103 protein-coding genes and 1 pseudogene (1 of these 104 cut by a window edge) are annotated in these 114,180 nt (G+C 65.3%); 42 read left to right on the forward strand and 62 right to left on the reverse strand.

Features of this window, described 5'->3' with window-relative positions; genetic code table 11:
• Window positions 1-85 precede the first annotated feature (85 nt).
• From ACXYMN_RS03700 to gatC, 4 genes are all read right to left on the reverse strand, one after another.
• The gene (locus ACXYMN_RS03700; protein ID WP_459012082.1) at window positions 86-670 is read right to left on the reverse strand and encodes an N-acetylmuramoyl-L-alanine amidase; all 585 of its coding nucleotides are present in this window, start codon (window positions 668-670) and stop codon (window positions 86-88) included.
• Window positions 671-753: 83 nt separating this feature from the next.
• Window positions 754-1,449, reverse strand: coding sequence for a hypothetical protein (locus tag ACXYMN_RS03705; RefSeq protein ID WP_459012084.1), 696 nt, complete (start codon window positions 1,447-1,449; stop codon window positions 754-756).
• 34 nt (window positions 1,450-1,483) lie between these two features.
• Complete coding sequence (gatA, locus tag ACXYMN_RS03710; protein WP_459012085.1) at window positions 1,484-2,965, reverse strand: Asp-tRNA(Asn)/Glu-tRNA(Gln) amidotransferase subunit GatA; 1,482 nt, start codon at window positions 2,963-2,965, stop codon at window positions 1,484-1,486.
• A complete protein-coding gene (gene gatC / locus ACXYMN_RS03715; protein WP_459012086.1) occupies window positions 2,965-3,252 on the reverse strand; it encodes an Asp-tRNA(Asn)/Glu-tRNA(Gln) amidotransferase subunit GatC in 288 nt (95 codons plus the stop codon). Before gatC ends, gatA begins: the two co-directional genes overlap by 1 nt.
• A gap of 320 nt (window positions 3,253-3,572) precedes the next feature.
• On the opposite strand from gatC, the gene ACXYMN_RS03720 reads away from it, so the two are divergent.
• Both ACXYMN_RS03720 and ACXYMN_RS03725 read left to right on the forward strand, forming a co-directional pair.
• On the forward strand, window positions 3,573-4,262 hold the full coding sequence (locus ACXYMN_RS03720; protein ID WP_459012087.1) for a metal-dependent hydrolase: 690 nt from the start codon (window positions 3,573-3,575) through the stop codon (window positions 4,260-4,262).
• An 82-nt stretch (window positions 4,263-4,344) separates the two neighbouring features.
• Window positions 4,345-5,349, forward strand: coding sequence for a hypothetical protein (locus ACXYMN_RS03725; protein WP_459012088.1), 1,005 nt, complete (start codon window positions 4,345-4,347; stop codon window positions 5,347-5,349).
• A 19-nt stretch (window positions 5,350-5,368) separates the two neighbouring features.
• Here the strand turns inward: ACXYMN_RS03725 and ACXYMN_RS03730 are convergent, their stop codons facing one another.
• Window positions 5,369-5,578: a hypothetical protein gene (locus ACXYMN_RS03730; protein ID WP_459012089.1), complete on the reverse strand. Its 210-nt coding sequence runs from the start codon at window positions 5,576-5,578 to the stop codon at window positions 5,369-5,371.
• Between the two features lie 258 nt (window positions 5,579-5,836).
• Between ACXYMN_RS03730 and ACXYMN_RS03735 the strand changes: the two genes are divergently transcribed.
• On the forward strand, window positions 5,837-7,129 hold the full coding sequence (locus tag ACXYMN_RS03735; protein WP_459012090.1) for an O-acetylhomoserine aminocarboxypropyltransferase/cysteine synthase family protein: 1,293 nt from the start codon (window positions 5,837-5,839) through the stop codon (window positions 7,127-7,129).
• A gap of 198 nt (window positions 7,130-7,327) precedes the next feature.
• Here the strand turns inward: ACXYMN_RS03735 and ACXYMN_RS03740 are convergent, their stop codons facing one another.
• The 4 genes from ACXYMN_RS03740 to ACXYMN_RS03755 form a co-directional block, all read right to left on the reverse strand.
• Complete coding sequence (locus tag ACXYMN_RS03740; RefSeq protein WP_459012091.1) at window positions 7,328-8,233, reverse strand: fructose bisphosphate aldolase; 906 nt, start codon at window positions 8,231-8,233, stop codon at window positions 7,328-7,330.
• 99 nt (window positions 8,234-8,332) lie between these two features.
• Window positions 8,333-9,709, reverse strand: a complete 1,377-nt coding sequence (locus ACXYMN_RS03745; protein WP_459012093.1) for a cytochrome P450 — start codon at window positions 9,707-9,709, stop codon at window positions 8,333-8,335.
• Window positions 9,706-10,935 carry a hypothetical protein gene (locus ACXYMN_RS03750; protein ID WP_459012094.1) on the reverse strand — a complete coding sequence of 410 codons (1,230 nt, stop codon included), beginning with the start codon at window positions 10,933-10,935 and terminating at the stop codon, window positions 9,706-9,708. Before ACXYMN_RS03750 ends, ACXYMN_RS03745 begins: the two co-directional genes overlap by 4 nt.
• A gap of 110 nt (window positions 10,936-11,045) precedes the next feature.
• The gene (locus tag ACXYMN_RS03755) at window positions 11,046-11,798 is read right to left on the reverse strand and encodes a cytochrome c biogenesis CcdA family protein (protein WP_459012095.1); all 753 of its coding nucleotides are present in this window, start codon (window positions 11,796-11,798) and stop codon (window positions 11,046-11,048) included.
• 79 nt (window positions 11,799-11,877) lie between these two features.
• Between ACXYMN_RS03755 and ACXYMN_RS03760 the strand changes: the two genes are divergently transcribed.
• Window positions 11,878-12,213, forward strand: a complete 336-nt coding sequence (locus ACXYMN_RS03760) for a sulfurtransferase TusA family protein (protein ID WP_459012096.1) — start codon at window positions 11,878-11,880, stop codon at window positions 12,211-12,213.
• A gap of 149 nt (window positions 12,214-12,362) precedes the next feature.
• Here the strand turns inward: ACXYMN_RS03760 and ACXYMN_RS03765 are convergent, their stop codons facing one another.
• Together ACXYMN_RS03765 and ACXYMN_RS03770 are read right to left on the reverse strand one after the other, a co-directional pair.
• Window positions 12,363-15,170 (reverse strand): Rne/Rng family ribonuclease, encoded by a 2,808-nt coding sequence (locus ACXYMN_RS03765; protein ID WP_459012097.1) that lies wholly within the window; start codon window positions 15,168-15,170, stop codon window positions 12,363-12,365.
• A gap of 435 nt (window positions 15,171-15,605) precedes the next feature.
• Window positions 15,606-16,478: an NAD(P)-dependent oxidoreductase gene (locus ACXYMN_RS03770; RefSeq protein WP_459012098.1), complete on the reverse strand. Its 873-nt coding sequence runs from the start codon at window positions 16,476-16,478 to the stop codon at window positions 15,606-15,608.
• Window positions 16,479-16,634: 156 nt separating this feature from the next.
• Between ACXYMN_RS03770 and ACXYMN_RS03775 the strand changes: the two genes are divergently transcribed.
• The 5 genes from ACXYMN_RS03775 to ACXYMN_RS03795 all read left to right on the forward strand — a co-directional run bounded on the left by ACXYMN_RS03775 (window position 16,635) and on the right by ACXYMN_RS03795 (window position 21,465).
• On the forward strand, window positions 16,635-19,103 hold the full coding sequence (locus ACXYMN_RS03775; protein ID WP_459012099.1) for a penicillin acylase family protein: 2,469 nt from the start codon (window positions 16,635-16,637) through the stop codon (window positions 19,101-19,103).
• A 176-nt stretch (window positions 19,104-19,279) separates the two neighbouring features.
• Window positions 19,280-20,650, forward strand: coding sequence for a radical SAM protein (locus ACXYMN_RS03780; RefSeq protein ID WP_459012101.1), 1,371 nt, complete (start codon window positions 19,280-19,282; stop codon window positions 20,648-20,650).
• Between the two features lie 67 nt (window positions 20,651-20,717).
• Window positions 20,718-20,963 (forward strand): hypothetical protein, encoded by a 246-nt coding sequence (locus ACXYMN_RS03785; RefSeq protein WP_459012102.1) that lies wholly within the window; start codon window positions 20,718-20,720, stop codon window positions 20,961-20,963.
• Between the two features lie 9 nt (window positions 20,964-20,972).
• Complete coding sequence (locus ACXYMN_RS03790) at window positions 20,973-21,218, forward strand: hypothetical protein (protein ID WP_459012104.1); 246 nt, start codon at window positions 20,973-20,975, stop codon at window positions 21,216-21,218.
• A 10-nt stretch (window positions 21,219-21,228) separates the two neighbouring features.
• On the forward strand, window positions 21,229-21,465 hold the full coding sequence (locus tag ACXYMN_RS03795) for a hypothetical protein (RefSeq protein ID WP_459012105.1): 237 nt from the start codon (window positions 21,229-21,231) through the stop codon (window positions 21,463-21,465).
• A gap of 46 nt (window positions 21,466-21,511) precedes the next feature.
• On the opposite strand, the gene hflX is transcribed toward ACXYMN_RS03795, so the two are convergent.
• From hflX to dusB, 9 genes are all read right to left on the reverse strand, one after another.
• On the reverse strand, window positions 21,512-22,798 hold the full coding sequence (gene hflX, locus ACXYMN_RS03800; protein WP_459012106.1) for a GTPase HflX: 1,287 nt from the start codon (window positions 22,796-22,798) through the stop codon (window positions 21,512-21,514).
• Complete coding sequence (gene hfq / locus ACXYMN_RS03805; RefSeq protein WP_459012354.1) at window positions 22,795-23,037, reverse strand: RNA chaperone Hfq; 243 nt, start codon at window positions 23,035-23,037, stop codon at window positions 22,795-22,797. The genes hflX and hfq overlap by 4 nt, the downstream gene beginning before the upstream one ends.
• Before the next feature lie 128 nt (window positions 23,038-23,165).
• Window positions 23,166-24,680, reverse strand: a complete 1,515-nt coding sequence (locus tag ACXYMN_RS03810) for a potassium transporter TrkG (RefSeq protein ID WP_459012108.1) — start codon at window positions 24,678-24,680, stop codon at window positions 23,166-23,168.
• 3 nt (window positions 24,681-24,683) lie between these two features.
• Window positions 24,684-26,069, reverse strand: a complete 1,386-nt coding sequence (gene trkA / locus ACXYMN_RS03815; RefSeq protein WP_459012109.1) for a Trk system potassium transporter TrkA — start codon at window positions 26,067-26,069, stop codon at window positions 24,684-24,686.
• Between the two features lie 270 nt (window positions 26,070-26,339).
• Window positions 26,340-27,767 (reverse strand): nitrogen assimilation response regulator NtrX, encoded by a 1,428-nt coding sequence (gene ntrX, locus ACXYMN_RS03820; protein WP_459012110.1) that lies wholly within the window; start codon window positions 27,765-27,767, stop codon window positions 26,340-26,342.
• Between the two features lie 16 nt (window positions 27,768-27,783).
• Complete coding sequence (locus ACXYMN_RS03825) at window positions 27,784-30,009, reverse strand: sensor histidine kinase NtrY-like (RefSeq protein ID WP_459012111.1); 2,226 nt, start codon at window positions 30,007-30,009, stop codon at window positions 27,784-27,786.
• A 154-nt stretch (window positions 30,010-30,163) separates the two neighbouring features.
• Window positions 30,164-31,534, reverse strand: coding sequence for a response regulator (locus ACXYMN_RS03830; RefSeq protein ID WP_459012112.1), 1,371 nt, complete (start codon window positions 31,532-31,534; stop codon window positions 30,164-30,166).
• A complete protein-coding gene (locus tag ACXYMN_RS03835) occupies window positions 31,534-32,619 on the reverse strand; it encodes a two-component system sensor histidine kinase NtrB (RefSeq protein WP_459012114.1) in 1,086 nt (361 codons plus the stop codon). The genes ACXYMN_RS03830 and ACXYMN_RS03835 overlap by 1 nt, the downstream gene beginning before the upstream one ends.
• Entirely contained in the window at window positions 32,616-33,593 is a 978-nt protein-coding gene (dusB, locus tag ACXYMN_RS03840; protein WP_459012115.1) for a tRNA dihydrouridine synthase DusB, read from the reverse strand. The genes ACXYMN_RS03835 and dusB overlap by 4 nt, the downstream gene beginning before the upstream one ends.
• Before the next feature lie 187 nt (window positions 33,594-33,780).
• On the opposite strand from dusB, the gene ispD reads away from it, so the two are divergent.
• From ispD to ACXYMN_RS03865, 5 genes are all read left to right on the forward strand, one after another.
• The gene (gene ispD, locus ACXYMN_RS03845) at window positions 33,781-34,452 is read left to right on the forward strand and encodes a 2-C-methyl-D-erythritol 4-phosphate cytidylyltransferase (protein WP_459012116.1); all 672 of its coding nucleotides are present in this window, start codon (window positions 33,781-33,783) and stop codon (window positions 34,450-34,452) included.
• On the forward strand, window positions 34,433-34,912 hold the full coding sequence (gene ispF / locus ACXYMN_RS03850; protein ID WP_459012118.1) for a 2-C-methyl-D-erythritol 2,4-cyclodiphosphate synthase: 480 nt from the start codon (window positions 34,433-34,435) through the stop codon (window positions 34,910-34,912). Before ispD ends, ispF begins: the two co-directional genes overlap by 20 nt.
• The gene (locus ACXYMN_RS03855; protein WP_459012119.1) at window positions 34,909-35,394 is read left to right on the forward strand and encodes a phosphatidylglycerophosphatase A family protein; all 486 of its coding nucleotides are present in this window, start codon (window positions 34,909-34,911) and stop codon (window positions 35,392-35,394) included. Before ispF ends, ACXYMN_RS03855 begins: the two co-directional genes overlap by 4 nt.
• Window positions 35,394-35,867: a CinA family protein gene (locus tag ACXYMN_RS03860; protein WP_459012120.1), complete on the forward strand. Its 474-nt coding sequence runs from the start codon at window positions 35,394-35,396 to the stop codon at window positions 35,865-35,867. Before ACXYMN_RS03855 ends, ACXYMN_RS03860 begins: the two co-directional genes overlap by 1 nt.
• A 173-nt stretch (window positions 35,868-36,040) precedes the next feature.
• On the forward strand, window positions 36,041-37,219 hold the full coding sequence (locus ACXYMN_RS03865; RefSeq protein ID WP_459012121.1) for an ammonium transporter: 1,179 nt from the start codon (window positions 36,041-36,043) through the stop codon (window positions 37,217-37,219).
• 53 nt (window positions 37,220-37,272) lie between these two features.
• On the opposite strand, the gene ACXYMN_RS03870 is transcribed toward ACXYMN_RS03865, so the two are convergent.
• Both ACXYMN_RS03870 and ACXYMN_RS03875 read right to left on the reverse strand, forming a co-directional pair.
• A complete protein-coding gene (locus ACXYMN_RS03870) occupies window positions 37,273-37,605 on the reverse strand; it encodes a hypothetical protein (protein ID WP_459012122.1) in 333 nt (110 codons plus the stop codon).
• A 99-nt stretch (window positions 37,606-37,704) separates the two neighbouring features.
• A complete protein-coding gene (locus ACXYMN_RS03875) occupies window positions 37,705-38,148 on the reverse strand; it encodes a type II toxin-antitoxin system RatA family toxin (RefSeq protein WP_459012123.1) in 444 nt (147 codons plus the stop codon).
• Window positions 38,149-38,218: 70 nt separating this feature from the next.
• On the opposite strand from ACXYMN_RS03875, the gene hpt reads away from it, so the two are divergent.
• Entirely contained in the window at window positions 38,219-38,758 is a 540-nt protein-coding gene (gene hpt / locus ACXYMN_RS03880) for a hypoxanthine phosphoribosyltransferase (RefSeq protein WP_459012124.1), read from the forward strand.
• Between the two features lie 6 nt (window positions 38,759-38,764).
• A complete protein-coding gene (locus ACXYMN_RS03885) occupies window positions 38,765-38,944 on the forward strand; it encodes a hypothetical protein (protein ID WP_459012125.1) in 180 nt (59 codons plus the stop codon).
• A gap of 172 nt (window positions 38,945-39,116) precedes the next feature.
• Here the strand turns inward: ACXYMN_RS03885 and ACXYMN_RS03890 are convergent, their stop codons facing one another.
• The 15 genes from ACXYMN_RS03890 to ACXYMN_RS03960 form a co-directional block, all read right to left on the reverse strand.
• On the reverse strand, window positions 39,117-40,262 hold the full coding sequence (locus ACXYMN_RS03890; protein WP_459012126.1) for an NAD(P)/FAD-dependent oxidoreductase: 1,146 nt from the start codon (window positions 40,260-40,262) through the stop codon (window positions 39,117-39,119).
• Window positions 40,255-41,058: a LamB/YcsF family protein gene (locus ACXYMN_RS03895; RefSeq protein ID WP_459012127.1), complete on the reverse strand. Its 804-nt coding sequence runs from the start codon at window positions 41,056-41,058 to the stop codon at window positions 40,255-40,257. Before ACXYMN_RS03895 ends, ACXYMN_RS03890 begins: the two co-directional genes overlap by 8 nt.
• Window positions 41,059-41,091: 33 nt before the next feature.
• Complete coding sequence (locus ACXYMN_RS03900) at window positions 41,092-41,868, reverse strand: SDR family NAD(P)-dependent oxidoreductase (RefSeq protein ID WP_459012128.1); 777 nt, start codon at window positions 41,866-41,868, stop codon at window positions 41,092-41,094.
• 223 nt (window positions 41,869-42,091) lie between these two features.
• A complete protein-coding gene (locus ACXYMN_RS03905) occupies window positions 42,092-42,937 on the reverse strand; it encodes a CE1 family esterase (RefSeq protein ID WP_459012129.1) in 846 nt (281 codons plus the stop codon).
• 108 nt (window positions 42,938-43,045) lie between these two features.
• Complete coding sequence (gene mdoH, locus ACXYMN_RS03910) at window positions 43,046-44,926, reverse strand: glucans biosynthesis glucosyltransferase MdoH (RefSeq protein WP_459012130.1); 1,881 nt, start codon at window positions 44,924-44,926, stop codon at window positions 43,046-43,048.
• Window positions 44,923-46,449: an OpgD/OpgG family glucan biosynthesis protein gene (locus tag ACXYMN_RS03915; RefSeq protein ID WP_459012131.1), complete on the reverse strand. Its 1,527-nt coding sequence runs from the start codon at window positions 46,447-46,449 to the stop codon at window positions 44,923-44,925. Before ACXYMN_RS03915 ends, mdoH begins: the two co-directional genes overlap by 4 nt.
• Window position 46,450: 1 nt before the next feature.
• Entirely contained in the window at window positions 46,451-47,677 is a 1,227-nt protein-coding gene (locus tag ACXYMN_RS03920) for an OpgC family protein (protein WP_459012132.1), read from the reverse strand.
• A gap of 256 nt (window positions 47,678-47,933) precedes the next feature.
• Complete coding sequence (locus tag ACXYMN_RS03925; protein WP_459012134.1) at window positions 47,934-49,142, reverse strand: CaiB/BaiF CoA transferase family protein; 1,209 nt, start codon at window positions 49,140-49,142, stop codon at window positions 47,934-47,936.
• Window positions 49,126-49,365 (reverse strand): hypothetical protein, encoded by a 240-nt coding sequence (locus tag ACXYMN_RS03930; RefSeq protein ID WP_459012135.1) that lies wholly within the window; start codon window positions 49,363-49,365, stop codon window positions 49,126-49,128. The genes ACXYMN_RS03925 and ACXYMN_RS03930 overlap by 17 nt, the downstream gene beginning before the upstream one ends.
• A gap of 109 nt (window positions 49,366-49,474) precedes the next feature.
• The gene (locus ACXYMN_RS03935; protein ID WP_459012136.1) at window positions 49,475-50,476 is read right to left on the reverse strand and encodes an ABC transporter substrate-binding protein; all 1,002 of its coding nucleotides are present in this window, start codon (window positions 50,474-50,476) and stop codon (window positions 49,475-49,477) included.
• Window positions 50,477-50,519: 43 nt separating this feature from the next.
• Window positions 50,520-51,365 carry an ABC transporter permease gene (locus tag ACXYMN_RS03940; RefSeq protein ID WP_459012137.1) on the reverse strand — a complete coding sequence of 282 codons (846 nt, stop codon included), beginning with the start codon at window positions 51,363-51,365 and terminating at the stop codon, window positions 50,520-50,522.
• Window positions 51,366-51,489: 124 nt separating this feature from the next.
• Window positions 51,490-52,413, reverse strand: a complete 924-nt coding sequence (locus tag ACXYMN_RS03945; protein WP_459012355.1) for an ABC transporter permease — start codon at window positions 52,411-52,413, stop codon at window positions 51,490-51,492.
• A gap of 157 nt (window positions 52,414-52,570) precedes the next feature.
• Window positions 52,571-53,353 (reverse strand): ABC transporter ATP-binding protein, encoded by a 783-nt coding sequence (locus tag ACXYMN_RS03950; RefSeq protein ID WP_459012138.1) that lies wholly within the window; start codon window positions 53,351-53,353, stop codon window positions 52,571-52,573.
• A 46-nt stretch (window positions 53,354-53,399) separates the two neighbouring features.
• The gene (hydA, locus tag ACXYMN_RS03955) at window positions 53,400-54,860 is read right to left on the reverse strand and encodes a dihydropyrimidinase (protein WP_459012139.1); all 1,461 of its coding nucleotides are present in this window, start codon (window positions 54,858-54,860) and stop codon (window positions 53,400-53,402) included.
• A gap of 67 nt (window positions 54,861-54,927) precedes the next feature.
• A complete protein-coding gene (locus ACXYMN_RS03960) occupies window positions 54,928-56,178 on the reverse strand; it encodes a Zn-dependent hydrolase (RefSeq protein WP_459012140.1) in 1,251 nt (416 codons plus the stop codon).
• 184 nt (window positions 56,179-56,362) lie between these two features.
• On the opposite strand from ACXYMN_RS03960, the gene ACXYMN_RS03965 reads away from it, so the two are divergent.
• Both ACXYMN_RS03965 and ACXYMN_RS03970 read left to right on the forward strand, forming a co-directional pair.
• The gene (locus ACXYMN_RS03965; protein ID WP_459012142.1) at window positions 56,363-57,013 is read left to right on the forward strand and encodes a TetR family transcriptional regulator C-terminal domain-containing protein; all 651 of its coding nucleotides are present in this window, start codon (window positions 56,363-56,365) and stop codon (window positions 57,011-57,013) included.
• A gap of 34 nt (window positions 57,014-57,047) precedes the next feature.
• Window positions 57,048-57,284, forward strand: coding sequence for an N-(5'-phosphoribosyl)anthranilate isomerase (locus ACXYMN_RS03970; RefSeq protein ID WP_459012144.1), 237 nt, complete (start codon window positions 57,048-57,050; stop codon window positions 57,282-57,284).
• A gap of 146 nt (window positions 57,285-57,430) precedes the next feature.
• Here ACXYMN_RS03970 and preA read toward each other — a convergent pair whose 3' ends face one another.
• On the reverse strand, window positions 57,431-58,738 hold the full coding sequence (preA, locus tag ACXYMN_RS03975; protein ID WP_459012145.1) for an NAD-dependent dihydropyrimidine dehydrogenase subunit PreA: 1,308 nt from the start codon (window positions 58,736-58,738) through the stop codon (window positions 57,431-57,433).
• A gap of 25 nt (window positions 58,739-58,763) precedes the next feature.
• A complete protein-coding gene (locus ACXYMN_RS03980; RefSeq protein ID WP_459012146.1) occupies window positions 58,764-60,098 on the reverse strand; it encodes an NAD(P)-dependent oxidoreductase in 1,335 nt (444 codons plus the stop codon).
• 229 nt (window positions 60,099-60,327) lie between these two features.
• Here ACXYMN_RS03980 and ACXYMN_RS03985 point away from each other — a divergent pair, with 229 nt between their 5' ends.
• Entirely contained in the window at window positions 60,328-62,427 is a 2,100-nt protein-coding gene (locus ACXYMN_RS03985) for a DEAD/DEAH box helicase (protein WP_459012148.1), read from the forward strand.
• Window positions 62,428-62,599: 172 nt separating this feature from the next.
• Here ACXYMN_RS03985 and ACXYMN_RS03990 read toward each other — a convergent pair whose 3' ends face one another.
• Genes ACXYMN_RS03990 through ACXYMN_RS04005 form a run of 4 tightly spaced genes read right to left on the reverse strand, consistent with a single transcriptional unit; the run spans window position 62,600 to window position 67,192 of the window.
• Complete coding sequence (locus tag ACXYMN_RS03990) at window positions 62,600-63,709, reverse strand: sensor histidine kinase (protein WP_459012149.1); 1,110 nt, start codon at window positions 63,707-63,709, stop codon at window positions 62,600-62,602.
• 1 nt (window position 63,710) lies between these two features.
• On the reverse strand, window positions 63,711-64,163 hold the full coding sequence (locus ACXYMN_RS03995) for a response regulator (protein ID WP_459012150.1): 453 nt from the start codon (window positions 64,161-64,163) through the stop codon (window positions 63,711-63,713).
• Entirely contained in the window at window positions 64,160-66,457 is a 2,298-nt protein-coding gene (locus ACXYMN_RS04000; protein ID WP_459012151.1) for a sensor histidine kinase, read from the reverse strand. Before ACXYMN_RS04000 ends, ACXYMN_RS03995 begins: the two co-directional genes overlap by 4 nt.
• 3 nt (window positions 66,458-66,460) lie before the next feature.
• Entirely contained in the window at window positions 66,461-67,192 is a 732-nt protein-coding gene (locus ACXYMN_RS04005; protein ID WP_459012152.1) for a response regulator, read from the reverse strand.
• Window positions 67,193-67,635: 443 nt separating this feature from the next.
• Here ACXYMN_RS04005 and ACXYMN_RS04010 point away from each other — a divergent pair, with 443 nt between their 5' ends.
• The 10 genes and pseudogenes from ACXYMN_RS04010 to ACXYMN_RS04055 all read left to right on the forward strand — a co-directional run bounded on the left by ACXYMN_RS04010 (window position 67,636) and on the right by ACXYMN_RS04055 (window position 78,863).
• Window positions 67,636-68,889 carry a sarcosine oxidase subunit beta family protein gene (locus ACXYMN_RS04010; RefSeq protein ID WP_459012153.1) on the forward strand — a complete coding sequence of 418 codons (1,254 nt, stop codon included), beginning with the start codon at window positions 67,636-67,638 and terminating at the stop codon, window positions 68,887-68,889.
• Window positions 68,890-68,956: 67 nt separating this feature from the next.
• Window positions 68,957-69,271, forward strand: coding sequence for a sarcosine oxidase subunit delta (locus ACXYMN_RS04015; protein WP_459012154.1), 315 nt, complete (start codon window positions 68,957-68,959; stop codon window positions 69,269-69,271).
• Window positions 69,268-72,258 (forward strand): sarcosine oxidase subunit alpha, encoded by a 2,991-nt coding sequence (locus tag ACXYMN_RS04020; RefSeq protein ID WP_459012155.1) that lies wholly within the window; start codon window positions 69,268-69,270, stop codon window positions 72,256-72,258. The genes ACXYMN_RS04015 and ACXYMN_RS04020 overlap by 4 nt, the downstream gene beginning before the upstream one ends.
• A gap of 14 nt (window positions 72,259-72,272) precedes the next feature.
• Window positions 72,273-72,839 (forward strand): sarcosine oxidase subunit gamma, encoded by a 567-nt coding sequence (locus ACXYMN_RS04025; RefSeq protein WP_459012156.1) that lies wholly within the window; start codon window positions 72,273-72,275, stop codon window positions 72,837-72,839.
• A gap of 349 nt (window positions 72,840-73,188) precedes the next feature.
• Window positions 73,189-73,392 carry a YgaP family membrane protein gene (locus ACXYMN_RS04030; protein ID WP_459012157.1) on the forward strand — a complete coding sequence of 68 codons (204 nt, stop codon included), beginning with the start codon at window positions 73,189-73,191 and terminating at the stop codon, window positions 73,390-73,392.
• A 36-nt stretch (window positions 73,393-73,428) separates the two neighbouring features.
• Window positions 73,429-74,304: an MBL fold metallo-hydrolase gene (locus ACXYMN_RS04035; RefSeq protein ID WP_459012159.1), complete on the forward strand. Its 876-nt coding sequence runs from the start codon at window positions 73,429-73,431 to the stop codon at window positions 74,302-74,304.
• A 118-nt stretch (window positions 74,305-74,422) separates the two neighbouring features.
• Window positions 74,423-76,159 carry a SulP family inorganic anion transporter gene (locus ACXYMN_RS04040; RefSeq protein WP_459012160.1) on the forward strand — a complete coding sequence of 579 codons (1,737 nt, stop codon included), beginning with the start codon at window positions 74,423-74,425 and terminating at the stop codon, window positions 76,157-76,159.
• Between the two features lie 150 nt (window positions 76,160-76,309).
• Window positions 76,310-77,721 (forward strand): annotated as a pseudogene (locus ACXYMN_RS04045) (cytochrome ubiquinol oxidase subunit I).
• A gap of 24 nt (window positions 77,722-77,745) precedes the next feature.
• Complete coding sequence (gene cydB, locus ACXYMN_RS04050) at window positions 77,746-78,750, forward strand: cytochrome d ubiquinol oxidase subunit II (RefSeq protein ID WP_459012356.1); 1,005 nt, start codon at window positions 77,746-77,748, stop codon at window positions 78,748-78,750.
• Entirely contained in the window at window positions 78,750-78,863 is a 114-nt protein-coding gene (locus tag ACXYMN_RS04055; RefSeq protein WP_459012161.1) for a DUF2474 family protein, read from the forward strand. The genes cydB and ACXYMN_RS04055 overlap by 1 nt, the downstream gene beginning before the upstream one ends.
• A gap of 4 nt (window positions 78,864-78,867) precedes the next feature.
• On the opposite strand, the gene ACXYMN_RS04060 is transcribed toward ACXYMN_RS04055, so the two are convergent.
• Window positions 78,868-79,461 carry a gamma-glutamyl kinase gene (locus tag ACXYMN_RS04060; RefSeq protein WP_459012162.1) on the reverse strand — a complete coding sequence of 198 codons (594 nt, stop codon included), beginning with the start codon at window positions 79,459-79,461 and terminating at the stop codon, window positions 78,868-78,870.
• 189 nt (window positions 79,462-79,650) lie between these two features.
• Here ACXYMN_RS04060 and recA point away from each other — a divergent pair, with 189 nt between their 5' ends.
• The 3 genes from recA (at window position 79,651) to ACXYMN_RS04075 (ending at window position 83,858) form a co-directional block, all read left to right on the forward strand.
• Window positions 79,651-80,715, forward strand: coding sequence for a recombinase RecA (gene recA / locus ACXYMN_RS04065; protein ID WP_459012164.1), 1,065 nt, complete (start codon window positions 79,651-79,653; stop codon window positions 80,713-80,715).
• Between the two features lie 172 nt (window positions 80,716-80,887).
• Complete coding sequence (gene alaS / locus ACXYMN_RS04070; RefSeq protein WP_459012165.1) at window positions 80,888-83,548, forward strand: alanine--tRNA ligase; 2,661 nt, start codon at window positions 80,888-80,890, stop codon at window positions 83,546-83,548.
• A 1-nt stretch (window position 83,549) separates the two neighbouring features.
• Window positions 83,550-83,858: a DUF1330 domain-containing protein gene (locus ACXYMN_RS04075; protein ID WP_459012166.1), complete on the forward strand. Its 309-nt coding sequence runs from the start codon at window positions 83,550-83,552 to the stop codon at window positions 83,856-83,858.
• A gap of 4 nt (window positions 83,859-83,862) precedes the next feature.
• Here the strand turns inward: ACXYMN_RS04075 and ACXYMN_RS04080 are convergent, their stop codons facing one another.
• From ACXYMN_RS04080 to ACXYMN_RS04135, 12 genes are all read right to left on the reverse strand, one after another.
• On the reverse strand, window positions 83,863-84,531 hold the full coding sequence (locus ACXYMN_RS04080; RefSeq protein ID WP_459012167.1) for a DUF6639 family protein: 669 nt from the start codon (window positions 84,529-84,531) through the stop codon (window positions 83,863-83,865).
• Window positions 84,532-84,627: 96 nt separating this feature from the next.
• Complete coding sequence (typA, locus tag ACXYMN_RS04085) at window positions 84,628-86,445, reverse strand: translational GTPase TypA (protein WP_459012168.1); 1,818 nt, start codon at window positions 86,443-86,445, stop codon at window positions 84,628-84,630.
• Window positions 86,446-86,652: 207 nt separating this feature from the next.
• Complete coding sequence (locus tag ACXYMN_RS04090; protein WP_459012169.1) at window positions 86,653-88,011, reverse strand: TRAP transporter large permease; 1,359 nt, start codon at window positions 88,009-88,011, stop codon at window positions 86,653-86,655.
• A gap of 3 nt (window positions 88,012-88,014) precedes the next feature.
• Window positions 88,015-89,322 (reverse strand): TRAP transporter small permease subunit, encoded by a 1,308-nt coding sequence (locus ACXYMN_RS04095; protein ID WP_459012170.1) that lies wholly within the window; start codon window positions 89,320-89,322, stop codon window positions 88,015-88,017.
• An 88-nt stretch (window positions 89,323-89,410) separates the two neighbouring features.
• Window positions 89,411-90,508, reverse strand: coding sequence for a TRAP transporter substrate-binding protein DctP (dctP, locus tag ACXYMN_RS04100; RefSeq protein WP_459012172.1), 1,098 nt, complete (start codon window positions 90,506-90,508; stop codon window positions 89,411-89,413).
• A gap of 183 nt (window positions 90,509-90,691) precedes the next feature.
• Window positions 90,692-92,152, reverse strand: coding sequence for a UdgX family uracil-DNA binding protein (locus ACXYMN_RS04105; RefSeq protein ID WP_459012173.1), 1,461 nt, complete (start codon window positions 92,150-92,152; stop codon window positions 90,692-90,694).
• The gene (locus tag ACXYMN_RS04110) at window positions 92,152-93,384 is read right to left on the reverse strand and encodes a putative DNA modification/repair radical SAM protein (protein ID WP_459012357.1); all 1,233 of its coding nucleotides are present in this window, start codon (window positions 93,382-93,384) and stop codon (window positions 92,152-92,154) included. Before ACXYMN_RS04110 ends, ACXYMN_RS04105 begins: the two co-directional genes overlap by 1 nt.
• 116 nt (window positions 93,385-93,500) lie before the next feature.
• The gene (locus ACXYMN_RS04115) at window positions 93,501-94,775 is read right to left on the reverse strand and encodes a DEAD/DEAH box helicase (RefSeq protein WP_459012174.1); all 1,275 of its coding nucleotides are present in this window, start codon (window positions 94,773-94,775) and stop codon (window positions 93,501-93,503) included.
• A gap of 318 nt (window positions 94,776-95,093) precedes the next feature.
• Window positions 95,094-95,981, reverse strand: a complete 888-nt coding sequence (locus tag ACXYMN_RS04120; RefSeq protein WP_459012175.1) for a metal ABC transporter permease — start codon at window positions 95,979-95,981, stop codon at window positions 95,094-95,096.
• Entirely contained in the window at window positions 95,978-96,856 is an 879-nt protein-coding gene (locus tag ACXYMN_RS04125) for a metal ABC transporter permease (RefSeq protein ID WP_459012176.1), read from the reverse strand. Before ACXYMN_RS04125 ends, ACXYMN_RS04120 begins: the two co-directional genes overlap by 4 nt.
• On the reverse strand, window positions 96,853-97,653 hold the full coding sequence (locus ACXYMN_RS04130; protein ID WP_459012177.1) for a manganese/iron ABC transporter ATP-binding protein: 801 nt from the start codon (window positions 97,651-97,653) through the stop codon (window positions 96,853-96,855). The genes ACXYMN_RS04125 and ACXYMN_RS04130 overlap by 4 nt, the downstream gene beginning before the upstream one ends.
• 34 nt (window positions 97,654-97,687) lie before the next feature.
• A complete protein-coding gene (locus ACXYMN_RS04135) occupies window positions 97,688-98,587 on the reverse strand; it encodes a metal ABC transporter substrate-binding protein (RefSeq protein WP_459012178.1) in 900 nt (299 codons plus the stop codon).
• 120 nt (window positions 98,588-98,707) lie between these two features.
• Here ACXYMN_RS04135 and ACXYMN_RS04140 point away from each other — a divergent pair, with 120 nt between their 5' ends.
• The 3 genes from ACXYMN_RS04140 to ACXYMN_RS04150 all read left to right on the forward strand — a co-directional run bounded on the left by ACXYMN_RS04140 (window position 98,708) and on the right by ACXYMN_RS04150 (window position 101,406).
• Window positions 98,708-99,160, forward strand: a complete 453-nt coding sequence (locus tag ACXYMN_RS04140; protein ID WP_459012179.1) for a Fur family transcriptional regulator — start codon at window positions 98,708-98,710, stop codon at window positions 99,158-99,160.
• A gap of 282 nt (window positions 99,161-99,442) precedes the next feature.
• On the forward strand, window positions 99,443-99,823 hold the full coding sequence (locus ACXYMN_RS04145; protein WP_459012180.1) for a CBS domain-containing protein: 381 nt from the start codon (window positions 99,443-99,445) through the stop codon (window positions 99,821-99,823).
• 74 nt (window positions 99,824-99,897) lie between these two features.
• On the forward strand, window positions 99,898-101,406 hold the full coding sequence (locus ACXYMN_RS04150) for an ATP-binding protein (RefSeq protein WP_459012181.1): 1,509 nt from the start codon (window positions 99,898-99,900) through the stop codon (window positions 101,404-101,406).
• On the opposite strand, the gene ACXYMN_RS04155 is transcribed toward ACXYMN_RS04150, so the two are convergent.
• Window positions 101,355-102,155 (reverse strand): response regulator, encoded by an 801-nt coding sequence (locus tag ACXYMN_RS04155; RefSeq protein WP_459012182.1) that lies wholly within the window; start codon window positions 102,153-102,155, stop codon window positions 101,355-101,357. The genes ACXYMN_RS04150 and ACXYMN_RS04155 overlap by 52 nt on opposite strands.
• Before the next feature lie 168 nt (window positions 102,156-102,323).
• On the opposite strand from ACXYMN_RS04155, the gene ACXYMN_RS04160 reads away from it, so the two are divergent.
• Complete coding sequence (locus tag ACXYMN_RS04160; RefSeq protein WP_459012183.1) at window positions 102,324-102,998, forward strand: helix-turn-helix domain-containing protein; 675 nt, start codon at window positions 102,324-102,326, stop codon at window positions 102,996-102,998.
• Between the two features lie 168 nt (window positions 102,999-103,166).
• Window positions 103,167-103,997 carry a universal stress protein gene (locus tag ACXYMN_RS04165; RefSeq protein ID WP_459012185.1) on the forward strand — a complete coding sequence of 277 codons (831 nt, stop codon included), beginning with the start codon at window positions 103,167-103,169 and terminating at the stop codon, window positions 103,995-103,997.
• Window positions 103,998-104,065: 68 nt separating this feature from the next.
• Here ACXYMN_RS04165 and ACXYMN_RS04170 read toward each other — a convergent pair whose 3' ends face one another.
• The 5 genes from ACXYMN_RS04170 to ACXYMN_RS04190 all read right to left on the reverse strand — a co-directional run bounded on the left by ACXYMN_RS04170 (window position 104,066) and on the right by ACXYMN_RS04190 (window position 109,886).
• Complete coding sequence (locus ACXYMN_RS04170) at window positions 104,066-104,362, reverse strand: chaperone modulator CbpM (protein WP_459012186.1); 297 nt, start codon at window positions 104,360-104,362, stop codon at window positions 104,066-104,068.
• Window positions 104,363-104,821: 459 nt separating this feature from the next.
• Complete coding sequence (locus ACXYMN_RS04175; RefSeq protein ID WP_459012187.1) at window positions 104,822-106,711, reverse strand: Hint domain-containing protein; 1,890 nt, start codon at window positions 106,709-106,711, stop codon at window positions 104,822-104,824.
• 269 nt (window positions 106,712-106,980) lie between these two features.
• Complete coding sequence (locus ACXYMN_RS04180) at window positions 106,981-107,778, reverse strand: phytanoyl-CoA dioxygenase family protein (protein WP_459012188.1); 798 nt, start codon at window positions 107,776-107,778, stop codon at window positions 106,981-106,983.
• 130 nt (window positions 107,779-107,908) lie between these two features.
• Window positions 107,909-108,598, reverse strand: coding sequence for a GntR family transcriptional regulator (locus ACXYMN_RS04185; RefSeq protein ID WP_459012189.1), 690 nt, complete (start codon window positions 108,596-108,598; stop codon window positions 107,909-107,911).
• Between the two features lie 247 nt (window positions 108,599-108,845).
• Complete coding sequence (locus ACXYMN_RS04190; protein WP_459012190.1) at window positions 108,846-109,886, reverse strand: aromatic ring-hydroxylating dioxygenase subunit alpha; 1,041 nt, start codon at window positions 109,884-109,886, stop codon at window positions 108,846-108,848.
• Window positions 109,887-110,093: 207 nt separating this feature from the next.
• Between ACXYMN_RS04190 and ACXYMN_RS04195 the strand changes: the two genes are divergently transcribed.
• From ACXYMN_RS04195 to ACXYMN_RS04215, 5 genes are all read left to right on the forward strand, one after another.
• Entirely contained in the window at window positions 110,094-110,444 is a 351-nt protein-coding gene (locus ACXYMN_RS04195; RefSeq protein WP_459012191.1) for a RidA family protein, read from the forward strand.
• 134 nt (window positions 110,445-110,578) lie between these two features.
• Window positions 110,579-111,238: a class I SAM-dependent methyltransferase gene (locus ACXYMN_RS04200; RefSeq protein WP_459012192.1), complete on the forward strand. Its 660-nt coding sequence runs from the start codon at window positions 110,579-110,581 to the stop codon at window positions 111,236-111,238.
• Between the two features lie 213 nt (window positions 111,239-111,451).
• Window positions 111,452-112,612, forward strand: coding sequence for an acyl-CoA dehydrogenase family protein (locus tag ACXYMN_RS04205; RefSeq protein ID WP_459012193.1), 1,161 nt, complete (start codon window positions 111,452-111,454; stop codon window positions 112,610-112,612).
• Window positions 112,612-113,706, forward strand: coding sequence for a CaiB/BaiF CoA transferase family protein (locus ACXYMN_RS04210; RefSeq protein WP_459012194.1), 1,095 nt, complete (start codon window positions 112,612-112,614; stop codon window positions 113,704-113,706). Before ACXYMN_RS04205 ends, ACXYMN_RS04210 begins: the two co-directional genes overlap by 1 nt.
• A 99-nt stretch (window positions 113,707-113,805) precedes the next feature.
• On the forward strand, window positions 113,806-114,180 hold the beginning of the coding sequence (locus ACXYMN_RS04215) for a GcvT family protein (protein ID WP_459012195.1). 2,064 nt of this gene lie beyond the right edge of the window; only the first 375 of its 2,439 coding nucleotides appear in the window; the start codon lies at window positions 113,806-113,808; its stop codon lies off the right edge, out of view.

The following is a 114,180-nucleotide window of genomic DNA, read 5'->3' on the forward strand; positions in this document are numbered from 1 at the left end:
CCCCCCCCCCCCCCCCCCCCCGCCGGGGGGCTCTGCCCCCCGGACCCCCCGGAGTATTTCTGGTCCGATCGTGAGGGGAACGGGACTAGTCTTGCGCGCCGGGCGCGGGCCATCTGTCGGCGAGAGCGGCGATCACAGCCCTGTCGGCGTCACAAAGCGCGCCTTCGGCCCCGGGGCGGAAGCGGGCACGGAACGCCGCAAGGAGCGCCGCCTCCTGGCCTTCGGTCCAGTGATAGCCAAAGGCGCGCGCCGCCGTGTAAAAATCCCCGGGCGCTTCCGGTTCAGGCCAGACCGACAGGTCGCGGATCGCAAGACGCCGCCAGTCGAACCGGGGACCCGGGTCGATCTTGCGGCCCACCGCCATGTCGGAATGACCGATCACCGCCTCGGGCGGGATGGTCCAGCGCGCCATGATCCCCGGCAGGAGCGACTCCAGCGTCGCCATCTGCGGTTCGGGAAAGGGCTGCGCGCCGGTATTGGCCAACTCGATCCCGATGGAGCGCGAATTCATGTCGGTGATGCCGCGCCACGCCCCTGCCCCCGCATGCCAGGCGCGCTGCGCCTCGTCGACAAGGTGCCAGAGCCGCCCGTCCTCGGCGATGAGGTAATGCGCAGACACCTCGGCTTCGGGCAGGCACAGCCGTTTGACCGCCGCCTCGGCGCTGGTCATCGCGGTATAGTGCAGGACGATATGGTCGGGCCGCGCGCCGTCCCGCCGCGGCCCGCAATTGGGCGATGCCGGATCGCAGCGGATCAGCCGCGCACCGACCGGAAGACCGACGGGTTCCAGCGGCAGGCAAAGCCGTCGCCGTCCGCATCGAGCCCTTCGCGGTCCTTCTCGGGGCCGCCCGCGGCCAGGAACGCCTCTTGCGCCAGATCGTCCGACGCATAACGGCTGCAGTTGCGCAGTTCCTTCTCCTTCGACGCGAAGGTGCCACGCCGATAGAGCGGCTGACCCACCGCGTTTGTCGTCTGCAGGGCATAGGCCACGATGTTCGGCCCCTCGTTGCCCTGACGCTGGGGCACGGCACCGGGCTGGACCAACTGGTACTGCGCGCGGTTCTGGGCGATCAGCTGCGCATCCTGCGCGATGGACCGTTCGTCCGAGACGGCACCGAAGTCCTGTTCACCCGAGATCCCGGCAGAGTTGGAAACGACCTGCGGCGCGGGATTGGACGGCGAGGCCTCGACCGGCGCCTGGCCGGAATTGGTGTTCTCGGACAGGGCACGCGCGGCCATGTCGGCAACGTCGTTCCCGCCGCTGCCCAGGGGCGCGCTGTCCACCGATGCCGGGGGCTGGATCGTGGTGCCCTGCAACTGGGCATCGACCGCGGCACGGCGGTTGTCGTCGTAATTGTCGAAGCCCACGCCCGCAGCACTGTCCGGGATCCCGGATGTGCAGGCCGCCAGGGCCAGAAGCGTTGCCGAAGTAAGGATCAGGACCCGCATGGTTCGCATCTCTCCTAGAACTGTGACCGGCGCGTTACCACCATTTCGCAGGCTTGCCCACAAAACCCGCCGCCTGTTCGAGCGCGTAGGCGGTATTCAGCAGATCGCCTTCTTCCCAGGGCCGCCCGATCAGCTGCAATCCCAGCGGCAAACCCTGCGCGTTGACGCCCACCGGAACAGAGATACCCGGAAGCCCCGCAAGATTCACCGTCACCGTGAACACATCATTGAGATACATCTTGACCGGATCGGCATCTTCCATCTGCCCCAGCGGGAAGGCGGCCGAGGGCGTCGCGGGCGTGAGGATCGCATCGACACCCTGGTCGAAGGCCTGCTCGAAATCCTGCTTGATCAGGGTCCGGACCTTGCGCGCGCGGTTGTAATAGGCGTCGTAGAACCCCGCCGACAGCACGTAGGTGCCGACCATGACCCGGCGCTGGACCTCGGCGCCGAAGCCTTCGGCGCGGGTCTTTTCGTACATCTCGGTGATGCCGTCGCCCTGTGCCAGCCTGGCCCGGTGGCCATAGCGCACACCGTCGTAGCGCGCGAGGTTCGAGGACGCCTCGGCAGGCGCGATGACGTAATAGGTGGGCAGCGCGTATTTGGTATGCGGCAGAGAGATGTCGACGATCTTCGCGCCCGCATCCGCCAGCATCGCGGCCCCGTTTGACCAGAGCGCCTCGATCTCGTCGGGCATGCCGTCCATCCGGTATTCGCGCGGAATGCCGATGGTCTTGCCCTTGATGTCACCGGTCAGCATCGCCTCGAAATCCGGCACCGGCAGATCCGCCGAGGTCGAATCCTTGGGGTCGTGCCCGCACATCGCCTCGAGCATGATGGCGCAGTCGCGCACGTCCTTGGCCATCGGCCCCGCCTGGTCGAGCGACGAGGCAAAGGCCACGATGCCCCAGCGCGAACAGCGTCCGTAGGTGGGCTTGAGCCCGGTAATGCCGGTGAAGGCGGCGGGCTGGCGGATCGAGCCGCCGGTGTCGGTGCCGGTCGCCCCCAGGCACAGATCGGCGGCCACGGCGGCGGCGGACCCGCCCGACGAGCCACCGGGGGTCAGGTCCTGATCGCCCGCGCGCCAGGGATTGACGGTATTGCCGTAAACCGATGTCTCGTTCGACGATCCCATGGCGAACTCGTCCATGTTGAGCTTGCCCAGCATGACCGCGCCCGCATCGAAGAGCTTGCCCGACACGGTGGATTCGTATTCCGGCAGGAACCCTTCGAGGATGCGGCTCGCCGCCTGGCTCGGCACGCCCTTGGTGCAGAACAGATCCTTGATGCCCAAGGGGATCCCGGTCAGCGCCTGCGCCTCGCCCGCCTTGATCCGCGCATCCGCCGCCCGGGCCATGTCGCGGGCCAGATCGGGCGTCTTGTGCACGAAGGCGCCCAGCGCATCGGCCCCGTCGATGGCCGCAAGGCAGGCGTCGGTCAGCTCAAGGCTGGTCACATCGCCCCTGGCAAGGGCATCGCGCGCCTCGGCGATCTTAAACTTCGACAAGTCCGACATCACTCGACCACCTTCGGCACCGCAAAGAACCCCTCGCGCGCATCGGGCGCGTTCGACAACACCTTGTCCTGCTGATGCCCGTCGGTCACTTCGTCCGCGCGCCGCTTGAGCCGCATCGGCGTGACCGACACCATCGGTTCAACGCCGTCGACGTCAACCTCGGCCAACTGCTCGATAAAACCGAGGATCGTGTTGAATTCCTGCGCCAATTCGGGAAGGTGCGCATCCTCCACCCGGATCCGGGCGAGCTTTGCCACATGTGCTGCGGTGCGTTCGTCGATCGACATCTGTTGCGACCTCTTCTGATGGTCCGTCCTGATTGAGCCTGCGTTTATCGCCCTCGCCGCCGCCCCGCAAGCCAACCCCGGGCGGCAAGGTTGTGCAATCGGCAAAACCCGCGCCGCGATCCCGGGCGCAGCCACGCAAGCCGCCCCCCTTCATCTTTCCCTTAAACGCCGGAGAGCGCGAGAGGCTGGCCTCTCGCACGGGGGGCGGACGGGCTCTGCCCGGCCCGCGACCCGTTGCCCTCGCCTCGCGCGCCGCCCGTGCTACACTGAAATCCCCGCGCTACACTGAAACCAATGCCAAACACACGGAGCTTCACGCGATGAAACTGACCTTCCTCGGCCATGCCTCGTTCCGCATCGAAGCGGCGGACGCGGTGATCCTGCTTGATCCATGGCTTGCCGGAAACCCGGTCTTTCCCGACGCACGCCGCGCCGAGGCCCTGGAGGGCGTCACCCATATCCTGCTGACCCACGCGCATTTCGACCATGCCGACGAAGTCCTCGAGATCGCGCGCGAAGCGTCGGTGCCGGTGGCCGCCATCGCGGACCTTGCGACCTACCTCGGCGATCAGGGCCTTGAGACGATCGGCTTCAACAAGGGCGGCACCATCGATTTGGGCGGCGCACGGATCACCATGGTGCACGCCACCCATTCCTCGACATTCAAGACCGATGCGGGCCCGGTGGCGGCGGGCAGCGAATGCGGCTTCATGATCGCGGCGGACGGCCACACGCTCTATGTCTCGGGCGACACCGATGTCATGGCCGACATGAAGATCTTCAACGACCTGCACGCCCCGGACGCGGCCATCCTCTGCGCGGGCGGGCACTTCACCATGGACATGGAACGCGCGGCCTATGCGGCCCGGACGTTCTTCGACTTCAAGATGGTGATTCCCTGCCACTACAAGACCTTTCCCCTGCTCGAGCAATCCGCCGAGGCACTCAGGGCGGGTTTGCCCGACACCCGTGTCATCGAACCCGAGGTTCTGGTGCCGATCGAACTCTGATTGGTCGCGAAACCCGCAGGAGGGCTTTCCCGGCCCGCCCTCCTTCCGCTACCCTGCCCGTCAAACGGCAAGACGAGAGCAGATGGCAAAAAAGACCCCCCCGCCGAAGCGGATCAACGTCCTGATCGTCGGTCAGGACGGGCGGCTCGGCTATGAGGCCGCGCTTTTCGCGCTGTCGCTTCGCGCCACCACCCCGGATGACCGGTTCCGCCTTTTCATCGCCGAGCCGCAGCCCGGTCCGCTCTGGGATCACGACCCGCGCATCGCGGACCCCGAACTGCGCGCGCTGCTCGAGGATCAGGGCGCAACCCTGCTGCCCTTCGACAGCGTGCATTTCGGCCAGCGTTATCCCTACGGCAACAAGATCGAGGCGCTTTTCGCCCTGCCCCCGGACGAACCGTTCATCTTTTTCGACACCGACACGCTGATCACCGGCGATCTGGGCGCGGTGCCGTTCGACTTCGCCCGGCCCTCGGCGTCCTTGCGGCGCGAAGGCACCTGGCCCGTGATCGAGCTGTACGGCCCGGGCTACACCGCGATCTGGAAAAGCCTTTACAACCGCTTCGGTCTCGATTTCGAAAGCTCGCTCGATCTGTCGCAACCGGACGAATACTGGCGGCGCTACCTCTATTTCAACGCGGGCTATTTCTACTACGAGGCCGCCCGACCCTTTGCCGAACGCTTTCTCGACACCGCGCGCACGATCCGCGACGACGCCCCGCGCGAACTGGTCTGCCAGAGCCTCGATCCCTGGCTCGACCAGGTCGCCCTGCCGCTGGTCATTCACGGCCTCGGCGGTGGGCGCGACAGCCTGCCCGCAGGCTGGCTTGATGGCCAGACGTCCTGCCATTACCGGATGCTGCCGCTGCTTTATGCGCGCGAATCGGATCGCGTGATCGACACGCTTCATGCGATCACCGCCCCGAACCGCGTCAAGAAGGTGCTCAAGGGCCATGAGCCGATCAAGCGCATGGTCTACCAGGGCCGCGGCGCCAAGGTGCGCGCGCTGTTCGACCGGGACGACCTGCCGCGCAAGGAACAGGCGATCCGCAACCGCATCAAGCGCAACGGCTTCTGGATGCGCTAGACCTTGCCGCGCGGGCGGATCAGCCAGGCACCAGATCGTAATGCGTGATCCGGCGCGTTTCGACCAGCGCCGACTCTGCGGCGTCGATATGCGGCGTGTCGATATCGTCCCCGACAAATGCCCTGAGCACGTCGAGATCGCGCCAGATCATCACGAAGCAAAAATCGCGCGGGCTGTCCGGGCGCGCGGCCCCCGGCAAAACCTCGACAATGCCATCGGTGGATTTCATCAACGGTATCGCCGTGTCATGGAAAAAGCGCGCGAAGGCGTCCTCTTTTCCCGGTCGCGTACGAACTTGAAAGACGCGCATGATCATGGGGCCGACCTTTCCTCAGGGTGCGGTTCGTTGCGCGCATGAGACCCTCAATGCGCCCAGCATAGCACAAGGTCCGCCATGCGTCGCGCCGCAGGTTCCGCATGCTACCTATTCCATGCGGCGGGATCATCCCGTAGCGTGCCGCTCGACCGACAAACGCGAGGGACCCCCATGACCGACCAACCGCAATACGGCTTCGACACGCTGCTGATCCATGCCGGCTGCCGCCCCGATCCGACAACCGGCGCGCGCCAGACGCCGATCTACCAGACCACCGGCTACGTGTTCCGCGATGCCGACCACGCCGCGGCGCTTTTCAACCTTCAGGAAGTGGGCTTCATCTACTCGCGCCTGACCAACCCGACCGTGGCGGTGCTGCAGGAAAAGATGGCGATGCTCGAAGGCGGCGTCGGCGCGGTCTGCTGTTCCTCGGGACACGCGGCCCAGATCATGGCGCTGTTCCCGCTGATGGGCCCGGGCCTGAATATTGTCGTGTCGACACGGCTTTACGGCGGCTCGATCACGCAGTTCAGCCAGACCATCAAGCGCTTCGGCTGGTCCGCGACCTTCGTTGATTTCGACGACACCGACGCCATCGCCGCCGCCATCGACGACGACACCCGCGCGATCTTCTGCGAATCGATTGCCAATCCCGGCGGCTACATCACCGACCTCGACGCGATCGCCAAGATCGCCGACAGCGCGGGACTGCCGCTGATCGTCGACAACACCTCCGCCACGCCCTTCCTGTGCAAACCCATCGAGCATGGCGCGACGCTGGTGGTGCATTCGATGACCAAGTACCTGACCGGCAACGGCACCGTCACCGGCGGCGTGGTGGTCGATTCGGGCACCTTCGACTGGTCCGCCTCGGACAAGTTCCCCTCGCTCTCGGCCCCCGAGCCCGCCTATCACGGCCTCAAGTTCCACGAGACGTTCGGATCGCTGGCTTTCACTTTCCACGGCATCGCCATCGGCCTGCGCGACCTTGGCATGACGCTGAATCCGCAAGCCGCGCATTACACGCTGATGGGGATCGAGACGCTGTCCCTGCGCATGAAGAAACACGTCGAGAACGCCGAAACCGTGGCGGCCTGGCTCGAAAAACATGACGCGGTCGAGGCCGTCACCTATGCGGGCCTGCCCTCGTCGCCCTATCACGACCGGGTCGAACGCATCTGTCCCAGGGGCGCGGGTGGCCTCTTCACCGTGGCGCTCAAGGGCGGCTACGATGCCTGCATCAGGTTCGTCGATGCGCTTGAATTGTTCAGCCATGTGGCCAATCTCGGCGATACCCGCAGCCTGGTGATCCATTCGGCCTCGACCACCCACCGCCAGCTTTCCGAAGCGCAGCAGACAGCCGCCGGGGCCGCGCCGAACGTGGTGCGCATCTCGATCGGGATCGAGGATGCCGACGATCTGATCCGCGACCTCGACCAGGCCCTGGCCAAGGCCGGCGGCTGACGCGGCGCAACACCCCCGGGGGCGGCGGCACGACGCGCCGCTGCCCCTCGCGCACCTTGGGTCAAAGGCGCGTCGAACCCCGCTTCATCTTTCCCGCAAAACGCCCGCCGGAGGCAACCGGAGCCGGTGCCCGGCACCGGCGACACGACATGCGCGGGCGCGCTGGCGCGCCCGCCCCGCCGGATCAAAAGGCCAGGATCACGCCACCGAGGCGTTGAAGATCTTTTCGATGTTCGACCCCAGTGCCGCGGTGAACTCCGCATCCGACTGGCCCTTCGACAGACCTTCGGTCAGTGCCCGGCTGAAGCTGGCGACCATCTTTGGGTTTTTCGCCAGCTTTTCGCAGGCCTCATCCGTCGAATACCCGCCCGACAGGGCCACGACCCGCAGCACCCGGGGGTGATCGGCGACCGGATTGTACAAACCCGGCTCCGACGGGATCGTCAGCTTCAGCATCACGTCCTGGCCGTCTTCCAGCGTATCGAGATGCGCGAGGATGGCGTCGCGCAGCAACTCTTCGGCCTCGGACTTGGTCTCGGAATGGATGTTCACTTCCGGTTCCATGATCGGCACCAGCCCCGCCGCGATCACCTGCCGCGCGATGTCGAATTGCTGGGCGACATTGGCCTCGATGCCCGCCGCGTTCGCCGACTGGATCACCGATCGCGCCTTGGTGCCGAAGATGCCCCGGCCCGCCGCCTCTTGCAGAAGCGCGTCGAGCCCGGGCATCGGCTTCATCAGCTGCACGCCATCGGCCTCGTCCTCGAGCCCCTTGTCGATCTTGAGGAACGGCACGATGCCGCGGTCCTGCCAGAGCGCGTCCGCCGTGGGCGTGCCCTCGACCTCGCCGCGCATGGTCTTCTCGAACAGGATCGCGCCCAGGATCGACCTGGACGAAAACGGTTCCGCGGTGATGATCCGCGACCGCATCTGGTGAATCTCCGCGAACATCGCCTCGTCGCCGTCATAGGCACTTTCGTCGACACCATAGAGCCGCAGCGCCTTCGGCGTCGAGCCACCGGATTGATCCAGCGCCGCGATAAAGCCCTGCCCCTCGGCGATCCTGCGTTTCTGGGCTGCAAAGATATCTGGGTTCGGGGCCATGCGCGTCATCCTTCCGGGGCTTGAAAACTGCGCCTCTCATACGACAACGGCAGGCGCATGGATAGATGGATGGCGTCGGCGTTAGCGCTAAGTTTAGCGCTAACTGACTGATTTTACGTCCTCTCGGGCGTCCCTGCGCGTCAGGGACAGGTGAATCCCGTCGCGGGCCCGCACCGTCAGATGCGCCACCGGATCGGGGATCTTGCCCGGCACCGGCGCGATCCGGTAGGCCCGCGCGATCATCGACAGCAGCAAGGGACCCTCGACCATCGCAAAGCCCGCCCCGGTGCAGACCCTCGGGCCTGCCGAGAACGGAATATAGGCGTCGCGGGCGCAGGTCCTGCCATTCTCGGTGACCCAGCGGGCGGGATCGAATGCGTCCGGCCTGTCCCACAACCGCGTGTGACGATGCAGATGCCACGGGCTCAACACCAGTTGCGATCCGGGTGGAACGGCGCGGTCGCGAAACCGTTCGGGGCAGGTATTCTCACGGACCATCATCGGGACCGGCGGATAGAGCCTGAGCGTCTCCCGGAACACATCGCGGCTGACACGCAGCTTGCTCATGTCCGAAAAATCGCCGGTCAGCACCTGCGCCTCCTCGGCCAGACGGTCCTGCCATTCGGGATGGGTCGCCAGCAGGTAAAGCGCCCAGGCCAGCGCCGAGGCCGAGGTCTCGTGCCCGGCAAGAAAGAAGATCGCAACCTGGTCGACCATTTCTTCGGCGGTGAAGGTCTCTCCGGTCTGGGGATCGCGCGTGGTCATGATCTTGGTCGCCAGATCGTCGGGCGCGGTTCCCGCCGCGATCTCGGCCATGCGCCGCTCGGTCAACTGCCGGATCAGATCCCGGATACGACGCGCGGCGGCCCTGGTATCCTTGCGGAAGAACCGCGGCATCCAGCGTGGCAGGGGCACGAAGGCCGCGATATTGAGGATCGGCTGGCTGCGCTGGTAGGCGCGGAATTCGTGGAACACCGCCTGCGCGGTCTCGTTCTCGATCGGGATCGAAAAAAGCGTGCGAAAGATCACGTCGGCTGCCGCATGGCTGGTCTCGGCCTCGACCTCGATGGGGGTGCCCGGCTGCGCACCCAGCCGCGCCACGGCCATTTCGCCCGCGGCCCACATGGCAGACCAGGTGTCGCGCAGACGCCCGCCCTCGAAGGCCGGATCGATGATCCGGCGCTGGCGTTCCCAGGTGTCCCCGTTGGTCAGGAACACGCTGTTGCCCAACAACGGTCGCAACCCTTCGCTGACCCGCCCCGATTTCGGAAAATCGCGGGGGCGCTCCTTCAGGACGGTCTTCACGAGGTCGGGCTGGTTCAGCAGGTAGGACCGGAAAAACGGCGTGCGAAACTCGGCCATCCACGCGCGGTAAAGCCGGGCCGGCTGTGCCGACAGGATGTCCTCGCGAAAGAGCTTCGCATAGCGCCAGAGCGATACCCGGTCGGGCCGGGCGCGGGGCTTGGGCGGTGTCATGCCGCCATGGAGGTGTATTTCGACACCGCAACGTCGATCCGGCTGGCCGAGGGCGGACGGTCGGCGTAGCGCGCGGCCAGCGCCACCGGACCGGCGGTGATCTGGAAGTAGTCGTAGTCGCGCGGACGGTCGAAGGCGCAGAGATACTGGAAATGCAGGCGGAAGAACCGCCAGCGCAGCTCTTGCCAGCGTTCGGGGCTGAGCGAGCGGGTGAATTGCGCCGAGAAGACCAGCGGCCAGCGCTTGCCCTCGGGCGCGACGCCCGACACCGCGACCGGATCGCAAAGCGCGAAGGCGCAGCCATCGCCGGGGGCGGTGACATCGACCCAGACCAGCTCGTCACGGGTGGAAAGATAGTGCAGGTCGGCGCGGATCCGGTCGGCCCGGGGCAGGAAGGACACCATCGGCACCACCTGGCCCAGCGACAGAAACGCAAGACGTGGACCGTTCGCGGGAACCCGCTTTGCACGGATGAGGTCCGCAAGGATCGACACCCCCAGATGCGCCCCCGAGGAATGCCCGACCACCAGCACCTCGTCGACATCCGACGTCAGCGCCTCGGCGATGCGGTCGGCGAAGTCGGCCAGCCGGGCTTCCAGTTCGGGCGGATGGGCGCCCTGATGGCGGGCCGAATAGGAATAGTCGTGCATGAGGTAATACGCAAAGAACTTACCGTCTTTCGCCTTGAACCACCGCAGAATTGCAAGACCCAGTGCCGCGCCGCCCAACCCGCCCAAGGTGCGGGCGAAAAGGTCCGGCAACGGACCGATGAGCTGCACCCCGCGATAGACGCCCCACATCGCCAGAAGCGCAACCAGGGCCTGAACCAGCAACATGCCGATCGGATAGAGCGCGGCGATCACCGGCCCCTTGCGCAGCCGCATCAGCCGCCAGAGCGCGCCCGAGCCGATATAGACCCAGGCGGTGCGCGCGAGGCTCAGATAGGTCGCCGGGATCGACGTCGACATGGACCCTCGGACGATATCGGACCAGACCAGCACCTCGACATCGGCGCTGGCCGATTGCCCGTCGATCACACTGTCCACATGCCAGCCGTAGGGGCCCTTGGTGGTCTTCGGCCTGAGGGTAATCTCATAGCCCGAAATCTTCGCCTGCGCGGTGCCCTCCTTGCGATAGAGCTCGCGGTAGCGGCGCGGGTGAATGGGATCGTAGCCCGGAATATAGAACACCCGGCGGCGTGCCACCTGCCCCTGATCCTTGCCCATGCCATCGTCCTCCACATCGCGTGTGGGTGCGAAGATACCCTGCCTTCGCGGCGCGTTTAAGGCGAGAGATGCACAATTCGGCGGACCGGCGCGCGCGGCGACCGATCCGGTCACCCCAGCGCGGCGAGGGCCGGGAATGTCTCGAGCAACCAGAACGACAGCGCGGTGAACGCACCGGTGACCAGCGCCAGCCCGACGGCCACCAGCATCGCGCCCATGACCTTCTCGATCAGCGCCATATGCCGCTTGATCCGGTTCATCAACCCCATGGCGCGGGTCAGAAAGAGCGCCGCCACCAGGAACGGAACGCCCAGCCCGGCGGCATAGACCGCCAACAGGAGCGCGCCGCGCGTGGCGCTGGATTCAGAGGCCGCAAGCGACAGGATCGCGCCCAGTTGCGGGCCGATGCAGGGCGTCCACCCGAAGGCGAAGGCAAGCCCCAGAACATAGGCGCCAAAGGCCGAGCCGCCCGCATCGCCCGCGTCGATCCGCGCCTCGCGATCAAGGAACGGGATGCGGAACACCCCCAGGAAGTGCAGCCCGAAGACGATCACCACCACACCCGAAATCCGCGCCAGCATCACCTGGTTCTGCAGAAAGAGCGACCCCAGCCAGGACGCCGTGAAGCCCAGCAGGACAAAGACGGTCGACAGCCCCAGGACGAAGAACAGCGCCGCCATTCCCGCCCGCGCCCGCGCCGAGCCGCCGCCCTGCATCTCGCTGACGCTGACCCCTGACATATAGGCCAGGTAAGGCGGCACGATGGGCAGCACGCAGGGGCTGAGGAAGGACAGGCCACCGGCGATCAGCGCCACGACCATGGCGGGCAGCAGGCTGGCATCGATGATCTCAATTCCGAACATGGGCCAAGTCCTATGGCATGCGACAGGCGGCGTCACGCCCCCGCGGCTCACATGCCCGTGGCCGCTCTGAAACATCGTCTTGCACCGCGCCGGGCGGGCCCCGGACCGGGGCGACCGCCGCGCGCGGGGCACGGTCGCGGGCGAGATCCGGATCGACTGGACAGCGGCGCGTGCCTTGCCTATCTCGACGGGCATGACCCATGATCTCGACGCCCGGGGGCTGCTCTGCCCGCTGCCCGTACTGAAAACCCGCAAGCGCCTGTCGGCCCTGTCCGCGGGCGAGCGCATCGCCGTGATCACCGATGATCCCGCCGCGGTCGTGGACATGCCGCATTACTGCCAACAAAGCGGGCACCGGCTGGTCGAAAGCCGCGCCGACGGTGACGCGATGGTCTGGGTGATCGAAAAGGCCTGAGCGGTCGGCAACAACCGGGCATGGGCCGCATCAGGGCCGTCCGGTGCGCCGAGAGGGGCTGCCCGTCGATCCGTTTGACCCCATGTTCATTCAGAGATCATGCGGTTCGTCGGGCGCGGGATGTCAGGAACATTCCGCGCCCGATTTGGTCAGCGACCGAGGTTCCACCAACCGCGCTTTTTCGGTTTGTCGGCTTCTTCATCGGCGAAATCCGCGCCGTCCACCGTCTCGAGCGGGCGCACCTCGTCAACCGCGATCGCGGTTTCCTCGGGTGCCGGTGCGGGGGCGGCCTGCCCGGTTTCAGCGGCTGCGGGCTCGGGTTCGGCCGGGGTTTCGGCGATCTTTTCGTCGACGGCGACAGGTTCCGGCTGCGGCTCGGGTGCCGCTTCGGGCGCGGCGACAGCCTCGGCCTCGTTCTCAGCCACCGGCTCCGATGCGGCGCTGGCATCCAGAGCCTCTTCCGCCAGTTCCGGTTCCGCCTTCTTGCGGCGCGGTGCCCGACGGCGCGACTTCGGCTTGTCCTCTGTCGCCTCGGGCGCGGGCGCGGGCGCGTCGGCATCCGACGGCGCAACCGTCGCATCCTCGGCTCCGGCCCCGGCCTCGGCCTCAGTCTCTAGCCCCGCGTCAGCGTCGGCCGTCGGCTTCTTGCGACTGCGCGTGCGGGTGCGTTTGGGCTTGTCGGCGGGCGCGTCCGCCGCGTCCGCGTCCGTCGCGTCGGCACCTTGTTCCGGCGACCCGGTGTCGTCGTCAGAGGCTTCGGCGTCGCCGTTGCCCTGCGCGTCCTGTCCGTCACCGTTGCCGTTCTTCTTGCTCCGCCGGCGCCGACGACGGCGTTTCTTGGGCTTCTGATCATCCTCGTCCGCGCTGGCGTCGGCTTCGGACGATGCCTCGGACCGATCGGACGCCGCTTCGGCCTCTGCCTCGGCGTCGGCCAATGCCTCGGCTTCGGCGGCCGCCGCTGCGTCGTCCGCGTCGATGGCATCCATGATCGAGGTATCGACCGACACCACCGGTGCCGTCGCCTCGGGGACGATGCGCGAGGAGGTCTTGAACTTCTCGATCGAGAAATCGGGCGATACCAGTGTCGGATCGCCTTCGACCTGCACCGCCATCCCGTAGCGTTGCTCGATCTGGGCGATATGTTCGCGCTTCTGGTTCATCAGGTAGTTGGCGACCACGACCGGGGCCTTGACGCAGACCTCCTTGGAGCGACGGCGCGTGCCCTCTTCCTCGATCTGGCGCAGGATCTGCAGCGCCATGTTGTCGTCCGACCGGATCAGGCCGGTGCCGTGGCAGGCCGGGCAAGGCTGGGTCGTCGCCTCGATCATGCCCGGGCGCAGACGCTGACGCGACATCTCGAGCAGACCGAAGCCCGAGATCCGGCCCACCTGGATGCGGGCGCGGTCGGTCTTGAGCTTGTCCTTGATCTTCTTCTCGACAGCGGCGTTGTTCTTGCGCTCGTCCATGTCGATGAAGTCGATCACGATGAGACCCGCAAGGTCGCGCAGACGCAGCTGACGGGCCACTTCCTCGGCGGCTTCGAGGTTGGTCTTGGTCGCCGTCTCCTCGATCGAGCCTTCCTTGGTGGCCCGGCCCGAGTTCACGTCGATCGCCACCAGCGCCTCGGTGACGCCGATCACGATGTAGCCGCCGGATTTCAGCTGCACCGTCGGATTGAACATCGACGACAGGTAGGATTCGACCTGATGGCGCGCGAACAGCGGCATCGCGTCGGTGTAGAGCTTCACGTTCTTGGCGTGGGACGGCATGATCATCTTCATGAAGTCCTTGGCGATGCGGTAGCCGCGTTCGCCCTCGACGAAGACCTCGTCGATCTCGCGGTTATAGAGGTCGCGGATCGAGCGTTTGATCAGGTCGCCCTCTTCGTAGATCTTGGCCGGTGCGATCGATTTCAGCGTCAGCTCGCGGATCTGTTCCCAGAGGCGCTGAAGGTATTCGTAGTCGCGCTTGATCTCGGTCTTGGTGCGCTTGGCACCCGCCGTGCGCACGATCAGGCCCGCGCCCTTCGGCACCTCGATCGACGAGGCGATTTCCTTGAGCTTGGAGCGATCCGCGGAATTGGTGATCTTGCGGGAAATGCCGCCGCCACGGGCGGTGTTGGGCATCAGCACGCAGTACCGCCCGGCCAGCGACAGGTAGGTGGTCAGCGCAGCACCCTTGTTGCCGCGTTCTTCCTTGACCACCTGCACCAGAAGGATCTGGCGCACCTTGATCACTTCCTGGATCTTGTAGCGCCGCGCCCGGGGTTTGCGCACCGGGCGGATGTCTTCCTCGGTGTCGTCGTCGGCTACGGATTCGATGGTTGCGTCGCGCGCGACGGCCCCTTCGGACTTGGCAATCGCCGCATCCTCGGCCGCGTCGGCACCGTTTTCGGCGTCCGCGCCTGCGTCCGTATCGGTCTCGGCATCGCTGTCGGACTCGGGCTCTTCCACCGGAGTTTCGGCCACCGTTTCCATCGGCGAGAGGCCTTCGGTCCCGGTGTCGTCGTCGTCCTCGGACAGGTCGATGGTTTCCATCCCTGCGACGCCATCGGCATCCCGGGTGGCGACCACGTCACCGGTCTCGGCCTTTTCGGGCTCGGCCTTGCGGCTGCGCGTGCGGCGGCGGGATTTCGGCTTGGGGGCCTCGTCCTCGGCCTCTGCGCGGGCCTGGGCTTCATCTTCCTCCATCAGCGCCAGACGGTCGGCGACGGGGATCTGGTAATAGTCCGGGTGAATTTCGGAAAACGCGAGGAAGCCGTGGCGGTTGCCACCGTAGTCGATGAAGGCCGCCTGCAGCGACGGCTCGACCCGTGTTACCTTGGCGAGATATATGTTACCGGCGAGCTGCCGCTTCTTTTCCGATTCAAAGTCGAATTCCTCGACCTTGTTTCCGTCCACCACCACAACGCGGGTTTCTTCCGCGTGGGTGGCGTCGATGAGCATCTTCTTTGCCATATTGTCCGTTTGCACGGCCTCGAGCCCCCGCCCCTGTCGGCGCGGAGGATGGATAAGCCTGTGTCTTGTCTGAGCGATGCACGGATACGCGGGCGGCAAGCGAACACGAATGCGCCCTGCCTGTCCTGCCTCGTCTGTATCGCGCGTATCATCGCATGTTGTCCCTGGCGCGCACCGGGCAATTGCCTGGACCGTCGCCGACTAGATTGCCCGTCACCCGTAAAGAGAGGCGCAGGCAGAGTGAGGTGGCCGGTGTGGCCGTATCGGTCTGTCAGGACGAGGCAAACCGTAGCGGTCCATGGGCCCCTGCCCGTTCAGCGAATTCGGGGGCAAAGACATCTCTTCGCCAACATCTGCACCTTACGCGGGAAAAGCGTCAAAACACAATGACCAATTCAAGCCTTTGATCCAAGCGCCGCGAGGCTGGCGAAGGGTTTAGCCCGGCGCGCGCAACCGTTTGATAAGGCTCGATGTATCCCACCGTCCGCCGCCCATCTTCTGCACGTCCTTGTAGAATTGATCCACCAGCGCAGTCACCGGCAGCGACGCCCCGACCGCATCGCCCGTCTGCAGGCAGATGCCCAGATCCTTGCGCATCCAGTCGACCGCGAAGCCGTGATCGAAATGATCGTCGAGCATCGTCTCGGAGCGGTTCTGCATCTGCCACGACCCGGCGGCGCCCTGGCTGATCACCTCGACCACGGCGCGCCCGTCAAGGCCCGCCTTCTCGGCGAAGTGCAGCGCCTCGGACAAGCCTTGCACCAGCCCCGCGATGGCGATCTGGTTGCACATCTTGGTCATCTGGCCAGCCCCGCTTTCGCCGATCCGGCGGCACAGTTTCGCATAGGCGTCGATGATCGGTTCGGCCTTGGCATAGGCGTCCGCGTCGCCGCCGCACATCACCGACAGCGCACCGTTTTCGGCCCCCGCCTGCCCGCCCGAGATCGGCGCATCGACGAACGCGATGCCGCGGGCCTTGGCGGCGGCATAGAGTTCGGACGTGACCTCTGCCGAGACCGTGGTGTGATCGACGAAGACCGCGCCCTCGGCCATGCCCGCGAAGGCCCCGTCATCGCCCAGGCAAACGCTGCGCAAATCGTCGTCGTTGCCGACGCAGCACATCACGAAGTCCTGACCCTGGGCGGCGGCGCGCGGTGTCTGCTGCGCGGTTCCGCCATGTTCTGCGGCCCAGCGTTCCGCCTTGGCGAAGGTGCGGTTGTAGACGGAAACGTCATGGCCATTGGCCTGCAGGTGCCCGGCCATCGGGTACCCCATCACGCCCAGCCCCAGAAATGCGCATTTTGCCATGACCGTTCTCCCTCGTTCTGTCATCTTGTGCAATTGTGACCGCTGTTGTCGCCGCCGGGCGATCCCTTGGCAACCGCTGGCTTTGGGTTTAGTGCCCGGACCCGTGCGCCCGGGCGATCCCGGTGCGCCTGATCTGCGTGCGACTGAGAGGACGATATGCGGCTTTTGTTCCGTTGGCTGGTGCGACTGGTGGGGGCCGCCCTGATATTGGGCGCGCTGGCCGTGGCGCTGGTCTATTACCTCGGCTCGCGGTCGCTGCCCGACTACGACACGCGGCGGACCATGGCAGAGCTTGCCGAACCGGTCGAGATCGTGCGCGACAATTCCAACGTGCCGCACATCATGGCCAGCACCGATGCGGATGCGTTTTTCGGTCTGGGCTACGTCCATGCGCAGGACCGGCTTTGGCAGATGACGCTGATGCGGCGCACGGCGCAGGGCCGCCTCTCCGAGATGTTCGGCACCCGCACGATCGAGACCGACAAGCTGTTGCGCAGGCTCGATCTTTACGGCCTCGCCCGGCAAAGTTTCGCCGCTCAGGATGACCGTACCAAGGCCGCGTTGCGGGCCTATGCCGCCGGGGTGAATGCCCGTATCGCCGAGATCAACAGCGACAGCCTTGGCCGGGGCGCGCCCGAGTTCTTCATGTTTGGCGCGCCCCTGGCGCCGTGGCAACCGGCGGATTCGCTGGCCGCGATCAAGCTGATGGCGCTGCAACTGGCGGGTCATCTGTCGAACGAGGTGCTGCGCGCGCGCACCTCTCTGGCATTGGCCGACCCCGAACGGCTGGTCGACATCCTGCCCGACATGCCGGGGGCCGGGGTCGCGGCGCTGCCGGAATATTCCAGCCTCGCGCCCGGCGCTGGACGGTATGCCAGCCTGCCGCAAGCGCCCACCGGGCCGCTGTGGCCGGTGCCCGAACCCGGGCTGGCCGGTGCCTCGAACGCCTGGGCGGCGGATGCGTCGCGGTCTGCCTCGGGCGGGGCGCTTCTGGCCAACGACCCGCATCTGGGCTTCACCGCACCGACGATCTGGTATCTGGCACGGCTGGAGCTGTCCTCGGGCGGCGTGATCGGCGGCACCGTTCCCGGCATTCCCGCCGTCATGGTCGGCCGATCCGAGCAGCTGGGCTGGGCCTTGACGTCGTCCTACCTGGACGATCAGGACCTGCATCTTGAACGCCTCAATCCCGACAACAGCGAACAGTATCAGGGCGTTGACGGGTGGCGACGGTTCGAGACCCGGCGCTCGATCATAGAGATCAGGGACGCAACGCCGGTCACCATCACGATGCGCTGGACCGAGAACGGCCCGGTGCTGCCCGCCACGCAATTCGACCTCGGGGCCATCACCCCGCCCGGACACGTGATGTCGCTTTCCTGGACCGCGCTGTCGGCAGAAGACACCTCGATGAGCGCCGCCATCGGGCTGATGTTCGCCCACAGCATCGATGCCGCCATCGAGGCCAGCAGCGCCACGGTCGCGCCGTCGCAGATGCTGACACTGGCCGATGGCGAACGGGTTGCGATGCAGCTTGTCGGCGCGATGCCCCGCCGCGATGCCAACCACCAGAGCCAGGGCCGCCTGCCGAGCCCCGGCTGGATCGCGGCCAACCGCTGGCAGGGCATGTTGCCCTACGCGGCCAATCCGCGCTTCGTCGATCCGGTCGGCGGCATTGTCGGCAATACCAACAACAAGGTTCTCGACCGGCCCTTCCCGATGCATGTGAGTTACCGGTGGGGCGACAGCCAGAGGGTCGTCCGCTGGCGCACGCTGATGCAGGGGCGCGCGGTGCATACCCGTGACAGCTTCATCGAATTCCAGCTCGATACCGTATCCGCCGCCGCCCGCACCCTGCTGCCGCTGATCGGGGCGGATCTGTGGTTCACCGGCGAGGCCGCGGCAGAAGGCACACCCGGACGCCGCCGCCGCGAAGCGCTCGATCTGCTGGCGGACTGGAACGGCGAGATGAGCGAACATCTGCCCGAACCGCTGATCTATGCCGCCTGGCTGCGGTTTCTGCAGGACCGGCTGATCCGCGACGACCTCGGGCCGCTGGCCGACGCGTTTACCCGCATCGAGCCGTTGTTCATCGAACGCGTGTACCGCGATGTCGACGGCGCGTCGGTATGGTGCGACGTGGCACGCTCGGCGGTCGAGGAAACCTGCTCGGACATCGCCCGCCTGGCGCTGGACGATGCGCTGGTCTGGATCGAGGAGACCTACAACACCACGCTCGCCTCGCTGCGCTGGGGCGATGCCCACGAGGCCACGCATGATCACCAGGTTCTGGGCGAGGTGCCGGTGCTGTCGGCCTTCGTCAACATCCGCCAATCCACCAGCGGCGGGGACTTTACCCTGCAGCGCGGCCTTACCCAGGGGCGCGGGCCGAACCCGTTTCTGAACGTGCACGGGGCGGGTTATCGCGGGGTCTACGACTTCGCCGATCCGGATTCCTCGGTCTTCATCACCGCGACCGGGCAATCGGGGCACTTCCTGTCGCGGCATTATGACGACCTCGGACAGCTTTGGCGGCGCGGTGAATACATCCCGATGTCGCTGGATCCCGATCTGGCGCGGGCGGCGGCGGTCGGCATAACCTGGCTGACGCCCGACGAGGGCTGACAAGCCCTTAAGACAAAACCCTTTTGTGATGCCTGACGCGGGCCGGATCTGACCGGATCGGCGGAAATTGGCCCGTCCGTACCGCACCGGTTTTTGGTGAACGGGTATTTTTATGCTATGGATACCGCCATAGTTGATTCCAATTAGTTCAAATTTTATTCCTCAGGAGAAATTTTATGTCCCATACGGACTCCGTGTGGCGTGCCTCGAGGTATGCCCGATACATTCCCGATACCGACACCTCCGGTGGTTTTCTGCACAACAGCTTCATGGGCGCGCTCTTGCGGGTTCCGCCTGACGCCACGCGCCAGATCGGTGCCTGGCTTGACACCCTGCGGCAGAAGAACCGGGCCGAGCAGCCGGTGCTGACCGCGCGCGACGCATTCGCCCAGGAATTGCTGCGGCAGGGCTTTGTCGTGCCCGAGGAACTGGACGAGGAAACCCGCGCCGAGGATCTTCTGCAACGCGAACGGGACTACGGCACGCATATCATCATCCTGCCGCATGAGGACTGCAATTTCCGCTGCACCTACTGCTACGAGAGCTTCGAGCGCGGCAAGATGAGCCCCGAGATCGTCGCGGGTCTCAAGGCCCATGTGGCGCGCGAGATCGACAACATGCAGCTTCTGAACGTCGGCTGGTTCGGCGGCGAACCCTGCATCGCCCGCGACGTGATCTACGACCTGTCGGCGGAGTTTCAGAGGCTTTGCGCCGAGGCCGGGATCCGCTATCGCGCGGCGATCACCACCAACGGCTACTTTCTCGACGATGTCACGGTCGAACGGCTTCTCGATGCCGGGATCGAGCATTTCCAGATCACCATCGACGGCTCGGAAGAGGCGCATGATACCGTGCGCCGCCTGCGCGGCGGGCAGCCCACCTACCGGCGCATCTTCAACAACCTCGTGGGCATGACCAGGCAGGATCGGGACTTCTCGGTGGCGGTGCGGGTCAATTTCAACCTGCTGACGATCCGCACCATCGACGACTTCCTGGCCGAAGCCGCGCCCGAACTGGCGTCGGACCCGCGCTTCTTTCTGGATTTTCACGCTGTCGGTCGCTGGGGCGGGCCAAACGACGACGTCATGGCCGTGGTCGCGGAACAAAGCGCCGCCGAGGCAAGGCTGGGGCTGATGAAGCAGTCGCAATGCCATGGCTTTCCCGCGACCTCGGCGCTGGATGCGCTGAAACCGCATGGTGCTGCCTGCTACGCGGGCAAGGCATCGTCAATGGTCGTGGGTTCGGACGGGACGATCTACAAATGCACCGTCGCCTTCGAGGACGACCGCAACAAGGTCGGCAAGCTTTATCCCGACGGCACGCTCGAGATCGACAGCGCCAAGTGGCGATCCTGGGTCCTGCCGCATTCGCCCAGCGGCAAGTGCAACACCTGTTCGTTCTCAGCCGCCTGCCAGAGCCGCGCCTGCCCGCTGGCGGCGATGGATCAGGGAGAGCCCCCCTGCCCGTTCACCGCTGCCGATTACGAACGCATGGTCACGGTCGCCGCGCATCAATTGATGGACGCCGACCAGCCTTCCGCGGCCTGACCGCCGCGGATACCCGGGCGGGCGACCCGCCCGATCGATAACGAAAGACCTTTGAAAGGAAATTGTTATGGACACCAAGAAACTGGCCAATGAAGCCATGGCCGCGCGAAAACAGATCATCGACGCGCAGATGACGCTCTGGAACACCCGGCTCGAAGCGCTGGTGGATGCGGGCGACGTCGGCTCGGTGATGGACCATCTGTCCAGCCCGGTCGAAGACAAGATCGACAACTGCGGCTGTAACGTGCAGTGCGGTGCGCTGCGCGAGGACATCGGCGGACTTGTCAATCCCGCCGGTCTGAACCGGCGATAGGAGGATAAAATGGCACTTACCCCCCAACAGGTGAAGACGATCTCGGAGGCGCAGAAGTCCAAGATCGAGGCGCAGACCCAATTGTGGAACCTGCGGCTGAGCGCGGCTGTCGATAGCGGCAACACCGCATCGGTTCTCGAACGCATCGGGGCGTCCGTGGCGGACGATATCAACAATTGCGGCTGCAACGTGCAATGCGGAGCGCTGCAAGAAGGTCTCGCCACCACGGTCAATCCGGGCGTCGTCCGTCGGTAGGCGGCAGGCGGTGACGCTGACAACACAGCAGATCGCGGCGGCGGCAGAGGCCAGACGGGCCATCGCCGCCGCCGAGACGCAGCTTTGGAACCTGCGCCTGTCAGCCGCGGCCGAACTTGGCGACACCATGGCCAGGATCGACCTCGCCGGTGGCGCGATCACCAACACGCCAAACAATTGCCAATGCAACAGCCCGCAATGCAATCTGGTCGGTGGAATGCTTGGTGGCGGGCGCTTGCGCCGCTGAGCAGGAGCTGGCCCCCGCGCCCCCGCGGGGGCCGGTGTGCCGACTGTTATTCCTGCGACCCGACCCGCGCGAAACGCGCCGCGTCCTTGGCGGACCAGCGCACCGACAGGGTGTAGCCGTCATCGCCCTGGGTTTCGGATTCGACCAGTCCGCGCTCGAACAGCCAGGCGCGCTTGCGCCCGTCCGCAAAGCCCAGGCTGATCTCTTCCAGACGGGTTTCGCCCTCGAGTCTCTCGGCCACGGCCTCAAGAAAGGCGTCGAGACCTTCGCCGGTCAGCGCCGAGATCGCGAAGACGTCCTCTTCACGCTCGGCCCGGGCCGAAAAGCCTGTTCGCGCCTCGTCGTCGAGCATGTCGATCTTGTTCCAGACCTCAAGCTGCGGCGTCGCGTCGTCCAGACCGAGCGAGGCCAGGATCGCGCCGACATCCGCGGCCTGTTCTTCGGTATTGGGATGGGCGATGTCGCGCACATGCACGATCAGGTCCGCCGCCGTCACCTCTTCGAGGGTGGCGCGGAAGGCCGCGACCAGTTCGGTCGGCAGGTTCGAGATGAAGCCCACCGTGTCCGACAGGATGACCTCTGGCCCCGAGGCCAGCGTGACGGCGCGCATGGTCGGATCGAGGGTCGCGAACAGCATGTCCTTGGCCATCACCTCGGCCCCGGTCAGACGGTTGAACAGCGTCGACTTGCCCGCGTTCGTATAGCCCACCAGCGCCACGATCGGGAACGGCACCTTGGCCCGCGCCGCGCGGTGCAGCGACCGGGTGCGGACCACCTTGTCCAGTTGCCTGCGCAGCCGCACCAGTTGCTCGTCGATGGCCCGCCTGTCCGCTTCGATCTGGGTCTCGCCGGGGCCGCCGACAAAGCCAAGCCCGCCGCGCTGGCGTTCAAGGTGTGTCCAGGCCCGAACGAGGCGGGTGCGCTGATAGCTCAGATGCGCCATCTCGACCTGCAGAACGCCTTCGCGGGTGGCGGCGCGGTCCGAGAAGATTTCAAGGATCAGCCCGGTCCGGTCGAGCAGTTTCACCTTCCAGGCGCGTTCGAGGTTGCGTTGCTGGACCGGCGTGACCGGCCCATCGACAAGGACCAGCTCGACCTCGTGTTCCTGGAAAATGCGGCCCAGTTCCTCGATCTTGCCCTTGCCGAACAACTCGCCCGGATGCGGCTTCGGCAGCGGCACGATGGTCTGGCCCACCACTTCGAGGTTCGGCAACGCCACGGCAAGCGCCACCGCTTCGTCGATGGCGATCTCGGCATCGCGGCGGTCGCGGTCGCTCTTGATGTTGGGATGCAGGACCCAGGCGCGGGTCACATGCGCGTCGTGTTCGTTCAAGACCCCTCGCCGTCGCCATCATAGAGGTTGATCGGTTGCGCAGGCATGATCGTGCTGATCGCGTGCTTGTAGACCAGCTGGGATTGCCCATCGCGGCGCAAAAGCACGCAAAAGTTGTCAAACCAGGTAATGACGCCCTGCAATTTGACGCCGTTGATCAAAAAGACCGTCACCGGGACCTTGGTTTTGCGAACGTGATTAAGAAATGCATCCTGGAGATTTTGTTTATCAGAAGCCATTGAAAAGCCTTTTGTTCTTGTCTGCGCCATGGACCGTGGCGCCCCTCGCCGAGCGAGAGTATGGATTGCGCCTGCGCGAGTTTCCAGAGCAAATCAAGAAAACGCCTGCCTGCGCGCCCGCGCGGGCGTCAATCGCGCCACAGATCGGGCGACAGCATCACCACGAAGGCCAGCACCTCGAGCCGCCCGAGCACCATCGTGGCCGCAAGCGTTCCCTTCACCATCGCGCTGTATTGCGCCAGCGGCAGCGGCATCTCGGTGGCCAGCGTCACCAGCGGCCCGGTATTGGTGAGCCCGGCCAGCGCCAGCACGAACGCCCCCTCGAACCGGATGCCGAAGGCCGAAAACGCCAGCACCGCGCCCGACAGGGTCAGCGCGAAGATCATGAAGAACACCCAGGCGATAAAAGCCCCTTCGCGGCGGGTCCGCCTGCTCAGAAGGCCCGAGCGTCCGACCGAATTGGGGTGAATCAGGCGCTCCATTTCGCGGCGGGCGTTGAGATACAGGATAAAGACCCGCAACAGCTTGACCCCGCCCGCCGTGGTTGCGACGCCACCGCCCATGATCGCCAGCCCCATCAGGATCAGCCCCGGTGTGTTCAGCCCTGACCATCCCTGCGCCTGCGCCCAGTCGGCGCTTGCGAAGCCGGTTGTGGTCAGGAAGGACAGCGTGGTGAAGGCCGCCCCCCAGAAGGCGCTGAAACCCAGGATCAGGTTCTCTTCGGCGCCGATGTCGAACGAGGCCAGCCAGTGCCGCGAGAACAGGATCAGCGGCACGGCCACGACAATCGCAAGGCCGATGCGGAACTCCGGGTCGTTCAGCAGACCCTGGCGTCGCGCCGCCGACGTGTCGTCCGAGAACGTCACGCGCGACAGGGCAAAGAACAGAAAGCAGAAGATGACCATTTCGCCGAAGATGCCGGAACTGCCATTGGCAAGCCCGCCCACCGGCGAGATGCCCGAGGTCGCCATCGTCGACATCGCGTGACAAAGCGCCACGAAGGGGCGGTCGCCCGCGATCATCAGCAACAGCCAGAGCACCAGCGTCAGCCCCATGTAGACCGGCACCAGCGCGTGACTGGCCCGGGCCAGTCGCTGGCGCGGGTCGGCCTGGTCGCGATGCGCGGCCCCCGGGGCGCTGGCCTGGCCCGGCTCGGACACCGCCGTGACCTCGAAGCCGCCGAGGTTCAGCGGCGCCAGGATCGCCGCCGCCGCGATCCACATCAGCAACCCGCCCATCCAGCCCACCTCGGCCCGCCAGAGATGTTCGGCAACGGACAGGCGCTCGGGCGCGAACAGCGTGGCCCCGGTGGTGGTCAGCGCCGAGACCATCTCGACATAGGCATTGAGAAAGCTGGTATTCCGAATGGCATGGTGGAACGGCACGGCCAGCATGACCGGCAGCAGCATGAAGCCCAGCAACAGCGCGAACAACTGCCGGATCGCGCTTCGGTTATGCGGTGTGCCCATCTGCGTCATGGCGGTCAGCGTGGTGACCAGAAGTCCCAGCACCGCCGAGTAGAAGAACGCGCGCGCGTCGTGGAAATCCTCGTACACCAGGGCCAGACCGGCGGGGGCCAGCATCGCCAGCGATCCGACGCCCGCCAGCAGCAGCAGGAAGGGGATGGAGAGAAGCCGGTCCATCGCTCAGAAAAAGTCGATGGAGACCTGCAGCAGCGTCTCGACAGCGGGCACGTCCTTCGAGAGCGCGAATAGCACGATCTGGTCGCCTTCCTCGACCCGGGTAGCACCGGAAATCTTCACGACCTTGCCCTTGCTGCCGCCCTTGCGCAACGCGCCGACCAGCACGCCTTCGGGAAAGTCGATGTCGCGCACCGCCTGCCCGGCGATGGGCGACGTCGACAGGACCTCGGCCTCGATCACCTCGGCCTCGGCATCGCCGATGGAGTAGACCGACCGCACCCGGCCATGCCGGATGTGGCGCAGGATCGACGACACGGTGGTGGCGCGCGGGTTGATATAGGCGTCGATCCCCAAGGGCTTCATCAGTGGCACCAGCGTGGGATCGTTGATCAGCACGATCGCCATCGGGCAGCCCTGCGCCTTGGCTCGGACCGCCGCCAGCATGTTGGTCTTGTCGTCATCGGTGACGCAGAGCACCGCGTCGGCGCGGCCGATATTGGCCTCGGCCAGAAGCGCGGTATCCAACCCGTCGCCATGCAGGACGATGGTCTTTTCCAGTTCCTCGGCGGCGCGTTCGGCGCATTTGCGGTTCTTTTCGATCACCTTGGCGCGAATGCGGTGTTCGCGGTCCTCCAGCGCGCGGGCGACCATCAGGCCGACATTGCCGCCACCGATGATGACGACGCGTTCCTGCTTGCGGTTGGGCTTGCCGAAGATCTCGAGCGTGCGGGCGACATCCTCGGTCTGGACCATGACATAGGCGCTGTCGCCGATGAAGATCTGGTCGCCCGGTTCGGGCGCGAACAGCGTGCCTTCGCGGCGCACGCCGACCACCACCGCGCGCAGCGTCGAAAACAGGTCGGTCAGCTGGCGCAGCGGCGTGTTCACCACCGCGCAATCCTCGTCGATGGTCAGGCCCAGAAGCTGCGCGCCCGCATCGAGGAAGGTCTCGGTGTCGAAGGCCGCCGGTGCCTCGAGCCGATGCAGCGCGGCGTCCGCCACTTCGCGCTCGGGCGAGATCACCACGTCGATGGGCAGGTGGTCGCGGCGATAGAGATCGGAATAGATCGCATCGAGATAGCTTTGCGCCCGCAGGCGCGCGATCTTGCGCGGGATCGAGAAGATCGAGTGGGCCACCTGGCAGGTGACCATGTTGACCTCGTCGGAATAGGTGGCGGCGATGATCATCTCGGCATCGGACGCGCCCGCCCTCTCGAGCACGTCGGGATAGGAGGCGAAGCCCGCGATCCCCTGGACGTCGAGGGTTTCGGTCGCGCGGCGCACCAGATCGGCATTGTTGTCGACCACGGTGACGTCGTTGCGTTCGCCGGACAGGTGCCGGGCGATCTGCCAGCCGACCTGGCCCGCGCCGCAGATGATGACTTTCATGAATATTCCCGCCTGGGTTCAGCTTGTCCGGGTCTGACACGGCCCAGCGGACGCGTCAATCTGGCGCCGCTTGATCCGATGGGGCACGGTGCCTGAAGGCCCCGTGCGCAGGTCTGGCCGCAGGGACCGCGGGTCCCTGCCGCGCATCAGAGGGCACAGCCCTCTCTTGTCCGCCCGGGGGCGGACAATTCACACCCGGCGCGGTGCGGGGAACGGCAACGCCAAAGACGGCGCGTCCGGTTGACAGCCGCGTCCGACCGTCCCCCTCGGTCAGGCTGTCTGGCGCTCCATTTCATCCTCGTTCTCGCCCACATGCGCGATGCGGGCACCGCCCTTGGCCGAGGTGACCACCCCCAGCGATTTCAGCTTGCGGTGCAGGGCGGACCGTTCCATCCCGACGAAATTCGCCGTGCGCGAGATGTTGCCGCCGAAGCGGTTGATCTGGGTCAGCAGGTATTCCCGTTCGAAGGCCTCGCGGGCTTCGCGCAGCGGCATCGTCGCCAGCGTGCCCGCCAGCACGACGCGGCCATCGCCGTCGCCGCCGCGCGCGGATTCCTGCGGCAGTTCACCCGCCTCGATCGGGTCGGTGCTGTCGCCGAGGATCAGCACGCGTTCGATCAGGTTCTTGAGCTGGCGCACGTTGCCCGGCCAGACCATGGTCTGCAAGAGCGCGATGGCATCTTCCGACAGCGCCCGGTGCGGCAGCCCCTGGGACTTGTGACACTGGGCGATGAAATGCTCGGCCAGGGTCGAGATATCTTCGCGCCGGTCCTCGAGCGACGGCACCGCGATCGGCACCACATTCAGGCGGTGATACAGCTCCTGGCGGAAGGTCCCGGCCTCGATCTCGGCGGCGAGATCGCGGTTGGTGGACGAGATCACCCGAAGATCGACGCGCACCTTGTCCTGCCCGCCGACCCGGACGAACTGCTGGTCGACCAGCACGCGCAGGATCTTGGACTGGGTGCCCAGCGGCATGTCGGCCACCTCGTCGAAGTAGACGATGCCGCCATGGCCCTGCTCGAGCAGGCCCGGCTCGATGCCGCGATCCGGGGTTTCGCGTCCGAACAGCATCTCTTCCATCGATTCAGGCGTGATGCCCGCGCAGTTCACCGTCACGAAGGGCCCCGAGGCGCGGTTCGAATTGGTGTGGATGTAGCGCGCGGCAACCTCCTTGCCGCAGCCCGCGGGGCCAGTCAGCATCACCCGCCCGTTGGATTTGGTCACCTTGTCGAGCTGGGTAACGAGATTGCGGAACACCGGGCTGTCGCCGATCATCTCGGCAACGTCGGTTTCGCGCCGCTTGAGCTTGTGATTTTCGCGGCGCAGACGCGAGGTCTCCATGGCACGGCGGATCACCACCAGCAACTGGTCGATGTTGAACGGCTTTTCGATGAAATCATAAGCGCCCTGCCGGATCGCCGCGACCGCGATCTCGATATTGCCATGCCCCGAGATGATCACGACCGGCACGTCCGGATTGTCGCGCTTGACGGTCTTGAGGATGTCGATCCCGTCCATCTTGCTGTCTTTCAGCCAGATATCGAGGATGATCAGCGCCGGTGGCTCGCTGTTGATTTCGGCCATGGCCTCGTTCGAGTTGCCTGCGAGACGGATGGTGAACCCCTCATCCTCCAGAATGTCGCCGATGAGTTCACGGATATCGCGTTCATCGTCGACGATCAGAATGTCGCTCATGTCTCAATTCCCTCTGTCATACCGTTTCTTCTTTTGCGCGAATGCCGGGCCGGTCCCCGGTTGGTGATGCCGATGCGGGAAGGCGGATCACCGCCATCGCACCGTGATGGGCGCCGTCGGTGAAGGCCGGCGCATCTTCCAGCGACAGCGTGCCGCCATGTTCCTCGATGATCTTCTTGACGATGGGCAGTCCGAGGCCCGTGCCCTTGTCGCGGGTGGTCACATATGGCTCGAAGAGCCGCGCGCGGTCCTCGGGCAACCCGATGCCGTTGTCGGCGATGGTGATCTCGGCACGACCGTCCTCGACCATGTGAAGGCGTATGTGGATCTCGGGTCGGTAGCCGTCGGGCGCGCGGCCCTGTTCGCGCAGGCTTTCGGTGGCCTCGCCCGCGTTCTTGATAAGGTTGGTCAGCGCCTGCGAGATCATCGTGGAATCCACCTCTGCGGCGATCTTCGCGTCGGGCAGATCGGTAACAAAGCGCACGCCGGGCTGGCCGGTTTCCTGCAGCAGGATGGCGCCCTGCAGCAATTCGGTCAGGTTTTCGGGACGGCGTTCGGGCTCCGGCATGCGGGCGAACTTCGAGAACTCGTCGACGATGCGCCGCAGATCGCCGGTCTGCCGGATGATGACACCGGTCATCTGGTCCAGCTTTTCGGCATCCTCGGGGGGCAGGCTGCGGCCGAACTTGCGCTTGATCCGTTCCGCCGACAGCTGGATCGGCGTCAGCGGGTTCTTGATCTCGTGCGCGATGCGGCGGGCCACATCGCCCCAGGCCGCCATCCGCTGGGCCGATACCAGGTCGGTAACATCGTCGAAGGCCACCACATAGCCTTCAAGCCCGCCGTCGTCGCGACGCCGGGTGGACATGCGCACCAGCAGGTTCTCGAGCCGCCCCTCGCGGCTGACCTTGATCTCTTCCTGCGCCACTTCCGCCCCGGACTCGATCAGCCGATCGAACAGCGGCCCGAATTCCGGCACCGCCACCCGGATCGGCAATTCGGCGCGGTCCTCTGCCAGCCCCAGCAGCCGCTCGGCCGAGCGGTTGACGAAGGCCACTCGGCCATTGGGGTCCAGCCCCGCCACGCCGGACGTGACCGACGACAGCACCGAATCGAACAGCCGCTGGCGGCGTTCGATCTGGCGGGTGTTCTCAAGCAGGCGCTCGCGCTGGCCCTTGAGTTGCCGGGTCATCTGGTTGAAATAGCGCCCCAGCATGGCGATCTCGTCGTCGCCGGTGTCTTCCTGTACATGCACGTCCAGGTCGCCCGCGCCGACCCGTTGCGCGGCCCCGGTCAGCCGGCCCACCGGGCGCGACAGACGTTCGGCGAACCACAGGCCCAGCCAGACCGCGGCAAGGATCAGCAGCACCGCAAATCCCAGATAGAGCAGCGCGAAGTCGAAGACCCGCCTGCCCCTCTCGCTTTCCTGCTGCTGGTAGAAACGCGCGGTTTCCTGGGTTTCGTCGAGCAGGTTGAGGATGCCGCCATCGACCTCGCGGCTGACATAGAGAAACCGGTCGACGAACGCCGCCAGCGGCACCAGCGCGCGGAACTCGTTGTTGTCCCAATCCTCGATCACCGACACGCCATCCTTGCGCGCCGCATCGAGGCGCGCGGTCGTCGGGCGTTCGAAGTCGAACAGGTAAGAGCGTTCGCCGCGCGCCCGGATTTCTCGATTGCCGTCGATCACGTAGGCCTCGCGCAGCCCGCGCTGGATCTGCGCCTGACCGCTGCCCAGAAGCTGGCGCAACTCGCCGTCATCCATGAACGGCTGGTCGCGGCGGTTGGCATCGAGAAACCGCGCCAGGGCCAGGGCATCCTCGATCAGGTCGGCGCGATGTTCCTCGCCGTAGGCCTCCGCGGCCGAAAGCGAGGCACCGACGACGTTCTGCACGCGCGTCGAGAACCATGTCTCAAGGCCGATATTTATGGTCAGGACGGCAAAGACGGCCACGGTGATGGTGGGCAGAAGCGCCATCAGCGCGAAGACGCCGGTCAGCCGCAGATGCAGCCGCGACCCAGCCGATTTGGCCCGCCGCGCCGCGACAAGCCCCGCCACCCGCGACAGCACAAGCGCCGCCACCAAAAGCACATAGACCAGATCCGCCAGCAACACGAGCCGCAGGCTCAGATCGCTGCGCCCGCCCGCCTGAAGCGGCCCGAGAACAAGATAGGTGCAGACAGCAAGAACCGGACCCAGAAGCACCAGCCCCAGGGTCGCGGCATTCTGTACGCGCCGCATGCGCCTGAGTTGCGCGACGCGCGCCCAGTTCCAGTTCCGTGCCCGAGTGGCCACAGCCGACCCTCGTCATCTTTGGTCGCACGAGGCGACCTACCGCCATATGTTGTGGTCTCACCGCTGCAACGGGTAGCGGGGCCACGGTTATGTTGCGGTTTTACATCAACTTGCGCCTGCGTGTCACGCGAATATCGAGGTCGGTGATCTTTTTACGCAGCGTATTGCGGTTGATTCCCAGAAGATCGGCGCATTTCGCCTGGTTTCCGCCGGTCGCTTCCAGCGCGATCTCGATCAGCGGCGATTCAATTTCCCGCAGAATACGGGTATAGAGCCCGGGCGGCGGCAGCATGTTGCCGTGCAGATCGAAGTAGCGCCGCAGATGGCGCGCCACCGACGACCCCAGCTTTTCGGTATCCGCGCCCCGCTGCATCGGTCCGGTCTCGGGCTGGTTGCCAAGCACCGCCTCGACCTCGGAACGGGTAATCTCGTCGGTGCGCGCGGTCAGCGACAGGCGGCGCACGGCGTTTTCAAGCTGACGCACGTTGCCGGGCCAGGAATAGGCGCGAAAGACCTCGACCGCGTCCGGCGACAGCCAGCGCGGGGCACCGCCCTCGCGATCGATCCGGGACAGGAAATGATCGCTCAGCAGCGCGATATCGTCGACCCGTTCGCGCAAGGCAGGCACCTGGATCGTCGCGCCGGACAGCCGGTAGTACAGATCGCGGCGCACCCTGCCCTCTTCCATCGCTGAGGCCAGATCGGCCTGCGACGTCGCCATGAAGCGCGGCGCGTGATCGCCGGACATGTCCATCATGCGCACGATACGGGCCTGCAGATCCTCGTCGAAATCGCCAACCTCGTCGATCAGCAGCGTACCGCCCCTGACCCGCGCCAAGACCCGGGCGGGGCCTTCGAGATCGGACAATTCGCTGCCGGTGACGATCACGAAGGGCAAGCTGCGCCGATCCGAGAAGTCGTGGATTGTGCGGGCAATCAGGCTCTTGCCGGTGCCCGATTCGCCCGAAATCAGCACCGGAAGATCGGTGTTCATGACCTTGGCGATCAGCCGGTACAGCGCCTGCATCGCGACCGTCTTCCCGACCAGCGGCAACGCGTCCGGGCCATCGGCGTTTTCGGCGGGTTCGTCGCGGCGCGGGGTGCGGTTGCGGCTTTCCAGCGCGCGGGCGGTGCGCTTCATCAGATCGGGCAGATCGAACGGCTTGGGAAGATAGTCGTAGGCCTTGGCCTCGGCGGCCTGGATCGCCGTCATGATCGTGTTCTGCGCCGAGATCACGATGACCGGCAGATCGGGTCGGTCCTGCTCGATTTTCGGCAGCATTTCCAGACCGTTGCCATCGGGCATGACCACGTCCGAAATGACCACGTCACCCTTGCCCTCGGCGACCCAGCGCATCAGCGTGGTCAGCGACGAGGTCGCGTGCACCTTGCAGCCCGCCCGCGTCAGCGCCTGCGTCAGTACCGTACGGATCGTGCGGTCGTCATCTGCGACCAGTACCGTGCCATCCATCACTCGGTCTCCTTTGCGTCCTTGGGCACCAGTGACAACGAGATGCGGAACGCGGTGCGCCCCGGAACGCTGTCAACGCTGACCCAGCCGTCATGGTCTGAAATGATCTTCGAGACGAGCGCGAGGCCCAGCCCGGTGCCGTTTTCACGGCCCGAGACAAAGGGGTCGAAGACGTCCCCCTGAATGTCGTCGGGCAGGCCCGGCCCGTCGTCGATGATCTCGATCTGCAGCGGCAGCGACTGCCCCGACCCGTCGGCCCGCCGCAGCCGGAAGCTGTGTTCGTAATAGGTGCGCAGCCGGATCTTGCCGCCGTGGCGCGGATCCGCCGCCTCCGAGGCGTTCTTGAGCAGGTTCAGCACCACCTGCAGCAGCTGGTCCGGATCGCCGTAAGCCAGAGGCAATGACGGATCGTAATCCTCGATCATGGTCATATGCGCGCCAAAGCCCAGCAGCGCCGAGCGGCGTGCCCGGTCGAGCACATCGTGGATGTTGACCGGGCGCTTGTCAGGTGCCGACAGGTTGCCGAATTGTTCAACCTGCTCAAGCAGTTTCACGATCCGCCGCGTTTCGCTGACAATAAGGTCGGTCAGCTCCATATCGGCCTTGCTCAGCCCCATCGACAGCAACTGCGCCGCCCCGGTGATGCCGGCGAGCGGGTTCTTGATCTCATGCGCCAGCATCTCGGCCATACCGATCGCCGACTTCGCCGCCGACTTCACCGAATGGTTCTGGGTCATCCGTCCGGCCAGTTCGCGCGGACTGATCATCACGATCATCCAGTCGGGCTGCCCCTGCAGCGGCGCAATCTGCAGCGAACAGGTCATTGGCGGGCGCGATCCGGTGCCGACATCGACATCGTTGACGAACAGCGGCGTGCCATGGCCGCGCGCCCGGGCAAAACTTTCCTCGATCGGCGCATCCACCGCGAGCCGGTCCCAGATCGGCTGCCCGAAGACGCCCTTGGCCGAGACGTTCATGAAGTCCTCGGCGGCGGGGTTCATGTCGACGATGGTGTCGTTTGCATCGATCAGCAGCGCCGGAACCGGCAGCGACGACCAGAGCGAGAGCGCGAAGGCGGAGTTCATGCCGCCGCCGCCACTGATCCGACGATCGCCGCGGGCAAGAGCCGCAGCACGGCCTCTGGTGCCGGGGCGGTCAGCACCTCGCGGCGCAGGGCTGTCGGTGTGCCGACATAATCCATGTACCAGCCCAGGTGCTTGCGCGCGACACGCAGGCCAAGCGCCTTGCCATAGAACGTGAGCATCGCCTCGTAGTGATTTGATACCATTTCAAGAAGCGCCCTGCCTTCCGGGATTTTCGGCGCCGTCGACCCGGCCCGCGCGGCGGCGATTTCGGCCAGCACCCAGGGCTTGCCCTGTGCCCCGCGCCCGACCATGACGCCATCCGCACCCGACTGCGCCAACGCCGTCCGGGCGGTGTCGGGGTCGATGATATCGCCATTCGCGATCACCGGGATGTCGACCGCGTCCTTGACCGCGCGGATGGCCCGCCAGTCGGCATGGCCCTTGTAGAACTGGCAGCGCGTGCGCCCGTGGATCACCACCATCCGCACCCCTGCCGCCTCGGCGCGTCGGGCAAGTTCCGGCGCGTTGCGCATACCGTCGTCCCACCCCAGCCGCGTCTTCAGCGTGACCGGCACCGACACCGCCCCCGCCACGGCGTCGATCAACCGCAGCGCGTGATCCGGATCGCGCATCAGCGCAGAGCCGGAATAGCCCCCGACCACCTTTTTGGCGGGGCACCCCATGTTGATGTCGATGATGCGCGCGCCCGACGCTTCGACGAACCGCGCCGCCTCGGCCATCCAGTATGGATCGCGACCGGCCAGCTGCACGGAGGTGTTGGCGACCCCGAAGCCCAGCTCCGCCTTCTCGCGCGTGGCCCATTTGCCCTGTACCAGTTCCTGACTCGCGATCATCTCGCTGACCACCAGCCCCGCGCCGAAACCCGCCACGAGGCTGCGGAACGGAAGATCGGTGATACCCGCCAGAGGAGCGAGGAAAACCGCAGGGGCTATGTCCGTATCGCCGAGGTTCACAAAAGCGCGCCTTTTTATTGTGCACGTGACATCCAGCTACTCCGTCGTCGGCGATGTTTCAATTCAACACCGGCCAACCTGCGCTGTGAAAATGCGCGCATGCCTAATTTTTAGGCAAACGCCCCGCTGCGTTGCGCCTGACCGGCGGCTGAAATACACAGGCCCCGCCCGAAACAAGGATCGGACCATGCGCATCGCCGCCATCATCGTTGCCGCCGGCCGTGGCACCCGGGCGGGTGGTACGGAGCCGAAGCAATGGCGCACCATCGCGGGACAAACGGTGGCGCAATGGACGCTGACGCGCTTTGATCGCGCGAACACGCGGGTTCTTGTCGTGCACCCGGACGATGCCGCGCGCGCGGACGCGCTGTTCGGGGGCTGCGCCGTGCGGTGCGTGACGGGGGGCACAACCCGGGGGGAATCGGTGCGCGCCGGGCTCGAGGCGCTGGCAGACGATCCGCCCGACCTGGTCTTGATTCACGATGTCGCCCGCCCCTGCGTAAGTTCAAGAGTGATCGACAACGTGTTGTCTGCGCTTGAGAATTCCCAAGGCGCGGCCCCCGCGCTTGCGGTGACGGATGCGCTGTGGACAGGGGCGGACGGGCGCGTCACGGGGGTGCACCCGCGCAACGGCTTGTTCCGCGCGCAGACGCCGCAGGGGTTCCACTTCGCCGCAATCCTCGCCGCCCATCGCGCCAGTGACGGCACCGCCGCCGATGACGTCGCGGTGGCGCGGTCCGCGGGAATGTCGGTTGCCATTGTCGAAGGCTCTGAGGACAATCTGAAAATCACCGGCCCCGCGGATTTCGCGCGCGCCGCTGCGATACTGGAGAGAGAGAATGGACATCCGCCTCGGTAACGGCTTCGACGTGCATCGCTTCAAGGCGGGCGATCATGTCACGCTTTGCGGGATCGACGTGCCCCACGACTTCGCGCTCGACGGGCATTCGGACGCCGACGTGGGCATGCACGCGGTCACCGATGCGATCCTTGGCGCCCTCGCCGAGGGTGATATCGGGCGGCACTTTCCGCCTTCGGAACCAGCGTGGAAAGGGGCCGCCAGCGACATCTTCCTGCGCCATGCAGTCGATCTGGCGGTCACGCGCGGATTTACAATTTCGAACATAGACCTGACGATTATCTGCGAAAAACCCAAGGTTACCCCGCATTCATCGAACATGATCGACCGAATGGCGGAAATCATGGGCATCGAGCGGTCGCGCGTGTCGATCAAGGCCACAACGTCGGAACGGCTGGGCTTCACCGGCCGCGAGGAAGGCATCGCGGCGCTGGCGACCGCAGCACTGGTGTCGGCATGAGCAGGCTGATCGCGACGGTCTTCGGGGTGGGCAATCTTCGGCCCGCGCCCGGCACCTGGGGTTCGCTCGCCGCGCTGCCGATGTTCTGGGGGCTCTACACGCTGACCGGCTTTTTCGGCGCGCTGGTGGGGATCGCGGCGGTCATCGCCGTGGGCACCTGGGCCATCGGTGTCGAGACCTTCGGCGCCACGGATCATGACCCCTCGGAGATCGTGATCGACGAGGTCGCGGGCCAGTGGATTGCGCTTCTGACGGTGGCCTATGGCGCGCATTTCACCGGGTCCGACATTCTGGCGCTCTGGCCGGGCTGGGTGGCGAGCTTCGTGCTGTTCCGGCTGTTCGATATCTGGAAGCCGTGGCTGGTCGGGCGCGCGGACCGCATGGGCACCGCCTGGGGCGTGATGCTTGACGACCTGATCGCGGGGGTCTTCGCGGCGTTGGCGACCTTCGCGCTTGGCGCGCTTTGGCATCTGGCGATGTGATGGGCGCGCTCGCGGAACGCCTGCTGGACCTGGCGGTTGCGAAAGGCGCCACCGTCACCACCGCCGAAAGCTGTACCGGCGGCATGATCGCGGCGGCGATTACCGACATCGCCGGGTCGTCCGACATCTTCGGGCGCGGCTTCGTGACCTATTCCAACGCCGCCAAGTCCGAGATGCTGGGCGTCCGGACCACCACGCTTGAGGCACACGGCGCGGTCTCGGAACCGGTCGCCGCCGAGATGGCCGAGGGCGCGCGCCGCGCCGCAAATGCCGACCTTGCCATCGCGGTCACCGGCATCGCGGGCCCCGGCGGGTCAGAGCACAAGCCCGAAGGCCGGGTCTGTTTCGCCCTGGCTACGGCCACAGGAACGCAAACCGAAACGGTCGAATTCGGCGCACAGGGCCGGGCCCGCGTCAGGGCCGCGTCACGCGATCACGCGCTTGGGCTGATGATCGCGGCCCTCGACACCTAGGCGACTCAAGACCGCCAAATAATGTGGCACAGGCGCTGCAATGTCGCCCAAAATTTAGTCACCTGCCGGATCGCGCGCTTTTTCTGCCCCCTTGAGCATCATCGCCGCTTTGTGCCGCCTGTTTTTTGCGCTTTCACCCCGCGACAACAAAAACCTCAGAGGGAACAGTCGCCATGAATGGAGCGGATACCGCCTGGATCATCGTCGCAACGGCACTTGTCTTGTTCATGACACTGCCCGGGCTCGCGCTGTTTTACGGTGGGCTGGTGCGGGCGCGCAACGTGCTTAGCGTGTTCATGCACTGCTACGCCATCGCCTGCCTGATGAGCGTGCTGTGGTTCGCGGTCGGCTATTCCATCGCCTTCGGTGACGGTGGAGCGGTCTGGGGCGGGCTCGGCAAGGCCTTTCTGAACGGGGTTACCGTCGACAGCCTGTCGGGCACCCTGCCCGAGGTCCTGTTCTTTGCCTTCCAGATGACCTTCGCCATCATCACCCCGGCGCTGATTGTCGGTGCCTATGCGGAACGCGTCGGCTTTGGCTTTGTGCTGGTGTTTTCGGGTCTGTGGATGCTGCTGTGCTATGCGCCGGTAGTGCATTGGATCTGGGGCGGCGGCATGCTGTCCGATGGCGGCATCTTCGGCGAGACCGGCGTGCGCGATTTCGCGGGCGGCATCGTGGTGCACGAGACGGCGGGCCTTGCCGCCATCGTCATCGCGATGTTCCTCGGGCCGCGTCAGAACCGGACGACGCCGCCGCACAATCCCGGCTACACCATGATCGGCGCGGCGATGCTGTGGGTCGGCTGGTTCGGCTTCAACGGTGGCTCGCAACTGGCGGCGGATGGCGGGGCCGCGATGGCACTGACGGTCACGCATATCTCGGCAGCGACGGCATCGCTGACATGGGCGCTGTGGGAACGGATCAAGTTCGGCAAGGCATCCATGGTCGGCATGGTAACCGGCACCATCGCGGGCCTTGCCTCGATCACCCCCGCATCGGGCTTCGTCGGCCCCGTCGAGGCGCTGGTCATCGGGGCCGTGGCGGGCATCCTCTGCCAGGAAGCGGTCAACCTGATCCGCAACAAGCTGCGGATCGACGATACGCTGGATGTCTTCGCGGTGCATGGCGTCGGCGGCATCTTCGGCACCATCATGATCGCGCTGTTCGGGGCGGGAAGCTGGGTTGCACAGCTGGGCGGGCTTGCGGTGGTCGGCGTCTTCACCATCGTCGTGACCGTGGTGCTGATTGTCGTGACCAAGGCGATCACCCCGCTGCGCGTCGATGAAGAGACCGAGCATAGTGGCCTCGACATCATGGTGCATGGCGAACGGGCCTACGACCACGCCAGCTAGGGCGGATGCATCGAACCTTCGGGCGGGCCTGTAACGGGCCCGCCCTTCGCGTGTCAGGACATCCGGTCGATTTCTGGTTTTTCCGGTGGCGCGGCGGCGATCTGGCTCATCATGTAGCCGTTTTCTGCGGCCTCGAAGCCACGCGGCGGACGCCCCGCAGGGCCGCGACCGGGGGGCGCTGCCTCTGGTCTGCGATGCCCCTGACGCCCGCACGCGCCCCCCGCCAGGCCGACCGGCACCAAGGCCCGCGCGGGGCCCGCCGCCGCGCCCCGCGCAAACTGGACCGGGCCTGTCGCAACGGATGCGGCGGACGCGGCGTCGGCACCGATATCCGCATCCTGCATCGCAGCGACAAACCCATCGCGATCTGGGACGGCTCGCACCATCTCATTATCCTTCGCAGCCTCGCCCCCGCGACAGATGTCGGATGGTTTCGTGGCAAAATCCGGGCGTGCCCGCAGGTTTTGCAACCGATGGTTAACGTCTCAGGCGTACAACGTGGCCGCGCGCCGCTCGAACGCGCGCACGATCCGTTGCATCGCCTCGTAGAAAAACATGCCCGCAGCCCCTTGCAGAATGCGGTTCTTGAACTCGAAATCCACGAAGAAGGAGATCTCGCAACCGCCATCCACATCGCGAAAGGTCCATCGGCTTTCCAGATACTTGAACGGTCCGTCCAGGTATTCGGTGTCGATCTGCCGCTTCTCGGGCCACAGCGTCACGCGGCTGCCGAAGCGTTCCCGGAACACCTTGAACGAGATGACCAGATCGGCCAGCATCACGCACCTGTCCCCCAGATCGTCGGTCGACCGCACCCGCGCCGCGGCGCACCACGGCAGGAATTCGGGGTAATCGCCCACATCGGCCACGAGCCTGTACATCTGGTCGGCGCTGTAAGGCAGCGTCTTTGTTTCGGAATGGGTGGTCATAAGGCTCCGGTCCGGTGGTGACACTGTGCCAAGATGTCGTATAGAGACCGGATAAAATCAAGGGAACCGGATGTCTCAGCCAGCTTATGTCATTGACGAGATGATTTCGGCCAAGTCGATCGCCGCCCGGATCGAGAAGCTTGCCCAGGAAATCGCGACCGAGTTTGCCGGGACCGAAAAGCTGGTGGTGGTCGGGCTGTTGCGCGGGTCCTTCGTGTTCATCGCCGATCTGGTGCGCGAACTGAACCTGCCGGTCGAGGTCGATTTTCTTGAAGTATCGTCCTACGGGAACAACATGGAATCGAGCCGCGAGGTGCGCATTCTCAAGGACCTTCGGACGGGCATCGAAGGGCGCGACGTGCTGGTGGTCGAGGATATCGTCGATACCGGCTACACGCTGAGCCACGTGATCCGGTTGCTCGAAAGCCGCAATCCGCACAAATTACGCACCATTGCATTGCTCGACAAACCGTCGCGCCGCGAGGTCGAGGTGCGCGCGGACTGGATCGGCTTTGAGATCCCGGACGAATTTGTCGTCGGATACGGCATCGACTACGCCCAGAGGGACCGCAACCTGCCCTGTATCGGCAAGGTGCGGTTTACGGAGTAGACCCCGATGCGGATGCTGATGCGCATGCGGATGTGGGCGCAACGCTCCAAGAGCGCGGGTCAGGTGAAGTTCATGCTGGCGATCTTTGCAGCGTGCCTCGCGCTTTATGCCGTGGAACGATGGATCGGCTGGCCCGATGCGCTGACGACGAACCGCACGGCCCCTCCCAACCGGATCGCGGACTAAGGTAGAACCGGATGCCCGGCCCAGATGTGTCGGTCCCGATCCGGACAGCATCGGGCTGACCCGCGCCGGTCGACAGACGCGCACCCGGCCCCGGACCTGATCCGGGGCCGCGTCGCATCTGTTCCCCGCGCCCGGGCATGACACGCGGATCCGCCGCAGGCTGATCGCCCGGTCAATAGATCATCCCCTCGTATAGTTTCCGCCCCGCCGCCACCCGCGCCCAGCCAAGCGGTGACAGATCGAGCGTGCGGTAGCCGCCATGGGCGATCCACTCCGCCACGCCGCGCCCTGCCGCCGGTGCGTGCTGGATGCCATGACCGGAAAACCCGGTGCAGAAGACGAGGTTGGCGAATGTGTCATGCGGACCGATGATCGCGTTCTGGTCCAGCGTGCACATTTCGTATTGCCCTGCCCAGGCCCGGTCGAGCCGCAGCTCCTCCATCGCGGGGATGCGCTGCGCCAGCGGCGGCCAGAAGGCATCGACGAGCAGGTCGTGATCCGGCTCGAAGTCGTCCGGGTCGTCGCTTTCGCGCTCGGGCGGCGGTTGAATACCGCCGATAAAACCCGCGCCCTCGGGCCGCACCCAGAGCCCCGAGGTGTCGAAGATCATCGGAAAGCCCGCCTGCGCCACCGGTGCGCGAAAGGCAAAGGCCGTGCGTTTGCGGGGTACCACCGGCAGCGCTATTCCCAGACCGGTCACCAAACGCGCCGACCCGGCCCCCGCCGCGATCACGCACCAGTCGCAGGGCAGCGTCGTGCCGTCCATCAGGCGCACGCCCGTAACCGCATCGCCCTGTCCGACGACCTGGTCCACATCGGTGCGGACATAGGCCGCCCCGGCGGCTTTCGCGGCCCGCATGGCATGGGTCAGCAACGACCAGGCGTCGAACCATCCTTCGTTTCGGGTGCCGAACGCACCGCAGGCCAGATCGTCGGTGGCAAGAAAGGGAAACCGCGCCCGCAGCGTGGCCTGGTCCAGCAACGCCACCTCGGCCCCGGCGCGGGTCTGCATCTCGACCAGTGCCGCACGCGACGTGGCCTGACCGGCGGTTGCCAGAACCAGGTACCCGGCTTCGCGAAAACACATCTCGGCGGCCCGCGCGCGCAGGAAGGCGGCGCCGTAGAGCGACATTTCGACCAGAAGCGGCGTGTCGAATTGCGTTCGGATCGACGCCGCCGACAGCGCCGTGGACGACCGTGCATAGGTCGGGTCGCGTTCGATCACCGTGATGCGCCCGGCAAAACCTTCCCGGCGCAGGTTCCAGGCGGTGAAGCTGCCCATCGCCGCCCCGCCCAGAATGACCACGTGGTCAGGCAAACGATTTCACTTCTATTCCTGCAGCTTGCAAGCCGTCTTTTACGCGCTGCGCAAGGTTGACCGCATCCGGCGTGTCGGAATGCACGCAGATCGAATCAATGGGCGTTTCCAGGCGCTTTCCGGACACCGTCTCGATTGCGCCCTCCCTGACCATCTGCGCGACCCGCGCCGCAGCGACGTCCGGATCGTGGATCACCGCGCCCGGTTTCTTGCGGTTGACCAGGGTGCCGTCCTCCTCGTAGGCGCGGTCGGCGAAGATCTCGGAGGCGACGGTCAGCCCCGCCTCGCGCGCGGATCGTTCCTGATGGCCAAGCGCGATGGACAGCGACACCAGCGTCGGATCGACCGCCTTGATCGCGCGGGTCACCGCGTCGCCGATGTCGCGGTTCTGGGAACCGAGATTGCCCAGCGCGCCATGCGGTTTCACATAGGTGATCCGGTGCCCCGCATAGGTCGCCATCGCCTGCGCCGCACCGATCTGGTAGGCCACCAGCCGCTCAATCTCGCCGGTGGTGAAGGGGATGTTGCGGCGTCCGAACCCCCAGAGGTCGGGGAAGCCCGGATGCGCACCGATGGCCACGCCACGCTCCCTGGCCATGGCAAAGACCTGCGCCATGATTTCCGGATCGCCCGCGTGAAAGCCGCAGGCCACGTTGGCGGAGGTCACGATGCCGAGGATCGCCGCGTCATCGCCCGAGGTATAGGCCCCGAAGCCCTCGCCCATGTCAGAATTCAGATCGACCCGTGTGACCGCCATCGCCGTGCCCTTTCCCGCCATGCCCCAAGGGAACGGCATGCGGCGGCGTCTTGCAAGGGGGAAGCGGCGCGATCAGTCGGCCACCGGCACCGTGTAGTTCAGAACCATGCGACCGCCATCGGGGTAGATCGTCTGGCCGACCATATAGGACGCATCCGGCCCGGCAAGAAAGGCCGCGACGGCGGCGATCTCGGACGGCTCGCCGCAGCGTCCTGCGGGCGTGCGCGACAGGATCGTCCGGCGCGCGGCATCCGATTGCATCACCGACTGGCGCACCATGTCGGTCAGGATCGTGCCCGGCCCGATGGCGTTGACGCGGATGCCATGCGGAATGAGCCCCACCGCCATCACCGCCGTCAGTTGCTTCATGCCGCCCTTTGAGCAGGCATAGGCCACGGTGTTCGGGATCGCCAGTTCGGCATTGACCGACGACATGTTGATGACCGCGCCGCCCTCGCCCTGGGCGATCATCTGGCGCGCCACCGCCTGCCCCAACAGGAACGGCGCCTTGAGGTTGACCGCGAGGGTCTTGTCAAAGCCATCCTCGGGGAAATCGACGAAATCGGCCTGCACGATGACGCCGGCATTGTTGATCAGCACGTCGCAGCGCCCGAAGGCCTCGACACAGGCCGCGACGATGGCAGTCGCGCCCGTGCCATCAAGCACCGAAAGGTCCGCCACGTGGGCCACGGCCCGACTGCCCAGCCGGTCGACGGCGGCCAGCAGTTCCGCCTCCTTGAGGTCCACCATGAAGACGCGGTCGCCATCGGCGAGAAAGCGTTCGGCGCAGGCCAGGCCCAGCCCTTGGGCGGCACCGGTGATGATGACGGCGCGGTCGTTTTCTCGCATCGGGCTCTCCTTTGGCGCGGGTTCAGGCGCAGTCTGACAAAAGCGCGCGCGGGCGCAACCCCGGGATCAGGGCAATTGGCGACACAAGCCCGCCGGTGGCCGCGTGCCCGCCGCTGATCCGACCGCTTGGGTTTGGGCGTTGCCCCACAATCGCTCGGTCGCGGTGTGCACCTTGGGGTGGGCGGGTTCCAACCTGCGCGGCCTCACCCCAAAAGGCCCGGAGCTAGGGGTCCAGCCCCTCGAACCAGTCGAGCGCCATCGCGGTCCAGCCTTGCGGCACCGCATGGCCGCCATCGAACAGCGCAAACTCCAGCGTCGCACCGGGCACGCAGCTGTCCCAGCCGCGGCGCATGTAGACAGCGTCGGTCGCGTGCCGGTCGGCCTTCAACGCGCAGCCGTTGGTGACGCGCCAGACCGACATGGCGTGCCACACGTCACCCTGCGCCACCGCACCCGGCGCATCGACTGTCGCACCGCGCAGGAGCCGTCCCTCGAGCGGGACAACCGCATCGCGCCAGCCATGTGTGTGGAACAGCCGCACCGGCCCCGCGCAGGACACAGGGTGGGGCCGCCAGAAACTGCCCGCGACCGGCGCATAGGCGGCGAAGGCATCGGGGGCGGCGCAGGCAAGATAGCTGGTCATCGACCCGCCGATCGAAAAACCCGCCAACAGCATCCCGTCGCGCGCCAGCCCGAACCGGCTGGCGGCGTCGTCGGCCACCGCTTGCAGAAAGGCGACCGCGTCGCGCGGCTGGGCGCGGTCGGGATGGAACGCCCAGGACCGACCGTTGCGCCCCGGTCGCGGCGTGCCGTCGGGCGCGATCACCGCGTAGCCACGCCCCAGCGCCGTCTCGACCAGACCGCGCATGGACAGCACGCCCTGCCCGCTCGACCCCCAGCCATGCAGAAAGACCAGCGCGGGCGTCCCCGCGCGCGGGGTTTCGGGCAGCTCGATATGATAGCTGCCGCCCGCGATCTTGCAGGGGTCGGGCGCAACCACGCACCCCGCCTGCCCGCTATGAGGCAGCAGCGCCGCGAGGATCGTGATCAGAATGAGAGGCAAGCGCATGGCGGACACCATTGACGGGTGGTGAAGATGGCCCAGTGAACGGCAGACCAGCGGCATCGGTCAAGGAGACCGGTCTCCGGCAGGCAACGGGTGCCAGCGTCCCCCGCGTCACTCCCCGGCAAGCACGGCATCGCCCTCGGCGTCGAGCGCGGCCCGGATCCGCGCCCGCTCGCTGCGCGCCCGGGTCTGCACGCGCGGCTCGCGCAGCGACAGCGGCGTATCGAGGCGCAGCGGCAGGAATCCGTGCTCGGCCACGGGCAACGACGACATCCGCGACAGCATCGGGGCTGCGACCAGGCTGAGCGCAACAGGGGCCAGCCACAGCGACAGCACCCCCGCCACCATGCCCGCGACCATTCCCAGCCCGAGCACCGTTTCGAGCCAGTGAAAGCGCAGCAGCGTGCCCCAGCCGTAATGCTGCGTGCCGCGCGCCTGCGGGGCCCAGGGGTTGGCGCGGCCCAGCAGCGCGCGCAGGACGGCCACGCTTTGTTGCACCATGAGGATCGGCGCATAGAGGATCGCCAGCGCGATCTCGACCAGTGTCGTCGCGGCAAAGCGCCCGACCCCGCCATAAAGCTGCACCACGCCGCGCGTCGCCGCCAGAAGCGCCGCCGCCACGATCTTGGGCAAAAGCAGCATCACGTAGATGAAAGCCAGAAACCAGACCCCGTCGATCCGGCTGGATTGCGGCCAGACCGGCGCAAAGGGATTGGCGGGGCTGAAATAGCTGACCTCGCCCGCCGTCATCGGCAGAAAGGCGGACCAGACCACCAGAAGCACGAACCACGCGGGCGACAGCAGGTAGGCAAACGCCCCCTGCAGCAGGTGGAACCGCGAAATCGGGTGAAAGCCGCGCGCCGCCAGAAGCCGCAGATGTTGCAGGTTGCCCTGACACCAGCGCCGGTCGCGCAGCACGTAGTCGATCAGCGTGGCCGGTGTCTCTTCGAAGGAGCCTCCGGCGCGGGGCAGGAACCGCACTGCCCAGCCCGCCCGGCGCAGCATCCCGGCCTCGACGAAATCGTGGCTCAGGATCAGCTCGTCGCGCCCGTCGCGGCCCCGCAGATGCGGCAGCTGCGCGCTGTCGGCAAAGGCCCGGGTGCGGATGATGGCGTTATGGCCCCAGTAATTGCCCTCGGATTGCGACCAGAGCGACAGTCCCTCGGCCAGCAGCCAGCCATAGACCGAGGTGGCGAATTGCTGCATCCGGCCGAACAGCGTCTCGGCCGAGATCAGCACCGGGAAGGACTGGATCAGGCCGGCATCGGGGTCGCGCGCCATCGCGTCGCTGAGATGCCTTATGCCCGCGCCGGTCATCAGGCTGTCGGCATCGAGCACGATCATCGCATCCCATGCCGCGCCGTATTCGGCGATCCAGTCGTTGATATTGCCCACCTTCTTGTCGGTATTGGCGGCGCGGCGGCGGTAATGCACCGCGATCCGGGGTCCGGCCTCGGCGCGCAGGTGCCCGACCGCGCGCACCTCTTCGGCGGCGATGGCCGGGTCCTGCGTGTCCGACAGGATGAAGAAGGCAAAGGTGTCGCGGGCCGGGCCCTGTTCGAGGTCGCGCCGCATCGCCGCGACATTGCCCGTCACGTCCGACGGGGTCTCGTTGTAGATCGGCACCAGCAGCGCGATCCGCTGTGCCGGGCCGCGCGGACGTCGATCGGCGCGGCGGCCCAGGATCAGCCGCACCGCCGCCAGCGCCACCGCGGAGACCGACAGCGACACCCAGATGAAGGTCAACCCGATCAGCAGCGTCACCAGCCCTTCCTGCGCGGTAAAGCCACCCGCGTCGAACCAGCGCACCAGCCCCGCGATCAGCGACAGCGTGATCGCCAGCGCCGGGCCAAACGCCCCGATCCGCCACCAGAGGTCGCGACGGCGATGGCGCGGCATGGCCCGCCCGGGCGGTGCGGCCCGGTCAAAGCGTTGCGCCTGCATCGCCAGCGGCGCGCGCGGCGGCATCATCCTGTCCTGCGCGCCCGTCATGCCGTCCACCGATAGAGCCAGACTTCGGACAGCGGCCCGTCGCCTTGCCGCAACTGCGCGCGCATCTCGATCACGTCGGCATCGCCGGGATCGAGGGTGAAGCCCAGCCGCAGCCCCCCGGTCTGGGGATTGCGCTCGATGATCGGGGCCACGATCTGGCCCCGTGCCGCCCGCACCAGCGGCTCGATCCCGGCCGGATCCTGCGCCACGCCGTCCTTGGGGGCGAAATCGATGGCAAAGCGGATGCCGCCGCCGCGCGCAGCACCCGCGCGGGTGTTGTGCACCCGCAGACCGGTGCCGTATTCAGCCCGGTCGCTCCAGGTCATGTCATAGGCAAAGGCATGCGACCCCCCCGGCTCCAGCGGTTCGGCGGGACGCCAATAGGCTACGATATTGTCGTAGACCTCGTCGTCGGTGGGGATCTCGACCAGCGTCACCTCGCCCCGGCCCCAAGCCCCGCGCGGCGCGATCCAGAGCGACGGACGCCTGTGGTAAAGCGCCTGAAGATCGCCGAAATCCTCGAAGTTCCGGGCCCGCTGCATCAGTCCGAAACCCTTGGGGCCATCGTCCTGAAAACCGCTGATCTGCAGCGTCTTGGGGTTGGCCAGCGGTCGCCAGATCGTCTCTCCGTTGCCATTTTCGATCAACAGCCCGTCGGAATCGTGGATCGCCGAGCGGAAATCGGAAAATCGGTCTCGGTTGGTGTCGTCGAACTGGAACATCGAGGTCAGCGCGCCGATACCGAAATGCGCCATGCGGCTGCGCGCGAAGATCTCGGCCTCGACCCCGATCTCCAGCGCTTCTCCAGGCGTGATCTCAAAGCGGTAGGCCCCGGTGCAGGACGGACTGTCGAGCAGCGCGTGCAGCACGGTCGTATCCGCACCGCGCGCCGGCCTTTCGATCCAGAAATGCCGAAACTCGGGAAATTCCTCGCCCGAGGGTTCGCCCGTGTCGATGGCCAGCCCGCGCGCCGACAACCCGTAGGTCTGGCCCGCGCCGATACCGCGGAAATAGCTCGCCCCCTGGAACACCGCGAATTCGGTAAAGATGCCCAGGCGCTCCAGCTCGGCGCGCAGGCGAAAACCGGAATAACCCAGCGTGTCGTCCACCGGCAAATCGGGGAACTGGTCGGTGGTGTCGAACACGGCCAGATCGAACAACACGGGCCGCGCCGCCCCGCCCGCAACCACGTCAAGGCGGATCGGCGTCGGAAAATACAGCCCCGGCGCAAAGACATCGAGGCGCAGGGGCGCGTCGGTGCCTTCCCACAGCGCATTCCGGGCATCGAACCAGATCGCGCGATACTGATCATAGCTCAGATCGGTCCAGGCCTTGGGAATGCGCGGCGGCGGGGCATAGGGGGTCTGCGCCAGACGCCGCGCCAGCAGGCGCACGTCGCCGGAGGCAAAGGGTTTCGGCGTGCCCAGTCGCAGCCCCGGCTCATCGGGGGCCGTAACGTCGCCCGCGCGCACAGGCAGGGCAAGGGCCGCCAACAGCCCGGCAAGAACATCGCGTCTCAGCATGTCATGGGGTCCCCTTCGCCCGCCGCCAGGGCTGCGACTTGAACCAGCCCGCGCCATAGGCCACCGCGACGAGAAGCAGCGCACCGGCCAGATTGACGGCGAACATCGTCAGATGATTGCGGCCCAGCACGTCAAGCCAGAGCCCCATCAGCCGGGCGAGGTACATGGAGGCGATGAACACCGCCAGGGATTGCTGACCCACCTTCATGATGAAGGCAAGACCGCGCCGCCACAGCATCGCCGCGGCATGCCCGGACCCGGACCCCGCACCGGACGGGATCAGCCGCGCCCCCCGCGGCCCGACTGCAACCCAGGCCAGATAGGCCAGCGCCAGGAAGTGCACATAGCGCAGGATGCCGAAATCCGTCTTGGCGATCAGCAGGGCATAATCGCCGCGCCAGACCCGCACGAATTCGGACGCGCCGATGATGCGGAAATAGGCAAACGGCACGATCAGGATGACAATCAGCGCGGCGAGGATCACCAGACGCCGGTCAACCGGCGGCACCGGCAGCCAGCCCGCCATGAAAGCAAATCCGGTGAAGAAGATCAGCTGCCAGCCGAACGGGTTGAAGAACCATTCGCGGTCCGACCACGGCTCTGCCGGAAGCGACAGCATGTCGGCCTGCGCGGCGGCCCATAGTGCGACCACCACAAGCACTGCAAGCCCGCGGTGAACCGCGACCAGCGCCACGAAAAACGGCATCATGGCCAGGATGACCAGGTACATCGGCAGGATGTCGAAATAGTTCGGCACGTAGCTCAGCGTTAGCAGACCGATGAGGTTGGTCTCGGTCTCGTTGAAGAACGGATGCAGGTTAAGCTGGCCCACGTAGTCGCGCTCGAACGCGCCCGAGGCATTCAACGCGGCCATGGTCGCGGCGACCGCAAGGAAGAGCCCGATATGCGCCCAGTAGACCTGCCAGCAGCGAAACGCGACGCGCGCGGCCCCCAGCGCCCAGCCCCGATCGCGAAACACCGCGCCAAAGGCGATGGCCGACGCCATGCCCGAGCAGAAAACAAAGATCTCGGTCGCATCGGAAAACCCGAACCGCGCCGGAATCCAGAGCGTCAGCCAGTTGCCCGGCACATGCGCGATCAGGATGATGAACATGGCGATGCCACGGAAGAAATCGAGCCGCGGATCGCGCAGCGTGGACCGCGGGGTCGCGGTGGCATTCGGGAACGCGGCGGCGGTGGCCGACATGGGTGTCTCTGCAAGGCTCATTCGGCTGCTTCGTGCTTTCGGGACGGCGTGACAAGGCTGCTTACGGGTTTATCGGGCCGCGTAAAGGGCGACATTCCTGCGCGCGGCGGCAATGGCGGAGTCCCGCGTCTCAACGCGGCAAATATCCGGTATTGTCGGGTCATCCTGCGTGGCCTCCTGCTTCTGCGGCACAAGCCTAGGCGGCTGCGCTGCGCGATAGGGTTCACATACGCGGCAAAGCGCGGCTTTGTGAATTCCGGCTCGGCGGGAATTGGCGTCAGCGTCGGCGCGCGATTGCCGACCGGAGCATGTCGAGCACGCGGTCGCTGTCTTGTCCCATGCGGGGCGGCGGCGTCCGGTAGCGCACCGGCGTTTCCGAGAATTTCAAAGGATTGCCAAGTAGTTGCACGGCCCCCTTCACGCAATCCGGATGCGGCATCTCGATGACCGCGCCGCGCGCAACCGCCTGATCCGACATAAGCGCCTGTCCGACCGATTGGATCGGCCCGGCAGGCACGGTCTTGCCGGCCAGGCGCAAAAGCACATCCTTTTGCGCCAGTGGTGCCAGAATTTCCGCAATGATCGCCGTAAGATCGGCGCGATTTCTGGTCCTTAGCGGGTTTGTTTCAAAACGCGGATCACGGCCAAGCTCTTCCCGCCCCATTTCTGCGCAGAAGCGTCGGAACTGGGCGTCATTGCCGACAGCCAGGATCACGTGCCCGTCCGCACAGGCGAAGACATCGTAGGGCGCGATATTGGGATGCGCGTTGCCGCGCCGCTTCGGCTCCTGCCCCGAGGCCAGATAATTGGTGCCCTCGTTGATCAGCCAGGCCATCTGGGTGTCGACCAGCGCGACGTCGATGTGCTGCCCCACACCGGTCGCATCGCGGTGGCGCAGCGCGGCCAGAACCCCGATCGTCGCATACATGCCGCACATCAGGTCGGCAATGCCGACGCCCACCTTCATGGGCGGCCCATCGGGGGCACCGGTCAGCGCCATGATCCCGCCATAGCCTTGCGCCATCAGGTCATAACCCGCCAGGTGCCGGTTCGGCCCGGTCTGGCCGAAACCCGAAATCGAGCAATAGACAAGCTCTGGGCGCGCGGCGCAGAGCGCGGCATGGTCGAGCCCGAATTTCACCAGCCCGCCCGGCTTGAAATTCTCGATCACCACATCGGCCTGCATCGCGATCTCGCGCACCAGCGCCGCGCCGTGCTCGGTCGAGATATCGGCCGCCACCGACAGCTTGTTGCGGTTGGCGGCCATGAAATAGGCCGAAAGATCGCTCTGCCCGTCCCGGGTTTCGGCATAGGGCGGCCCCCAGGCGCGGGTATCGTCGCCACCCGTTGCGGGGTTTTCGATCTTGATCACGGTGGCCCCGAGATCGCCCAGCATCTGGGTCGCCGTCGGTCCGGCGAGGATCCGCGTGAGATCGCAGATAACCAGCCCGTCGAGCGCGCCCCGGGGTTCAGCGTGTTCCGTCATAGGCTCTCCGGTCGATCTTCGTGGCGGTCATGGCGAACGCGATGGCGGCACTTGCGGCGCGCAGGACGCCTTTTGCGCCGCCCGGTCCAAGGCGGCAGGCCCGTGCGGTCCGTGTCCCGGCCGGGTGCCGCACGGCCCGCATGACCGGACCCGACGCGATCAGTGCCAGAGATCGATCGACAAAGACAAGAAAGATCTCGCCAAGATGCGCGTTCTCCAGCATGGGCCCCGCCGCGGCCACTTGGCTTGCAGGCGCTCCGCCGCCCCCCAAATGACAAAGCCGCCGCCAGGGATGTCCCCGGCGACGGCCCTGGCCATCGGGACCTTTCCGCTCAGTTCAGCGCGGCATCGGTGACGACATGCGTCCAGGCCCCCTCGGGTGCCTTGGTGATCGCCGGGTTGTCATCCGAGATCGCCGACAGCAACGTGTCGACGGTCTGCTGGTAATCGTCAGGGTCCAGCGCGCCGTTCGACCCCGCGGTCAGCTTGGCAACCTCGCCCATCATGTAGGTCTGGTGCTCGATGGTCTGCGCCCCGGTCATGTCGTTCTCCACGACGATGGCAGCGGCCTCGTCGGGGTTGGCCTCGGCGTATTTCCAGCCCTTCATCGAGGCGCGCACGAAACGGACCATCTTGTCCTGGAACGCCGGGTCCTCGAGGTTCTCCTCCAGCACGTAAAGGCCATCTTCCAGCATGCCGACGCCTTCATCGAGGTAGTTGAAGTTCACCAGCTCGTCGGGTGTGTAGCCCGCATCCAGCACCTGACCGTATTCATTGTAGGTCATGGTCGAGATACAATCCGCCTGCCCCTGCAACAGCGGATCGACGTTGAACGCCTGCTTCAACACGGTGACACCATCGTCGTCCGCGCCATCCGTGGCGACACCCAGCTGCGCCATCCAGGCATAGAACGGATACTCGTTGCCGAAGAACCAGACGCCCAGGGTGCGACCGGGGAAATCCTTGGGGCTCTCGACACCGGTCGACTTGAGGCAGGTCAACTGCAACCCGCCCGTGGCAAAGGGCTGGGCGATATTGACCAGCGGCACGCCGCGTTCCCGCGCCGCCAGACCCGCGGCCATCCAGGTCACGATCACGTCCGCGCCGCCCCCGGCGATGACCTGCTCGGGCGCGATGTCCGGACCGCCGGGCTTGATCTCGACGTCCAGGCCTTCCTCTTCGTAGAACCCCTGTGCCTCGGCGACATAGTAACCCGCGAACTGCGCCTGCGTGACCCATTTCAGCTGCAGCGTGACCTCGTCGAGATCCTGCGCCTGCACCGCCGGGGCCATCATCCCCAGAACGGCGGCAGCACTGATAAACATCCGTTTCATATCGTAACCTCCATGTCGGTCCTGCCTTCTCGCCCGGATGTCTTCAGCTCCGGTGCGACGGGTGCCAGAACGTGACCCGTTTCTCGACCGCGGCGACCGCCCCATAAAAAAGCGTGCCCGCCAGCGCGGCAACCACAATCTCGGCCCAGACCATGTCCAGTGCAAGCTGCCCGACCGAGGTCGAGATACGAAACCCCACCCCCCGGATCGGAGAGCCGAAAAATTCCGCAACGATGGCTCCGATCAGCGCCAGCGTGGTCGATATTTTCAGGCCGTTGAAGATGAACGGCATCGCCGCGGGCAGGCGCAGCTTCAACAGGGTCTGCAGATAGCTGGCCCCATAGGTGCGCATCAGGTCGCGCTGCATCGCCGATGTGTCCGCAAGGCCCGCCACCGTGTTCACCAGCATCGGAAAGAACACCATGACCACCACCACGGCGGCCTTCGATTCCCAGTTGAACCCGAACCACATCACCAGGATGGGCGCGGTCCCGACGATGGGAAGCGCGGCCATGAAATTGCCAACCGGCAGGATGCCGCGGCGCAGGAAATCCGTCCGGTCCGCAAGGATCGCCACCAGAAAGGCCGCGGTGCAGCCAATGGCGAAGCCCGACAGCGCGCCCTTGACGAAAGTCTGCACGAAATCCTGCCAAAGCACATCGGTCTGCGCCAGGAACGTGGTGCCGATGACCGTGGGGGCCGGCAGGATCACCCCCGGCACGTTCAGCCCCCGCACCACCAGCTCCCAGATCCCCAGAAGCGTCAGCCCGAAGACGATCGGCACGGCCAGTTGCGCGCCCCGCGTCCCGGACAGCGGCCCCGTCGCCAGCCGCGCGTTCACGGCCCAGCCCGCAAGCCAAAGCGCAAGTGCCGCGATCAGCAACGCCATGCCACGCCCTCCGGTTTGCCGCGCGTCCACCGGCTTGGCGCGCCTGCCTTTCCATTTTCCAAATACGCAGTTCCCGACCGCCCCCAAGGGCGCGCGGCAAAGACGGGGCGCGCCCGCGCCACGCTCATCGCTGCATCCCCATCCTGCGCAACAGCATGCGCTCGAACACCCCGATCAGACCGACGCAGAGCGCCGCGAGGATGGCCGCGGCGAAGAGCGCCGACCAGATCTGCACGGTCTGGCCGTAGTAGCTGCCCGCCAGCAGCCGCGCGCCAAGGCCCGCCGTCGCTCCGGTCGGCAATTCGCCGACGATGGCCCCGATCAGGGCGGCGGCAAAACCGATCTTCAGCGACGCAAACAGGTAGGGCATCGACGACGGCAGGCGAAGCTTCCAGAACGTCTCGGGCTTGCTGGCCCCGTAGGTGGCCAGAAGATCGAGCTGCATCGCCGCCGGCGACCGCAACCCCTTCACCATGCCCACGATCACCGGAAAGAACGACAGATAGGCCGAGATCACCGCCTTCGGAACCAGCCCCTGGATGCCCACGGAATAGAGCACCACGATGATCATCGGCGCGATGGCGATGATCGGGATGGTCTGGCTGACGATGGCCCAGGGCATGACGCTCATGTCCATCACCCGGCTGTGCACGATACCCACCGCCAGCAGGATGCCCAGCACCGTCCCGATAACAAAGCCCAGACCTGTGGCTGACAGGGTCACCCAGGCGTGGTAGACAAGGCTCCGCTTCGACGTGGGGGCCATCCCGACGGTGGATTTCCACAACTCGACCGCCACCTGGTGCGGTGCCGGCAGTCGCGCGCGATCCTGGTCATAGGCCGAGGCCGCCGCGATGCCGGGATTGGCAAGCGCCAGCGCCAGCCCCCCCATCTGCCGCCGCTCGGCGGGGCTTTCGGGGATGACGACGGCACCGGCGCGGCTGGCGTCGAGCACCGATTGCGCCGCGTTCATCGGGATGCAGGCAAGATACCAAAGCCCGATCAGCACCGCGACAACACTCAGCACCGGCGCCACGCCCGCAACCATCCCCCGCGACCAGAGCGCCACGCGCCCTGACCGGCCGACACCCGCGCCCTGTGCCGAAATCGACGCCGTCTCGATCATCGTGCGCCCCTTCCGCCAAGCCCCGTTGCCGCGTCGCGGGCGCGCGCGCCGGGCCTTTGCTGTCCGCCTGCCCCGCGCATCACACCGTTTCCATCCCGGCGCGCAGACCTTCACGAACGCGGTGGGCAATGTCGATGAAGGCCTGGCTTTCGCGGATATCGAGCGGGCGATCCTTCGGCAGCGGGCTGTCGATCACGTCCGAGATGCGCCCCGGTCGCGGGCTCATCACCACGATCCTGGTGGACAGGTACACCGCCTCGGGGATCGAATGGGTGACGAAGAGCATGGTCTTTCCGGTCCGCCCCCACAGCTTGAGCAACTCCGCGTTCAGATGGTCGCGCACGATCTCGTCGAGCGCGCCGAACGGCTCGTCCATCAACAGGATCGCCGCATCGAAGGCCAGCGCCCGCGCGATCGAGGCACGTTGCTGCATGCCGCCCGACAATTGCCACGGGAATTTCTTCTCGAACCCGTCCAGATCGACCAGCGCCAGCGTTTCCTTGACCCGACGGGCCTTTTCCTCGGCGGAATAGCCCATGATCTCCAGCGGCAGGCGGATGTTGCCGCCGATGGTGCGCCAGGGATACAACCCCGCCGCCTGGAAGACGTAGCCATAGGCGCGCGCGCGGCGGGCCTCTTCCGGGGTCATGCCATCGACCGTCAGACTGCCGCCCGTGGGCTGCTCAAGCCCCGCGACACAGCGCAGGAACGTCGTCTTGCCGCAGCCCGACGGGCCGATGAAGGACACGAACTCGCCCTTTTCGATGTCGAGATTGACATCCTTCAGCGCATGGACCGGTCCGTCATTGGTCTGGAACGTCAGATTGAGATCCTTGGCGCGGATCACGGGGGCAGCGGTCACAGGGCAAGTCCTCCGACAGGGGCGGTGCGGGCGGTTGGCGGCGGGTTCAAATCCCCGCCGGGATGTTCATCGGATCGCGGTGGATCATCTTGGGCGCGGTCAGTGCCTTCCACTTCGACAGCGCCGCATGGGCCGACGGGAAGGCCGGACGCGGCACAAAGCGGCCCCGGCCCGGCTGCGGCTGGCTGTTCTGCCCCCAGGCCCAGATGACCTCGCCCCGGCTCAGCGTGTAGCGCGGCTGGGCCTTGACCTCGAAGCCCTCGAAGACGTTGTAATCCAGAATGGAATGGTGGTTCGAGGCGCTGATCGTCTTGGTGATGGACGGGTCCCAGACGACGATATCGGCATCCGCCCCTTCCACCAGCGCGCCCTTCTTGGGATAGATGTTGAGGATCTTGGCCACGTTGGAGGAGGTCACCGCGACAAATTCGTTCATCGTCAGGCGACCCGTTTCGACCCCTTCGGTCCAGAGCACGCCGAGCCGTTCCTCCAGCCCGTTCGAGCCGTTGGGGATCTTGGTGAAATCATCGACACCCATGCGTTTCTGCGCTGTCGAGAAAGCGGCGTGATCGGTTGCCACGACCTGAAGCGAGCCAGACTGAAGCCCCGCCCAAAGGCTGTCCTGATGTTCCTTGTTGCGGAACGGCGGCGACATGACGCGGCGCGCGGCGTGGTCCCAGTCCTTGTTGAAATACTCGCTCTCGTCGAGGGTCAGAAACTGCACCAGCGGCTCGCCGTAGACGCGCATGCCCTTCTGCCGCGCGCGCCGGATCGCCTCATGCGCCTGCTCGCAGGACACATGCACGATATAAAGCGGCACGCCCGCCGCATCGGCGATGGTGATGGCGCGGTTGGCGGCCTCGCCCTCAAACTCGGGCGGTCGGGAATAGGCGTGGCCCTCGGGGCCGGTGATGCCCTGTTCCAGCATCTGCTGCTGCATGTCGGCCACCAGATCGCCGTTTTCCGCATGGACCATGGGCAGCGCGCCCAGTTCCTTGCAGCGTTTGAAGGACGCGAACATCTCGTCGTCCTCGATCATCAGCGCGCCCTTGTAGGCCATGAAATGCTTGAAGGAATTGACGCCCATGTCGACGGCGTCCTTCATCTCGGCGAAGATGGTCTCGTTCCAGCCGGTGATCGCCATGTGGTAGCCGATATCGGAACAGATCTGCGGCGCGGACTTGCGGTGCCATTCGTTGATGGCGTTCTTGATCGACCCGTCAGCCCCCGGCAGGCAGAAATCAACCAGCATCGTGGTGCCGCCGCAGGCCGCGGCCCAGGTCCCGGTCTCGAAAGTTTCGGCCGCGGTGGTGCCCATGAAGGGCATTTCCAGATGGGTGTGTGGGTCAATGCCGCCGGGAATGACGTAAGCACCTTCGGCGTCGATCACCTCGTCGCCCATGAGGTTTTCGCCAATCCGGCTGATCGTCTCACCCTCGATCAGGATGTCGGCCTTCCAGGTGCGGTCGGCGGTGACTACGGTGCCGTTCTTGATGACCTTGGTCATGATCTTCTCCCTGCGTTGGTTCGCATTCGTTCTTTCACGGCCGGGCGCATTGGCCCAAGAGCCGCTATCATTCCACGATTTCCGCCGTTTCGACCACCGCATGCATCAGCACGTCGGCCCCGGCGCTCGCCCATTCGCGGGTGATCTCCTCGGCCTCGTTATGGCTCAGGCCATCAACGCAAGGGCACATGACCATCGCCGTGGGTGCCACCTGGTTAATCCAGCAGGCATCATGCCCCGCGCCCGAGATGATGTCCCGGTGTGAATAGCCCAGCCGGTCCGCGGCGTCGCGTACCGCGCGCACGCAATTCTCGTCGAAGGTCACGGGATCGAAGCCGCCGACCTTCTCGAATGCGATGCCAAGGCCCATATCGTCGGCGATCTTCTGGCCCTCGACGCGCAGGCGCGTCTCCATGTCCTCGATCACCGACAGGTCCGGCGATCGGAAATCGACGGTAAAGACCACGCGACCGGGGATCACGTTGCGCGAGTTCGGATAGACATCGATATGTCCCGCCGCGCCAACCGCGTGGGGTTTGTGGGACCAGGCGATCTCGTCGACCTTCTCGAGGATGCGCGCCATGCCGAGGCCCGCGTTCTTGCGCATCGGCATCGGGGTCGAGCCGGTGTGACTGTCCTTGCCGGTGACCGTGACCTGCGTCCATGACAGGCCCTGCCCGTGGGTCACGACCCCGATATCGCGGCCCTCGGCCTCTAAGATCGGGCCCTGTTCGATGTGCAACTCGAAGAAGGCATGCATCTTGCGCGCGCCCACCTCTTCGTCGCCGCGCCAGCCGATGCGCTTGAGTTCATCGCCGAAGGTCTTGCCGTCGGCATCTTCGCGCGCATAGGCCCAGTCCTGGGTGTGGACGCCCGCGAAGACGCCCGAAGCCAGCATGGCGGGTGCGTATCGTGTGCCCTCTTCGTTGGTGAAGTTGGTCACGACGATGGGGTGCTTCGTCTTGATGTCCAAGTCGTTGAGCGTGCGCAGGATCTCGAGCCCGCCAAGCACACCCAGCACGCCGTCATATTTTCCGCCCGTCGGCTGCGTGTCGAGGTGACTGCCCACATAGACCGGCAGCGCCTCGGGGTCGGTGCCTTCGCGGCGGGCGAACATGTTGCCCATCTGGTCGAGGCCCATGGTGCAGCCCGCAGCCTCGCACCAGGACTGGAACAGCGCCCTGCCCTCGGCATCGGCGTCGGTGAGCGTCTGGCGGTTGTTGCCGCCCGCCACGCCGGGACCGATCTTGGACATCTCCATCAGGCTGTCCCAGAGACGTTCGCCGTTGATCTGCAGATTTTCGCCAGGTGCTGCCATGATCCATCCCCATATGTTCGGTCACGCGGGACAACTTGACCGCGCCCCTGCTGGTTTTTTACCATTTGGTAAAGTCACGATTGCAACCGCCCGCGTCTCTGTCAAGCTGTGCCTCCGGGCCGCGCGCCGCAAAACGCCATTCGTCCCGCACTCTGCCCGCAAACGCACCACCAGGAAGTCCTTCATGGCCAACGATGCACGCCCTCAGCCGCAACTCGGCGACGACAAGCCCCTGAGCCGCATCCAGCGCCGCAACCGCAAGCGCATCCTCGACGCAGCTCTGGACGTCTTCGCGGCCGAAGGTTTTCGCGGCGCAACCCTGGACGAGATCGCCGAGCGCGCCGGCATGTCGAAGCCCAACATGCTCTACTACTTCGACAGCAAATCCGCGATCCACGTGGCGCTTCTGAACGCGCTCATGGCCGAGTGGCTTGCCCCGCTTGCCGCGCTGGACGAGGCCGACGCGCCGGTGGAGGCGCTGATGCGCTATATTCTGAGAAAGCTTGAAATGAGCCGCGAGATGCCGCGCGAAAGTCGGTTGTTTGCGAACGAAATCCTGCAAGGGGCACCGCGCATGGGGCCGCACCTTCATGCCGGTCTGAAACCCCTGTTCGACGCCAAATGCGCACTGATCCGGCACTGGATCGACCAGGGTCGGGTGGCGAAGGTCGATGTCGAGCACTTCTTGTTCACCGTCTGGGCCGTGACCCAACATTACGCGGATTTCGAGGCGCAGGTGGATGTTCTGATGCCGGACAAGGCGGCAGCCTGGTCCCGGGCGCGCAGCCATGTGGAGCAGATGTTTCGCGGCATGTTGGAACCCGCGACCTCTTAACTTTGCTTTTACGCCTCGTGCGATAGACATGGGCATGCAGATGCAACGCGTCACCACGCTCCCGACCCGGGAACAATGGCTGGCCCAGCTCTTCGGAGCACAGGCCGTCGCAAAAGGCGGTGTGGTACGACGCGCGGTCCGAGACGTGGACCGGATGATTGGACGCGAGGCGTTTAAAAGGGAAGTGCGGATGCGTGGATTCCACATGGTGGAATGCGGCGGGCAGTTCATCGTGATCTGCAATCCGGGTCGAATGACGGTCCACGTGTGAACGTCTCACTTACACGATCTTAATTAAGATCGTGTTCGAGATTATTAACTAATAATCTCGAGTCTTCGAGCGCCCGTTCGGATTTGGACCTCCCCCTGACAGAAACATTCGGCCGCATTGCCGCTGCCTCAACGCACCGCTTTCGGTCACTCCGCCGCCTCGGTCGACATCGGGTTGTTGGGATGTGTCGTCCAATTGGCATACTCCGCCTCGACGACCTTGCCTGTTCGCGGATCGACCTCTCCGGGGGTCATTTGCACCATCGTGATGCAATCCTCGACCGGGCATACATCGACACACAGATTGCACGCCACGCATTCGGCATCGACGACCTCGAAGATGCGCCCGGGCTGCATTGCGATTGCCTGATGCGACGTGTCCTCGCATGCGGCATAGCAGCGTCCGCACTGAATACAGGCGTCCTGGTCAATCCGCGCCTTGGTCACGAAATTGAGGTTCAGATATTGCCAATCGGTCACGTTCGGAACGGCCTTGCCGATGAAGTCAGTGGTCCGGTCATAGCCCTTTTCGTCCATCCAGGCCGACAGACCGCGCTTCATTTCTTCGACGATACGGAAGCCATAGGTCATCGCCGCCGTGCAGACCTGCACATTGCCGCATCCCAGCACCATGAACTCTGCCGCATCGCGCCATGTTGTCACGCCACCGATGCCGGAGATCGGCATGCCGTGCGTGGCCTCGGCCCGCGCGATCTCCGAGACCATGGACAGGGCGATGGGCTTCACCGCCGGTCCGCAATAGCCGCCATGCGACCCCTTGCCGTCAATCGTCGGTTGCGGGCACATCCGGTCAAGATCCACCGAGGTGATCGAGTTGATGGTGTTGATCAGCGACACCGCGTCGGCACCGCCATTGCGTGCCGCGGCGGCGGGCTTGCGCACATCCGTGATATTGGGGGTAAGTTTCACGATCACCGGCTTGTCGTAGTACTGCTTGCACCAGCGCGTGACCATCTCGATGTATTCCGGGACCTGGCCGACGGCAGACCCCATGCCGCGTTCGCTCATGCCGTGCGGACAGCCGAAATTCAACTCGATCCCGTCGGCACCGGTTTCGGCGACACGGGGCAGGATCGCCTTCCACTCGGCCTCTTCGCAGGGCACCATGATCGAGGCGATCAGCGCGCGGTCCGGATAATCGGCCTTCACCCGCGCCATTTCCTCAAGGTTCACTTCAAGCGGTCGGTCGGTGATCAACTCGATGTTGTTGAGGCCCAGAAGCCGCCGGTCCGCGCCGTAGATCGCGCCGTAGCGCGGCCCGTTCACGTTCACCACCGGTGGCCCCTCGGACCCCAGCGTTTTCCAGACCACCCCGCCCCAGCCCGCCTCGAAGGCGCGGCGGACGTTATATTCCTTGTCGGTCGGCGGTGCCGAGGCCAGCCAGAACGGATTGGGGCTCTTGATGCCTACGAAGTCGGTCGTCAGATCTGCCATGTCATCTCTCCTCGCGCGCGCTCGTTCAGCGTGACGCGCCCATCAGTTCTGCATCAATATCGGCGGCGGCGTCGCGCCCTTCGGCAACGGCGACAACGGTCAGGTCCTCGCCCGGGGTGCAATCGCCACCCGCCCAGACCTTGGCCATCGACGTGCGCCCGGCTCCGGTCACCCACAGCTTGCGCCCGTCCATCTCGAGCCCGTCCGGGGGCACGAAACATTGGCCAATGGCCCGAAAGACCTGGTCAGCCGGCAGCCGCATCGTCTCGCCCGTGCCCCTGAGCCCGGTACCGTCATCGGCGGTGTATTCCAGTTCGATCTCGACCGCCGATCCATTGCCGTGCACGGCCTTGGGTTGGGCATTGCAGATGATCCGCACGCCCCTGGACGCCGCAAGCTCCTGCTCGAAGTCCGACGCCCCCATTTTCGCGCGGTCGCGGCGGTAGGCAACGGTGACGGTCTCGGCGCCCAGCAGTTTCGACTGCACGGCGGCGTCAATTGCCGTCATGCCCCCGCCGATCACCACGACGTTGCGCCCGACCGGCAGCTTCGTCAGGTCGGCGCTTTGACGCAGCTCTGCAATGTAGCCGACCGCGTCCTGCACGCCGTCACGATCCGCACCTTCGACGTCGAGCGCGTTCACATCGCCGAGACCGATGCCGACGAACACCGCGTCGAATTCCGATGCGAGCCCGTCCAGCGTCACATCGCGGCCCAGCGCCCGGCCATGGTCGACCCGGATGCCACCGATCTGCAGCAGCCAGTCGACTTCGGCCTGAGCGAACCCGTCGGTGCTTTTGTAGGCGGCGATCCCATACTCGTTCAGGCCACCGGATTTCTGCCGCGCCTCAAAGACCACGACGTCATGTCCGCGCATCGCAAGACCATGCGCGCAGGCCAGACCGGCAGGCCCCGCCCCGACCACAGCCACCCGCTTGCCGGTCGATGCGGCGCGGCGGAATGGATGGTCCTGACGGGCCATCACCGCATCGGTCGCGTGCCGCTGCAGGCGACCGATCTCGACCGGTTTGCCCTCGGCCAGTTCGCGCACGCAGGCCCCTTCGCAGAGATCTTCCGTCGGGCAGACACGTGCGCACATGCCGCCCAGAATATTCTGCTCGAAGATCGTGCGCCCGGCGGCGACGGCCTGCCCGGTGGCGATCTGGCGGATGAACAGCGGTATGTCGATATCGGTCGGGCACGCCGTGACGCAAGGCGCGTCGTAGCAGAAATAGCAGCGGTCCGCCGCGACGGCGGCTTCGTGAGGGTCCAGTGGCGCGTGCAGATCGGCGAAATTCGCGGCGATCTGGTCGGCGCTCAGGCGTCCGGGTACAATCCCCGGTGTCAGCGGATCGGCCATGCGTTTTCTCCTGCGGTCTTTTGCAGAAGCTTGGCACGGAAATTTTTTTTATCAAACGGTAAATTTTGCCCCGGGCGAAAAATCTTGCTCGCTCCGGAACGGCGACCCCGCAAAGCGGATATGATGTGGCGTCATGGGCCGCGCATGGACATTGCGCGCCGTCTCGGGTAAGGAATTCCGAATGCGTGCCATGTCCCTTCGGCGCGACCGAATTTGGATATTTCCCGCCATGATCTCTTCCCTTGCCGATGCGCTGACCGAGCGCGGCTACGATGCGTTGACCGATGTGCAAGAGGCCGTCACCGAGCCGCAGCTCGTCGATGCGGACCTTCTCGTCTCGGCCCAGACGGGGTCCGGCAAGACGGTTGGCTTCGGCCTGGCCATCGCGCCGACGCTGATGGGGGCGGATGCGCGTTTCGGCCCTGCCGCGGCACCGCTGGCGCTGATCGTGGCACCGACCCGCGAACTTGCGATGCAGGTCGCGCGCGAACTGGAATGGCTGTACGGCAAGACCGGCGCACTGGTCGCCACCTGCATCGGCGGCATGGATGCGCGCACCGAACGGCGGGCTCTGGAGCGCGGAGCGCATATCGTCGTCGGCACCCCCGGCCGCTTGCGCGACCACATCATGCGCGGCGCGCTCGAGTTGGGCGATATCCGCGCGATCGTCCTCGACGAGGCCGACGAGATGCTGGACCTCGGGTTTCGCGAAGACCTGGAATTCATGCTGGCCGAAGCGCCCGAAAGCAAGCGGACGCTGATGTTCTCGGCCACTGTGCCGGCCGCCATCGCCGAGTTGGCAAAACGCTATCAACGCGATGCCGTTCGGGTGATGACGCAGTCCAAGGGCAGTCAGCACGCCGACATCACCTATCAGGCGATCCAGGTCACCCAGGCGGATATCGAGCATGCGATCCTCAACCTCCTGCGCTTTCACGACGCCCAGACAGCCATCGTCTTCGCCAACACCCGCGCCGCTGTCGCGCGACTGACCGCACGACTGGCCAATCGCGGTTTCTCGGTGGTGAGCATTTCGGGAGAGCTGAGCCAGGACGAACGCAGCCACGCGCTGCAGGCCTTGCGCGACGGTCGGGCCAAAGTCTGCGTTGCGACAGATGTTGCGGCGCGCGGCATCGATCTTCCCAATCTGGAACTGGTTGTCCACGCGGATCTGCCACAGAACACCGAAGCCCTGTTGCACCGATCGGGGCGCACCGGGCGCGCCGGGCGCAAGGGTATTTCAGCGCTGATCGTGCCCGAGCGCGCGGCGAACAAGGCATCGCGATTGCTGAAATGGGCCAAGATCCAGGCGGAATGGATCCCGGCCCCCAGCCCCGACGATATCCAGGCCCGCGACGAGGCGCGCCTGCTGGCGGACACGGCTTGGACCGAGGCCCCTGCCCCGGACGAAGCGGACTTCGCGGCGCGCCTGCTTGAACAATTCACGCCGAGCCAGATCGCGACCGCGTGCCTGCGTCTCTATCGCGCCCAATTGTCGGCCCCCGAAGAACTGAACACGCGACCGTCGTCCGCTCCGACGGAGCGTCCTCCGTTTGGCCCATCGGCGTGGGTGTCCCTGTCGGTCGGTCGAGCCCAGAACGCCGAGGCGCGCTGGTTGCTGCCGCTGTTGTGCCGCGCCGGTGGTCTTGAAAAAGGCCAGATCGGCAAGATCCGCGTGCAGGAAACCGAAACGGTCGTCGAAATCGCCGAGGCAGGCATGGCGACACTGACCGCGGCGCTTGGCCCGGACGGGCTACTCGAGAATGACATCCGCGCGCGCGTGATGTCGGGGCCACCGAGCGGGCAGTCCGCGCCGCGACATGCCAAGCCCAAGCCTGCAGCGCGCACGGGCGGTCCGGATCGCAGCGCCGATCGCAAGTCCGCGCCGCGTCCGAATGCACCGGCGCGCGACAAGGCGGCAACCGGCGCGAAGTTTTCAGCGTCTGGTGACGGGTACAACAAGACGGGCAAGACGCCGCAATCGGACGTGTCTGCACCTGTCGCCGAAACGACTGCTCCGGGTACCGGGCCCAAGCCGAAACACGCCGCGTCCAAGCCGCGACCGGCGGGCAAAGGCCCGCAATCCCCGGCGCGACGCCGCCCCGATAGCGAGAAGGACGCGCGCAAATCAGGCAAGGAAACCGGCGCCAAACATGCCGCCAAACCCCTTCGGTCGCGCCCCGCCAAGCCGGGCCATGCCGCCGACGCCAAGCCGAAGAAAGCCTTCCGCCCCGACGCGTCGGACCCGTCCAAGCCGATGGGTCGACGTGGCGGGAAGGTCCGCAACAAAGCGCGCGGCGGCGACGCGGTTCCGCGCCGGACGCGGTAACGGCAGACATGACCGCCAAACCGGGATCGTCGTTTCGGTACGAAGCCCCCGATCGCATTGACTTGTACCCGCTGCCTCGTTGCCAGCGGCGCATCGTTCAGGGCAGCCCGCTTTCCCGGCGGGACAGCATGAACGATCGGCCTTCCTGTTTCGTCCCCGGACCAATTCGTGTCTAGCCCACAAGTGATAAATCGATCGTTTTCGCCCCGTCCTGAAGCGGCAGTTCGAAACACATCGAGGTTCCCTGTCCGGGTTCCGACCGACACCAGATCCGACCGTCATGTCGCAGTACGATCTTCTTGCAGGTCGCAAGGCCCAGGCCCGTACCGGCAATACAGTTCGTTCCTGGAGCGCGTTTGAAGGGTTCGAATATTCGCTCGAGCTGCGATTTTTCGATGCCGATTCCACGGTCGCGAACCTCGAAGCTGTGGCCGGTCATGGTTTTTTTGAGGGATACGGTGATATGGGCCGCTTCCTGCCCTGAAAACTTGATCGCGTTGGCAATCAGGTTCTGCAGGACCTGTGCGATCTGAGGCGCGCGACAGAATATCCTTTCCGAACCGTTCGATATATCGAGATCGATTCTTGCACCGGTCTCCAAGACCTCCTGGCTGAGCGCACCGAGGGCGCGATCCATCAGGTCGGTCGCGGCAATGTCGCTGGCAGTCTCTTCGCGATCAAAGCGGATATGGTCCGATAAGCTCTTGATCGTCTCCAGCATGTTCCTGGACGAATTTTTCAGCAATCTGAGACTTTCGCGCACTTCATCCATGTCGCCGCAGTCAATATCGTCCTCAATTTGTTCCACCAGAAATGAAACGGCACGTATCGGGGCTTTGAAGTCGTGCACGAGAACCTCGGAAAACGTGGCGAGATCTCTTCTCTGTTCATCCAGCTTCCATTGCGCACGGGCGGCACCGACACCATTGACCATCATACACCCAAGCGTCGACGAGGTGATCGCGGCCTTGGGAATATAATCCGAGGCGCCCGACCTAATCGCATTTTTTGCCAATTCCTCGTCACCCTGACCCGTTATCATGAAGATCGCGGCTTGCGGCCACCGCGTCTTGACCGTCTGCAATACATTCAGTCCGGATGCCCCGGGCAAGAGGTAATCCAGAAAGACCGCGTCAAGATGCTCGGTCCTTATGTCACTGACTTCGCTGGTGGTCCTCGCCTCCTCAACGTTTGCATCGCACCCGGCCTTGCGTAACAGGCGCTTTATCAACTTTCGATCGCCATCGTCATCATCGACGATCAATACAGCGTATGTTTCCATTTTATCCTGCCATTGGTTGCACGATGGTTGGAAGTTCGACCACCCGCCAGTAGAGATCCAGTGTATTGACGAGATCGATGAAATCCTCACCGACATTGCTTTTCAGGATATATCCTGCGACATTCTTACTATAAGCATCTGCCCGATCTCTTTCATCGCGAGACGTCGTCATGACGAACACGATGGCGCTGTTCAGATCAGGGTCATTTCTCAACTCCGCCATGAACTCGATTCCATTCATACGCGGCATATTGAGATCAAGCAAAATGACGAAGTTGCGCGGAATATGCCCATTTACTCCGCGCAAGAGTGCCAGTGCCTCAACGCCATCCATGACACGTTGAACCGGGTTTGCGATCTTTGCCTTGACCAGCGCCCGTCGAATGGCTTTCGCATCGCCGTCGTCGTCCTCCACGAGGATGATGTTCAGCAGCTGCGGTGAGATGTCCATCATGATGCCAACCTCTCTAATTTGTTGGAGCTTTCGTCCGGTTTCGGCCAGAGAAGCCGAAAGACGCATCCTCGGACGCCATCGGACTCCACAACGATGCGCCCTCCTGACAAGTCGACGTATTTCTTCACGATCGCGAGTCCCATTCCACTCGAATCCAATTGATCCCGAGGCTTCAATGTCTGGAATATCTGGAAGATTTTCTCGTGGTAGATTGGGTCTATCCCGGGGCCGTCGTCGATGACCTTGAACTCTACTTCTTTCTCACGCGGGATGGCTTCTATCATAATTGACCCATGACCGCAGTCGTGGTGCTTTATGGCATTGCTTACGAGATTCAGGAGTATCGTTTGAAGCGGCATGCGCGAGACAGTAATTTCTTCAAAATTCGGACTGAAGGAAAGGCGCATGTTTTGTGGCACATCCAGCAATTCCAGAACGCTACGAATCAAGACGCCGCCATCGATCAATTCGGTTTCCAAGTTTCCCCGCCCGACGCGAGAATGAGCCAGAAGGTCATCGAGCAATCGTTCCATGCGACCAACTCTGCTTCTGAGAAGATCGAGGCTTTCACGTGTATCGTCGGTTAGATATGGTTCAAGATCCTCGCTCAGCCAGCGCGAGGCATTGTCGATAACTCTCAGCGGTGCTTTCAGGTCATGCGAGGCAACATAGGCAAATTGATCCAATTCGGAATTGGATTGCTTAAGCTTTGTGATGAGTTGAGCAATGTCTTCCTGGCTGCGTTTGAATTCGGTGACATCCCGAATGATCGCGACCAGCTGCGCGCCGGACATGCAGCAAGCCAAACGCAGCGTCACCTCCACATCGATCATCGTGCCGCCGCTTTGCCTGCCCCTCAACGCGAATTTCGACGTCGTGTCCCAGTCGGGTCGATCCGCGAAGTCACACAGGATCGAGGCATCGGGCAATATCTGCGAGATGCTCTTTCCCCGGATTTCATCGGCAGTCACTTTGAACAAGTCGCATGCCGCCGGGTTAACGTCATCGATTGTTCCATCTTGGTTCAGGACAACAATCGCGATACCGGCATTTCTGAAAATCGCGACCGCCCTGCTGGTCTTGAAAATCAATTCCTGGGACAGATTGGAAAACGCACGAGCCAAATCACCTATTTCGTCCGCGCTTCCGTGCAGGCTGCCCACGCTTTCGGGTGTGACGCTGCCCGAGGAAATCTGCCGATGAAGCGACAAAAGCGGGTCGGTGATGCGCATCGCAGCAATCAGCGCGATCAGGCCGCTGCCCAGTGCCATGACCGCGGAGGTCAGCAGATCGTGGCGCAGTTGCGCGTTAGCACTTGCCAAAAGCGCCGAGAAGGATTCTTCCGTTTTCACATAGAGCGAGAACTCATTCGGGTCTTCAGAATGCACCACTTGGCGCAGCACGCTGACCACGTCATCCTGAACATACGGGTCATTTGGAAATGCGCCCGAGGTGAGGGCTTCGGCGTCATGCGGGTGCGTCCAATCGGAATGCGAGGCGCGGATCAGGTCCGGCTGGGTGTCTTCCGGCGTGAACTTCATGAGATCGAGCGATGAATTGACCGCGGTGACACGCACGTCTTGTGCGACCGCGAGATTGGCGGATCGAAGCAGGGCCGCATAGTCTGCGTTGATCACGATTGCCGCAGACACGACCCCGCGCGCGTTGAACACCGGCTGGATCAGGCGCAATACGGGGCCTCCGACTATTCTGCCGTATTCGCGATTGTCGGTCACCTTGAAGAAATACCGATCGCCGGGCGACGCGGTTTCCAGGGCCGACAGGTAGTCCTGCCCGCCCTTGGTTTGCAGGTCCCAGTCGGCAACAACCTTTGGCCCCATCTCGGTCTGGTTGACGCGCGTGACTTCCCGCCAGTTCCCGGCGCGCCCGATCAGGCGCAACTGCGTGTAATGCGGGCGCTTTTCGATGAGATTGACGAAGATCGTCGACAGGCCGGCCCGCCAGGCCGCGATTTCGTCGTTGGTGGCCCAATCCGGTCCGGCGGGGAGCACGTAGGAATCGATGATGCGCGGCACCACCGTGAGATCGGCGATGATGTGGGCATCGACCGCCACGTCGTCGATGACCTGCGCAAGGTTTGCCGCGTAGATGTCGGCAAGATCCTCAAGCTCGGCCACCGCCAGGGAATATTCGCGGTCGCGCGATCTCAGGTAGGAACTGACGGACGTCATCAATGTCGATACCAGGACAACGGCCACCACAAGCCCGACGATCTTGTCGCGCAGGCGCAAGCGCGGCAGGATCCGTCGTGGCTTGAGGGCCCGCAGGTCCACGCCCTAGACTTCGTTCAGGTTGGCGTGCTCGCGGTCGAGTGACCCCTTCGACTGATCGTCCATCAGCGATTTCACATCATCGAGAAACGCGTAGATGTTGCCGCAGGACTCCTCGAGCGAGGTGAGGGAATCCTTGACCTTGGCATCGAGCGCCTGGGCGCGTTTGAGCGACCGGACCTGGCTGAGCGTGGTCCCCACGACACCGCGAATCTGCGGGCCACAGGTGCGCGCGAATCGCAGGATCGACAGATGCATCGCCGAGCGCGACGACTGCGCCTCGCCCAGGGCGGCGATCAGCAGTCGACGTTCGAACGCGGAGGTGATGGATTTGCGAAGCGTGTCGACGCTCAGTTCTTCCTTGGTCAGGTAGTCGGCGCAGCCCTTGCGCATCGCCTCGACCGCAATGTCGTGGCGATCGACCGACGTGATCATGATGGGGATCGCGTTCACCTGATCCTCGTGACTGATCAACAACTTGAGCGCATCGAGGCCGTTATCCATCTCGAGGTGGTAATCGAGAAAGGCGATGTCGATCTGCTGCGTGTCGATCACTGCCCTGAATTCGGCCAGGTCGCGCGCCTCGAACAATTGAAACTGCAGCCCGGCCTTGCGGCACAAGCGCCGCAGGCGGGCGCTGTCGGCTTCCATATCGTCGAGGACAAGGATGTTCAGCGGTGCGTCGGGATCGGTGCCTTCGGAAAACGCCGTTGCATACTGGGCCGTCGTTGAATTCATGTTTGTGTCATCCTCATGTTGCAAAGACCGTCCGCGCCAGAGGCTTGTGCCAACGACGGGACCACACCCCGCCGCGGTCAGAGTTGCCGACACACACACACGGCATGTGACACCGACTATCCGCGCGCTCGATTAAGAATAAATGAAGAACATCGATAACCGTCTTTGCCGACCAAGATCATGTTCTGGCCACATTTTTCTGCCCTCCGGAAGTGCCGCGGCAGGCCAGGACGGTGCAAAACGCGGCGCGCAAGCCAGAATCGGGGGGGCCGCTGCCCTGGTGCCCCGGCGCGCGAGGAAGGCGGTGCAAAGGTGGCACGGATGCGGTAACGGCTGTGCCCATGTCGCGATCACACGGTCCGGGTGTCGCATTCATTCAGTCCCGCGGGGCATCACTCGTCTAGACGATCCAGGATGCACCTTGCCAGCATGAGGCCCGCCCCATGACGCGATTTTCCGCCCTGTCGCTTCTGAAGAACGCGATGACCGGTCACAAGAACTGGACCGAGCAATGGCCCGACAGCCAGCCCAAGGATGAATACGACGTCGTCATCGTGGGGGCCGGCGGGCACGGGCTGGGTGCGGCCTACTACCTTGCGAAAGAGCACGGCATCACCAATGTCGCGGTGATCGACAAGGGCTGGCTGGGCGGCGGCAATACCGGGCGCAACACCACGATCATCCGGTCGAACTACCTTTATGATGAAAGCGCGCGGCTTTACGATCACGCGCTCGATCTGTGGGAGGGGCTGAGCCAGGAGCTGAACTACAACGTCATGTTCTCGCGCCGGGGCGTGATGATGCTGGCCCACAACGTGCACGACGTCCAGAGCTTCAAGCGGCACATCCATGCCAACCGGCTGAACGGCGTCGACAATCGCTGGCTTTCGACCGCCGAGGCCAAGGCCTTCTGCCCGCCGCTGAACGTCTCGCCCGATGCGCGGTATCCGGTGATGGGGGCAGCCCTGCAGATGCGCGCAGGAACAGCGCGACACGACGCGGTGGCCTGGGGCTATGCGCGCGGAGCGGCGGCGCGCGGCGTCGACATCATCCAGAACTGCCCGGTCACGTCGATCCGGCGCGGTCCCGACGGCGCGGTCGAGGGGGTGGAGACGGCGCGCGGCTTCATCCGGGCCAGGAAGGTCGCAGTGTCGGCGGCGGGCCATACCAGCATGGTGATGGAAAGCGCCGGTGTGAAGATGCCCTTGGAAAGCTATCCGCTGCAGGCGCTGGTCTCCGAACCGGTCAAGCCGGTCTTTCCCTGCGTGGTGATGTCGAACACCGTGCACGCCTATATCAGCCAGTCCGACAAGGGCGAGTTGGTGATCGGCTCGGGCACGGACCAGTATACCAGCTATTCGCAGCGCGGCGGGTTGCCGCTGATCGAGCACACGGTCGCGGCCATCTCCGAGGTATTTCCGATCTTCAACCGCATGCGGATGCTACGCAAATGGGGCGGAATCGTCGATGTGACGCCCGACCGCTCGGCGATCCTTGGCAAGACACCGGTGCACGGTCTTTACGTCAATTGCGGCTGGGGCACGGGCGGGTTCAAGGCAACGCCCGGGGCCGCGCACACCCTGGCCTGGACCGTCGCCAAGGACGAACCGCACCCGATCAACGCGCCCTTCACGCTGGACCGGTTCCGGACCGGGCGGCTGATCGACGAAGCGGCTGCTGCCGCCGTCGCGCACTGAGATGCGCGCAACTGAAAACGCGCACTGACATGCGCGCAACCAGCACAGCGCATTAAGGAGAGCCTGTATGCTACTGATCCACTGTCCTTATTGCGACGAAACCCTGCCCGAGCTCGAATTTGCCTATGCCGGCGAGGCGCATATCATACGGCCCGCAAACCCGGCGGCAGAAAGCGATGAAAGCTGGCGCGATTTCCTGTTCATCCGGTCGAACGTGAAGGGGCCGCATTATGAACGCTGGCGTCATGTGCATGGCTGCGGGCGGTTCTTCAACGCGCTGCGCGATACTGTCAGCGACCGGTTTCTGACCACCTACAAGGCGGGCCTGCCCCGCCCCGACATCTCGCCCGACAACTCGGACGCCAAGGAGCGCAAGACATGAGCCGGTTTCGCGTCACGGGCCGGGGTCGCATCGATGCCGATGCGCCGGTCTCTTTCACCTTCGACGGCAAGACCTTCGAGGGCCGCAAGGGCGACACCGTGGCCTCGGCACTCTTGGCCGATGGCGTGCACCTCATGGGGCGGTCCTTCAAGTATCACCGCCCGCGCGGTCCTGTCGCCGCCGGGTCGGAGGAGCCCAACGCGCTGATCGGCACCAAGCGTGACGCCGCAAGGTACGAACCCAACACCCGCGCCACCATGCAAGAGATCTATCCCGGGCTTCGCAGCAACAGCCAGAACAAGTATCCGTCGCTGAAATTCGACGTCGGTGCGGTGAACGATGCCGCCTATATGCTGTTCTCCGCGGGGTTCTACTACAAGACGTTCATGTGGCCGAAAAGCTTCTGGGACAAGGTCTACGAGCCGTTCATCCGCGAGGCGGCGGGCCTTGGCACCGCGCCGACAGAGACGGACCCCGATCACTATGCCTCGCGCTATCTGCATACCGATGTGCTGGTGGTGGGCGCGGGCCCGGCAGGCATCTGCGCGGCGCTGGCGGCGGCACGGACCGGGCTGCGCGTCACCCTCGTGGACGAGCACGCCGAACCGGGCGGCACCTTGCTGAGCGAACCGCAGGCCGACATCGCGGGGGCCGCCGCCTGGGACTGGCTGGCCGCGCAACTGACCGAGCTCGAGGCGCTTGGCGTCCGGGTGATGACCCGCACAACGGCGATCGGATACTACCACCAGAACATGATCGGACTATGCGAGAAACTGACCGATCACCTTGCCACGCCGCACCGGGACATGCCGCGCGAACGCATGTGGCGGGTCCGCGCGGGTCAGGTCGTCCTGGCGCAGGGGGCGCTGGAAAAGCCGCTGGTCTTCGATTGCAACGACCGGCCCGGCGTGATGCTCGCGGGGGCGGCGCAAACCTATCTCAACCGCTTCGGCGTGCGCGTGGGCGACCGCGCGGTGATCGCCACCGCCCATGACAGCGCCTGGTATGCCGCCTTCGATCTGTCCGACACCGGCTGCGAGATCGTGGCCATCGTCGATACCCGGTCAAACCTGCGTGCCGACCTGCTGACCGAGGCTGCCGCCCGCGGCATCCCGGTCATGGCCGGGCATTCCGTCTCGGGCACCGAGGGGCGTCTGCGGGTCGGCGCCGTGCGCGTCAATCGCGTGACCGATGGCAAGGCGCAACCCGGGCGACGCCTGTCCTGCGACTGCGTGCTGATGTGCGGCGGCTGGACGCCGTCGCTGCATCTCTTCTCCCATACCCAGGGCAAACTGGCCTGGGACGCGGACATGCAGACCTTCCTGCCCGACCAGAAGGCCGAGGCGTGCCAGATCGCGGGCGCGGGTCGCGGCCTCTGGGGGATCGAGGCGGCGCTGAACGACGGCTTCGCGATGGGGGCCGCCGCGGCTGTGGCGCTTGGAAGATCGCCCGAGGTACAGACGCTGCCGGTCGCCAACGACCGTCCGGGCACTGGCGCCAGCCATATCGAACTGCCCAGCGATCGCAGCCCGTCGAAAGCGCGCGCCTTTGTCGACTACCAGAACGACGTGACCGCCAAGGACCTGCGCCTCGCGGTGCGCGAGGGCATGCGCTCGATCGAGCATGTCAAGCGCTACACCACGAACGGCATGGCGACCGATCAGGGAAAGATGTCGAATATCAACGGCTTGAACATCGCGGCTGATGCGTTGGGCAAACCGCAGCCGCAGGTCGGCCTGACCACGTTCCGCCCGCCTTACACGCCGACCAGCTTCGGCGCTTTCGCGGGCTATCATCGCGGCGATCATTTCGAAGTCACCCGCAAGACTCCGATCGACGGCTGGGCTGCGGAACATGGCGCGGTGTTCGAGCCGGTCAGCCTGTGGCGGCGCGCCTGGTACTTCCCGCGCGGCGGCGAGACCATGGATCAGGCGGTGGCCCGTGAATGCCGCATGACCCGCGAAAGCCTTGGCATCTTCGACGCCTCGACGCTGGGCAAGATCGAGGTGGTCGGCCCCGACGCGGTCGAGTTCATGAACCGCATGTACACCAACCCCTGGACCAAGCTGGCCCCCGGGCGCACACGCTACGGCCTGCTTCTGGGCGATGACGGCTTTATCCGCGACGACGGCGTGATCGGGCGGCTGTCGGACGACCGTTTCCACGTCACCACGACGACGGGCGGTGCTGCGCGGGTGCTCAACATGATGGAGGATTACCTGCAGACCGAATGGCCCGACCTGGACGTCTGGCTGACCTCGACGACCGAACATTGGGCGACCATCGCGCTGAACGGTCCCAATGCGCGCAACCTGCTGGCACCGCTGGTCGACGGTATCGACATCTCGGACGCCGCCTTCCCGCACATGTCGATCGCCGAATGCACCGTGGCAGGCCTGCCCGCGCGGCTGTTCCGGGTCAGCTTCACCGGCGAGCTGGGGTTCGAGGTCAACGTGCCCGCGCGGCACGGTCGCACCCTGTGGGAACGGCTGATGGCGGATGGCGCGCAATACGACATCTGCCCCTACGGCACGGAAACCATGCACGTCCTGCGCGCCGAAAAAGGCTTCATCATCGTCGGCCAGGACACCGATGGCACCGTCACGCCCCATGATGCGGGGATCGCTTGGGCGGTGGGCAAGACCAAGCCGGATTTCGTCGGCATGCGGGCGCTGAACCGCCCCGATCTGGTGGCCCCGGGGCGCAAGCAGCTGGTGGGCTTGCTGACCGAGGATCGCTCGAAGCTGGAAGAAGGCGCACAGATCGTGCGCGACCCGAACCAGCCGCTGCCGATGACCATGGTGGGGCATGTGACCTCGTCCTATGACAGTCCGGCGGTGGGACGCCCCATAGCACTGGCGCTGCTGGAGGGCGGCCACGACCTGATGGGCGAGATCGTCCATATCCCGATGCCCGACGGCGTGATCGCGGCAAAGGTCACGGGCACCGTCTTCTACGACCCGGACAACAGCCGGTTGAAGCTTTGACGCGGAGTGAGACGATGACACAGCATGGCCAGTCCCCCAACCTGTCCCCCGACCTGACCCCCGGCCCACTGGCCAAGACCGGGGCCGCCCGCGTCGACCTGATCGCCCCTGTCGGGCGTTTCTCGTTGCGGGCACGGGCCGACGCCATTGCCGCGCTGTCGGCGGCGCTGGGGTTCGATCTGCCCGCAAGGATCGGCACGCGCACCGCGTCCGAGGGCACAGAAGCGCTGTGCCTCGGCCCTGACGAATGGCTGATCCTTGCCGCCGAAGACGCGGGCGCGGGTATCGTTGCGGCGTTTGCGGCGGTCTACGCCGACACGCCTCATGCCCTGACCGAGATCACCGACCGCGAGGTGACGTTCCGGCTTGGCGGGCCGCAAGCCGCCGAGCTTCTGACCCTCGGCATGCCCCGCGATGTCGACAGCATCGCGACAGGCGCGGCCCGGCGCACGCTGTTCGACGGGGCCACGGTGGTGCTCTGGCGCGACGGCGAACAGGACTTCCGCATGGATGTCTGGCGGTCCTTCGCGCCGCACGTGGCGTCGCTGCTGGTGACCGGGTGCACCGAACTGGCGCTTTGAACGCGGCGATGCGGGATAGCGGCGGGGCGGCCCCTTTGCGCCGTGGCGGCGGACCTCGGTGCGGTCGCATCGCGACACCTCGCAGAGCCCTCGTGCCACGTCGCCGCCGACCGGCGCGGTGCTGACCGTCGCTTCCCCGACCCATCTGTTTTGCGATTCTCACGGTATGGCGCGCGCGCCCTGCCCGCATCTGCGCGGCGGCGCGCAAATCCCGCGCAGATCCGATGCGACATGATCGCGCCCGGAGGATCGGAAGTGCTTGAAATATTCAAAAAATGGAATATAAATGAAACCAGACATGCAGCGCCCGGTGCCGATCGTCGCCGGGCCAGAACCAAGGACCACTGCCATGACCATCAATGTTGGAACCGTCGACCGTATCGCCCGCGCCATTCTGGGTGTCGTCCTTTTGTACCTTGCCTTCGCCGTTTTTGCAGGTGGCCTCTGGACGTGGCTCGCCGCCATCGTCGGTGTCGTCATGCTGGCGACGGCGGCCATGCGCTCTTGCCCGATCTATTCGCTGCTCGGCAAATCGACCTGCCCCCGCAACTGACACCGATCCCGTGATCGCGCCGACCGGAGACCTGTTATGAACGACCAGACCTTGCTTCACCCCGATGTCGAAGGGTTCTTCGACCCGGCCACCAACACGATCAGCTATATCGTGAAGGACCCGGCCACGAATGCCTGCGCCATCATCGATTCGGTGATGGACATCGACTACGCCGCGGGCCGCATCACCTATGACCACGCCGACGCGCTGATCGACCGCATCCACGAGCGCGACCTGTCGCTCGAGTGGATCATCGAGACGCATGTCCACGCCGATCACCTGAGTGCCGCGCCCTATATCCAGCAAAAACTGGGCGGCAAGATCGGCATCGGCGCCAAGATCATGGTGGTGCAGGAGACCTTCGGGAAGATCTTCAACGAAGGCACCGAGTTCCAGCGCGACGGATCGCAATTCGATGCATTGTTCGAGGATGGCGACACCTACATGATCGGCCAGATGGAAGCGCGCGCGATCTACACGCCCGGCCATACGCCCGCCTGCATGACCCATGTGATCGGCGACGCGGCTTTTGTCGGTGACACGCTGTTCATGCCCGACGGCGGCTCGGCGCGGGCGGATTTCCCGGGCGGCGATGCCGAAACGCTGTACGAGTCGATCATGAAGGTGCTGAGCCTGCCCGACGAGACGCGGCTGTTCATGTGCCACGACTACGGTCCCAACGGTCGCGACATCCAGTGGGAAACCACCGTCGCCGAGGAGAAGGCCCACAACATCCATGTGGGCGCGGGCAAGACCAAGGAAGACTTCGTGAAATTCCGCACCGAGCGCGATGCCACCCTCGATATGCCCAAGCTGATCATCCCGTCGCTGCAGGTGAACATGCGCGCAGGCGAAGTTCCCAAGGACAAGGACGGTCACCCGATGCTGAAAGTGCCGGTAAACGGGCTCTGACCGCCAAACCCGCACGCACAACCCGCCGGGGCGCGCTTTGCGCCCCGGTCGCACGTGAGGGATTGGCCACACGGTTGCCGATCCTTTTATTCCATCTCTTCCGCACGCCGAGGCCTGCATGATCCAAGTTCTGCGCCAATACCTGCCCATTCTCGACTGGGGCCGCCGCTATAACCGCGCGGCCCTGACCAATGATGCGGTGGCCGCGGTGATCGTGACGATCATGCTGATCCCGCAATCGCTGGCCTATGCGCTGCTGGCGGGGCTGCCGCCCGAGGCCGGGATCTATGCCTCGATCGTGCCGATCATGCTTTACGCGGTGTTCGGCACCTCGAACGCGCTGGCGGTGGGTCCGGTGGCGGTGGTGTCGCTGCTGACGGCCTCGGCGGTGGGGCAAGTGGCCGAACAGGGCACCGCGGGCTATGCCGTCGCGGCGCTGACGCTGGCCTTCCTGTCGGGCGGGTTCCTGCTGATCCTCGGCGTGTTCCGGCTGGGATTCATCGCCAATTTCCTCAGCCATCCGGTTATCGCGGGCTTCATCACCGCCAGCGGCATCCTGATCGCCACAAGCCAGATCAAGCATATCCTCGGCGTCGATGCCAGCGGCCATACCCTGCCCGAGATGCTGGGATCGCTGGTCACGCATCTCGGCCAGACCAGCGTTGCCACGCTGATCATCGGCGTCGCTGCCACCGGGTTCCTGTTCTGGGTGCGCAAGGGGCTGAAGCCCCGCCTGCTGGCGCTGGGGCTGAAGCCCATGATGGCCGATATCCTGACCAAGGCCGGGCCGGTGGCCGCCGTGGTCGCGACCACGCTGGCCACCTGGGCACTGGGTCTGGGCGAACGCGGCGTCGCGATCGTCGGATCGGTACCGCAAAGCCTGCCGCCGCTGACCCTGCCCGGCCTGTCACCGGACCTGATCGGGCAGCTTCTGGTGCCCGCGGTGCTGATCTCGGTCATCGGGTTCGTCGAGTCGATCTCGGTCGCGCAGACGCTGGCCGCCAAGAAGCGCCAGCGCATCGACCCCGACCAGGAACTGATCGGTCTGGGCGCGGCCAATATCGGCGCGGCCTTCACCGGCGGCTATCCGGTGACCGGCGGCTTCGCGCGCTCGGTCGTCAATTTCGACGCAGGCGCCGAGACGCCTGCCGCGGGCGCCTTTACCGCCATCGGCCTTGCCATCGCCGCCGTGGCCCTGACGCCGCTGGTCTTCTTCCTGCCCAAGGCCACGCTGGCCGCCACCATCATCGTCGCGGTGCTGTCGCTGGTGGATCTTTCGATCCTGAAAAAGACCTGGGCCTATTCGCGTCAGGACTTCGCCGCCGTGGCCGCCACGATCCTGCTGACCCTGACGCTGGGCGTCGAGATCGGCGTCGCCTCGGGCGTGATCCTGTCGCTGTTCCTGCATCTCTACAAGACCACCAAGCCGCATGTGGCCGAGGTCGGCCTTGTCCCCGGCACGCAGCATTTCCGCAATATCCTGCGGCACCGGGTTGCGACCTGCCCCAGCCTCGTGACCCTGCGCGTCGACGAGAACCTCTATTTCGTCAACGCCCGCTTTCTCGAAAACATGGTGATGACCCGGGTGGTCGAAGACGCCCACCTCAAGAACGTGGTGCTGATGTTCTCGGCGGTGAATGCGGTCGACTATTCCGCGCTCGAGACCTTGGAAGAGATCAACACGCGGCTGACCGAACTGGGCATCGGGCTGCACCTGTCCGAGGTCAAGGGCCCGGTGATGGACCGGCTCAAGGGCACGCACTTCCTCGAGCACCTGAACGGAGAGGTCTTCCTGTCGCAATTCGATGCCCATCAGGCGCTGGCGAAAGCCCCGCAAACGGTGGCGGCGCAGTAGGGAAAGGACCATTTTCACGCCGATCGCAGGCGCCGGAAATCACGCGGCGTCACATCACGCGGGCGTGCGCCAAGGCGCGGTCCCGCGACCTTTACCCGGTGGTACGCAACCCTAAATGTTCATTGAACCAACCATTTGCGGGACCCCGTGATGCTTGAATCCTTTTCAGCCGAAACCCTGGCGCGCGTGCAGTTCGCCTTCACCATCTCGTTCCACATCATCTTCCCGGCCTTCTCCATCGGTCTGGCGAGCTACCTTGCGGTGCTCAACGGGCTGTGGCTGGCACGGCGCAATCCGGTCTATCTGAACCTGTTCAACTACTGGAAGAAGATCTTCGCGGTGGCCTTCGGCATGGGCGTCGTGTCGGGCATCGTGATGTCGTATCAGTTCGGCACCAACTGGTCGGTCTTTTCGGACCGCACCGGTCCGATCCTTGGCCCACTCATGGCCTACGAGGTGCTGTCGGCCTTCTTCCTTGAAGCCGGTTTCCTCGGCATCATGCTGTTCGGGCGCGAAAAGGTCGGCGACCGCCTGCACATGGTCGCCACCGGCATGGTCGCCTTCGGTACGCTCATGTCGGCCACCTGGATCCTGTCGGTAAACTCGTGGATGCAGACGCCCGCGGGCTTTTCCATCGCCGCGAACGGTCAATTCGTGCCGGAAAGCTGGTGGGAGATCGTCTTCAACCCGTCCTTCCCGTACCGGCTCGTGCACATGGTCCTTGCGGCTTTCCTGACCACGGCCTTCGTCGTCGGCGGTGTCGGCGCGCTGCACCTTCTGCGCGACAAAACCGATGCCGAGGCGCGCAAGATGTTCTCGATGGCGCTCTGGATGGCGGTTGTTGTCACCCCGATCCAGATCGTCGCGGGGGACTTTCACGGTCTCAACACGCTTGAGTATCAGCCGCAGAAGGTTATGGCGATGGAGGGGCATTACGACAGCCACCCCGATGGCGCGCCGCTGATCCTGTTCGGAATCGTCGACGCGGAAAACCGCGAGATCGACTACAAGATCGAGGTGCCGCAGCTCTCGTCCCTGATCCTAAGCATGAATGGGGCGCGCCGATGGATGGACTCGACACCATCCCCGACGACGAGGAACCGCCCGTTGCCATCGTGTTCTATACCTTCCGCGTCATGGTCGGCATCGGCTTTGCCATGCTGGGCATCGGGGTCTGGAGCCTGTGGGCGCGCTGGCGCGGCACGCTTTACGACGCCCGCGCGCTGCAGCGGGTGGCGATCCTGATGGCACCCTCGGGCTTCGTCGCGGTTCTGGCGGGTTGGATCACCACCGAAGTTGGCCGGCAGCCCTACACCGTCTACGGCCTGATGCGCACCTCTGAAAGCCTGTCGCCGGTCGACGCACCCGCCGTGGCGACGTCGCTTCTGGCATTCATCGTGGTCTATTTCTTCGTCTTCGGCGCGGGCACCTATTACCTGCTGCGCCTGATGTCGCAAAAGGTCGACCACGCATCGACCGAGATCGACGAGGGACCGATCCGAACGGCGGGTATCACCCCCGCGCCGCAGGTCGAGCGCCAAGCCACGATGCCCGGCGAATAGCCCCCGGAAAGGAGCAAGAGCATGATGATCTTCGATCTCGCATTCATCTGGGCCGGGCTGATCGCCTTTGCGGTGCTGGTCTATGTCATTCTCGACGGGTTCGACCTTGGCGTCGGCATCCTGTTTCCCTTCGCCCGCTCAGAGCGCGAGCGGGATGTGATGATGAACACCGTGGCCCCGGTCTGGGACGGCAACGAGACCTGGCTTATCCTCGGCGGTGGCGGCCTGTTCGCGGTGTTTCCGCTGGCCTATGCCATCGTCATGCCCGCGCTTTACATGCCGATCATTCTGATGCTGCTGGGCCTGGTGTTTCGCGGTGTCGCGTTCGAGTATCGCTGGCGCACGCAGCGGTGGAAAAGCTTCTGGTCGGTGGCCTTCTTCGGCGGCTCCGTGGTCGCGACCTTTACCCAGGGCATCGCCCTCGGCGCGCTGGTGCAGGGCATCGCCTATGAGGGGCGTGGCTATTCGGGGGGGTGGTATGACTGGCTGACGCCGTTCTCGGTTTTCACCGGGTTTGCGCTGATCGTCGGCTACGCGCTTCTGGGCGCGACCTGGATCAACCTCAAGACCGAGGGCGCTCTGCAGGACAGGTTCCGGGGCTACGCCAAGCCGCTGGCCGCGGGAACGCTGGTGCTGATCGGCCTGGTTTCGGCGCTGACACCGTTTCAGGATGCGGTCTATTTCGAACGCTGGTTCGCCTTCCCCGGAGCGGTCTGGTCGGCCATTGTGCCACTGCTCGTGCTGGTCATCGCGTGGAAGCTGTTCGACGGGCTGAAGCAGGGCTTCGACCTGCAACCGTTCCTGATGGCCAACGCGATCTTCGTGGTGTGCTTTGTCGGCATCGGCATCAGCTTCTATCCGCATATCGTGCCGCCGTCGCTGACCATACAGGAAGCCGCCGCCCCGGACTCGAGCCTTCTGTTCACCCTGGTCGGTGCCGGGTTTCTGGTGCCGATCATCCTGATCTACACGGGCTACGCCTATTGGGTGTTTCGCGGCAAGATCGACGAACACTCGGGCTATCACTGATGCCCGGCACACGTCCCCTCTGGCACCGGCTGGCATGGTTTGCCGCGATCTGGCTGGCCTCGGTCGCGGGGCTGTCGGTGGTGGCCTACCTGATCCGGCTGGTCGCGGTCTGAGCGGTCACCCGATCCGGTCCCACAGATCGAACTCGGGCGCCGCCTTGCGCCTGAGCTTGGCCTCGATCTCGGGGCTGAGCGTCAGGTCCCGGCGCGGCGAGACGTTTTCCCTTGGCAGGTCGATCGAGACCCCCAGTCGCGCTTCGAGGAAATCCACAAGACGACCCTGATCCTCGTAGCGGAAGAAATGCGTGACTTCGGTTCCATTGGGCCGGGGTTCGACGAACTTGGACTGGTCGCCGATATTGGCAAAGGGCGGCCGGTCGCCACGACAATAGGAATCGACGAAGGCATCGAAGGACATGTCCCTGGTCGATACCCGCTTGCCATCGAGAAACGGTCGCTGGCGATAGCGATACCACGACCCCAGCCACGAGATCGGTTCCCGGATGACGGCCAGCACATCCATGTGATCGGCGCCCATCTTCTCGAACATCGGGCGAAAGAAGCGGTTGTAGCGATAGACCGGCGCGTGTTTCAGCTCGGGCGGGTCGTTGACCACCATGCCGGCATGCGGCGCCAAGGCCTTGGCATAGGCCGACGTGCCCGTTTTGGGCACCGCCAGCATCACCAGCCGTGCTTTCCAGAAGACCAGCATGTCCCGCCTGTTCCCGCCCTTTTCCGCTCCGGCCTAAACTACTTCTTAACCAAAATCGAAAAAAGCTGGCTATGTCGAATTTTCTTGAAATGTTCCCTTTTTGATCTCATATGGTTGAGAACAAGAGGTGAACGACGCAGTCATTGCCGCCCGGCGACGGGTGTGGAATAAGGACGGGAAGACAAGCATATGGCAGACCTACTCTCCATGGACAGCAAGCGGACGGCAGACAAGCAGAAGGCCCTCGATTCGGCGCTCGCGCAGATCGAACGGCAATTCGGCAAGGGCTCGATCATGAAACTCGGGGGCGAGAACGCCTTTCGGGACATCGAGGCCACATCGACGGGCTCTCTCGGCCTCGATATCGCGCTTGGTATCGGCGGGTTGCCGATGGGCCGGATCATCGAGATCTACGGGCCGGAATCCTCGGGCAAGACAACGCTGACGCTGCATTGCGTGGCCGAGCAACAGAAAAAGGGCGGCGTCTGCGCCTTCGTCGACGCCGAACACGCGCTTGATCCGCAATACGCCAAGAAGCTGGGCGTCGATCTTGACGAGCTTCTGATCTCGCAGCCCGACACCGGCGAGCAGGCGCTCGAGATCACCGATACGCTGGTGCGCTCCGGCGCGGTCAACATGGTGGTGGTCGATTCGGTCGCGGCCCTGACCCCCAAGAGCGAGCTTGAGGGCGACATGGGCGACTCCAGCGTCGGCGTTCAGGCGCGGCTCATGAGCCAGGCGATGCGCAAGCTGACCGGTTCGATCAGCCGCTCGAACTGCATGGTGATCTTCATCAACCAGATCAGGATGAAGATCGGCGTCATGTTCGGCTCGCCCGAGACGACGACGGGCGGCAACGCGCTGAAATTCTATTCCTCCGTGCGGCTCGATATTCGCCGCATCGGTGCGATCAAGGACCGCGACGAGATTGTCGGCAACGCCACTCGCGTGAAGGTCGTCAAGAACAAGGTGGCGCCGCCCTTCAAGCAGGCCGAATTCGACATCATGTATGGCGAAGGCATCTCGAAGACCGGTGAGATGATCGATCTGGGCGTGAAGGCCGGCGTCGTCGAGAAGTCGGGCGCGTGGTATTCCTACGGCGATGAACGGATCGGCCAGGGCCGCGAGAACGCCAAGACGTTCCTGAAGGAAAACAAGGCCATGGCGCTTGAGATCGAAGACAAGATCCGGGCCGCGCACGGGCTTGATTTCGACATGGCCAAGGAAGACGACGCGGATGTCCTAGAGGGCTGACGCCCCTCTCGGACCGTCCCGGTCGCAGCTCTTCGGGCCCGTGCGGCCCCGCATCGCCCCGGCCCCTGCGCCGGGGCCTTTCGTTTTGCGCCGCTCTGACCGTGGACACCCGCCCCCCCCGGCGATACATCTCGGCCAATGTCACCCACCCGTGAGACCGGAAGGCCCGAGAATGCCCAGCCTCAATGATATCCGCGCCACCTTCCTCAGCTATTTCGAGAAGCAGGGACACGAGGTCGTCCCCTCCTCACCGCTGGTGCCGCGCAACGATCCGACCCTGATGTTCGCCAACTCGGGCATGGTGCAGTTCAAGAACCTGTTCACCGGGCTCGAACATCGCGACTATACCCGCGCCACCTCCGCGCAGAAATGCGTACGCGCCGGGGGCAAGCACAACGACCTCGACAACGTGGGTTACACCGCGCGCCACCACACCTTTTTCGAGATGCTGGGCAACTTCTCGTTCGGGGATTACTTCAAGCAAGAGGCGATCCCCTTTGCCCATGAACTGATCACCAGGGAATTCGGCATCGACCACAAGCGCCTGCTGGCGACGGTCTATCACACCGATGACGAGGCCTTCGAGATCTGGAAGAAGATGGGCATCCCCGAGGATCGCATCATCCGCATCGCCACGTCGGACAACTTCTGGCAGATGGGCCCGACCGGCCCCTGCGGCCCCTGCACCGAGATCTTCTACGACCACGGCGATCACATCTGGGGCGGACCGCCGGGATCGCCCGAGGAAGACGGCGACCGCTTCATCGAGATCTGGAACATCGTCTTCATGCAGAACGAGCAGTTCGAGGACGGCACCATGCGCGCGCTCGACATGCAGTCGATCGACACCGGCATGGGCCTTGAACGGATCGGCGCGCTGCTTCAGGGCAAGCACGACAACTACGACACCGACCTCATGCGCGCGCTCATCCTGGCCTCGGCCGAGGCGACATCGTCGGACCCGGACGGGCCGGGCAACGTGCATCACCGGGTAATCGCCGACCACCTGCGCTCGACCTCGTTCCTGATCGCCGATGGCGTCATGCCATCGAATGACGGGCGCGGCTATGTGCTGCGCCGGATCATGCGCCGGGCCATGCGCCATGCGCATCTCTTGGGCGCGAACGACCCGGTCATGCACCGCCTCGTGCCCGCGCTGGTGCACCAGATGGGGGCGGCCTACCCCGAACTCGGCCGCGCGCAGGCACTGATCGAAGAGACCCTGCGCCTTGAAGAGACGCGGTTCCAATCGACGCTCGACCGCGGCCTCAAGCTGCTGGACGACGAGCTTGCCAAACTGCCAGAGGACGCCGCCCTGCCCGGCGAAGCGGCGTTCAAGCTCTACGACACCTACGGCTTTCCGCTGGACCTGACCCAGGACGCGCTGCGCGAAAAGCACCGCACCGTCGATACCGAGGGCTTCGACACCGCCATGGCCGCGCAGAAGGCCAAGGCCCGCGCCGCCTGGTCCGGCACCGGAGAGGCCGCCGATGCGGCGATCTGGTTCGACATCGCCGAGGCCCATGGGGCCACCGATTTTCTGGGCTACGACACCGAAACCGCCGAGGGCCAGATCCTGGCGCTGGTGCAGGACGGTGCCGAGACCGACAGCGCCGCCAAGGGCGACAGCGTGCAGGTCGTGCTGAACCAGACGCCGTTCTACGCCGAGGCCGGCGGCCAGGTCGGCGATACCGGAGAGATCGTCACCGACGAGGGCCGTGCCCAAGTCACCGACACCCGCAAGGTCGCGGGCGTGTTCATCCACTTCGCCGAGGTGACCGAGGGCGCGCTGAAAAAGAGCGACGCCGCGCGGCTGGTCGTCGATCACGCGCGCCGCACCAACATCCGGGCCAACCACTCGGCCACGCACCTTCTGAACGAGGCGCTGCGCCGGGCGCTGGGCGATCACGTCGCACAGCGCGGCTCGCTCAACGCGCCCGACCGTCTGCGCTTCGATTTCAGCCATGCCAAGGCGCTGAGCGCCGCCGAGATCGAGACCGTCGAACGCGAAGTCAACGATTACGTCCGTCAGAACGCCCCCGTGGAGACGCGCATCATGACGCCGGATGACGCGCGCGGCCTGGGTGCGCAGGCGCTCTTTGGCGAGAAATACGGCGACGAGGTGCGCGTCGTTTCCATGGGCATCGATCCCGATGCGCGGAAAGGCACCCGGGGTGACACCTACTCGATCGAACTTTGCGGCGGCACCCATGTGGGCCGCACCGGAGAGATCGGGGCGTTCACGGTGCTGGGCGATTCCGCCTCGGCCGCGGGGATCCGCCGGATCGAGGCGCTGACCGGACAGGCGGCGCTCGATTATCTGCGCGGACAGGACCAGCTGGTCAGCCGTCTGGCAGGCGAGATGAAGACCTCTGTCGCCGATCTTCCCGACCGGCTGCGGGCGCTTCTCGACGAGCGCAAGGCGCTTGCCAACGAGGTGGCGCAACTCAAGCGCGACATCGCCATGGGCGGCGGCGGCAATGCCGGGGGCGGCGCAGAGCCGCGCGATGTGGGCGGTGTGAAATTCCTGAGCCAGGTGTTGTCGGGCGTCTCGGGCAAGGACTTGCGCCCGCTGATCGACGCACACAAGCAGCGCATCGGCTCGGGCGCGATCCTGCTGGTGGCCGACGCCGACGGCAAGGCGGCGGTCGCGGCAGGCGTGACCGACGATCTGACCGGCAAGGTGTCGGCGGTCGATCTGGTCAAGGCCGCCGTCGAAGCGCTGGGCGGCAAGGGCGGCGGCGGACGGCCCGACATGGCCCAGGGCGGTGCCGCCTCGGCCGAGAATGCACAGGCGGCCATCGCTGCCGCAGAAACCGTGATCGGAGGATAGGATGCCCGCACTCTGGATAGCCCATGTGCACGTGACCGACGCCGAGGCCTATGGCAAATATGCAAAGCTGGCAGGCCCGGCGATTGCCGCCCATGGCGGCACCTTCCTGGCCCGTGGCGGTCGCTATGTCGTGCTCGAAGGCAACAAGACCGCGGCGGGCGACGCGCGCGAGCGCCACGTGGTCGCGCGGTTCCCGTCGGTCGAGGCGGCAGAGCAATGCTACCGATCGGACGCCTACCAGGAGGCGCTGAACCACGCCCGCGACGCGTCAGAGCGCGACCTGCTGATCATCGAGCTGTCCGAGGAATAGTGCCTCAGGGCACCTCGCGGTCGAACAGGATCGTGCCGGACATGATCCCCTGACGCCAGGCGCATTGATCGTCCCGCTGATTGAGATGTGCCCAGGCACTGACCGCAAACCGGTCGGGTGACATCAGCACGATAAAGGCGTTGATGAAGTCGCGCGGGACCGTGGTTTCAAGGATGTCGGGCGCTTCGAACGGGGCGCGATCCTCGGGCGACAGGCTTTCGATCTGGTAGCTGTAGGCCAGGTATTCCGCGGTCGCCATGCAATGCGCCACCGGGCACGGAACCACATCGTAGAGCGCGTGAGTCAGTTCGTGCACCACGATGCTGTCGAAGAACCGCGCGATGGGCACATGGGCGAAGGCGCTGTCGGGCTTGCGCAATGCCGCCATGGTTTCCGGTACGTGCAATTCGATCAGACCTTCGCCGCAGTGGAACAGACCGAAGCAACCATGCGGGTTGATCTGCCGGGTCAGCATGATCTCGACCGGATCCTGCACCGTCAGCCCGCATTCCCCGAACAGGGCCAGCGCCTGCTCGGCCGCAGTGCAGACCTTCGCGCGCAGCGACGGTGACGCGCCCGAGACCGACACCGGACCGTCGCCGCAGGGTTCGGGCTCTGCCGCCAACGACGTGGCGACGGCGATCAACGGCAAGACGGCAGCGCGACGCAGCATTCCCCGGCGGTCCTTTCGCATCAGGATAGCAACGCAGGGTAGCAATGCCGGGGCGCAGCGCAAAGAGGTCTCCTGGCGCTGCGCGGGTTCCTGCCCTCAGGGCGCGCGCGACTGCCGCTTGCGCTCGTGCGGGTCCAGATAGCGCTTGCGCAGACGCACGGACGTGGGCGTCACTTCGACCAGTTCGTCGTCGTTGATATAGGCGATCGCCTGTTCCAGCGACAGCGTGATCGGCGTTGTCAGGCGCACCGCTTCGTCGGTGCCGGACGCGCGGACGTTGGTCAACTGCTTGCCCTTGAGCGGGTTCACCTCGAGGTCGTTCTCGCGGCTATGCTCGCCGATGATCATGCCGGTGTAGACCGGGGTCTGCGCGCCGATGAAGAACTTGCCGCGGTCTTCCAGCTTCCAGAGCGCGTAAGCGACCGCGGTGCCGTTCTCCATCGAGATCAGCACACCGGCGCGGCGGCCCGGGATCGGCCCCTTGTGCGGGGCCCAGCCGTGAAAGACGCGGTTCATGACGCCGGTGCCGCGCGTGTCGGTCAGAAACTCGCCGTGATAGCCGATCAGGCCGCGCGCGGGGACGTGCGCCACGATACGGGTCTTGCCGGCGCCCGCGGGCTTCATTTCGACCAGATCGCCCTTGCGCGCCCCGGTGATCTTTTCGATGACCGCGCCGGAATAATCGTCATCGACGTCGATCACAACCTCCTCGATGGGCTCTTCCAGTCCGTTTTCGCCGTCGCGCAGGATGACCTGCGGGCGCGAGATCGACAATTCGAATCCTTCGCGGCGCATGTTTTCGATCAGCACGCCCATCTGAAGCTCGCCCCGGCCCGACACCTCGAAGGCCTCGCCGCCGGGCGTGTCCTTGATCTTGATCGCGACGTTGGATTCGGCCTCTTTCATCAGGCGCTCGCGGATCACGCGCGATTGCACCTTCTTGCCTTCCCGGCCCGCCAGCGGCGAGTCGTTGATGCCGAAGGTGACGGTGATGGTGGGCGGGTCGATCGGCTGCGCTTCAAGCGGTTCCTCGACCGCGAGGGCACAGATCGTGTCGGCCACGGTGGCCTTGGTCATGCCCGCGAGCGAGACGATATCGCCGGCCGTGGCTTCGGGGATGTCCTGCTGGCCGAGGCCGCGGAAGGCGGTGATCTTGGTGACGCGGAACTGCTCGATCTTCTGGCCGATGCGCGACAGGGCCTGCACGGTGGCGCCGACCTTGATGTGCCCGGATTCGACGCGCCCGGTCAGGATGCGGCCGACAAAGGGATCGTTGCCCAGCGTGGTCGCGAGCATGCGGAAATCCCCGTCCCGGCGCTTGAGCTGCTTGGGGGCGGGAACGTGGTTGAGGATCAGACGGAACAGCGCATCGAGATCCTTGCGCGGTCCGTCAAGCTCGGCATCGGCCCAGCCCGCACGACCCGAGGCGTAGAGATGCGGAAAGTCGAGCTGATCCTCGTCCGCGCCGAGGTTGGCGAACAGATCGAAGCATTCGTCGAGCGCGCGGTCCGGCTCGGCGTCGGGCTTGTCGACCTTGTTCAGCACAACGATCGGGCGCAGGCCAAGGGCGAGCGCCTTGGAGGTCACGAATTTCGTCTGCGGCATCGGGCCCTCGGCGGCATCGACCAGCAGCACGACGCCATCGACCATCGACAGAATGCGTTCGACCTCGCCGCCGAAATCGGCGTGGCCGGGGGTGTCGACGATATTGATGCGGTGGCCCTTCCATTCGACCGAGGTCGCCTTGGCAAGGATGGTGATGCCGCGCTCGCGCTCGAGGTCGTTCGAATCCATGGCACGTTCGGTGGTGGCCTGGTTCTCGCGGTAGGTGCCGGATTGTTTCAGAAGCTCGTCGACCAGCGTTGTCTTGCCGTGGTCCACGTGAGCGATGATTGCGACGTTGCGCAGGTCCATAAGGAGTATCCAATAATCTCGAGGGTCGCGCGCGGCCTATAACCCGGCGGCGAAAAAGGCCAGCGCTTTCCGGCGAAACCTCGCGTCCATTGCATGCGGGTCGCGGTGCGCCCTGCCCCGGACCTGATCCGGGGCCTCGTCGGTCGCACGCACCCTATGCAAAAGGGCGACCCGCAGGCCGCCCTTCCGTGCAAAAACCGGCGCGCGTCAGCCGCCGTAGACGATGTTCGGCAGCCAGATCACCACTTCCGGAAACAGCATGCAGATAACCAGACCGACGATCTGCAACCCCAGGAACGGCAGCGCCGCCTTGAAGATGTCGGTCATCGGGATCTCGGGCGGGGCAACCCCGCGCAGGTAGAACAGCGCATAGCCGAACGGCGGCGACAGAAAGCTCATCTGCATGTTCACGAGGTAGAGCACCCCGAACCACAAGACCAGGTCGTCGGGATTGTCGAGCCCGAAGGCCTGCGCCCCAAGCACCTTGATGATCGGTACGAAGATCGGCACGCACAGAAGCAGGATGCCCACCCAGTCCAGGAACATGCCCAGCACCACCAGAAGCACCTGCATCAGGATCAGGATCCCCCAGGGGCCGAGGCCGGTGGCGGCCAGGCTTTCCTGCACGAACTGCTGACCGCCCTCGAGCACGTAAAGCCCGACGAAGATCGTCGCACCGAACATGATCCAGATCACCATCGCGCTGGCCTTGAGCGTGGTCAGCGACGCCTCGCGTACCGTCTGCCAGTCGAGCTTGCGGTGAATCGCCGCCACGATGAAGGCCCCGAAGGTGCCGATGCCCGCGGCCTCGACCGGTGTGGCCACACCCGAGAAGATCACACCCAGCACCAGCGCGATCAGCACGATAGGGGCCGACATGTTGCCCAGCAGGCGGAGCTTCTGGGCGTTCGAGATCCGCTCTTCCACCGGGATCGGCGGGCCGACCTCGGGGTTGATGTAGCTGCGCACGATCACATAAGCGATGTACATGCCCGACAGCAGCAGGCCCGGAATGACCGCGCCGATGAACAGCTCACCCACCGACTGCTCGGCCACCACCGCATAGATGATCGCCAGGATCGACGGCGGGATCAGGATGCCAAGCGTACCGCCCGCCATGATCGACCCCATGGCGATCTTCGGGTCATAGCCGCGGTTGAGCATCGCAGGCAGCGCGATGATCCCCATCGTCACCACCGCCGCGCCGATCACGCCGACCATCGCCGCAAGCACCGTGGAGGCCAGGATCGTCGCCGCCGCGAGGCCGCCCTTCACGCCGCCGAGAACCTTGTAGATCACATCGAACATGTCGTTGATGATCCCGGCCCTTTCCAGCATCGCGGCCATGAAAATGAACAGCGGGATCGCCGACAACTGGTAATTCGTCATCAGCGGAAAGATCCGGCTGGGCACGATGTTGAGCGCGCGTTCGTCGCCCAGAACGAACAGAAACACGCAGGCCAGACCGCCGGTCACGAAGGCCAGCGGCAGACCCGCCATCAACAGCACCAGAAGCGTGCCGAACATGATCAGCGTGAGCCAGCCAATACCAATCTCAAGTCCCATGGATCAGGCCCCCCGCATCGCGACTTGGATGTCTTTCATCAGTTTCGACACCCCCTGCAGGACCAGCAGCAGCGCGCCGATCACCATCACCCATTTCATGGGCCACAAGGGCACCTCCCATTCGTTGAACGAAATCTCGCCCCAGCGGATGCTGTCATCGGTCCATTGCCCGAAACTCCAGTTCGCCAGCATCTCTCCGGTCGGGATCTCGCCGCGTGCCCACTGGCTGATCAACCCGTTGCCCGACGGCACCGCGATGGCATCCATGGCGAAGATCCAGCTGGTCACCAGCAGCGTGCCCGCGAAGATGAAGAAGAAGACCGAGGTGGCGATATCGACCCAGGCTTTCTTCTTGCGTGGCAGCGGCGCATAGAAGATGTCGACCCGCACATGCTGTTCGGTCAGCATCGCATAGGATCCGGCGATCAGGTATTGCATGCCGAACATCAGATACATCGCCTCATGCGCCCAGTTCGTCGGCGAGTTGAAGACATAGCGCGAGATCACCTCGAAGTAGTAGACGAAGACCGCGATCACCGCCCAGTAGGCGGTGAACTCGCCGCAAAAGAGACAGAGCCGGTCGATCCAGTTCTTCACGTAGCGGCTGTCGTCCTCCATCACGCCGATGCCCGCCTCGCGCAGCTTGCGGTCGTTTTCCGTCTCTTCCTCCTGCGGCAGATTGGCGTTGGCGCGACGGATCAGGAAGGGCAGCAACAGCGCATCAATGGCGATCATCGCCAGCAGCAGATAGAGCGCATTGCGCCCCATCGACGCCCAGTAGGCCCGCACGTCCTGCGCCGCGCGCAACGGTGTCTCAAGCTCGGCCAGGGCGGCGTTCGCCTCGTCGATCCGCGCCTGCCCCTGCGCGATGGTGCGCTCGGCCCGGTCCAGCCGCCGCTGGGCCGCCTTTTGCTGGAACGATCCTTCCTCGGCCTCGGCCAGAACGGTTCGGAACCCCTCGATATCGGCGCGGGCCTCGCCCACGCGCCCCTCCTCGCGATCAAGCATGCGCAGCGCGACGCGTTCCTCGTTGGCCAGGTTCGACACCGCTGTGCGGGCATCCTGTTGCTGACCGTTGGAATAGAGAATGACCAGAAACACCGGGATGAAAACGAACCCCCAGAGGTTCCTCACGTAGAACCGATGCAGACCCAACATGCCGCCGGTGACCAGGATCATGTAGCCCAGCGCCGTCGAATACTGCTTTCTCTCAACCTTGGGACGCTTCGCGAGCGCCATGGCGATCAGCGGGAAGACGATCAGCCCCACCCAATAGAGCCAATGCGGCAGCGTGAAACTGATACCGGGCATGTCCTGTCCCTCTTGTTCTGGTGTCCGACATGTGGGACCGCCCGTCACACGGGGTGGCGGGCGGTCGCGTCATGAACGGCAGGGTTGATCAGAGATCGAGCGTCAGACCGTCGGTCAGGGACGGATCGACATAGCCGAGCGACCCCGACTGCATGTAATCGAGCTGGATCTTGAAGACCCGCGCCGCGTTCGGATCGCGGTTGGCGTAGTCGAACCAGATCGGCACCGCGACCTCGGTCATCAGCTCGACGTCATCCTGCGACAGGCGCGTGACCTCGACGCCGTCGGCCTCGAACTTGCCCCAGGCTTCCTGGTCGGCCTTCTGGATCGCCGCATGGTGCATGTCCGAGTAGACATGGGTTTCCATCTCGACGAATTGCCGCATCTGCGGCGACAGCGCGTTCCACGCATCCATCCCCACCGTGATGTCCATGAGGTCGACCGGCTGGTAGAGCGACATGAATCCCGGGGGACCCATGACGATGTAATCGGTAACCTGGCTGAAGCCGAGCGCGTAGTTGACCGCCGGGCCCACGTAATCGGCCACATCGATGGTGCCCTTTTCGAGCGCCGGGAAAATCTCGGAGCCGGGCAGAACCGTGGTCTCGGCCCCGATCTCGGTGAAGACCTCGGCGACCATGCCGCCGGGCAGGCGCATCTTGCGGCCCGCGAAGTCGTCGATCGACCGGATCGGCACCTTCGAGTGGATGATATTGGGTCCGTGGTGGACCGGCCCGACGAACATCAGGCCCTGCTCCGCGAACAGCTCGCGCGCGATCTCGAGCCCGCCGAGGCCGTAATAGAACACGTCCCACTCATGCGGATTGCGCAGGCCCAGCGGATAAGAGGTCAGGAAGGTCGCCGCCGGAATGATGCCCTGACCGTAGATCGTGAAGGGGTTGATCGCGTCCAGAACACCGTTCTTCACGGCGTCGTAAAGCTGGAAATCGCCCACGACATCGTTGGCGCCGAAGGGCTGGAAGGCCAGTTCGCCGTCGGTCTTCTCGGTGATGGTCGCACACCAGTCCTTGAAGATCTGAAGTCCCGCGCCGCCGGGCCAGGATGTCTGGATCTTCCAGGTGGTGCCGTGCGCGGCGGCAGTGGCGATATGCGGTGCCGCGAGCGTGGCCGCTCCGGCGCCAGCGAGGGTGCGCAGCGCCAGGCGCCGCGTGGTCTTCATATGCATAACTTCCTCCCTTAGGTATTGTTTTTATGTAGCAATTTCGCACATACAGGCGCCGGGCATCGGGATCCTTCGACCGTTTCAGGTGCAGCAACACTTTGTATACAAGCGCCATTGCCTGCCCGGAGGCTAGTTGACCGAAACCGAAGCGCAAGTGTTTTCGTCTCTGCATCGCGGCAAGACGCGTCAGCCCGGGGGTGCCCCGCGCGGCACGTTCTCGCTCATCTGCCGGGCAATGGTCAGATCGCCCACCAGTTGCGCCTCGGCGGCCGCGCGCGCCGATGCGTCGGGAATGCGCAGGATATACGACGGGTGCCAGGTGATCAGCACCGGCGTGCCGTCCGCCGTCTGCTCGAGCCGCCCCCGTCGCCCGGCGATGCCCTTGCCCGAACCGGTCAGCGCCTCTGCCGCCGTCGCCCCCATCGCCACCAGAAGGCCGGGGCGGATCAGCGCCTGTTCGAGGTCGAGCCACCAGCGGCAGGCCTCGACCTCGCCCGCGTCAGGGCGCTGGTGGATGCGGCGGCGACCGCGCGGCTGAAACTTGAAATGCTTGACCGCATTGGTTATGTAGACCGCCCCTCGATCCATCCCCGCCTGCGCCGCCGCCCGATCAAAGACCTGTCCGGCGGGGCCGACAAAGGGCAGGCCCAGCAGGTCCTCGCGGTCGCCCGGCTGTTCGCCGACGATCATCAGGGGCGCATCCTGCGGCCCCTGCCCCGGCACCGCCTGGGTTGCGTGACGGCACAGATCGCAGCGCGTGCAGCCGCGAACCTCGTCGGCCAGCACCGCCACCGGACCCTCGGGGGCGGGTTTTGCCAGCACCCGTGCCGCATGGTCCGACAGCGCCCGCGCGCGGCGCCCCGGGTCGGGCAGCGGCATGGTGTCGGCCATCGCGCGTACCCGCGCCTCGGCGCCTTCGATCAGCCCGGGGATCAGCTCTGCCTCGGGCAGGTTCTTCCAGTATTTCTTCGGCATCTCGGCGCACATCGCCTTCACCATCACCCGCGCGGGGTTGAAGATCGACGCATAGTAGGTCCGCCAGAGGTCTTCGGTGGCGTCCTCGGGCGGGCGGTCTGGCGCTTGCGTCTGCTCGAAGTGCAGATGCCCGTCCGTGAAACGCGCGGTCAGATCGGGGGTCGCGATGACCCAATCCATGTCGCCGAACCGCTTGGCAAAGAACGGCGCGCCGCGTTCGAGGCAGGGATGCTCGGGCTCGAACCAGGCGGCGAAGGCGCGGCGCGACCCGTTGCCCGCCACTTCGCGGAACCGCACGAAGGCGTGCATCTTGTGCACGTCGCGCCCGATGGCCTTGGCCTGCGCCAGCAGTACCGCGATGTCCCGGTCGGCGCGGTCCCCCCAGACGGCCCTGCCCTCGGCGATGCGCAGGACCACGCGGTAGGCCCGCGCGAAGCGTTCGGGGTCGGAATGACAAAGCGCGCTTTCGATGCCGTCGATGGCCGCCTTCGACAACGATATATTGCGCGCCTGCCCGGCCTTGCCCACGGGACCGCCCGCGAACAGATCCGCCGAGGCATCGCCCCTGCGCCAGAGCACGTCTTCCGGCGCGACACCCGCCCGCGCCAGGGCACGCGCCTCGCGCCGCCAGGCGGCGACCGTGCCGATGCGGGGCAGAACCACCTCGTGCATCAGAACAGCGACAATTGTTCCGGCGGCGCCGCAAAGCGGGCGCGGAGACGCTGTTCCTCGAGCAGGCCGCGCGGGCTCCATCCTGGCGCGGTGATGAAGGCGCGGGCCCGCGATACCACGGCCCCCATCGCCTTGAGATGCTCGTAGCGCACCATCCCCCGCCGCCGCGCCGCCAGCAGGCGACCAACAGTGCGCGTGCCAAAGCCCGGCACCCGCAGAAGCGCCTCGCGCGGGGCGACGTTGATGTCGACGGGGAAGTGTTCGCGATGCGCCACCGCCCAGGCCGTCTTGGGGTCGAGATCGAGGTCGAGCATACCGCCCGCACCGCCGATTTCGTCGACCTGGAAATCGTAGAACCGGAGCAGCCAGTCGGCCTGGTAAAGCCGGTGTTCGCGCATCAGCGGCGCGGGCTTGATCGGCAGCGCCTTCGCGGGGTCGGGAATGGGCGAGAAGCCCGAATAGTAGACCCGGCTCAGCCCGTAGCTGGCATAAAGGTCCGCGCTTTGCGTCAGGATGGTGCGGTCATTGGCCGCATCGGCGCCGACGATCACCTGCGTCGACTGGCCCGCGGGGGCGAATTTCGCGGGCCGCTTGCCGCGCCAGCTTTTGCCGCTGCGGCTGGCTTCGCGTCGCACGCGCACGTCGGCCATGGTCTGCTTGATGTTCACCGCGTCCTTTTCGGGGGCGAGGTCCTTCAGCGCCCGCTCGGTCGGCATCTCGATGTTGATCGACAGCCGGTCTGCCCATTTCCCGGCCTCGTCGATCAGCTCCGGGCTGGCGGAGGGGATGGTCTTGAGGTGGATGTAGCCGCGAAACCCTTCCTGTTCGCGCAGGGTCCGCGCAATCCGGGTCATGTCGGCCATGGTCTCGTCCGGCGAGCGGATGATGCCCGAGGACAAAAAAAGCCCTTCGATGTAGTTGCGGCGGTAGAATTCGATCGTCAGATTGACCACTTCCTCGACAGAAAAGCGCGCCCGTTCGACGCGCGAGGAGGCGCGATTGATGCAATAGGCGCATTCGTAGATGCAGAAATTCGTCATCAGGATCTTGAGCAGGGAGATACACCGCCCGTCCGGTGCGTAGGCGTGACAGATGCCCGAGCCACCGGCGGACCCGACGCCCTTGCCGTCCCGCGAATCCCGCCTTTCGCCGCCTGACGATGCGCAGGAGGCGTCGTATTTCGCGGCGTCCGACAGGATCGCCAGCTTTTCGGATAGGGTGCGCTTTGCCATGTTGTTCATGATATGTTCCACGGCAGAACAGAACAAGCACAAAGGGTGCGGCAGGCGGTCGCGTCGGCGATTTTACTCCGAGGCCCCGGATCTGGTCCGGGGCCTCGGGTCGGACCTCAGGCCGCCTTGCGACGGGCCGGACGCCGTTTCTTCGACGGTCCGCCATAGGATTGGCCGCCGCCACCGCCTTGCGGTTTGCCACCGCGACCGCGCTGTCCGCCGCCGCCACCGCGACGCCCCGGCTTGGGGGCCGATACGGCTGCAGGACGGGTGCCGAAGGCCACCGGGATCTCGGTCTTCATGACCTTCTCGATCTGTTCCAGCAGCTCGACCTCTTCGGCCGAGCAGAACGCGATCGCCTCACCCTCGCGTCCCGCGCGAGCGGTCCGACCGATGCGGTGCACGTAGTTGTCCGGCACATCCGGCAGTTCGTAATTGATCACGTAGGACACGCCCGGAATGTCGATGCCGCGGGCGGCCACGTCGGTCGCCACGAGGATGTTGATGCTGCCGTCGCGGAACGCCTTGATGGCGCGGTCGCGCTGTCCCTGGCTCTTGTTGCCGTGGATCGACGCGGCGTTGAAGCCGTCGGCCACCAGGCCTTTCATCAGCTTCTCGGAGCCGTGCTTGGTGCGCCCGAAGATCAGCGTCAGCGCGTCGGGATCGTTCGACAGGATCTCGCGCAGACGCGCGGGCTTGGCCCCCTTCTCGACGAATTGCACCGACTGGCTGACCTTGTCGGCGGCCTTGCCCGGAGGCGACACCTGAACCTTGCGCGGGTTGGTCAGATAGGCGCCCGACAGCTCTTCCATCTGTTTCGGCATGGTGGCCGAGAACAGCATGGTCTGGCGCGGCGTGCCAAGCTTGGGCGCGATCTTCCGCAGCGCATGGATGAACCCCATGTCGAGCATCTGGTCGGCCTCGTCGAGCACCAGGTGCCGCACCGAGGACAGATCGACCGCGCGGCGGTCCATCAGGTCCATCAGCCGTCCGGGCGTGGCGACAAGGATGTCGGTGCCGCGGGCCAGCGTGGTGATCTGGCGGTTGATGGACTGGCCGCCGACCACCGTGGCCACCTTGATCCGCGTTTCGCGGGTCAGGCCGCGCAGCGCGTCGGCGATCTGGTTCACCAGTTCGCGCGTCGGGGCCAGGATCAGCGCCTTGGCCTGTTTCGGCGCGGGTTTGCCCGGCTCGGCCAGCAGGTGGTCGATCAGCGGCAGGCCGAAGGCCAGCGTCTTGCCGGTGCCGGTCTGGGCGAGGCCAAGAATGTCGTGGCCTTCAAGCGCCAGCGGAATGGCCTTGTTCTGAATGGGGGTGGGTTCGGTCAGGTTGTTTTGTGCCAGGGCGGCGTTGAGGGCCGGCGCAAGGCCGAGCATGTCGAAATCGAACAAGAGATATCCTTTATGTCGCCCACTTGCGGCCCATACCTTGGGATCTCGCGCGGGCAAGATGCATGGCTGCGGGGATCGCAGCGCACACGAGGGTCAAGCGCGGCCTCGGGAGGATGCGGGCGTATCCCGCGCCATCCGGCCGTCGCATCAGGAACCCTGCGTGATGGGGAACTGGAGTTGTTGTTTACGCTGGTGCGCCCGAAACGACAGGCACGGCTTGCTCACGCGGCAGCGCAGCGTAGGACCGAGATGAGGGTTCGGGCCCGATAAGTCAAGATGAAAGCGCGGTTTTTCCCGACTGACGCGGCGAAACCCCGCTCAGACGGGGCCGGCCCCGGCTTCTGCCCCTGCGTCCGCGGCGCCGGAGACTGTGCGGGCGGCGGAGCGGTGGCGCGTGGCCATTTGCCGACGCACAAAGGCCAGCACAAAAATGGCCGTCAGGATCAGCACGATGGTCGGGGCCGGTGCGGAATCCAGAAAGAAGCTCAGGTAGGTGCCGGTCAGCATCGCGCCCATGCAAACCGCCACCGACAGCCACAGCATGTTGCGGAAGGTTCGCACCAGCAGGAACGCGATGGCCCCCGGCGCGATCAGAAGCCCGATTGACAGGATCAGCCCCGCCGCCGACAGCGTCGCCACGATGGTCAGCGACAGCGCCGCCAGTAGTCCGTAATGCAGCCAGCCGACCGGCAGCCCCGCCGCATGCGCCTGCGCCGGATCGAAGGCCTGCAGCATCAGGTCCTTCCAGCGCAGCAGCAATCCGCCACCGACCACCAGCGCGATGATACCCGCGGTCCACAGCTCGTGCGGCTCGACCCCCAGCATGTTGCCGAACAGGATGTGATCGAGATGCGCGTTGGTCTCGATCGACACGTAAAGCACGATGCCCGCGCCGAACATGCCCGAAAAGACGACCCCCATGACGGTGTCCTGCTTGACCCGGGAATTGCCCGCCAGAAAGCCGGTCGCGACCGAGCAGAACATGCCCGCCACGAAGGCACCGATGATCAGCGGGATGTTGAGGATATAGGCCAGCACGATGCCCGGCAGCACCGCGTGGCTGACCGCGTCGCCCATCAGCGCCCACCCCTTGGTGACCAGAAAGCACGACAACAGCGCGGTGGGCACCGATACCAGAACGGCGATCAGGAAGGCGTTCTGCATGAACGGAAGCTGGAATGGCAGCAGCAGCGTCTCGATGATCATGCCGGCTCCTTTCGCGGCGGGCCCTGTCGCAACGCGGCCCCGGCCCGGGCGCGCGCCGCCAGCCAGCCGTATTTCGGGGCGAATACAAAGGCGGTCAGGAACACGAGGGTCTGCAGGCTGACGATGACACCGCCGGTCGCCCCGTCGAGAAAGTAGCTGACATAGGCCCCCAGAAAGCTGGTGACCGCCCCGATGGCGATCGAGGCCAGGATCAGGCGCGGGAAGCGGTCGCACAGCAGGTAGGCCGTGGCCCCGGGCGTCACCACCATGGCGATGACCAGAAATGCGCCGACCGTCTGCATCGCGGCGACCACGCAGGCCGACAGCAGCACGAAGAACATCGCTTTCAGCAGACCGGGCCGCAATCCGATGGCGCGGGCATGGTTCTCGTCGAAGAAAGTGACCATCAGGTCTTTCCATTTCAGCGTCATCACCCCGAGCGTGACGAAACCGATGATCGCCAGTTGCAGCGTGTCCCCGGGCGTGATGGCCAGGATATTGCCCATGGTGATGGTCTGGACCGACACCGACATCGGGTTCACCGACACGATGAACAGCCCCAGCCCGAAGAACGAGGTGAAGATCATGCCGATGATCACGTCGACCTTGAGGCCCGAGCGTTCGGACAGGAACAGCATCGCCCCCGCCGCCAGCCCGCCCGCGATGAACGCGCCGAGCGCAAAGGGCAAGCCCAGGATATAGGCCCCCGCCACCCCCGGCACGACCGAATGCGAAAGCGCGTCGCCGATCAGCGACCAGCCCTTGAGCATCAGGTACGCCGACAGGAAGGCGCAGACACCGCCGACCAGCGACGACACCCAGATCGCGTTGGTCATGTAGCCATATGTGAAGGGCTCGATCAGGGTCTCGATCATGACGGGTGCTCGGATGCGAAACTCAGATGCCGCAACACGCCGCCGAAAGCCTCTTCGAGCTTGTCGCGGGTGAAGGTCGTCTCGGTCGGACCGTGGTGCAGGACCGTGCCCTTGATCAGAACCGTCCGGTCGCAGAAGGACTGCACGGTGCCAAGGTTGTGGGTCGAGACCAGCATCACCCGGCCTTCCGTCTTCAATTCGCGAAGAAGTGCGATGATGCGTTCTTCGGTCTTCACGTCGACGCCGGTGAAGGGCTCATCCAGCAGGATCACCTGCCCCTCCTGCGCCAGCGCGCGGGCCAGGAAGACGCGTTTGCGCTGCCCGCCCGATAGTTCGCCGATCTGGCGGCCCCGGAAATCGGCCATGTCGACGCGCGCCAGCGCCTGTGTCACGGCGGCCCGGTCGGCGGGCTTGGGGCGGCGCAGAAAGCCCATATGGCCGTAGCGGCCCATCATCACCACATCCTCGACCAGGATCGGGAAGTCCCAGTCGACCTCTTCGGCCTGGGGCACATAGGCCACGAGGTTGCGCTTGAGCGCGTCGTTCACCGGCATGCCCAGAAGCTCGATCTCGCCGCGCGCCGGTGGAACAAATCCCATCAATGCCTTGAAAAGTGTCGATTTGCCCGCGCCATTGACGCCCAGAAGGGCGGTGATCGACCCGCGCGGCACCTCGAAACTGGCATCCCAAAGCGCGGTGTGCCCGTTGCGGTAGGTCACCGTCAGATCGCGCACGGAAACGCCGTGGCCTGCGCCTGCGGGCATTGCGGTGTCGGTCTTGGGTTGGTCGTGTATCATGCGGGCTCCGTTCGGCGCGGCGTGGCGCACAAGCTCAGTTCATCGCCTTCGAGAGGCCCTCGACCACGGTCGCGGAGGTCACCCGCAACAGATCGAGATAGGTCGGCACAGGGCCGTCCGGCGCGCTCAGGCTGTCCACGTAAAGGACGCCGCCAAAGGCCGCGCCGGTTTCGCGTGCGACCTGTTCGGCGGGGGCGCTGCTGACGGTGCTTTCGCAGAACACCACGGGGATGTCGTTGTCGCGTACACCGTCGATGACCGCGCGCACCTGCTGCGGCGTACCGACTTGATCGGCGTTGATCGGCCAGAGGTACAACTCTTTCAAGCCCAGATCCCGCGCCAGATAGCTGAACGCGCCCTCGCAGGTCACCAGCCAGCGCCGGTCTGCCGGAACGGTCGCGACCTGCGCCCGCAGCGGTTCAAGCGTGGCGCGCAGTTCGGCCTTGTAGCGCGCCGCGTTGGCGGCATAGACCCCGGCGTTATCAGGGTCGTTCTCGATGAACGCCTTTTCGATATTGTCGATGTAGATCAGCGCGTTATCAAGCCCCATCCAGGCGTGCGGGTTGGGCTTGCCCTCGTATGACCCGCTCGAGATCGAGATCGGATCGATGCCATCGCTCAGCGTGGCCGAGGGCACGTCGCGCAGATTGCCGAGAAACTGCTCGAACCACAATTCGAGGTTGAGACCGTTCCACAGCACGAGATCCGCATCGAGCGCGCGCACGATGTCGCGCGGCGTCGGCTCGTAGCCATGGATCTCGGCCCCGGGCTTGGTCACAGACACCACCTCTGCCGCCTCGCCGGCGACGTTGGCGGCCATGTCGGCCAGCACCGTGAAGGTCGTCACGACCTTCATTTTGTCAGCTGCCACGCCTTGCGTCGCCACAAGCGCGCCCGCAGCGGCCAAAGCCAGGATTGTCGGTTTCGGAATCATCGATTGCTCCTTCGGATCCACCTCTCATGCATTTAGGAATGATTTGCAACTGTCAAGTCAGTTGCGAGTGATTTGCAATAAGCGCTTGATGCGCGGCGGCCCTTTGTGCATTCAGAAGGCATGACAGATGGCAGCGCCTTGGCAGACAAATTCACGCAGGCCTTGCGGGACTCCGGCATCCGGATCACCCGCCAGCGCGCGGCATTGCTGGACATCATCGCGCAATCCGACGACCACCCCGATGCGGTCGAGTTGCACCGCCGCGCCAGCGACACGGTGCCGGGCATCTCCCTGTCGACGGTCTATCGCACGCTCAGCGCGCTCGAGGAGCATGGCGTCATCCAGCGGCTGCAATTCGAGGGCGACACCGCGCGTTTCGAACACGCCGAACTGGAACACCACGACCACATGATCGACGTCGACAGCGGCGATGTGGTCGAGTTCCGGTCCGAAGAGATCGAGGCGCTGCAGGAAGCGCTGGCCGCCAGCTTGGGCTACGAGATCGTGCATCACCGCATGGAGCTTTACGTGCGCAAGATCGCGTCGAAGAAGCCCGGCCCGAAAACGCTCTGAGATCGGTCGACGCTTTGACCGCCCTGCCCGGGGCCGCGGATCACGCGGCGATCCGGCTGCCGCGCATCGTTTTGCCCCGCGCCCTGCCCCTCGGGTTGCCCGCCCTGCGGGAAATCGGGTCGAATTCCGCCGAAGCTTGCGATCCGTCAATCCAGACGCGCCTGCTTGTCCTAAACTCGCGGCATCAGGCCCGGGGTCGTGCAAGTGTTCAAGTCGGTATCCAATCTGTCTCGCCCAACGGCCCGCCGCGACCTCGGTCAACAGCGTCGGCGGGTCCGTTTGATGCGCCGAACCGTTGCCGATGCCATGACCCGGGATCCGGTGACCGTGTCGCCGGACATGACCCTGGCGCATATCGTCGACCAGATCGTGCTGCGCCACTGGATCGACGTGTTGCCCGTGGTCGAGGATGGCCATCTGCTGGGCAAGCTCGACAGCAACGTGCTGAGCGGGATCGAGCGGTCGTGCTGGGACGTCACCCGCGCCAACGACATCTTCATCGGGCTGTCCGATGACAGGTTGCTGTCGCCGCCGACAGGGCTGGCCGTCGTGCTGGACTTGATTGCGCGGACCGGACAGCGCAAGTTCCTTGTCGCCGAGGGCCACCGCCTGCTCGGGGTGATCACGCTGGGTGACCTGACGGAGTATTTGCCACCGGCATGACGACCTGCACCAATGCGCCCCCTTGTGCCGTCGGCCCTGCCTGCCGGAACGAGGACACCGAAAACGGAACACCGATGCCAGATGCCTCCGACAGCCAGATCCTGACCGCGCTGATGGAAACGACCCCGGACGCCGTTGTCGTGCTGGACGACACCGGCACCATCCTGCGGGCCAACGGCGCGACCAGCCATCTGTTCGGACATGCCGCGCCGGACCTGCCCGGAATGGATATCCGCACGCTGCTGCCGGAAGACGCCTGGACCAGAACGGCCTCTGTCGCCGGATCGGCGCGGCACGTCGATGGCATCCGCAAGGACGGCACGGTCTTCCCGCTGCGCCTGTCGGTCGGTTCGGCGCACACCGGCGACACGGACGTCTACGTGGCGATCCTGCATGACCGGACGGCGCGGGTGGCCAGCGAAAACGCGCTGGCGCGCACCATGCGGCTTGATGCTGTCGGCCAGATGACCGGTGGTATCTCGCACGATTTCAACAACCTTCTGACGATCATCATCGGCAACCTCGAACTGGCGGAGCAGGCGGAGCCGGACGCCAGAATGGCGCGTTACCTCACCCATGCGATGGATGCCGCCGAAAGCGGGGCCAACCTGACCGCGCGGCTGATGATCTTCGCGCGCAAGGGCAGCCTGCAGCCCGTGGTCTCGGATGTCGGCGCGATTTGCCGACGAACCATCGATATGCTCGAACGCACGCTTGGCGCGAGCTACACGATCGCCGTCAACTGCCCGACAACGGTAAGCCCCGTGCTGGTCGACCCCGGCCAGCTTGAATCCGCCCTGATCAATCTGGCTGTGAACGCCCGTGACGCCATGCCCCACGGCGGCCACCTGCTGTTCCAGGTCGAGGAAATCACCATCGACGACACCTACATGGCTCAGGAAACCGACGTCGCACCGGGGCGCTATGTGCGCTTGTTGGTCAGCGATGACGGCGAGGGCATGCCGCCGGAAAGCCAGGCCCGCGCCTTCGAGCCGTTCTTCACCACCAAGCCGGCAGGCAGCGGCACCGGCCTTGGCCTTGCCATGGTCTACGGATTCGTGCGGCAATCGGGCGGCCACATCACGCTTTACAGCGAGCTTGGGCATGGCACCAGCATCGGGCTTTACTTCCCGGCCCTGCCACCGTCAGAGGCGACGGGCCCCGATGCCCGGAGCGGCGCGGCGACAGCGGACCTGCCGATGGGTCACGGCGAGCGCATCCTGCTGGTCGAGGACAGCGACCGGGTCCGGCAGATCACCGTTTCGCGGCTGGGCGCCCTGGGCTACGATGTCGACACGGTCGATGACGGGGACGCCGCCTGGCGCATGCTGCAGGGCGGCGCAAAGGTCGATCTGGTATTCTCGGACGTCGTCATGCCCGGAACGCTCAACGGATTCGACCTGCGCGCGCGCATCCGCGATGCCTATCCCGACCTGCCGGTCCTGCTGACCTCGGGCTATGCCAGCGACGTGGTCACCGGCAGGATGCGCGGGTCGGAACCGGTCGAGATACTGCACAAGCCCTATCGCCTTCACGACTTGGCGCGACGGCTTTCGGCGCTTCTGTCATCGCCCCCGGGCTGAAGGCGCGTGACATCGCAGGCCAGGGTATAGCCGACCCCGCGCACCGTCTTGATCAGCTGCGGATCGCCCGGCTTGCGCTCGATCTTCTTGCGCAGACGCGCCACCTGGTTGTCGATGGTCCGGTCCAGCGGGCTCCATTCGGCGCCGCCGGTCAGGTCCATCAGGCGATCGCGCGACAGTACGCGCTTGGCGTTCTGGACGAAGACGTCCAGCAGCTTGAAATCGCCGCTGGTCAGATCGCACCGGTCGCCGTTGCGGTCGAAAAGCTCGAAGCGTTCGGGCACGATGACCAGACCGTCGATGCCGTAGGCGGGCGACGCGTCCGTTACATGCAAGGGGGTCTGGTCCGTCTGCTCGGGCAGCGGCGCGGACGTCTCGCCATCCGGCATCCGGCGCAACACGCTGCGGACCCGCGCCAGGACCTCGCGCACGTGGAACGGTTTGGTGATGTAGTCGTCGGCCCCGATCTCCAGCCCGATCACCCGGTCGAGCACGTCGCCGCGCCCGGTCACCATCACGATCGGCACGTCCGATGTCTTGCGGATGCGGCGGGCGACATCAAGGCCGTCCTCCGCCCCGAGCTTGAGATCCAGCGTCACAAGGCGGACATCATTGCCCGCAAGACAGGCGATGGCCTCTGCGCCGCAAGCCGCTTCGCAGACCGCAAAGCCACCCCCTTCGAAGACGTCCCGAAGAAGTGTGCGGATTGTTGCGTCGTCATCGACGACCAGAATTAGCCGTTCGGTCATGGGGAAAAATTAGCCGGTCGCCAAGGGGAAGCCCAGTGCTCTTCCGCCTTGTTGCCAAAGCCCGACAGCGGCGTCGATACAAATCCATACCAAAAGATACAGTCATGGGCGGAATACCGCGACACTTGGCAGCAACTCTGAACCCAATCAATCCCGGGGGATCAGACGATGTACGTCACCATTTCGAATCACGCCACCGCGTCCGACGGCTTCAACGATCTGCCGGAGCGCATTCGCACCTTGCCCGAAACGAAGCTCGCGGCCGGGACCACGCTGTTTCGCGAAGGCGACCGGGTGGCGCGGATCTACCAGGTCGTGACCGGCGTCGTCAGCCTGACCCGGATTCTCGAAAACGGGCGCAGGCAGATCATCGCCTTTGGCTTTCCCGGCGACATCGTGGGCTTTGCCTGCGACGGGCGTTACCACACCGATTGCGAAGCGCTGTCGCTTGTCCGACTGCAACCCTATCTCGCGTCGCAGATCGACGAAACCACCGGCGATCCGAACCTGCGCGCCCGCTTTCTCGATGCCGCCCTGCGCGAAATCGCGGCCATGCAGGACCACTTCATGATGCTGGGCCGCAAGTCCGCAACCGAAAAGGTCGCAGCTTTCCTGACGGTTCTGGCAAGCCGGGCGGGCGTCACCGTCGATGACCACCAGCAGGTCGACCTGCCAATGAGCCGCGCCGACATCGCCGATTTCCTGGGTCTGACCACCGAAACCGTCAGCCGCGTGCTGAGCCAGTTGCGGCGCAGTCGGCTGATCAAGCTCGACGGGATACACCGGGTGGTCCTGCTGCGACCCGAGGCGCTGGCCTGCGTCGCCAAGGGCGGCTGCGACTGACCGGCGGCGCGCCTCCGATAGACGTCGACCGCGCCCCTTGATCGGGATCAATGTCAACCGCGCAGGATTTGCTAGCCTCGGGGCAGCCCGTCCGGACCGGGGCGTCTGACTGGACGCCCGGATCGGCAGCTGCCCTGGTATCTTGCAATGACGACAGAGGTCCACCGCATGAAAACCCTGCTGGCCTGCCTGATGAACCAAGAGACCGCGGATGCGGTGTTGCGTTGCGCGGTGCCCCTGGCCCGGGCGCATGGCGCGCATCTGATCGGTCTGCACACGATCGAGGCGCTGCTGGTCTATCCCGGCATCGCCATGCATGTCCCGGACGCGACATTCGCGTCGTTCAAGGACAGCCAGAACGCCGAAGCCGAAGCCATTGGCGCGATCTTCCGCAAGCACACCGAGGGCGAGGATTTCGTATCGGAATGGCGGCTCTTGCGCGCGGAATCGACCACCGCCTCCGACCGCATGATCGAAAGCGCCCATTCCGCCGATCTGGTGATCATGCCCAAGGAAGACCGGGCCATCATGCGCGGCGATCAGTTCGACGCGCAGACCCGGGTGATCCGCGAAAGCGGGCGACCGGTGCTGATCGTGCCACCCGATTTCGACGGGCCGCTGGTGGGCAATTCCATCGTTCTGGGCTGGAGCGACACCCGCGAAGCCGCCCGCGCAGCGCATGATCTTCTGGCGATCGCGCAGCCGGGATGCGACGTCTGCATCCTGCGGGTAAACGGCGACCGCGACCAGCTGTCAGACCACGATGCCAACGATCTGGCCGCCGCCTTTGCGCGCCACGGATTGAACGCCGAGACCGCGCATCGCCGCCGCGCGGGGGCCGACGTCGCCGAGGTTCTGCTGGAACACGCGATGGAAAAGGGTGCCGACGTCGTGGTAACAGGGGCGTTCGGCCATTCCCGCACCTATGATTTCATCATCGGCGCAGTGACCCACAGGCTGCTCCGCGATGCGGACGTCCCGGTGATGTTCAGCACGTGACCAATACTTGACCGGGCAGGTTCCGGCGCGTCAGGCGGCACCACCGCGCCGCCTGCCGTGACCGACCGCTAGAGCGCGTCCATCCGGGCCAGCTGACGCCGCAGCGCATCGCGCTCGTCCTGCAGATCGAGGATCAGCCCGATACCTGCCGCATTGATGCCGAGGTCCCGGTGCAGCCGCTCGGCCTTCTTGGCCCGGGCAGCATGGGCGGCACGGAACGTCCACTCCTCGACCGACCGCCCGTCCGGCTCCAGAATGCCGTGCTTGACCAGTTCGACGATCCAGCCATTGTCCGTGTGACAGAATCCGCAAAGCTCGGCCAACGTCAGAACCTCGTCCATCTGTGTGTCGACATGCGCTTTCATCACGGGTCTCCCTTTTCTGATCAGGCACGTGGCGCGTCATGCGCCCGCGAGCCATCGGTGCAATAAGATCGCGCACGCGGGTCTGCACGCCGGGGCCACCTGGCGCGACGGATCTCGTGCCGCGCGGCATCCCGCCGCAGTCCCGGGCCGGCCGGTTGTGCTTGCCCGGCCTCGGTCGACTTCCGCGCGGATACCCAAGTCTCAGTCTCGCACCCTTCGCACCTTCCGGCATTGATCAATGTCAGCCCGCGCCACGCCTGCCACGCCATCCCGCCGGGCACTGCCTCTGCCGCACCCGCGATGGCCCCGCCTTCGACAGCAATCGGAGGAGAGCGAGCCTGTCGATGCTCCGGCGGGTGGGCGGGGCGCACAAGGCCCCGTCATCCGCCCGTCGCAGCCGCCGCCCAGCGCATCCGGGGCCATTGCCGCCAGGTCCCCGAGCGGCGCGGCGATCGCCGGTCACGAGCAGCGGATGTCTTCCATCGGTGCGGCGGAGTGTCCACGATGCGGGATTTGGCGCGCCCCGGTCTGCCGCGATGCGCAGAGGCGCGGTGACGACCGGCCCCGTTCGGCGCAAGCGGTCACCGCGCCTTCAGCCAGCAACCGGCGCGCGGCCTTCAGCGTCGCAAACGGGCGCGCGGGCAGGTAGCCCGCCGGTTGATCGGCGCTGGCAGACGGCACCAGGTGCGGTTGCAGTGCCGCGACCTCGTCGGGCGACAGACCGAGCAAGGCGCGTTCGCCGGGAAACAGACTTTCGGTCAACAGGCCTTCGCTGCTGAGCAGCGCGTGTCGGGGCAAGGCGACGTGAAAATACTCGATGCCGCGCTTGCCCTTCATGCAGCGCACGCCGCGCAGGACGGTCAGCGCCTTTGCCGGTGTCAGCAGTTCGTCGCCGTCATTGCATCGGCGCAGCGCGATCCTGTGCTGCGGCGACACTTTCAGATCCTGACGCGGAAGCCCCGGGCCAAAGGCATCGCGCGCGATCAGGATCGGCTTGTCCTTGTGCGGCTCCGCGCCCCAGCGGTGAACCGAACGGCTGACAAACAGCAGCGGCATCGGGCCATGGTCGTGGGTCACGACCAGATCGCCGGGTCCAAGGGTTTCGACCGCCCGCCAACCATCCGGGGTCCGGATGTTGGTCCCGGCTGCGAAACACACGATCACCTTCTCCATGTTCGAGAAGTTGACCGTCGTGCCGTCGGACAGCGTGGCGAAGCCCGACAACCCCCCGGCGCCGTCGTTGGTGTTGGTATAGGTGATGTCGCCGAAACCGATCAGGCCCTGGAAGTCCAGCGTGTCGCCCGTGGTCTCGCCGTCTTCGCCCCCTTCGAAGGTGATCGTTCCGTTTGGCGTTATCAGCGCGTCGGGGTCGATGTAGAAGGTATCGTCGCCCGCGCCGCCTGTGACCGTGTCGCCGTCACCGCCATAAAGCACGTCGTCACCGTCGCCCCCCGACAGGCTGTCGGCCCCGTCGCCGCCGTCCAGGGTATCGGCCCCGCCCCCGCCGAAGAGGCTGTCGTCGCCCGCGCCCCCCGACAGGCTGTCTTCATCCGCACCGCCGTCCAGCGTGTCCGCGCCATCGCCGCCGCGCAGCGTGTCGTCCCCCGTGCCGCCGAACAGGCTGTCGTTGCCTGCGTCCCCCGACAGGCTGTCGTTTCCGGCACCGCCGTCCAGCGTATCGGACCCGTCGCCGCCAAAAAGCGTGTCGTTCCCTGCCCCCCCCGAGACGCTGTCGTTTCCGGCACCGCCGTCCAGCGTATCGGACCCGTCGCCGCCATCGAGCGTGTCATCCCCACCGCCCGCCGAGATCGAATCCGCCCCCGCACCGCCTTCGAAATTATCCTGGCGCGCGGTCCCGGACACGGTGTTGTCCGCGCTTTGTTCATAAAGTTGCGGATCGAAATCGGCGTAGTCCGGGGCCAGCCCGGCGTTCGGCTGATAGGCATTGGTGACGATGTAGTTCGCGCCGGGCTGGACCGGACCGTCGGCGGCATACCCCACCAGCGTCGATCCGACGTAAAGGCTGTAGACCGTCAGGGACGTGCCGCCCGGCCCCTCGACGACAAAGGCATATTCCGCGTAGACAAAGCCGGTGGCGATGGTCGACCCCGCGGCATTGGTCACCACGGCCGTCTGCTGGCTGGTGTCTTCGACCCCTGATTCCGCCGGATCGCCGCTCAGCGTCGGGTCATCGTCGGTGATGGTGAAGGTCAGCGCATGGGTGGAATTGCCCCAGTCGGCATCAAGCTGGTATTCGTCGCCGATGACCGGAAAGGCCCCTGCCGGTCCGGGAGTGGTCAGATTGGTTGCATCGGTGGGCGCGAAGGCCGTGATCGTATAGGTCGCCATGGGGTGCGATATCCGGAGTGTGGAGGGGTATCCGGAAACATGCGCCAAGAAAGTTTCGAATTATTGAACCGGGATGCGCCGCCACCATTGGCCCGCGGCACACCCCCCGCCGCGCGGGGCGGACGCGTGAAAACGCAGGGCGGCACGACAAGCGGATGGGCGGCACGGCCTGCCCCGACCTGCGCGCAGCCACCCGGCAGGCGCGGCCTTGCGCCCCTGGTCCCGCCTCGCTGCCGCGCCCGCCGTCGCGCAATGCGACAGCGGATGGATCAGCGTTCGAAGATGACCGGGAACCAGTCCTCGCGCAGGACCTGACCGGGGGTCATGTCGTGGCCGGGGAACGGCGGCGAGGTCGGGCCGGGCCGCGCGACATAGCGCGCATCGTCGCCCAGAAGCCGCAACGAAAACGCGCGGCGGCGGCGTTGCGCCGTGTTGCCCCGCGCGCCGTGCAACGTGCCGAAGTTGAAGGCCACCGCATCGCCCGGCGCCATTTCCCATTCGCGAATGTCCATGCCTTCGGCGTCCGGGTCCGGCACCGGCATGTAGGCCGCGTCGTCGGGATAGAAATTCGTCTCGGCCAGCCAGCGCGTCGGCAGCACCGGCCTGTCCCAGGCATGGCTGCCCGCCACGCAGCGCAGAGAGGCCTCGGTGACCGGGTCCATCGGCGACCAGAAGCTGACCGTCTGCCGCCCCTCGACGAAATAATAGGGGCCGTCCTGGTGCCAGGGCGTCGGCTTCGAGGTGCCCGGCTCCTTCACCAGCACGTGGTCGTGAAACACCTGCACGCGCGACGCGCCCATCAGGTCGGCGGCCACCTCTCCGGCGGGGGAATTGCGGATCACATCCTCGAAGGCACCGATGCGTGTCCAGTTGCAGTAATCGTCGAAAAAGCGCCCGCCCTCGCCGTCCCGAAGGTTTTCGGCCGCGTAGGGGCCGGGGTCGGTCATGTTGCGTTCGATACCGGCGCGGATGGTGTCGACATGGTCCGCGAACAGCCCCCTGACCAGCACGACGCCGTCCTTTTGGTAGCTGTCGACATGCTGTGGGGTGATCAGGGGATGGGTCATCTTTCGGCTCCTTGTCCAGGGCGGGCAGGCCATGTTCGCAGACCGGCTTCAGACACTGTCTGACAGGTCGCGTCCCCCGGGAACAGCCCGGCGGAGGCACGTCAAGCGCAAGAAGCGCGCCCCGCCGGGGTCAGCAGCGCGTGGTCATCCGGTGGCCGGGACGGTGGGTCAGCTGAACGAAGGCGACCGCCCGCCCTTCCCACCAGGTCGACCGCTCTGTCTGCAACAAGGCGTCCCCGGCCAGACAGCCCAGATGCTGCGCCGTGGCGGCATCCGCCCGCACCGCCTGCAAGCTGATCTCCACATCGGAGAACGGTACCGCCGCTGTCAGCCATTCGGTCGGCCCGGTCGCTGCAAAATCCGCCTGCGCCGCCGCCGGGTTCATCGCCAGATTGATCCAGCGATCCTCGAGCTGATAGGGGGTGCCATCCGCGTGATGCGTGCAGATCAGGTGAAGCACCTTGCCGCCCGGCTCCAGCGCCAGACGGCTGCGCAGCGGCGCCGATGCGGTCTCGACCGCGCGCGAGACCAGCGCGTAGCCATAGCGCGCGCCCTGGTTCTCGATCTCTTCGCGCACCCTGGACAAGACGAACCGCGCCTGCCGGATTGGCGCGGGGCGCACCCAGGTGCCCGCCTTGCGACGCCGTTCGATAATGCCGTCATCGGCCAGTTCGCGCATGGCGCGGTTGACCGTTGCGCGCGCGCATCCATAGGATCGCGCCAGGTCCACCTCGTTCGGCATCAGGCTGCCCGGCGCAAGCACGCCCTTGTGGATCTTGCCCAATATGTCGGCCTTGATCTCGCGATAGGTCGCCGGCATTCAATGCTCCTCTCGCGGTGCGGAACCGCACGCAACTGACGATGCGCATGGCACCGCGAATGACTGTGGAAAAATGACACGAATAAAACAGACCTGCGCCGACGCGACCGAATGTCAGGCGCAAACACATCCTCCATAGCGCACCGCGCCGCAAAGAGCACGCCCCTGTCTTTACTGCATGAGGCCGCGGCGGATCGCCCGTCCGCCCGCCGACGGGATCGTGGCAGGCACCGGCCAGAGCGTCGCGTCAGGCATTCATCTTGGCGTCGACCATGGCCTCCTGGGCGATCAGCGCCTCAAGCTGGCGGCGGAACCGCAACTGACCCGCGTCGATACTGAGATCGATATGCGGCGAGGTCTTGGCGCTCATGCCGATCTGCACCGCGTCCAGCACCGCGCGGTCCTCTTCGAAGGCGTCGCGGACATCCTTGCTCATCATTTCGGACAAGGCGTCGTCATCGGGCCGGATGTTGCGCAGCTGAAACCAGTAATACCGCGTCTCGGTGGCGGTCGTGGGCGTCATGAAATTGTAGCTGTCCATGATAAAGGTATTGTCGTGCAGCGGCCCATCCTCGCCGCCCGTGCCGGCCGGGGTAAAGACCGCCCGGATCAGCGCATGGCAGGGGTAGCGCACCTCGTAGTGCTGCAGCCGGTCGCAGTTGCCGTCGAATTCGACGATCTTCTTGTAGAACGGCGCGGGCGGGTGATCCATCATCCAGCGATGCACGATGACCCCTTCTTCGGTCCTGGTGACCCGCAGCGGCGTGTCCTTCGTGGCGTCGGTCGCGAACGAGCCTTGATGGACCCAGGCCACATGCGTCGGATCGAGCAGGTTGTCGCACATCAGCAGGTAATTGCAGGCCAGCTCCATCGCCGCGCCGCGGTTGATGCCCCAGGCCGGGTCGTCGAAGTTGGGAATGTCGATGATCTCTTCCGGGTCCGCGATGGCCGCGTTGCCCATCCAGATCCAGACCAGCCCGTATTTCTCGTACACCGGATAGGGCCGGACCCGCGCCGCCGACGGGATCCGCCCGCCCCCCGGTGCCCAGACGCATTGACCGGCACAATCGAAGGTCAGCCCGTGATAGCCACACTCGACGGTGTTGCCCTTGATGCGGCCCTTCGACAGCGGCAGCTTGCGGTGCGGGCAGGCATCTTCCAGCGCGATGACCTCGTCGTCCTGATTGCGAAAGACGCAGATCTTTTCGCCCAGGACCACGATCTGATCGAGCGTATGGGTCACCTCGCTGCTCCATGCAGCCACGTACCACGCGTTCTTGAGAAACATGTAGACCCTCCGGTTCAGACATTTGCCGGCCCTGTGGCCACATCCTTCGGACCGCCCGGGCGCATTCCCTGCCGGGCTACGTCAGATCATCCGCGTCCGGCGCTGACAAGACCCGGCCGACCCGGAGCGCGTCACGGGGGGCTTTGTCATGCATGACGGCGGGCTGTATAGAGGGCCCTCAGGACATTCAGGCAAGGACCCCGCCCCATGATCGAACGGATCGAACGGATCGAGACCAGCGCGCGCTCTTCGAAGATCGTAAAGTATAACGGCATCGCCTATCTGACCGGTCAGGTCGGCGAAGGTGCGACCATCCAGGAGCAGACAACCGAATGCCTGCGCCGTGTCGATGCCCTGCTGACGCAGGCGGGGTCATCGCGCAAGCATATGTTGCGCGCGACGGTATGGCTTGCGGATATGAGTGACTTCGACGGGCTGAACGAGGTCTGGAATGCCTGGGTGCCCGAAGGCCACGCCCCTGCCCGCGCCTGCGGAGAAGCAAGGCTCGCCCGCCCCGAACTCAAGGTCGAGGTCATTGTCGACGCGGCCTGCGCGTAAGGCCGCGCTGCTCTTGCCGCCTGCCGGACCGCCGGGAGCCGGTGTTGAACGCCCCGCGTCGGTGCGATCAGGATGGCGGGCGCTGCCCGAGCGACGGACAGGCGTCGCCTTCCAGTCGGAAAGCCGCATTTGACATGACAGACACGCCACGCAACGCCCTCGATGTGATCCGTTCGGAACTGGCACCGCTGGACGGCAAGACGCTGCTCGATATCGGCTGCGGCGCGGGCGGGCTGCGCGCACCGCTACAAGAAGCCGGTGCGCTCTGGCGTGGCATCGACCCGATACCGGGTCCGCCGGACATGCCCATCGACACCGGCTCTGCCGCGGCGCTGCCCTATCCCGAGAACAGCTTCGACGCGGCGATCTGCGTGAACGCGTTGCATCACGTGCCGGTCGCGGCAATGGGCACCGCGCTGGATGAGGCCGCGCGCGTGGTGCGGCACGGCGGTCGCCTCGTGGTGATCGAACCCCGGGCCGACGGCGCGTTGTCGCGGGCGATGGCGGTTGTCGATGACGAAACCGACGTCCGGCATGCGGCACAAGCCGCCATGGATCGGGTCACGACGCTGCGGCAGATCTCGGCCACCGACTACGACCGCAGCGAACGTTACGCCAACTTCGACGCCTTCTGCGCCAGCCTAATCGCCGTCGACCCCGCCCGCGCGCCACGGATCGACGCCGCCCGCGAAGATCTTCGGACCGCGTTCCTGAATCACGCGCGACACCCACAGGACGGCGATGCATACACCCTGTCGCAGCCCATGTCGGTGCGGGTGTTCAAGCCGGTCTGAGACCTGTGCGGCGCAGCGGCGCTGCCCTGCCTTGCGCCCATCCCGACCAGGGCGCGCGGCTGTCCGAAAACGCGTCGGTCTTCGGGTTTCGCGCCGCGTCCCGCCGCCGCGTCCAAATGATTGGCGTGGCGGGCATCTGAAACATGCGTTTGCGCAAAGTCGCGCCCGGGGATACCCAAGGCGGGCTGCCAACAACCTCATGCGGGTCTTGCGATGAATTTTCTGTCCGATGACTACCAGGATATCCGCGACGGCGTTCGCGCGCTTTGTGCGCAATTTCCGGCGGAATACCACCGCAAGGTGGACGCGGCCCGCGCCTATCCCGAGGACTTCGTCGAGGCGTTGACGCGGGAAGGCTGGATGGCCGCGCTGATCCCCGAGCAATACGGCGGCTCCAACCTCGGGATGGTGGAAGCCAGCGTGATCATGGAAGAGATCAACCGCGCGGGCGGCAATTCGGGGGCCTGCCACGGCCAGATGTACAACATGAACACGTTGGTCCGGCACGGCTCGGAAGAGCAGCGCCAGCGCATCCTGCCCAAGCTCGCCAGCGGCGAATTGCGGCTGCAATCCATGGGCGTGACGGAACCGACCACCGGCACGGACACCACCAAGATCAAGACCACCGCCGTCAGACGCGGCGACAGGTACGTCATCAACGGCCAGAAGGTCTGGATCAGCCGGGTGCAGCATTCGGACCTGATGATCCTTCTCGCGCGCACCACGCCCTTGGCGGATGTGGCGAAAAAATCCGAGGGGCTGTCGATCTTTCTGGTCGACATCAAGGAGGCCATGAAAAGCGGGATGGAGGTCAAGCCGATCCCCAACATGGTCAACCACGAAACCAACGAGCTGTTTCTCGACAACCTCGAGATACCCGTGGAAAACCTGATCGGCGAAGAGGGCAAGGGCTTCAAGTACATCCTGACCGGTCTGAACGCCGAACGCGCGTTGATCGCGGCGGAATGCATCGGCGACGGCTACTGGTTCACCGACAAGGTCACCAAATATGTCAACGAACGGCAGGTCTTCGGGCGCCCCATCGGGCAGAACCAGGGCGTGCAGTTCCCCATCGCCGAGGCCTATATCGAGATCGAGGCAGCCAACCTGATGCGCTACAAGGCCTGCGCGCTTTATGATGCGGGCAAGCCTTGCGGCGCAGAGGCGAACATGGCCAAGTACCTCGCCGCGAAGGCAAGCTGGGAGGCGGCCAATGCCTGCATCCAGTTCCATGGCGGCTTCGGCTTCGCCAATGAATACGACGTCGAACGCAAGTTCCGCGAAACCCGGCTTTACCAGGTGGCGCCGATATCGACCAACCTGATCCTGTCCTATGTCGCCGAGCACATCCTGGGCATGCCGAGGTCGTTCTGATGCTGCCGCTTGAAGGATTGCAGGTCATCGCCATCGAACAGGCCGTGGCGGCCCCCTTCGCCTCGTCGCGGCTGGCCGATGCGGGCGCGCATGTGGTCAAGATCGAGCGCCCCGAAGGCGATTTCGCGCGCGGCTACGACGCCGTCGCGGCGGGCCAGTCGAGCTATTTCGTCTGGCTCAATCGCGGCAAGACCAGCGTGACGCTCGATCTGGCCTCGGACCGGGGCAAGACGGAACTCGCGGCGCGGCTGGCAAGCGCAGATGTGCTGATCCAGAACCTCAAGCCCGGCGCGCTGGCCAAGCTGGGCTTCGACCCCCGGCAACTGGAACGGGACTATCCGCGCCTGATCACCTGCTCGATCTCGGGCTATGGCGAGGCCGGACCGATGGCCGGCCGCAAGGCCTACGATCTGCTGATCCAGGCGGAAAGCGGGCTTTGCTCGATCACCGGCGGCCCGTCCGAGCCTGCCCGGGTCGGCATCTCGGTCGTCGACATCGCCACCGGGGCGACCGCCCATTCCGCGATCCTCGAAGCACTGATCCGGCGCGGTGTCACCGGGCAAGGCGCACGCATTTCGGTGTCCATGTTCGACGTCATGGCAGACTGGCTGACGGTGCCGCTCTTGAACCACGAGGGCGGCAAGAGCCCTGAACGTGTCGGCCTCGCGCATCCTTCCATCGCGCCCTACGGCGTGTTCCAGCCCATGACCGGCGCCCCGGTCCTGATCTCGATCCAGAGCGACCGGGAATGGGCCAGGCTCTGCGCGGACTTCATCGGCGATGCCGCGCTTGGATCCGATCCGCGCTTTGCCACCAACGTCGCGCGCGTCGCCAACCGCGCCGAGACCGACGCCATCGTGGCCCGGGCCTTCGCGCGCCTGGACGCAGCAGAGGCGATTGCCCTGCTGTCCGGGGCCAACATCGCCCTCGCCTCGGTCAACGACATGGCGGGCCTGTCCGGGCACACGCATCTGCGCCGCATCATCGTGGACAGCCCGAACGGCCCGGTGTCCCTTCCCGCCCCGGCGGCGATCTTCGCGGATGACGACCGCAGCTATGGCCCGGTCCCTGCCCTCAACCCGCTGCAAGACTGACGCCAGAGGCAACGTCGGGGCCGACCCCGAACCGTTGTTGCTCAATTGCATTTCCCCGCCGCGCGGATAGGCTGCCCGTGACACTTCCTCGGGGGCGACATGGGCGAGATACCGACGCAGGCGCGCGTGGTGATCATCGGCGGCGGCGTGGTCGGCGTCTCGGCGCTTTACCATCTGGCCAGGGCGGGCTGGTCCGATTGCGTGCTGCTGGAAAAGACCGAATTGACCGCAGGCTCGACCTGGCACGCGGCGGGCAACGTGCCGACCTTCTCGGGCACCTGGTCGATCATGCACATGCAGCGCTATTCGGCGGACCTCTATCGCGGGCTCGGCGCGGCGGTCGACTATCCGATGAGCTATCATGTGACCGGGTCGATCCGCCTTGCCCACAGCCGCGAACGGATGCAGGAGTTCCAGCGCGTCAAGGGCATGGGCCGCTATCAGGGCATGCAGCTTGACGTTCTGGGACCGGAC

The organism is Roseivivax sp. CAU 1753, from assembly GCF_054482575.1.

Excerpts from the sequence above, each read along its gene's own strand:
- ACXYMN_RS03700 (WP_459012082.1), bottom strand. The coding sequence starts at position 670 with ATGACCAGCGCCGAGGCGGCGGTCAAACGGCTGTGCCTGCCCGAAGCC.
- ACXYMN_RS03705 (WP_459012084.1), bottom strand. The coding sequence starts at position 1,449 with ATGCGGGTCCTGATCCTTACTTCGGCAACGCTTCTGGCCCTGGCGGCC.
- gatA (WP_459012085.1), bottom strand. The coding sequence starts at position 2,965 with ATGTCGGACTTGTCGAAGTTTAAGATCGCCGAGGCGCGCGATGCCCTT.
- gatC (WP_459012086.1), bottom strand. The coding sequence starts at position 3,252 with ATGTCGATCGACGAACGCACCGCAGCACATGTGGCAAAGCTCGCCCGG.
- ACXYMN_RS03720 (WP_459012087.1), top strand. The coding sequence starts at position 3,573 with ATGAAACTGACCTTCCTCGGCCATGCCTCGTTCCGCATCGAAGCGGCG.
- ACXYMN_RS03725 (WP_459012088.1), top strand. The coding sequence starts at position 4,345 with ATGGCAAAAAAGACCCCCCCGCCGAAGCGGATCAACGTCCTGATCGTC.
- ACXYMN_RS03730 (WP_459012089.1), bottom strand. The coding sequence starts at position 5,578 with ATGAAATCCACCGATGGCATTGTCGAGGTTTTGCCGGGGGCCGCGCGC.
- ACXYMN_RS03735 (WP_459012090.1), top strand. The coding sequence starts at position 5,837 with ATGACCGACCAACCGCAATACGGCTTCGACACGCTGCTGATCCATGCC.
- ACXYMN_RS03740 (WP_459012091.1), bottom strand. The coding sequence starts at position 8,233 with ATGGCCCCGAACCCAGATATCTTTGCAGCCCAGAAACGCAGGATCGCC.
- ACXYMN_RS03745 (WP_459012093.1), bottom strand. The coding sequence starts at position 9,709 with ATGACACCGCCCAAGCCCCGCGCCCGGCCCGACCGGGTATCGCTCTGG.
- ACXYMN_RS03750 (WP_459012094.1), bottom strand. The coding sequence starts at position 10,935 with ATGGGCAAGGATCAGGGGCAGGTGGCACGCCGCCGGGTGTTCTATATT.
- ACXYMN_RS03755 (WP_459012095.1), bottom strand. The coding sequence starts at position 11,798 with ATGTTCGGAATTGAGATCATCGATGCCAGCCTGCTGCCCGCCATGGTC.
- ACXYMN_RS03765 (WP_459012097.1), bottom strand. The coding sequence starts at position 15,170 with ATGGCAAAGAAGATGCTCATCGACGCCACCCACGCGGAAGAAACCCGC.
- ACXYMN_RS03770 (WP_459012098.1), bottom strand. The coding sequence starts at position 16,478 with ATGGCAAAATGCGCATTTCTGGGGCTGGGCGTGATGGGGTACCCGATG.
- ACXYMN_RS03775 (WP_459012099.1), top strand. The coding sequence starts at position 16,635 with ATGCGGCTTTTGTTCCGTTGGCTGGTGCGACTGGTGGGGGCCGCCCTG.
- ACXYMN_RS03780 (WP_459012101.1), top strand. The coding sequence starts at position 19,280 with ATGTCCCATACGGACTCCGTGTGGCGTGCCTCGAGGTATGCCCGATAC.
- ACXYMN_RS03785 (WP_459012102.1), top strand. The coding sequence starts at position 20,718 with ATGGACACCAAGAAACTGGCCAATGAAGCCATGGCCGCGCGAAAACAG.
- ACXYMN_RS03790 (WP_459012104.1), top strand. The coding sequence starts at position 20,973 with ATGGCACTTACCCCCCAACAGGTGAAGACGATCTCGGAGGCGCAGAAG.
- hfq (WP_459012354.1), bottom strand. The coding sequence starts at position 23,037 with ATGGCTTCTGATAAACAAAATCTCCAGGATGCATTTCTTAATCACGTT.
- ACXYMN_RS03810 (WP_459012108.1), bottom strand. The coding sequence starts at position 24,680 with ATGGACCGGCTTCTCTCCATCCCCTTCCTGCTGCTGCTGGCGGGCGTC.
- trkA (WP_459012109.1), bottom strand. The coding sequence starts at position 26,069 with ATGAAAGTCATCATCTGCGGCGCGGGCCAGGTCGGCTGGCAGATCGCC.
- ntrX (WP_459012110.1), bottom strand. The coding sequence starts at position 27,767 with ATGAGCGACATTCTGATCGTCGACGATGAACGCGATATCCGTGAACTC.
- ACXYMN_RS03825 (WP_459012111.1), bottom strand. The coding sequence starts at position 30,009 with ATGCGGCGCGTACAGAATGCCGCGACCCTGGGGCTGGTGCTTCTGGGT.
- ACXYMN_RS03830 (WP_459012112.1), bottom strand. The coding sequence starts at position 31,534 with ATGGATGGCACGGTACTGGTCGCAGATGACGACCGCACGATCCGTACG.
- ACXYMN_RS03835 (WP_459012114.1), bottom strand. The coding sequence starts at position 32,619 with ATGAACTCCGCCTTCGCGCTCTCGCTCTGGTCGTCGCTGCCGGTTCCG.
- ispD (WP_459012116.1), top strand. The coding sequence starts at position 33,781 with ATGCGCATCGCCGCCATCATCGTTGCCGCCGGCCGTGGCACCCGGGCG.
- ispF (WP_459012118.1), top strand. The coding sequence starts at position 34,433 with ATGGACATCCGCCTCGGTAACGGCTTCGACGTGCATCGCTTCAAGGCG.
- ACXYMN_RS03855 (WP_459012119.1), top strand. The coding sequence starts at position 34,909 with ATGAGCAGGCTGATCGCGACGGTCTTCGGGGTGGGCAATCTTCGGCCC.
- ACXYMN_RS03860 (WP_459012120.1), top strand. The coding sequence starts at position 35,394 with ATGGGCGCGCTCGCGGAACGCCTGCTGGACCTGGCGGTTGCGAAAGGC.
- ACXYMN_RS03865 (WP_459012121.1), top strand. The coding sequence starts at position 36,041 with ATGAATGGAGCGGATACCGCCTGGATCATCGTCGCAACGGCACTTGTC.
- ACXYMN_RS03870 (WP_459012122.1), bottom strand. The coding sequence starts at position 37,605 with ATGGTGCGAGCCGTCCCAGATCGCGATGGGTTTGTCGCTGCGATGCAG.
- ACXYMN_RS03875 (WP_459012123.1), bottom strand. The coding sequence starts at position 38,148 with ATGACCACCCATTCCGAAACAAAGACGCTGCCTTACAGCGCCGACCAG.
- hpt (WP_459012124.1), top strand. The coding sequence starts at position 38,219 with ATGTCTCAGCCAGCTTATGTCATTGACGAGATGATTTCGGCCAAGTCG.
- ACXYMN_RS03885 (WP_459012125.1), top strand. The coding sequence starts at position 38,765 with ATGCGGATGCTGATGCGCATGCGGATGTGGGCGCAACGCTCCAAGAGC.
- ACXYMN_RS03895 (WP_459012127.1), bottom strand. The coding sequence starts at position 41,058 with ATGCCGTTCCCTTGGGGCATGGCGGGAAAGGGCACGGCGATGGCGGTC.
- ACXYMN_RS03900 (WP_459012128.1), bottom strand. The coding sequence starts at position 41,868 with ATGCGAGAAAACGACCGCGCCGTCATCATCACCGGTGCCGCCCAAGGG.
- ACXYMN_RS03905 (WP_459012129.1), bottom strand. The coding sequence starts at position 42,937 with ATGCGCTTGCCTCTCATTCTGATCACGATCCTCGCGGCGCTGCTGCCT.
- mdoH (WP_459012130.1), bottom strand. The coding sequence starts at position 44,926 with ATGACGGGCGCGCAGGACAGGATGATGCCGCCGCGCGCGCCGCTGGCG.
- ACXYMN_RS03915 (WP_459012131.1), bottom strand. The coding sequence starts at position 46,449 with ATGCTGAGACGCGATGTTCTTGCCGGGCTGTTGGCGGCCCTTGCCCTG.
- ACXYMN_RS03920 (WP_459012132.1), bottom strand. The coding sequence starts at position 47,677 with ATGAGCCTTGCAGAGACACCCATGTCGGCCACCGCCGCCGCGTTCCCG.
- ACXYMN_RS03925 (WP_459012134.1), bottom strand. The coding sequence starts at position 49,142 with ATGACGGAACACGCTGAACCCCGGGGCGCGCTCGACGGGCTGGTTATC.
- ACXYMN_RS03930 (WP_459012135.1), bottom strand. The coding sequence starts at position 49,365 with ATGCTGGAGAACGCGCATCTTGGCGAGATCTTTCTTGTCTTTGTCGAT.
- ACXYMN_RS03935 (WP_459012136.1), bottom strand. The coding sequence starts at position 50,476 with ATGAAACGGATGTTTATCAGTGCTGCCGCCGTTCTGGGGATGATGGCC.
- ACXYMN_RS03940 (WP_459012137.1), bottom strand. The coding sequence starts at position 51,365 with ATGGCGTTGCTGATCGCGGCACTTGCGCTTTGGCTTGCGGGCTGGGCC.
- ACXYMN_RS03945 (WP_459012355.1), bottom strand. The coding sequence starts at position 52,413 with ATGGTTGCGGGCGTGGCGCCGGTGCTGAGTGTTGTCGCGGTGCTGATC.
- hydA (WP_459012139.1), bottom strand. The coding sequence starts at position 54,860 with ATGACCAAGGTCATCAAGAACGGCACCGTAGTCACCGCCGACCGCACC.
- ACXYMN_RS03960 (WP_459012140.1), bottom strand. The coding sequence starts at position 56,178 with ATGGCAGCACCTGGCGAAAATCTGCAGATCAACGGCGAACGTCTCTGG.
- ACXYMN_RS03965 (WP_459012142.1), top strand. The coding sequence starts at position 56,363 with ATGGCCAACGATGCACGCCCTCAGCCGCAACTCGGCGACGACAAGCCC.
- ACXYMN_RS03970 (WP_459012144.1), top strand. The coding sequence starts at position 57,048 with ATGCAGATGCAACGCGTCACCACGCTCCCGACCCGGGAACAATGGCTG.
- preA (WP_459012145.1), bottom strand. The coding sequence starts at position 58,738 with ATGGCAGATCTGACGACCGACTTCGTAGGCATCAAGAGCCCCAATCCG.
- ACXYMN_RS03980 (WP_459012146.1), bottom strand. The coding sequence starts at position 60,098 with ATGGCCGATCCGCTGACACCGGGGATTGTACCCGGACGCCTGAGCGCC.
- ACXYMN_RS03985 (WP_459012148.1), top strand. The coding sequence starts at position 60,328 with ATGATCTCTTCCCTTGCCGATGCGCTGACCGAGCGCGGCTACGATGCG.
- ACXYMN_RS03990 (WP_459012149.1), bottom strand. The coding sequence starts at position 63,709 with ATGGAAACATACGCTGTATTGATCGTCGATGATGACGATGGCGATCGA.
- ACXYMN_RS03995 (WP_459012150.1), bottom strand. The coding sequence starts at position 64,163 with ATGATGGACATCTCACCGCAGCTGCTGAACATCATCCTCGTGGAGGAC.
- ACXYMN_RS04005 (WP_459012152.1), bottom strand. The coding sequence starts at position 67,192 with ATGAATTCAACGACGGCCCAGTATGCAACGGCGTTTTCCGAAGGCACC.
- ACXYMN_RS04010 (WP_459012153.1), top strand. The coding sequence starts at position 67,636 with ATGACGCGATTTTCCGCCCTGTCGCTTCTGAAGAACGCGATGACCGGT.
- ACXYMN_RS04015 (WP_459012154.1), top strand. The coding sequence starts at position 68,957 with ATGCTACTGATCCACTGTCCTTATTGCGACGAAACCCTGCCCGAGCTC.
- ACXYMN_RS04020 (WP_459012155.1), top strand. The coding sequence starts at position 69,268 with ATGAGCCGGTTTCGCGTCACGGGCCGGGGTCGCATCGATGCCGATGCG.
- ACXYMN_RS04025 (WP_459012156.1), top strand. The coding sequence starts at position 72,273 with ATGACACAGCATGGCCAGTCCCCCAACCTGTCCCCCGACCTGACCCCC.
- ACXYMN_RS04030 (WP_459012157.1), top strand. The coding sequence starts at position 73,189 with ATGACCATCAATGTTGGAACCGTCGACCGTATCGCCCGCGCCATTCTG.
- ACXYMN_RS04035 (WP_459012159.1), top strand. The coding sequence starts at position 73,429 with ATGAACGACCAGACCTTGCTTCACCCCGATGTCGAAGGGTTCTTCGAC.
- ACXYMN_RS04040 (WP_459012160.1), top strand. The coding sequence starts at position 74,423 with ATGATCCAAGTTCTGCGCCAATACCTGCCCATTCTCGACTGGGGCCGC.
- cydB (WP_459012356.1), top strand. The coding sequence starts at position 77,746 with ATGATCTTCGATCTCGCATTCATCTGGGCCGGGCTGATCGCCTTTGCG.
- ACXYMN_RS04055 (WP_459012161.1), top strand. The coding sequence starts at position 78,750 with ATGCCCGGCACACGTCCCCTCTGGCACCGGCTGGCATGGTTTGCCGCG.
- ACXYMN_RS04060 (WP_459012162.1), bottom strand. The coding sequence starts at position 79,461 with ATGCTGGTCTTCTGGAAAGCACGGCTGGTGATGCTGGCGGTGCCCAAA.
- recA (WP_459012164.1), top strand. The coding sequence starts at position 79,651 with ATGGCAGACCTACTCTCCATGGACAGCAAGCGGACGGCAGACAAGCAG.
- alaS (WP_459012165.1), top strand. The coding sequence starts at position 80,888 with ATGCCCAGCCTCAATGATATCCGCGCCACCTTCCTCAGCTATTTCGAG.
- ACXYMN_RS04075 (WP_459012166.1), top strand. The coding sequence starts at position 83,550 with ATGCCCGCACTCTGGATAGCCCATGTGCACGTGACCGACGCCGAGGCC.
- ACXYMN_RS04080 (WP_459012167.1), bottom strand. The coding sequence starts at position 84,531 with ATGCTGCGTCGCGCTGCCGTCTTGCCGTTGATCGCCGTCGCCACGTCG.
- typA (WP_459012168.1), bottom strand. The coding sequence starts at position 86,445 with ATGGACCTGCGCAACGTCGCAATCATCGCTCACGTGGACCACGGCAAG.
- ACXYMN_RS04090 (WP_459012169.1), bottom strand. The coding sequence starts at position 88,011 with ATGGGACTTGAGATTGGTATTGGCTGGCTCACGCTGATCATGTTCGGC.
- ACXYMN_RS04095 (WP_459012170.1), bottom strand. The coding sequence starts at position 89,322 with ATGCCCGGTATCAGTTTCACGCTGCCGCATTGGCTCTATTGGGTGGGG.
- dctP (WP_459012172.1), bottom strand. The coding sequence starts at position 90,508 with ATGCATATGAAGACCACGCGGCGCCTGGCGCTGCGCACCCTCGCTGGC.
- ACXYMN_RS04105 (WP_459012173.1), bottom strand. The coding sequence starts at position 92,152 with ATGCACGAGGTGGTTCTGCCCCGCATCGGCACGGTCGCCGCCTGGCGG.
- ACXYMN_RS04110 (WP_459012357.1), bottom strand. The coding sequence starts at position 93,384 with ATGGCAAAGCGCACCCTATCCGAAAAGCTGGCGATCCTGTCGGACGCC.
- ACXYMN_RS04120 (WP_459012175.1), bottom strand. The coding sequence starts at position 95,981 with ATGATCATCGAGACGCTGCTGCTGCCATTCCAGCTTCCGTTCATGCAG.
- ACXYMN_RS04125 (WP_459012176.1), bottom strand. The coding sequence starts at position 96,856 with ATGATCGAGACCCTGATCGAGCCCTTCACATATGGCTACATGACCAAC.
- ACXYMN_RS04130 (WP_459012177.1), bottom strand. The coding sequence starts at position 97,653 with ATGATACACGACCAACCCAAGACCGACACCGCAATGCCCGCAGGCGCA.
- ACXYMN_RS04135 (WP_459012178.1), bottom strand. The coding sequence starts at position 98,587 with ATGATTCCGAAACCGACAATCCTGGCTTTGGCCGCTGCGGGCGCGCTT.
- ACXYMN_RS04140 (WP_459012179.1), top strand. The coding sequence starts at position 98,708 with ATGACAGATGGCAGCGCCTTGGCAGACAAATTCACGCAGGCCTTGCGG.
- ACXYMN_RS04145 (WP_459012180.1), top strand. The coding sequence starts at position 99,443 with ATGCGCCGAACCGTTGCCGATGCCATGACCCGGGATCCGGTGACCGTG.
- ACXYMN_RS04150 (WP_459012181.1), top strand. The coding sequence starts at position 99,898 with ATGCCAGATGCCTCCGACAGCCAGATCCTGACCGCGCTGATGGAAACG.
- ACXYMN_RS04155 (WP_459012182.1), bottom strand. The coding sequence starts at position 102,155 with ATGACCGAACGGCTAATTCTGGTCGTCGATGACGACGCAACAATCCGC.
- ACXYMN_RS04160 (WP_459012183.1), top strand. The coding sequence starts at position 102,324 with ATGTACGTCACCATTTCGAATCACGCCACCGCGTCCGACGGCTTCAAC.
- ACXYMN_RS04165 (WP_459012185.1), top strand. The coding sequence starts at position 103,167 with ATGAAAACCCTGCTGGCCTGCCTGATGAACCAAGAGACCGCGGATGCG.
- ACXYMN_RS04170 (WP_459012186.1), bottom strand. The coding sequence starts at position 104,362 with ATGAAAGCGCATGTCGACACACAGATGGACGAGGTTCTGACGTTGGCC.
- ACXYMN_RS04175 (WP_459012187.1), bottom strand. The coding sequence starts at position 106,711 with ATGGCGACCTATACGATCACGGCCTTCGCGCCCACCGATGCAACCAAT.
- ACXYMN_RS04180 (WP_459012188.1), bottom strand. The coding sequence starts at position 107,778 with ATGACCCATCCCCTGATCACCCCACAGCATGTCGACAGCTACCAAAAG.
- ACXYMN_RS04185 (WP_459012189.1), bottom strand. The coding sequence starts at position 108,598 with ATGCCGGCGACCTATCGCGAGATCAAGGCCGACATATTGGGCAAGATC.
- ACXYMN_RS04190 (WP_459012190.1), bottom strand. The coding sequence starts at position 109,886 with ATGTTTCTCAAGAACGCGTGGTACGTGGCTGCATGGAGCAGCGAGGTG.
- ACXYMN_RS04195 (WP_459012191.1), top strand. The coding sequence starts at position 110,094 with ATGATCGAACGGATCGAACGGATCGAGACCAGCGCGCGCTCTTCGAAG.
- ACXYMN_RS04200 (WP_459012192.1), top strand. The coding sequence starts at position 110,579 with ATGACAGACACGCCACGCAACGCCCTCGATGTGATCCGTTCGGAACTG.
- ACXYMN_RS04205 (WP_459012193.1), top strand. The coding sequence starts at position 111,452 with ATGAATTTTCTGTCCGATGACTACCAGGATATCCGCGACGGCGTTCGC.
- ACXYMN_RS04210 (WP_459012194.1), top strand. The coding sequence starts at position 112,612 with ATGCTGCCGCTTGAAGGATTGCAGGTCATCGCCATCGAACAGGCCGTG.